This window comes from Nocardioides rubriscoriae (assembly GCF_008087085.1).
Lineage (GTDB): Bacteria > Actinomycetota > Actinomycetes > Propionibacteriales > Nocardioidaceae > Nocardioides > Nocardioides rubriscoriae.
In genome coordinates this window covers 505,741-591,153 of record NZ_VIYJ01000003.1, presented here as the reverse complement: position 1 = coordinate 591,153, position 85,413 = coordinate 505,741, and the positions used below count along the sequence as shown (strand labels likewise).

Genomic DNA, 85,413 nt, shown 5'->3' with positions numbered 1-85,413 from the left:
CACCGCAGCAGCCTTCTCCTCAGCGCTGTAGCGACGCGTGGTCGGCTTGCCTGGTGTGACGTCCTTCGGCATGAGGCCATCCTCGTTTCCAAACGATGGAGCCTCCAACAAACCCAGGGCGATTCAACACGGCATTCGCCTTCGACGTTTGACGAGCAAAGCACTACGAGCACTCGTGGTTCTCACCAGATCGCGGCATGTCCGGATGACAGGGGATGATGAGCCGACTGCTCAGAAGGGACGTGATGACCAAACCACCAGTTCTGTTTCTGACCGTAGGGCTGCCGGGTACCGGAAAGACCACGGAGGCACGACGCATCGAAGTCGAGCAGAACGCCCTCCGCCTCACGAAGGACGAGTGGGTCAAAGCCCTTTACGGGCGGAACAACCCGCCATCGGCCTCGGACGTCATCGAGGGACGGCTCATCGAGATCGGGCTTCGCGCTTTGCAACTCGGCATCAACGTTGTCATTGACTACGGCCTCTGGAGTCGAGATGAGCGCTCCGCCCTGCGCATGGCCGCCGCAGACCTCGGAGCAACGGTGCAGATGCGGTACTTCGAACTGACACCGGCCGAGCAACGGTCGCGGCTGGACCGGCGTCAGGCCGAGGAACCGCACACGACGTGGCACATGACCGACGAAGAACTCGCTGCGTGGGGTGCCGCCTTCAGTGTCCCGACGACAGGCGAACTAGATGACACTGAGCCTGTCGACCAGCCACCCGACGGGTTCGCCTCATGGGACGAGTGGCGCGGACACCGCTGGCCTGCGTCGATCTCCTAGGAGCAGATTCCGCTACCGCTCATCGGCATGAGCCGCACGCTCGTCGATCCGACAGTCACCTGCCATCCACCACGCGCTGAACGGCGCGAAGGGCCGGAACCCAACGGGTTCCGGCCCTTCGTCGTGCCACTCACATCCGGCTCAGTCGCCTATTGCTGGCAATGTGTCGCCTATTCGTGGCAATCAGTCGCCTATTCGTGGCAACGGTGTCGCCGCGAGATGGCAACTGTCATCAGCTGCAGCCGCTGGTCGACCCACAGCCTTCGCACACGTAGCACGAGCCGGCGGGGCGCATCTTGGTGCCGCAGGTCATGCACAGCGGCGAGTCGACGGCAGTGCCGGTGAGCTGCTCGAGCAGCTCGGCGCTGGTGTGGGGCTTGGCGGTCTCGGCGACCGGGGCCTCGACCTCCTCGACCACCGTGGCGGGCTCGACCACCGAAGCGGGCTCGACCAGCGTGACGCCGGAGTCGATGAGCTCGGAGGCGTTGCCGGTCTCCTCGGCAGGCAGGTCGTAGGAGCCGGTCTCGAGGTGGCGCTGGCGCTCGCTGGCGGAGTAGATGCCGAGCATGGAGCGGGCGTCGAAGTCGAGGTAGTCCAGGGCCAGCCGGCGGAAGACGTAGTCCATGAGGGACTGCGCCATCCGGACGTCGGGGTCGTCGGTGAGGCCGGCGGGCTCGAAGCGCAGGTTGGTGAACTTCGAGACGTAGGTCTCGAGCGGGACGCCGTACTGCAGGCCGATGGACACCGCGATCGAGAAGGCGTCCATCACGCCGGCCAGGGTGGAGCCCTGCTTGCCGAGCTTGAGGAAGACCTCGCCGAGCTGGCCGTCGTCGTGGGCGCCGGAGGTCATGTAGCCCTCGGCACCGCCGACGGTGAACGACGTGGTGCGCGAGGCGCGCGACTTGGGCAGACGCTTGCGGGTCGGGGCGTAGACGACCTTCTCGATCACCTTGGTCTCGACCGCGGCAGCCGCGGCGTCGGCCGCGTCGGCGGCGTCCTTCTTGGCGGTGCCGCCACCGTCGGACAGCGGCTGGCCGACCTTGCAGTTGTCGCGGTAGACGGCGGTGGCCTTGAGGCCGAGCTTCCACGACTGCAGGTAGACGTCCTCGATCTCTTCGACCGTGGCGTTCTCGGGCAGGTTGACCGTCTTGGAGATGGCCCCGGACAGGAACGGCTGGCAGGCCGCCATCATCCGGACGTGGCCCATCGGCTTGAGCGAGCGGGCGCCCATCGCGGTGTCGAAGACCTCGTAGTGCTCCTGGCGCAGGCCGGGGGCGTCGATGACGTGGCCGTGCTCGCCGATGTAGGCGACGATCGCCTCGACCTGCTCGGGCTGGTAGCCCATCTTGCGCAGGGCACGCGGGATGGTCTGGTTGACGATCTGCATGGAGCCACCGCCGACGAGCTTCTTGAACTTGACCAGCGAGAAGTCGGGCTCGATGCCGGTGGTGTCGCAGTCCATCATGAAGCCGATGGTGCCGGTGGGCGCGAGCACCGAGGCCTGCGCGTTGCGGAAGCCGTTGGCCTTGCCGAGCTCGATCACGTCGGCCCAGGCCTGGGTCGCGAGCTTGTGGACCGCGGAGTCGGCGATCGCGAGGGTGCGGATCGTGTCGTTGGCGGCCTGGTGCTTGCGCATGACGCGCTGGTGGGCCTCGGCGTTGCGGGCGTAGCCGGCGTAGGGGCCGACGATCGAGGCGAGCTCGGCCGAGCGCTTGTAGGACTGGCCGGTCATCAGCGAGGTGATCGTCGCGGCCATCGCGCGCCCGCCGTCGGAGTCGTAGCCCAGGCCCATCGCCATCAGCAGTGCGCCGAGGTTGGCGTAGCCGATGCCGAGCTGGCGGTAGTCGCGGGTGGTCTGGCCGATCGGCTCGGTCGGGAAGTCGGCGAAACAGATCGAGATGTCCATCGCGGTGATGATGAACTCGACGGCCTTGGCGAACAGCGGGGCATCGAAGGTGTCGTCGTCCTTGAGGAACTTGAGCAGGTTGAGCGACGCCAGGTTGCACGACGAGTTGTCGAGCGACATGTACTCCGAGCACGGGTTGGACGCGGTGATGCGACCGGTCTCGGGGTTGGTGTGCCAGTCGTTAATGGTGTCGTCGTACTGCAGGCCGGGGTCGGCGCAGGCCCAGGCGGCCTCGCTGATCTTGCGGAACAGCTCACGGGCGTCGATGCGCTCGATCACCTCGCCGTTCTTGCGGCCACGCAGGGCGAAGTCGGTGCCGTCCTCGACCGCGCGCATGAACTCGTCGGAGACGCGCACCGAGTTGTTGGCGTTCTGGTACTGGACCGAGGTGATGTCGGCGCCGCCGAGGTCCATGTCGAAGCCCGCGTCGCGCAGGGCGCGGATCTTGTCCTCCTCCTTGGCCTTGGTCTCGACGAACTCGACGATGTCGGGGTGGTCGACGTCGAGCACGACCATCTTGGCCGCACGACGCGTGGCGCCGCCGGACTTGATGGTGCCGGCCGAGGCGTCGGCGCCGCGCATGAACGAGACCGGGCCCGAGGCGGTGCCGCCGGAGGAGAGCAGCTCCTTGGAGGAGCGGATGCGCGAGAGGTTGAGGCCGGCGCCGGAGCCGCCCTTGAAGATGAAGCCCTCCTCCTTGTACCAGTTGAGGATCGAGTCCATCGAGTCGTCGACCGAGAGGATGAAGCAGGCCGAGACCTGCTGGGGGCTCTGGGTGCCGACGTTGAACCAGACGGGGCTGTTGAAGGAGAAGTACTGGTTGACCAGGAGCCAGGTCAGCTCGTGCTCGAAGATCTCGGCGTCGGCCGGCGTCGCGAAGTAGCCGTGCTCGAGACCGGCCTTGGTGTAGGTCGTGACGATCCGGTCGATGAGCTGCTTGAGGCTCCACTCGCGGGCCTCGGAGCCGACGGCGCCGCGGAAGTACTTGGTCGTGACGATGGTCGAGGCGTTGACCGACCAGGTGTCGGGGTACTCGACGCCGCGCTGCTCGAAGACGGTCTCGCCGGTCTTCCAGTTGGTCTGGACGACGTCGCGACGCTCCCAGGTCAGCTCGTCGTAGGGATGCACGCCGGCGGTGCTGAAGACACGCTCGAGGGTCAGGCCCCGGCCGGAGGCGGGCTGGCCGCCTGTGTGGGTGGCGGCGCTGACGGTCTCGGTCATGTGCTGGCTCCTTGAGAGTTCCCGCGGCGGGGATGGGGTGGCGATTCCAGTGTTGCGGGGACCACCGACAGTCGTGGGTCGGCAGGTCCCGGGGTGGGGGGAGAAGGTGGTACGCCCGGCAGGCAGCTTCCCCACTGCCTACCGGGCGGTCTGTGGTCAGCCCGTGGGCTGGGCGAGCGGAGGCAGCGCGTCGGCGTGCATGGACGCGATCTCCTTGATGAAGTCGTCGGCCGACTCGAAAGCGCGGTAGACGCTGGCGAAACGGAGGTAGGCGACCTCGTCGAGGGCGCGCAGCGGGCCGAGGATGGCCAGGCCGACCTCGTGGGCCGGGACCTCCGCGGCGCCGGTCAGGCGCAGGGCGTCCTCGACCTCCTGGCCGAGGACGGCCAGCTGAGCATCGGTGACCGGGCGGCCCTTGCAGGCCTTGCGCACACCGGCGACGGCCTTGTCGCGGGTGAACGGCTCGGAGGCGCCCGAGCGCTTGAGCACGGTCAGCTGCATGAGCTCGACGGTGGTGAAGCGCTTCTCGCACGACAGGCAGGACCGCCGGCGGCGGATCGAGCCGCCGTCGTCGGCGACGCGGGAGTCGAGGACCTTCGTGTCGGTGCCGCGGCAGTAGGGGCAGTGCACGATGGTCTCCTCTCCGGGACATCGGTGACGGGGTCCGGGCGCGCTGGACTGACCCGCCGGGGTCTGTGGATAACGCGGCCTGTCCTGGGGAGAACGTCGGCCGGGCTGTGGGGCTTCCGCATCTGGCTGTGAACTAGATGTGGATAACTACATCGTTGTAACTACTAGATGTTGTGTGAACCGTACGCCCGAGACACCAGGTGCGCAACCTGTGGCGCCACATTGGTCACGGCGATCTGCCGCCGTCACCAAACGTGCAGGTCAGCGGCCTGACGGGTCGGTCTGGACCGGCGTGTCGGGGGCGGCCAGCGTGGCCAGCTCGCGCCACCAGGCCACCCGGGTGGGTAGGCCGTCGTAGTCCTTGCGGCGATTGGCGCCACTGACCCCGGGCAGCACGAACACCTGGGTCTGCGCGAGGTACCAGTCCTGGGCCCCCAACCCGCGCGGGCGCCTACGCCGAGCGCGCGGGCGGCCTCCTGCGCGACGGTCTTGGAGGTGAAGGCCAGCCAGTCGGCCTGCCACTCCTCGAGCTTGGCGACCAGGGCGTCGACCTCGACCCGCCGCGGCTCCCAGTGGCCCACGAGGTCGGTCAGCCCCAGCCCGAGCCCGGCGACCTGGTGGTCCTCCTCGGGGCGCAGCAACCGGGGCGAGAACCCGGACTGGTGCAGCGACTCCCAGAAGCTGTTGCCGGGCGTCTCGTAGTAGTGGTCGCGCTCGCGGGTGCTCTCGGCGCCGGCCAGGCCGCAGAAGACCACGCGCGGGCGCGGCGCCACGATGTCGGGCAGCACCTGCATGCCCCCACCCTGCCTTGTCCCCCACCCTGGACCGACCGGATCTGGCGCACGGCGCTCGGTTCGTCGGCGACAATGGACCCGTGGCACAGGGAAAGCGGGCAGGAGCACGGCCCAAGCGGCAGTTCCGCCCCGTGCTGCTCGGCCTCGCGCTCGGCGTGACGGCCTGCGTGGTGGCCTGGGGCTACCTGGTCTACGCCGCGATCGACTTCGGCACGACGGCCCGCGGTGGTGACGGCACCGCGTGGTGGTTCCTGGCCCTGGCCGCCGTCGGCGCGATGCTGTGCCTCTTCCTCGGCCTGGTCCTGGTCGCCCGGATCGCCCAGGCCCTCGGGATCACCCGGCCGCCGCAGGACGGCGTCGCGAGCCCGTCCCCGAGCACGAGCCCGACCCGGCCCAGCCAACCCGGCGGGCGGCGCGCAGCCCGCTGAGCCGATCGGCCCGAACCCGGGACGAGATCTGCCTCCCGGTCCTAGCCTGTGCCGCAACCTGCGAGACCGAGGTAGGGCCGTGGCCACCAAGTACGACGTCCGCGTGACGGAGGCGAGCGCCTCCGCCACCGTCTTCCGTACCATCTACGCCTGCAGCTGCGGCTGGTCCGGCGCGGCCGAGGCGCCGCGTGAGGCCGCCGCCCTCGCCGCAGCCGCCCGCGCCCGGGTCGACCACCTCCTCGACGCCCACCCTCAGCAGACGCCCTCGGCGTTCCTGCGCCCGCGGACCCACGCGCGCTACCGCCACATGCGCTCCCTCAGCGCCGCCAGCCAGCACGGCCGCCGGTGGTCACGACACGCCGCCTGCGCGTGCGGCTGGACCGACACCGTCCGCGCCGGCTCCCCCGAGGCGGCCGCCCGCGCGGCCCGCGCGCGGCACGAGTCCCACGTGCAGCTGCAGACCGGGCGTACGCCGACCCGCGACTACCTGGTGATGGCGGCGGTCGTGCTCGTGGTGGCCGCGGTGCTGGTCGCCATGGCGGTCGCGGCCATCCAGGCCGCCGGCGGCGACCCGCGCGACCTGACCGACCTGGGCGACCTGTTCGGCTGAGGAGCCACGGTGGTCGAGGAGGTTGCCCTGGCAACCGTCTCGAGACCATGCCACCACAGGGTGCAACGCGAGCCGGGCGCGTCGGTGACGGTCAGTGGTTTCGTGACGGCCGCGGGCGGCCTCCTCCACCGCCGTGGGGGCGGGACACGCAGACCGGTTGCCGTCGCGTGGTCTCGAGACGGCCGCGAGCGGCCTCCTCAACCACCGTGGGGGCGGCGTCGAGAGAGGAGCCGAGCAGCAGAAAGGCGCCCGGGCCACAGGCCGAGCCGACCACAGCGCGCACGGAGCCGCAGGGTGGGGCCGGTGTCGGGGCGGCCGCCACCCAGATCGCGGCAGCCCTCGAGGACGACTGGCGGCCAGCCCGACGCGCCCCACCCGGAGGCGACCACAAAAACAGAGACTGCCGGGTGCGGGAGTCGTCTTCCCTCGACTCCGCACCCGACAGCCTTCTAGGGGTTCGCCCGCCGGGGTCGAGTCGGCGGACGAAGCTGGTGGGGCCGACTCAGTCGACCGGGACCTCGAGGTGCTGGCCGGCGCCGAGGGCGACGGAGTCGAGCTCGTTGAGGTCGACGAGGTGATCCATCATGTCGCGGACGTCGCGCCCGTCGGAGACGTCGGCGGCGATCGACCACAGGGTCTGGCCGGGCTCGACGACGACGGTCTGGGTCGCCTCGGGCTCGCTGGTGGCCATGGAGCCGCCGGCAAAGACCAGGGCGAGGGCGATCAGGGCGAGGAACGCGAACAGGAACACCACGACCCGGCCGCGGCGGGTGAGCCGGTAGGCGGGGACGTGGGGTGCGGTGATGGTGCTCATGGGTGCCTCCTGGGGAAGTGGTGCGCTCTCGAGCTGATGTCTAGTGGTGACCACCGACAGTCAGCGGAGTTCGAACACCTGAGCGACTGTAGATCAGGTGTTCGAACGCGCGCAAGACCTCAGACGAACAATTGTTCTAACGGCGCATACGGCGGCGTCCCTGCCACGCGAAGGCCCCGAGGCCCGCGGCGGCCAGCGACGGAGCCACCGCCGAGGCCCGCGACACCCCGCCCCGCCAGGCCGGGATCGTGCGCAGCACCCGCCGCGACCCGACCAGACCGACGACGGCCTCGGCGATCTCCTCGACGGTGAGCAGTCGGCCGCCGGAGTGCACGAGCTGCTTGCCGAGCCCCTCCGACATGTCCTCGACCATCGCGGTCGCGACGCCGTCGGGAAGCACCGCGTGGACGTCGACGCCGTCGGGGGCCTCCATCGACACCGACGTGGTGATCGACACGACGGCGGCCTTGGTGGCGGCGTACACCGACAGACCGGGCACGGGACCCAGGCCCGACAGCGAGGCGACGTTGACCACCGACCCCGAGCCGGTCGGCCCGAAGGCGGCCAGGGCGGCCCGCATCCCCCACAGCACCCCGAGGAGGTTGATCTCGACCAGCCCGCGGACCTGGTCGTCGGAGAGGGCGACCAGGTCGCCGTCCCAGCCGACGCCGGCGTTGTTGACCCAGACCCCCAGCGGGGCCCGCGCGATCGCGGCCTCGGCGACCCGCTGGTGCGAGGCGGGGTCGCGCACGTCCTGGACCAGGCCGGTGGCCCCGATCTCGGCGGCGGTCGCGGCGACCGCGTCGGCGTCGAGGTCGGTGATGACGACGTCGTGGCCGGCGGCCACCAGGCGGGTGGCGACCGCGCGGCCGATGCCGCGGGCCGCGCCGGTGACGACGGCGGAGGAGGAGAGGCTCATGGCCCGATCGTCGCAGGCCCGACCGGCGCGACACGCCGTTCGAACACCTGTTTGAAGTCGGGGTCGATCAGTGACACCCTCAGGGCATGTCCAGCACCCGCCCCCCGAGCAAGACGAGCAAGGCGAGCCCGGCGAAGGTCTCCGAGCTCCCCGACGGCCCGGCTGACGCCACCGGCCTGACGCCGCGCCAGCTGCGCGTGCTGTCCACGATCAAGGACGCCATCGAGCATCGCGGCTACCCGCCCAGCATGCGCGAGATCGGTGAGGCCGTCGGCCTGACCAGCACCTCGAGCGTGGCCCACCAGCTGCGCGTGCTCGAGCAGAAGGGCTTCCTCAAGCGCGACCCCAACCGCCCGCGCGCCCTCGAGGTGTTCCTGCCCGAGGTGATGGCCGCGCGCCGCTCGCTCGGCGCGGCCGAGGAGACGTCCTACGACGAGACCGGCATCGGCGACGTCGCCGTCCCGGCCGTCAACGTGCCGCTGCTGGGCCGCATCGCCGCCGGCGGTCCGATCCTGGCCGAGGAGACCTACAACGACGTCTTCCCGCTGCCCAAGCAGCTGGTCGGCGACGGGCAGCTCTTCATGCTCGAGGTCACCGGCGAGTCGATGATCGACGCCGCGATCTGCGACGGCGACTTCGTGGTCATCCGCCAGGAGCAGACCGCCCAGAACGGCGAGATCGTCGCCGCCATGATCGACGGCGAGGCCACGGTCAAGACCCTGCAGCGCAAGGACGGCAAGGTCTGGCTGCTGCCCCACAACCCGGCCTTCGACCCGATCGACGGCACCAACGCCACGATCCTCGGCATCGTCACCGCGGTGCTGCGCAAGGTCTGAGGGCCTGGAGGCTCCCTCCGGTCGCACCTCGACCACCGTAGGAAGACGCCGGGTGAACGCTCGGCATCCAGACCGCCGTCGGGCATCACCCGGCGGCGGTCCGGTCGTTGGACCTGTCGTGACGACACCCACCCGGGTACGACGACGTACCGTGCTTGCGACCGGCTCGGCCGGCGCGGCGCTGACCGCCATCGCCGGCCCGACCACCCTGCCCGCCGCCGATGCCCTCGCGGCCTCCGAACGCGCCGGCTCGCGCTACTTCCAGCACGGCGTCGCCTCGGGCGACCCGCTGCCGACCAAGGTGCTGATCTGGACCCGCGTCACGCCGACCGCGGCCAGCCGACCCGGCTCGGGCAAGGGCCCGCGGGCCCACGTGACGTGGGAGGTCTCGACCCGCAAGGACTTCCGCACCGTGCTGCGTCGCGGCACCTTCGTCACCGGTCCCAGCCGTGACCACACCGTCAAGCTCGACGTCGACGGCCTGCGGCCCGCCACCTGGTACTACTACCGCTTCGGCTTCCAGGGCACCCACAGCCGCACCGGCCGGATGCGCACCGCCCCCGCCGCTGAGGCCACCCCGACCAACCTGCGCTTCGGCGTCGTGTCGTGCACCAACTGGCAGGCCGGCTACTTCGCGGCCTACCGCGGCCTGGCGCAGCGCGACGACCTGCACGCCGTGCTCCACCTCGGCGACTACCTCTACGAGTACGGCGCGGGCGGCTACGGCTACGGGCAGGGCGACGTCGACATCCGCACCCACGACCCGAAGCACGAGATGGTCTCGCTCGAGGACTACCGCCGGCGCCACGCGCAGTACAAGACCGACCACGACCTCCAGGACGCCCACGCGAGGTACACCTGGATCATCACCTGGGACGACCACGAGGTCGCCAACGACCAGTGGAAGAACGGCGCCGAGAACCACCAGGCCGCCGAAGGTGACTACCACCGCCGCCGGGCCCGCGCCCACCGCGCGTACGACGAGTGGATGCCGGTGCGGATGGACGGCACCGCGGCCCTGGGCGACGGTGACCGCCTCTACCGGCGCCTGACCTTCGGGCGCCTGGCCGAGATCAGCATGCTCGACCTGCGCACCTACCGCTCCCAGCAGGTCGCGACGGCCGCACCCACGCCGGTCCCAGCCGCCGAGGCCGAGGTCAGCGACCCCGACCGCACGATCACCGGCGACGCCCAGATGCGCTGGCTCAAGGAGTCGCTCGCGCGTCCCCAGCCGTTCTGGAAGGTCATCGGCAACCCGGTGATGATCACGCCGGTCACCTTCGCCCAGCTGCCCGCCGACGTGCTGGCCCCGATCAACGACGTCACCGGCCTGCTGCCCCACGACGGCCTGCCCTACAACGTCGACCAGTGGGACGGCTACACCGCCGACCGCTTGGAGGTCCTGCGGTTCATCAAGGACCGCCACATCCAGAACGCGCTGTTCGTCACCGGCGACATCCACTCCGGCTGGGCCGCCGAGGTGCCCTACGACGTCGGCAACTACCCGCTCGGCGGCACCGGCGCCGTCGAGTTCGTGTGCACGTCGGTGACGTCCAACAACCTCAAGGACATCACCGGCACCCCGGCCCGCACCACCAGCCTCGCCGTCGAGCAGACGATCCTGGCCAACAACCGCCACATCAAGTACCTCAACTTCGACGACCACGGGTTCTCCGTGCTCGACCTCAACGCCAAGAGAGCCCAGATGGACTGGTTCGTGATCGGCGACCGCGCCGACAAGGACACCCCGATCCGCTACAGCCGCTCGTTCATCTCGATCTCGGCCACCGGCCGGGTCAAGGAGACCGACGTCCCGCTGCACCGTCAGAAGCCGGGGCAGAGCTGATGTGCGGGTGCGGTGACCGGCACGCCCCCGGCGAGCCCACGCCGTACGACGTGGGCCGGGCCGAGCTCGCCACGGGCCGTCGTACCCTGCTCAAGGCCGGCAGTGGCCTGGCCTTCTCTACCGCCGCCCTCGCGGCCGGCACCGGCGCGGCCGACGCCCGGTCGGCTGCCGCCAAAACCAGGAAGCGCGTCTACGTCCTGGTCGTCGACGGCTGCCTGCCCGAGGAGATCAGCGGCGGTCAGACCCCGCACCTGTTCGACCTCATGGTCAGCGGACAGCGCTTCGCCAAGGCGCAGTCGATGCCGATCATGGAGACCATCCCCAACCACGTGATGATGATGACCGGGGTCCGGCCCGACCGGTCCGGGGTCCCGGCCAACTCGGTCTACGACCGCAAGGCCAAGATCGTGCGCGACCTCGACCGCTCCTCGGACCTGCGGGCCGACACGGTCATCGAGCGCCTCAACCGCCGCGGCCTGCGCACCGGCACCGTGCTCAGCAAGGAGTACCTCTACGGCATCTTCGGCACCCGGGCCACCGCCCGGTGGGAGCCGTTCCCGGTGCTGCCGATCACCGGCCACGCCCCCGACGAGTTCACCATCCAGGCCGCGATGGCGATGGTCGAGGACGTCGACCCGCACCTGATGTTCGTCAACCTCGGCGACATCGACCGCTACGGCCACGCCGACATCACCGGCCCGCTGGGGGCCAAGGCCGACCGGCGCCTGGCGCTGGCCAAGACCGACACCTACGTGCAGCGCTTCGTCGACCTGCTCAAGTCGCGCGGGCTGTGGAAGCACTCGCTGCTGATCGTGCTGGCCGACCACTCCATGGACTGGTCGACCACCAACCGGGTCGTGAGCCTGTCGGGCCCGCTCGACGACGACCCCGTGCTGCGCGGTCGCGTGCAGATCGCCGACAACGGCGGCGCCGACCTCCTCTACTGGACCGGCCCCACCGCCCAGAAGGACGACGCCGTGCGCCGGATGCTGCGCATCGCCAAGGCCCAGCCCGGCGTCCTGTCAGCCCACGACCGCCGCCAGGCCTCGCTGCGGCTGGGCCCCGAGGCCGGTGAGGTCGTGGTCTTCTGCCGGTCCGGCTGGCGCTTCAGCGACCCCGACCCCCGCACCAGCAACCCGATCCCCGGCAACCACGGCCACCCCGCGACCCGGCCGATCCCGTTCTTCCTCAACGGCGGGCACCCCAGCGTCCCGCGGTACGCCGCCTCGCCGCTGGTGGCGCAGACCGTCGACGTGGCGCCCACCGTGGCCCGCTTCTTCGGCCTCACCGGCACGCCGCGCGGCGGCTGGGACGGCACGGCCCGGATCTAGCGCGAGCTCACCCGACGCACCTGGCCCACCTGGGCCAGGTGCGGTGTCGGTGGGCCGGGTTACGGTGAGCGCGGTCCCGTCCACCGCCTCGTCCCCCTCGACCCCTCGGAGTACCGATGCCCCACCGTCCCGCCCGGGTGCGCGCCGCCGTCGCGCTCGTCGCCTCAGCCGCCCTGACGAGCACCCTGCTCGCGTCGTACGCCGCCCCGACGGCCAGCGCCGAGGCTCCGGCCGTGCCGGGCGTCGCCGGCGCCGCCCCCGCCGTCGGCTCCGACTCGCCGGGCAAGGCCGCGCTCGCCTCGCGCTCGGAGCGCCGCGCCCTGTCGGCGGTGAGCCGGGCGCGCGCGATCGCGTCCGGCGACCGCAGCGGCGACCTGACGATGGCGCTGCGCGAGGTCGCCAACACCCGCACCGCGCTGACCGGCGCCGACCGCGCCGCGGCCGAGGCGCTGCTCAAGCGACCCACCGACGCCACCGGCGACGGCAACCTCAGCTACGACGGGGTGCCCGAGCAGACCCCGGTCTGCTCGGCCGACATCTGCGTCCACTACGTCGCCACCGGCCCCAACGCGCCCAGCCCGACCGACGCCGACCTCAACGGCGTCCCCGACTTCGTCGACACCGCGCTCGCGACCCTCGACCACGTCCACGACACCTACATCGCCGCCGGTTACCGCGAGCCCCTGCCCGACGGCACCCGCGGCGGCAACAGCCTGATCGACGTCTACCTCGGCGAGCTCGGCGACGACGGCCTCTACGGCTACTGCACCTCCGACCAGCCCGAGACCCAGGCCAACAGCACCTACTACGACCGGTGGGCCTACTGCGCGCTCGACAACGACTACAGCCCCTCGGAGTTCGGCACGGCCAACACCCCGACGCAGAACCTCCAGGTGACCGTCGCCCACGAGTACTTCCACGCCACGCAGTTCGCCTACGACCGCTACGAGGACTCCTGGCTGCTCGAGGCCACCGCCACCTGGGCCGAGGACGAGGTCTACGACGGCGTCGACGACAACCTGCAATACCTGCGCAACAGCCAGCTCACCCAGCCCCGGACCCCGCTCGACACCTTCAACTCCACCGGGTTCCACTACGGCACCTGGTCGTTCATCCGGTTCCTCACCGAAAAGTTCCGCACCAAGAAGGGCGCGCTGCCCCGCCTGGTGCTCGACATCTTCCTCAAGGCCGACGGCGCCAAGGGCAAGCCCGACCAGTACTCCTGGCAGGCCGTCAACACCGTGCTGCGGGCCAAGAAGACCACCGGGGCCGCCATGCTCGGCCGCTACGCCGTGGCCAACCGGCGACCAGCCCAGTCCTACAGCGAGGGCAGGGCCAACCGCTACCCCGTCGCCCCCCTGATCGGCACCCGCAAGATCACGGCCCGCCGCGGCGTGCGCGCCGACGTCCGCCTCAACCACCTCACGACCGCCACCGCCCGCGTCGTGCCCCAGGGCCTCACCAGCTCCCGGTGGAAGCTGCGCCTGGCCCTCGACCTCGCCCCCAAGGTGCGCGGCTCGTCGGTCCTGGTCACCAGCGCCACCAAGAGCGGGCGGATCACCACGAGCACGGTACGGCTCGACCGGCAGGGCAACGCCGTCAAGCGTCTGCCGTTCAGTTCCTCCAGGGTCGCCTGGGTCGAGGTGACCCTCGTCAACGGCAGCGGCCGCTTCCGGTGCTTCAACGGCGGCGACTTCTCCTGCCAGGGCACCTCGCGCGACAACGGGCTGGCGATGAAGTTCACCGCCACCGCGGTGCGCTGACGGACCCGATCACCAGGCACTGACGGGCGCCGCGTCGGCGCCGGCCCTCACCCGGCCGGCGTCGACGCCAGACGCGCCAGGGCCTTGCGCACGACCTGCGGGTCGGTGGTCGTCCACATCGGCGGCAGGCTCGCCTTGAGGAAGCTGCCGTAGCGCGCCGTGGCCAGGCGGGGGTCGAGGACCGCGACGACGCCGCGGTCGGACGTCGTGCGGATCAGGCGCCCGGCGCCCTGGGCGAGCAGCAGCGCGGCGTGGGTGGCCGCGACCTGCATGAAGCCGTTGCCGCCGGCCTGGTCGGCGGCCTTCTGCCGCGCGCTCATCAGCGGGTCGTCGGGTCGTGGGAAGGGGATCCGGTCGATCAGCACGAGCTGGCAGGTGTCGCCGGGGACGTCGAGGCCCTGCCACAGGCTGAGCGTGCCGAACAGGCAGGTGTGGGGGTCACCGACGAACTGCGCGGCGAGCTCGGGCAGCTGGGCCTCGCCCTGGGCCAGCGTGGTGAGGTGGGGCAGCCGGGTGCGGACCTCCTCGGCCGCGGCCTCGGCGGCCCGCCTGCTGGAGAACAACCCGAGCGTGCGGCCCTCGGCGGCATCGACGAGCTCGACGATCTCGTCGAGCTGGGCCTTGCCGAGGCCGTCGCGGCCCGGCGGCGGGAGGTGGCGGGCGATGTAGAGGATGCCCTGCTTGCCGTAGTCGAAGGGCGAGCCGACGTCGAGGCCGGTCCACGGCAGGACCGTCTCGGTGCGCTCGCGCCCCGACGCGCCGGGCCCGGCCGGGTCGCGCTCGGTCGGCTTGAGGCCGACGCTGGTGGCGACGTTGTCGAAGTCACCGCCGAGCATGAGGGTCGCCGAGGTCATCACGACCGTCTTGTCGCTGAGCAGCTTGTCGCGCATCGGGCCCCACACCTGCAGCGGCGCGACGTGCAGGCGCGGCGGCATCCGGTCGCTGCCCTCGGAGAGCCAGAGCACGTCGGCGTCGGAGTCGGCCGCCATCCGCCCGGCGTTGACGAAGACGTCCTGGACGCTGCCCTTGGCCTGGGTGAGACCGGCGTCGCCCTCGTCGCCGCCGCGGGCCGCGTCGCCCTTGGGGTAGGCCGACAGGCACGCCCGGGCGGCGTCGCGCACGAGCACCAGCGCGTCGGCGAGCTGCTGGGGCAGGCGGTCGAAGCGACCCGGGTCGGCCTCGGCCATCGCGTCGCGCAGCGCGTCGGCGGCGTCAGCGAGGTCGTCGGCCTCGCTGCCGTCGACGTGGCGCTGCGAGCGACGGGCCGCGCGCTCGACGTCGGAGGGCGCCAGCTCGTCGGTGGCGGCCTGGGTGACCCGGGCCACCAGCTCGTGGGCCTCGTCGATCACGGCCACGTCGTAGTCGGGGATCATCGGGATGCCCTCGATCGCGTCGATCGCGAGCAGGGAGTGGTTGGTGATGACCAGGTGCGAGCGCTGGGCCTTCTCGCGGGCCAGCTCGACGAAGCACTCCTGGCCGAACGGGCACTTGGCCGCGCCCAGGCAGTCGCGGTGCCCGACGCTGACCTGGCGCCACTCACGGTCGGTGTGGCGCGGGGCGTTGTCGCGCTCGCCCGAGCCCTTCGACTCGGCCTGCTTCTCGGCCCAGGCCCGCAGCTCGAGCACCTTGCCGGCCATCGACCCCTGGGGGACGTCGACCAGGACCCCCTGGTCGTCGGGGACGCCCTCACGGATGCGGTGCAGGCAGGCGTAGTTGGAGCGACCCTTGAGCACGGCGTAGGAGGTGTCGAGCCCAGAGACCTCCTTCACCGCCTCGATCAGCCGGGGCAGGTCGCGCTCGACCAGCTGGTGCTGCAGCGCGAGGGTGGCGGTCGCGACCACGACCCGCTGGTCGTGGACCAGCGCCGGCACGAGGTAGGCCAGCGACTTGCCGGTGCCGGTGCCGGCCTGGACCAGCAGGTGCCGCTCGGAGGACAGGGCCTCGGAGACCGCCTCGACCATCGCGACCTGGCCCTCGCGCTCGGTGCCGCCCAGCGCCGTGACGGCGCGCGTCAGCACCTCGCGGACGGCGGGGGCGGCGGCGGGGGTCTGGGGCACCAGAGCACCCTAACGACGACGACCGACACCCGGCAGGACGGCCTGGGGAGCCTGTGGAGACGCAGCGCGGACCGCGGCCCCGGCGGGCCCGCCCACCTGGTGCCGGTCCTGGCCGGCGGGACCGACCGCCGCCGAGAGCCCCAGCAGCGGCACGACGGCGGCCGCCACGAGGTCCCCGAACCGGTGGTGCCCCAGCACCGTCGGGTGCAGGTCGTCGGCGAGGTAGTCGAGGTCGGCCCCCGCCATCGAGAGGTACGCCGCCCCGGCGCCGTGTGACAGGCGCGCCAGCAGCGCGTCGACCCGTGGCACGTCGGCGGCCCGTGACGGGGCGGGTGGCGGCCCGACGACAAGCACCCGGTGACCGGCGAGCGCGCCGAGCAACCGGGCGAAGCCCTGCTCGATGTCGCGGTCGCTCTCGTCGTGGTCGTTGAGGCCCCCCTCGACGACGACCAGCGCGCCGGGTCGGCCGGCCACCGCCCGGGCCGCGCGGTCGGCGTACGACACCGCCCCGCAGGGGCTGGCGCCCTCGCTGAACCCGGAGCCGGAGAAGCCCTCGACGTGCACGCGCCCCGGCAGCCGGTGCGGCCACGAGGTGCGGGGGTCGGTGCCGGCGCCCACCGAGTAGGAGTCGCCGATCACGACGACGTCGGGTCCCGCACCGGTGTCGTGCGCGGCCTGCTCGGCCGAGCGGGCCGTGGCCCGGGCGCAGCGGGCGGCGACACCGGTGTCGACCCCACCCCCGGTCGCCCGCACGACCGCGACGGCGGTCACGACCAGCGCGAGGACCAGGACACCCGCGCCCGCCGCGAGGACGCGGCGTGAGGGCCCCGAGAGGCTGGTGAGGCGCGTGAGGTCCACGCGACGAGTGTGGGGCCCGGCGGCCCACCACGCAGGAGAACGCGCGGGTCAGCCGACGGCGTACTGCTCGAGCTCGCCGGCGAGGTCGGCGTTGGCCCGGCCCCGCACGACGGTGCCGTCGCCGGTGTGGTCGATCGAGTCGATCTCGCCGTGCTGGTGCAGCTGGTTGATCAGGTCGCCGCGGTCGTAGGGCAGCAGTGCGTGGAACTCCACGCCCGGGCGCGGCAGCTCGGACTCGATGACCCGCAGCGCCTCGGCGATGCCCTCGCCGGTCTTGGCTGAGACCACGACCGAGTGGTGCTCGTGCTGGCGCAGGCGGGTGAGGACCAGCGGGTCGGCGGCGTCGGCCTTGTTGATCACGACGAGCTCGGGGACGTCGGCGGCGTCGACGTCGGCGAGCACCGCGCGCACGGCCGAGAGCTGGCCCTCGGGGTCGGGGTGGGAGCCGTCGACGACGTGGACGATCAGGTCGGCGTCGGCGACCTCCTCCAGCGTCGAGCGGAAGGCCTCGATCAGCTGGTGCGGGAGGTGGCGCACGAACCCGACGGTGTCGCTCATCGTGTAGACGCGCCCGTCGCTGGTCGTCGTACGCCGTGTCGTCGGGTCGAGCGTGGCGAACAGGGAGTCCTCGACGAGCACCCCGGCGTCGGTGAGGCGGTTGAGCAGCGAGGACTTGCCGGCGTTGGTGTAGCCGGCGATCGCGACGCTGGGGATGGCGTGGCGCTTGCGGTCGGCCCGCTTGGTGTCGCGGGTGCCCTTCATGTGCTTGAGCTCGCGGCGCAGCTTGGCGATCCGGTCGTTGATGCGTCGCCGGTCGGTCTCGATCTTGGTCTCACCGGGGCCACGGCCACCGATGCCCTCACCGCCGGAGACCCGGCCACCGGCCTGGCGCGACAGGTTGCCGCCCCAGCCGCGCAGGCGCTGCTTCATGTACTGCAGCTGGGCGAGCTCGACCTGGGCCTGGCCCTCGCGGGACTTGGCGTGCTGGGCGAAGATGTCGAGGATCAGCGCGGTCCGGTCGACGACCTTGACCTTGACGCGGTCCTCGAGGTTGCGCAGCTGGCTGGGCGCGAGCTCGCCGTCGCAGATGACGGTGTCGGCACCGGTCGCGGCCACGATCTCGGCGAGCCCCTCGACCTTGCCGCGCCCGATGAAGGTCGCGGGGTCGGGGGTCTGGCGGCGCTGGTAGATCGCCTCGAGGACCTCGGAGCCGGCGGTCTCGGCGAGCAGCGCGAGCTCGGCCATGGAGTTCTCGGCGTCCTGCACGGTGCCCTCGGTCCACACCCCGACCAGGACCACGCGCTCCAGGCGCAGCTGGCGGTACTCGACCTCGGTGATGTCCTCGAGCTCGGTGCGCAGCCCCGCGACCCGGCGCAGCTGGTGGCGCTCGGCGAGCTCCATCGCGCCCTGGGTCGGGTCGACGCGCTCCTCGGGGTCGGGCTCGTCGGCGTAGCCCGAGACGAAGTCGTCCTCGGGCCAGTCGTCGGTCTCCTCGAGCTCGGCGTCGAGGGAGAAGGCACGTGCGTCTGCGTTGGTCATATGCGGCAAGCGTAGGTCGCCGTCGCCCGCCTGACGAACGGCTTTCGTGCAGCGCATGCGCGCACGACTGGTGGAACTCATGCAGTCTTTCTACATGCCACCCCCTCTCCCTGCGGTCCGGCTGCTCGGGATCACCGGCGCACCGGGGGTCGGCAAGACGACGTACGCCGCCGCGCTCGGCCTGCCGGTCGTGCCCATGGACGGCTTCCACTACGCCGACGTCGAGCTGGTCCGGCGCGGGCTGCTGGCCCGCAAGGGCGCGCCCGAGACCTTCGACGCCGAGGGGTACGCCGCCCTGCTGCGTCGCGTGCGCGCCGGCGGGCCCGGCGGACCCGGCGTGGTGGCGCCGTCGTTCGACCGGGTCCTGGAGCAGCCGCTGGCCGGGGCGCTGTGGGTGCCGCCGACCGGCACCGTGGTGACCGAGGGCAACTACCTGCTGCTCGACGAGCCGCGCTGGCGCGCCGTACGCGCCGAGATCGACGTGGTCTGGCACCTGCACCTCGACGACGCCGTACGCCGCGAGCGCCTGGTCGCCCGCCACGTCGCCTTCGGCAAGACCCCCGCCGAGGCCGCCGCCTGGGTGGCCCGCGTCGACGAGCCCAACGCCCGCCTGGTCGAGGCCGCCGCCACCCGCGCCGACCTCGTGATCGACCTCCCGTCGCGATAGTCCCTGACGAAAATCAAGGATCTGGAGCGCAGATCCTTGATCTGCGTCAGGGACTATCCCGGCAGGACCGCACCAACAGCGGAACCGCACTAGTTGCGTATCCGCAGTTTGTGCGGCTATGGTGAGGGCATGCCCATCGACCCCGTCCTCATCCAGGCCCTGCGCGACGCCCTCGCGGCGGCCGAGCAGCTCGAGGCCGACGAGGCGCTGCCCCACCTGCGCGAGGCCGCCGACCGGCTCGCCGAGCTGATCGACGCGCAGCTGGCCGAGGCCGTGGTCCACCGGCGGGCGTCGTTGCGCTCGGCCGGCGCCAAGGCCGGGCTGTCGGAGAACGCCGTGGGGCCGCGCCTGGCCCGCACGCCGGCCCTGGCGCCGTACGCCAACGACGAGGGCCGGGTCACCGCGGCCGCCGTCGAACGAGCCCGTTACGACGCCGAGACCGGCGCCCCTCCACCGGCGGCCAAGCCCGCCGCCCCGATGCGCTTCAAGGCGCGCCGCCCCTCGCCCCCGAAAGGCTCCTGACATGACCGACCAGACCCTGACCCACCTCTACTTCCTGCTCGACCGCAGCGGGTCGATGCAGACCATCAAGTCCGACATCGAGGGCGGTTTCGCGGCCTTCGTCGACGAGCAGCGCCAGGCACCCGGTGCGTGCCGGGTCACGCTGGCGCAGTTCGACGACGAGTACGACGTCGTCTACGCCGATCGCGACGTCGCCGACGTCCCGCCGCTCGACCTGCGCCCGCGCAACATGACCGCCCTGCACGACGCGATGGGCCGGATGATCACCGACGCCGGCACCGGGCTGGCCCGGCTGCCCGAGGACCAGCGCCCTGGCACCGTCATCGTCGCGATCATGACCGACGGGCTCGAGAACGCCAGCAAGGAGTGGACCGGCCCGGCGATCAAGACCCTCGTCGAGCAGCAGACCCAGCAGTGGGGCTGGCAGTTCATGTACATGGGCGCCGACCAGGACGCCGTCGAGGTGGGTGCGTCGCTGGGCGTGCCCGCGGCGCAGTCGATGACCTACGCCCGCGGCAAGGGCCGCGAGGCGATGGGCAAGAAGAGCGAGAAGATCCGCCAGATGCGCGCGGCCCGGATGACCGACGCCGCAGCGCCGATGCCGGCCTACACCGCCCAGGAGCGCGCCGACCTCGCCGAGTGAGCTGCAGGCGGACGCGCGGACGGTCGTACAGCGAGACGGTGACCGTCGTCACGTAACGCCCCGATCGTCGCGGCGTTGGACCTGCGTGACCCGTGTGACCCGTGCCCTGCCGACGGCGCTCGCCGTGGCCCTCGCGACGCTGCTGTCCGTGCCTGCGGGGGCGCTCGCCGCCGACCGGCCCGCCCCGGTGGCCGCGGCCGGCCGTCCGACCGACCTGCCCGCCGGCGTACCAGCAGCCGCGACGCGGGCCGAGCCCCGGCTGCCCGTCCCCCACGGCTGGCCGTTCGCCCAGCGCCTGTCGCGCACGTCGGGCACCGGGCGGCTGCACGACGGGGCGTCGTACTGGACCGACTTCGTCTACGACGACCACGGCGCCGCGGTGCCCGGCGGGTTCGCCGTGCCGGGCCTCGCCAAGCTCGCCCCGACCCAGGGCAGCTACGGCTACCCGGCCGGCGCGAGCCGCGGCAACGGTGCGGACGTGTTCGTCGCCGCGACCGGGCTCGACGAGTCCGCGTCCTACTGGCGCGTCGACTTCAACACCCTGGTCGACCCCGACGTGCCCCTCGCGGTGTGGACCTTCGACACCGACGCCCGCGCCTCGACCGGCACCTCGCAGTGGCCCGCCGCCACCGGGGTGACCTCGCCGGGCATCGACACGGCGCTGGTGGTCTCCAGCCGCGGCGCGTGGCTGCACGACCTGCGCACGGGCCGCGTCACCGACGTCGCCGCCCGCGGTGGACGCCTCACCGTCGACCGGGCCGCCCGCAGCTTCGTGGTCCGCGTGCCGCGTACGCTGCTGCCGGTGTCGGGCCGCTGGACGGTGCGCCTGGCCACCGGCCTCGCCAGCGCCGACGGTCGGTCGATGGCGCCGGCGCTGGTGGCCGGGCTGCCGCAGGTCGCCGGGGCCCGCCCCTACAACGTCGCCTTCCGCACCGTGCGCCAGGAGAAGCCCGTCGTCGTCACCAGCCGTACGACGGCCCAGGTCGCCGCGGTCCAGGCCCTGGCCGCGGGCGACCCGGTGCTCGGCCAGCTCGGCGTCGACGGCCTGGCCCGGTTCGTCACCGGCAACTTCTGGTCCGAGGACGCGCAGGCCGACGCACTCGCCGACGGCGACGTCTCGGCGTTCGCCCGCGGGGTCGACTGGGGCGCGCTGGGCGCCCGGCGCAGCACCCGCGAGCCGCTGGTCCGAGGCAGCAGCAACCGGTGGTACGTCTCGCTGCTGTCCCTGGGCCAGGGCGTCGTCGCCAACGCCGTCACCAGCGGCGCCGGCGACGGCGAGCCCAACGTGCTCGGGCGCATCCAGCCCTACGCCGTCTACGTCCCGAGCACCTACCGCCCCGACCGTCCGGCCCCGCTGACGTGGATCCTGCACTCGCTCGACGTCAACCACAACCAGTACGCCGCCTACGACCCCCGCCTGCTGCAGCAGCTGTGCGAGCGCCGCGGGTCGGTCTGCGCCAGCACCCTGGGCCACGGCCCGGACGGGTGGTACTTCGACGAGGCCGAGGTCGACTACTGGTCGGTGTGGCGCCAGGCCGCCGAGGCCTACACCCTCGACCCGGCGCGCACGGTCATCACCGGCTACTCGATGGGCGGCTGGGCGACCTACCACCTGGGCCTGGCCCACCCCGACCTGTACGCCGCGGCCGTGACTCTCGCCGGCCCGCCGCGGTGCGGGATCTCGCTGGACGGCGACACCCTGACCAACCCCGCCTTCGGGGGCCCGTGCACGAGCGACGGCTCCACCGCGGCCCTGCTGGGCAACGCCCGGCACCTGCCCTACCGCATCGGCCAGGGCACCGTCGACCAGCTCGTGCCGTTCACCTCGGTCGAGGCCCAGGTCGGCCGCTTAGACGACCTCGGCCTGCGTCACCGCTTCGTGCGCTACCCCGGCGAGGACCACCTCGCCTGGGCGACCCAGGACCGCTTCGACACCGTCGTCTACGGCCTCGGCCGCCCCCACGTCGTACGCCGTCCGCGCGACGTCGACTACACCTGGCGTCCGGCGCTGACCCGGCCGGGCCTGGGGATCGGGGTGACCACCGCCTACTGGACCTCCGGCCTGGCCGCCCGACGCTCGACCCCCGGGTCGCTGGCGCGGGTGCGGGCGACGTCGACGGCCCTGCCCGGACGCGCGCACCGCGTCGTGCGCACCGGTCCGACGCCGGTGGCCTCCCCCCTGCCGGCCCTGCGCGAGGAGCTCACCTGGGCACCCGGCGCCGCCCTGCCGATCGGGCGGGTGCTGCGCCTCGACCTCGCCAACGTCGCCCGCATCGGCGTCGACATGGCGCGCGCCGGGCTGCGCTGCGGCACCGTGCGCGTGCGCACCGACGGCCCGGTCGTCCTGCGCCTCGAGCAACTGCCCGACGGCACCCGCACCTACCGCCTCAGCGGCGACCGCACCCTCCACCTCCCCTGCTGACGCCCACCAACACGTCGACCCGTCGCGTAGACGCGACGGGTCGACCTGTTCTTGGCGCCGACCCGTCGCGTAGACGCGACGGGTCGGCGTCAGGGGGTCACTTCGGGGGCATCCGGATGCCGCCGTCGAGGCGGACGGTCTCGCCGTTCATGTAGGAGTTGGTGAGGCATTCGATGACCATCGAGGCCAGCTCGTCGCCGGTGCCGAGGCGCTTGGGGAACAGCACGTTGGAGCCGAGGTTGGCCTTGAACGCCTCGGAGTCGGGGCCCTCGCCGTAGATCGGGGTGTCGATGAGGCCGGGAGCGACGGTGTTGAGGCGGATGCCGGAGGCCGACAGGTCGCGGGCGACCGGGAGGGTCATGCCGACGACGCCGCCCTTGGAGGCGGAGTAGGACGCCTGGCCGATCTGGCCGTCGAAGGCGGCGACCGAGGCGAGGTTGACGATGGCGCCGCGGCAGCCGTCGGCGTCGGGCTCGTTCTGGCTCATCACGGTGGCGGCCTGGCGCACGACGTCGAAGGTGCCGATCAGGTTGATCGCGATGACCTTGGTGAAGGCCTCCAGCGAGTGGGCCGACTCGAGCTGGCCGTCGCGACCGATGGTGCGCTGGGCCCAGCCGATGCCGGCCGAGTTGACGACCGCACGCAACGGCGCGATGTCGGCGGCGGCCTTGACGGCGCCGGCGATCTGCTCGGTGTTGGTGACGTCGACGTGGGCGAAGACGCCCTTGATCTCCTCGGCCAGGGCCTCGCCCTTGTCGGCCTGGAGGTCGGCCACCACGACGGTGACCCCGAGGGCGGCGAGCTGGCGGGCGGCCGCGGCACCGATGCCGGAGGCGCCGCCGGTGACGAGGGCAGAAGATCCACTGAGGTCCATGCCGCGGAGCATAGCAACCGTGACACCGATGGTGTCAGCGTCTGTGAGCACGCCGGCTGCGCCGGTCCGGCCGGGTGGCGGGAGGCCTGCGGCTCACGGTGGTCCTCAGAGCGAGGTCGAACCCCGCGCCACGATGACGGCCGGTCCGCGCATCAGCACCCGGCCCTCGGCGGTGCGGCTGATCGTGACCGTGCCGCCGGGCTGCTCGACCCGGCAGGTCATCTCGCCCTCCCCCGGCATCGCCGCGACCGCGACGGCGCACGCACCGGTGCCGCAGGCCTGCGTCTCGCCCGAGCCGCGCTCGTGGACCCGCATCGCCACGTCACCCTCGCCGCGGCGTACGACGAACTCGACGTTGACGCCGTAGGGATAGACCTCCGCGTCGTACGACGGCGCCTCGAGCAGCGCGCCGGCGTCGGCGAGGTCGTCGACGAAGGCGACGGCGTGGGGGTTGCCGACGTCGACGTGGGTGGCCGTCCAGGTGCGCTCGCCCACGGAGACCTCGGTCTCGCCGAGCACCCGCGGCACCCCCATGTCGACGGTGACCTGGTCGCCGTCGACAGTGACGACCTTGACGCCGTCGCGGGTGTCGACCTCGAACGGAGCACCGCTCTCGGCCAGGCCCTCCTGGACCAGGTGGAGGGCGAAGACCCGGATGCCGTTGCCGCACATCTCGGCGATCGAGCCGTCGGCGTTGCGGTAGTCCATGAACCACCGGCCGTCGTTGCGCACGACACGCAGCACGCCGTCGCCGCCGAGGCCTCCCCGCCGGTCGCACAGCGCGCGGACCCGTGCGGCGTCGAGGTCGCCGTGCAGCGCCTGGTCGTGGTCGGGCAGCAGGACGAAGTCGTTGTGGGTGCCGTGGCCCTTGAGGAACGGGTAGCTCGTCGCGCTCACGAGTAGAGGCCCTGGCCGTAGTTCTCGGGGCGGTAGTAGTCGTCGAGCTCGGCGAGCGACAGCTCGCTGGCCTCGACGTCGTGGGCGATCACCGCGCGGCGGGGCACGACACCGTCGGCGTCCCAGGTCTCGGGCTGCCACAGCCCCGACCTCATGAACGCCTTGGCGCAGTGGAAGAAGACCTCCTCGACGTCGACGACGACCGCCAGCAGCGGGCGGTGGCCCTTGACGACCATCTCGTCGAAGAACGGCGCGTCGGACACCAGCCGGGCGCGGCCGTTGACCCGCAGGGTGTCGCCGCGCCCGGGGATGAGGAAGTGGAGCCCGACGTGGGGGTTGGCCAGGATGTTCTTGTAACCGTCGGCGCGCTTGTTGCCGGGTCGCTCGGCCAGGGCGATCGTCGTGTCGTCGAGCACGTGGACCAGCTGCCCGGCCGGGTCGCCCTTGGGCGAGGCGTCGCACCGGCCGTCGGCGTCGGCGGTGGCCATCACGCAGAACGGCGACGCGGCCAGCCACAGCCGGTCGACGTCGAGCAGGGCCGCCCTTCCCTTGTCGCGCGCGCGGGGGTGGGGTTCACCGAGCAGGGCGACGAGGCCGTCGACGTCGCTGATCTCGGTCCAGGTCGTCTGGTCGGCGGTGCTGCTCACGCGGTCCACCGTACCGAGGTCGCTACTTCAGCCCGGGGTGGCTGCGGGTCAGCAACGGCAGCAGCAGCGAGCGGGGGGTGACCTGGGAGACCGCGGCGGCGACCCGGTTGGCGGTGCCGGGGATGACGACCAGGCGGCCCTTGTCGAGGCCCTCGACGCCGACCCGGGCGACCTCGGTCGCCGAGACCCACATCACCGGCGGGAGCGCGGCCTTGGCCTCCTCGTCGGTGAAGCCGGCGCGCTCGCCGAACCCGGTCTCGACCGGTCCCGGGCACAGGGTGGTCGCGGTGACGCCGGTGCCCTTGAGCTCGCCGGCCAGGCTCTGGGTGTAGGAGAGGACGAACACCTTCGACGCGCCGTACCCGGCCTGACCGGGCAGCGGCTGGAAGGCCGCCGTCGACGCGACGTTGAGCACGCCGCCCCGACCCCGCGCGACCATCCCGGGCAGGAACCGCGAGCACAGGTCGACCACGGCCATCACGTCGAGCTCGACCATCCCCATCTCGGCGACCGGGTCGGACGCGGCGACCGGGCCGAGGGTGGAGTGACCGGCGTTGTTGACCAGGACCTCGGCGGTCAGCCCGCGACCCTCGATCGCGCCGAGGAGCCCGGCCCGGGCACCGCGGTCGGTGAGGTCGGCGGCGATGACCTCGACCCGCACGCCCTCGCCACGCAGCTCGGTCGCGAGTGCCTCGAGCTTGGCGACCGACCGGGCCACGAGGGTGACACCGTGGCCGCGGCGGGCCAGCTGGCGGGCGATCTCGGCGCCGATGCCTGAGGAGGCCCCGGTGACGACGGCGGTGCGGTCGGGCGCAGGGGAGGGCAGCGTCATGCCGCTGAGCGTAGGGGCCGGGCGGACCACCCGGGGGGACCGCCGCTCAGTGGACGGCGGGCACACCCGCCCCGTCCTGTGCCGTGACCCGCCCCGGCATCAGGAGCGCGAGCACCAGCACGGCGACGCCGAGCACCGCGCCGACGCCGAAGCCCCACCGCATCCCGCCGACCAGGGCGTGCACCCCGTCGGAGCCCGAGTCCAGCAGCGAGGTCGACCGGGCGGTCAGCACGGCGACGACGATCGCCGTACCGGCGGCCGCGGCGACCTGCTGCAGCGCGCCGAGCGTGGAGCTGCCGTGGGAGTAGAGGTGGGGCGGCAGCGACCCGAGGCTCAGGGTGAACACCGGGGTGAAGACCAGCGCCAGCGACACCATCAGCAGCACGTGGACCGGCAGCACCAGCCACACCGACTGCTCGGCCGTCACCTGGGTGAGGAGTGTCAACGCGGCCAGGATGCCCACGGCGCCGGGCACCAGCAGCGGCCGGCCGCCGACCCGGTCGTAGATCTTGCCGACCTGTGGGCCCAGCAGGCCCATCGCGAGACCACCGGGCATCACCATCAGCCCCGAGCGGAGCTCGTCGAGGCCGTGCACGTCCTGCAGGTAGAAGGGCAGCAGGATCATCGAGCCGAGCATCGCCATGAACGCGACCGACATCAGCAGCAGCCCGATGGTGAAGGTGCGGTGGCGCAGGGTCCGCAGGTCGAGCAGCGGGGTGCCGGTGCGCTGCAGCGACAGCTGGCGCAGCACGAACGCGACGATCGCCGTGACGCCGACGCCCAGGGCGAGCCAGGCCCGCCAGGTGGCCCCGTCGGGACCGCCGAGCTCGGACAGGCCGAAGACGAGCGGGCCGAAGCCGAGGGCGGACAGCGCGACGCTGGTCCAGTCGACGTCGCCCGGACGGGTCTCGCCGACGTCGGTGAGCCGGCGCAGCCCCGCGAGCGCGATGGCCACCGAGACCGGCAGCACCAGGAAGAACATCCAGCGCCAGGAGGCGACGTCGAGCACGACGCCGGAGACGGTGGGACCGAGCGCCGGTGCGACCGACATGGCCAGGGTGACGTTGCCCATCACGCGGCCCCGGTCCTGCTCGCGCACGATCGTCATCAGGGTGGTCATCAGCAGCGGCATCATGATGGCGGTGCCGGCGGCCTGCACGATGCGCCCGGCGAGCAGCACCTCGAAGCTCGGGGCGAGGCCGCACAGCAGGGTGCCCGTGGCGAAGACCGTCATGGCCGCCCCGAACGCCTGGCGGGTGGTGACGCGCTGCAGGAACCAGCCGGTGACCGGGATGACGACCGCCATCGTCAGCATGAACGCGCTCGTCAGCCACTGCGCCGTCGACTTGGCGATGTCGAGCTCGGTGGTCAGGCGCGGGATCGCGTTGATCATGATCGTCTCGTTGAGGATCACGATGAACGTCGCGGCGACCAGCCAGCGCAGCACGCCGTAGTCGGGGGCAGCGTCGGGGGCGGTGTCGGGGGCGGCGTCGGGGGCGTGCCCGGTCACGGGACCGGGGGTCTCGGGCGTCGTCGTCATGGTGGGGTCGACCCTCTCAGGAGGCCGGACTCATCGGCATCTCGTTTTCTGTCGCTCACCACGTGGTGGGGCGGCCGAGCACGTCGTAGGTGGCGACGAGGAACGCCCCGTTGCGTTCGGCTGCGCGCAGGCGCAGGTCGAAGCGGCCCGGGAGCAGCGGGCGCCCCGAACCCAGGGTCACCGGTGCGATCGAGACCTCGGCCTCGTCGAGCATGCCGGCGTCGGCGAGGTCGGCGGCCAGCCCTCCGCCGCCGACCACCCAGACGTCTCGGCCCGCCGCGGCCACCTCGATCGCGGAGCGGTGCCCTCCCGGCGTACCGGACACGAAGCGGACGCTCTCCGCCAGCGGCTCCCAGGTGCGGTGGGTGAAGACGAAGCAGGGGATCTCGTAGGGCCAGGGCTCACCGGTGTCAGCCAGGTGGTCGACGAGCCAGCCGTAGGTCGTGGCTCCCATCACCGTCGCCCCGATGCCGGTCATGAAGGTGTCGTGGTGGGCGGGGTCGTCCTGCTCCTGGACGAACAGCCAGGCCAGCGAGTCGTGCTCGTCGGCGAGGAAGCCGTCGAGGCTGGCGGCGGTGTAGTAGCGGTAGCGGGTCATCGGTTGCTCCTCAGCCAGGTGATGGGGTCGCCGTCGTCGACCTGGTGGCCGCCGGCGCGCAGCATCAGGCGCACGAGCTGACGGCGGTGGGCGGCGTAGGTCAGCACGTGGGCCAGGACGCTGCTCATCACGAAGCTCTCGGGCGGGTCGCACAGCGCGTCGACCAGGACGTCGTCCCAGGCGCCACGGCGGTCGACGTCGCGCCAGACGCTGCGCCAGCGAGGAGCGACGGCGTCGTGGCGGGCGACCAGCGAGGCCAGCTCGTCGCTGCCGTGCTCGGGGGTGTCGGCCCCCTCGAGCGCGGCCAGCCAGACCTCCTTGGACCACACGAGGTGGTCGAGCACCGCGGCCACCGAGGCCTCCTCGCCGTCCCAGGCCAGGACCGTGGCGCCGGGGAGCTGCTCGCGGCGGTAGTCGTCAGTGGACAGGGCCGACGCCCCGTCGAGCAGGGCCCGGGTGTCGTCGAGGTCGTGGCCGACCATGAGGTCGGTGACGGGGTTCATGGGCTGCTCCGTGGTGTGGACCCACAGCGACGTGGGCGGGTGGAAGTGGATGCCGTTGGGGGCCGGCAGCCAGTGGTCGGCGTCCTTCGGCGTCGCGCTGGGCGGGTGCCCGAACGCGCGGGCGAAGGCGCGGGCGAACCCCTCGACGGACTCGTAGCCGGCCGCGAACGCCGCGTCGGTGACGCTGCTCCCCCGCCGCAGCTGCCAGGCCGCGCGCTCGAGCATCACCCGGCGCCGCATGGCCACCGGCGGCTCGCCGGCGCCGCGGCTCAGCTGGCGGCTGAAGTGGAACGGCGAGGCGTGGGCGCGCCCGGCCATGTGGTCCAGCGACGTGCTCTCCTCGTCGAGCACCGCGTCGAGCAGCTCGCGCAGGCGGTCGCGTCCGGTCTCCATGACCTCAGTCTGCGGGGCGTCGTACGCCGCGCGCCCGACCGAAATTGCTCTCGTCGGTCAGAGCTGCCCTCAGCGCGAAGCCACCGCACCCACCGCAGCCACCGCGCGCTCGACGCGGTCGGGGGCGTCGTGGGGCACCCAGACGATGCGGGGGTCCTTGGTCCACCAGCCCATCTGGCGCCGGGCGAAGCGGCGGGTCGCGAAGACGGTGCGGTCGCGGGCCTCGTCGAGGCTGATCTCACCGGCCAGGTGGGCGGCGGCCTGGGCGTAGCCGATCGCGCGCGACGCGGTGCGCCCCTGCGCCAGCCCCTCGTCGAGCAGCCTCTCGACCTCGGCGACCAGGCCGCCGTCGGGCCCGTCGTACATCTCGTGGACACGTTGCTCGATGCGGGCGTCGAGGACTGCGCGGTCGATCTCGACGCCGACCTGCACCGTGCGGGGGTCGCGGTAGGTCAGGTGCGGCAGCGACGCCGAGTAGGGCCGCCCGGTGATCTCGATGACCTCGAGCGCGCGGACCGTGCGCCGTCCGTTCTCGGGCAGCATCCGCGCCGCGGCCTCGGGGTCGACCTCGGCCAGCCGGTCGAAGAGGGCGGCGGGACCGACGGCCTCGAGCTCGGCCTCCCAGCGGGCCCGGACGGAGTCGTCGGTGGCCGGGAACTCGAAGTCGTCGAGGATCGCCCGCGTGTAGAGCGCGGAGCCGCCCACCAGCACCGGTGTCGCACGGCGTGCGCGCAGCTCGGCGACGACCTCGCGGGCCCAACCCTGGAACTGCGCGACGGTGGCCGGCTCCCGCACCGACAGCCGGTCGAGCAGGTGGTGCGGGATGCCGCGCCGCTCGGCGGGGGCGAGCTTGGCCGTCCCGACGTCCATGCCGCGGTAGACCTGCATCGCGTCGGTGTTGACGACCTCGCCCCCGAGCCGCTCGGCCAGGTCGAGGGACAGGCTCGTCTTGCCCGCCGCGGTCGGCCCGACGACCGCCACGATCGGGGGATCGACGTGCGCGGGCATGTCAGTAGTGTGGCAACGACCCATCCCCGTCCCTCAGGAGGATCCCGTGGGCTTCATGGACGACATCAAGGGCAAGCTCGAGGACGCCGTCGACGAGCACGGCGACAAGATCGCCGACGGCATCGACAAGGCCGCCGACCTCGCCGACGACAAGACCGGCGGCAAGCACCACGACAAGATCGCCGGTGCGACCGACAAGGCCAAGGACGCCCTCGACGGGCTCGACGGCAAGAACGACGACATCCGGTGACGCAGCCCGTCCCCGAGGAGTCCAACGAGGCCTACGACCTCGACGAGGCACCGCCCGGCGAGCACGACTCCCAGGCGCCCGACGCCTCAGACGCCACCGACGCCACGACGTCCGGCGAGGTCACGCAGGAGGAGAACGCCGAGACCTCGCTCGACCAGCCGTCGCAGTGAGCGCGCCGTGAGCACGGTCGAGGGCTACACCCCGCAGTACGCCGCCGACCACGGCCGGTTCGTCGTGGTCCCGGCCTCCTACGTCTTCCTGCTGCGTGACGGCCAGGACGGCACCGAGGTGCTGCTGCAGCTGCGTCGCAACACCGGCTACATGGACGACCACTGGGCCGCCGCGGCGGCCGGGCACGTCGAGCGCGGCGAGACCGCGGTCGAGGCCGCGCGCCGCGAGGCCCTCGAGGAGGTCGACGTGACCGACCTCGACCTGCAGTTCGTCACGTCGATGCAGCGCACGCGCCACGACCTGGCGATCGACGAGCGGATCGACTTCTTCTTCACCGCCCGCTCCTGGACCGGTGAGCCGCGCATCGTCGAGCCGACCAAGTGCGCCGACCTGCGGTGGTGGCCGCTGGCCGCCCTGCCCGAGCCCGTCGTACCCCACGAACGGGTGGTGCTGACCGGCCTGCGCGAGGGCAGCATCGATCCCTACACCAGCTTCGGTTTCTGAGCCGACGCGTCTGGAGGCACCATGTCCGAGACCGACCCGGCCCTGAGCGACCTGGGGCCCAAGCCCGATGCCGAGATCGAGCCCGGCGAGCCCAACCCCGGCGGTGCCGACGCGGTGCCGCAGGGCGACGGTGTCGACGGTGAGGCCGCCGACGCCGACCCGGTGCCGCGCGACCTCGACCCCGACAACAACCCGGTGACCGGCGAGCTGCCGCTGGCGGTCACGCAGGGCGAGGACACCTCGACCGAGGCGACCAAGGGCGACGGCGGCGAGGACGACGACGGGCAGGGCTCGCAGGAGTCGCCGGTATGAGCGACCACGACCCCTACGACCTCACCGAGTCCGACCAGGACACCGACGGCTCCATGGGTGTCAGCTCCGAGACCGTCGGCCCCACGGGCCCCGGTCAGGTCGGCACCACCGGCACCCGCGACGTCGGACCGGCTCACCGCGACCCGGACGAGGACGTCGCGCCCGAGCAGTCCGCCGGTGGGGTGGAGACCAACCCCGACCCCGCCGGTCCGCCCAAGTCGGGCTACTCCAGCAGCGACCCGCGCTCGACGTGAGCGTCGGGCGTCGTAGCCGGACGTACACAACTGCATCCTGAGCGCCCGGCTCACGCTCGCTCAGGCGGCGCAACCGCAGTAGCGGCACACCTTTGTACGTTCGGCTACGGCGGCCGTAAGGATCTCGGATGCAGGTCTCGAACGGGTGGGCCGCTTTCGCGGTCGCCCGCGCGGCGAGCCGGCGCATCCGCCGCGCGTGCGGTCCGCGGACGTCGCGTATCAGGGCGACGAGTCGTCGATGGCTGTAGCCCGACCTGAGGGCTGAGTCGAAGACGCAGAGCGCCTCGTCGTCGAGCAGGAAGCGGCCGCAGTCGACCATCGCGCACCCGCTCCTCCACAGGCCGGTGGATCAGCGCAACGAGCGCGTCTCCAACGCCGTCTCGACGGCGGTGCCGTCGGGGCCGCGCTCGACGAAGTAGGCCAGGGCCCCGTCGCGCTCGCTGAGCGCCTCGACCATCTCGGTGTCGTGGTAGAGCACGCCGGCGCCGTCGTCGGTGGCGTAGCCCGCGGGCAGGTCGCCCGACGCGATGAGCGACTGGAAGAGCGGACGGCGCTGCTCCTCGGAGTCGTAGTGGACGCCGTTGGAGTAGGGCAGGAAGCCCAGCCCGTTGGTGATCGGGCGCAGGTCGGGGCCGAAGGAGTCGGTGGTGCCGCCCTGGTGCCAGCAGATCGAGCCGGCGCTGACGCCGGTGAGCACGACCCCGGCCTCCCACGCGGCGCGCATCGCGTCGCCGACGCCGTGCAGCTCCCACATCGCCAGGAGTCCGGCGACACTGCCGCCGAAGACCCACACGACGTCCTGGGCGAGCAGGTGCGCGGTGATGTCGGCGACGTTGGGCATGGAGAACAGCTGGACGTGCGAGCCGTGCCAGCCCTCCTCGACGGTCATGTCGTAGAAGTTGCGGATGCCCTCGGCGGAGTCGCCGCCGGCGGTGCCGAGGTAGCAGACCCGCGGCGCCCGTCCGGTCACGCCCGACAGCTCCACCGCGTGGTGGGTGAGCGGGCCGACGGACCACTTGGTCCTCGTGCCGTAGTCGATGCCGCCTGAGGTGGCGAGGATGGTGGGACGGTCGGCGGGCATCGGCAGAGGTTACGTGCAGGTCGGCGCTTCGGACACCCCTACGGGTATCCCGACCGTCGGCATCCCGAGGACCACGCCGGTCGACGTCGGCGGCGGAGCCAGCGTGCGCGCCTCCCACGCGTCGCCCGACCGCGTACGCCGGGTGCTGACGACCCGGTCGGCGACGAGGTGGTGCGGGGCGGCGTAGGTGATCTCGACGGTGACCGAGTCGCCCGGCCGCACGGCCTCGTCCGGCCCCTCGGGGGCGGCGAAGTGCACCAGGCGGTTGTCGGGCCCGCGACCGGAGAGACGCTTGGTCTCGGTGTCCTTGCGGCCCTCGCCCTCGGAGACCATGAGCTCGACCGTGCGCCCGACCAGGGCCAAGCTCTCGGTCCAGGCGACGTCGTTGACCAGCGTGACGAGCCGGTCGTAGCGGTCGCGCAGCACGTCGGCGGGCACCTGGTCGTCCATGGTCGCGGCGGGGGTGCCGGGGCGCTTGGAGTACTGGAAGGTGAAAGCCCCCGCGAACCGGGCCTGGCGCACGACGTCCATCGTGGCCAGGTGGTCCTCCTCGGTCTCGCCGGGGAAGCCGACGATGATGTCGGTGGTGATCGCGGCGTCGGGGATCGCGGCGCGGACCCGCTCGATGATGCCGAGGTACTTGTCGCGACGGTAGGAGCGGCGCATCAGTCGCAGCAGCCGGTCGGAGCCCGACTGCAGCGGCATGTGCAGCTGCGGCATGACGTTGGGCGTCTCGGCCATCGCCTCGATGACGTCGTCGGTGAACTCGGCCGGGTGCGGACTGGTGAAGCGCACCCGCTCGAGGCCGTCGATCGAGCCGCAGGCGCGCAGCAGCTTGGAGAAGGCCTGCCGGTCGCCGAACTCGACGCCGTAGGCGTTGACGTTCTGGCCGAGCAGGGTGACCTCGCTGACGCCCTCGGCGACCAGCGCCTCGATCTCGGCGAGCACGTCGCCGGGACGACGGTCCTTCTCCTTGCCGCGCAGCGCCGGCACGATGCAGAACGTGCAGGTGTTGTTGCACCCCACGGAGACCGACACCCAGGCGGCGTAGGCGCTGTCGCGCTTGGTCGGCAGCGTCGACGGGAACACCTCGAGCGACTCGAGGATCTCGACCTGCGCCTCCTCCTGCGAGCGGGCGCGGTCGAGCAGGGCGGGCAGCGAGCCGATGTTGTGGGTGCCGAAGACGACGTCGACGTACGGCGCCCGCTCGGTGATCGTGGCGCGGTCCTTCTGCGCCAAGCAGCCGCCGACCGCGATCTGCATCGAGGGGTTCTTGGCCTTGACCGGCGCGAGGTGCGACAGGTTGCCGTAGAGCTTGTTGTCGGCGTTCTCGCGCACCGCGCAGGTGTTGAAGACCACCACGTCGGCCTGCTCGCCCGCGGGCGCCGGCGTGTAGCCCGCCCCCTCGAGCAACCCGCTGAGCCGCTCGGAGTCGTGGACGTTCATCTGGCACCCGTAGGTCTTGACCTCGTAGGTGCGCGGCTCGGGGGCGGCATCGGTGGCTGGCATGACAGTGGCCAAGCGTACGGCGGTCGCGCGCGTCGGCCGGAATCACCGGAACCGGACGCCACGGTGGGCCGCGCGGCCCACGCGGGTCAGGCGCTGCGACCCCACTGCAACGAGGCGAAGACCAGCAGCGCGCCCCCGAAGAAGAAGGTCAGTCGGTCGTGGACCAGCAGGCCGATGACGAGGAACACGATGCCGGGGTAGAGCATCACCGGGACACGGCTCAGCACCGTACGGCGCTCGGGGTCGCTCACTCCCCCACCTTAGGCGCCCGCGGCGGCGTCATCCCCGGGGCTAGGGTCGACGCATGACGGCTCCGGTCACGGGTGACGGCGGTGACCGGCGACCACTGCTCGTGCTCAAGGGCGTCCACAAGTGGTACGGCGACCTGCACGTGCTCGACGACGTCAACCTGTCGGTGCGGCACGGCGAGGTGGTCGTCGTGATCGGCCCGTCCGGGTCGGGCAAGTCGACGCTGTGCCGGACGATCAACCGCCTCGAGACCATCGACCGGGGCACGATCACCCTCGACGGCCGACCCCTGCCCCAGGAGGGCAAGGCCCTGGCCGGTCTGCGCGCCGAGGTCGGGATGGTGTTCCAGTCCTTCAACCTCTTCGCCCACAAGACCATCCTCGAGAACGTCACGCTCGGGCCGGTGAAGGTCCGCAAGCACCCGAGGGCCGAGGCGGAGAAGGACGCCCGCGTGCTCCTCGAGCGCGTCGGCGTGGGGCCGCAGGCCGACAAGTACCCCGCCCAGCTCTCGGGCGGCCAGCAGCAGCGCGTCGCGATCGCCCGGGCCCTCGCGATGCAGCCCAAGGTGATGCTCTTCGACGAGCCGACCTCGGCGCTGGACCCCGAGATGATCAAGGAGGTCCTCGACGTCATGGTGGACCTGGCCGCGCACGGGATGACGATGGTCGTCGTCACCCACGAGATGGGCTTCGCCCGCACCGCGGCCGACCGCGTCGTGTTCATGGCCGACGGCGTGATCGTGGAGGAGGACACCCCCGGGGCGTTCTTCACCGGCCCCCGCAGCGACCGGGCCAGGGACTTCCTCGGCACGATCCTCAAGCGCTAGCCGTGGCAGCCCGTAGGCCTCACGCCTTCTTCGGGGTCACCCACAGCTTGATGACGCCCTCGATGACGACGGTCCCGTCGTCGCGCACGCCCTTGACCCGCACGGGCACGTGGGGGTCGTCACCGGTCCACTGCTCGGGGTCGGTCTCGGCGGTGCAGGTGATGTCGCTGGTCGCCTTCGCGGTGTAGGCGATGTCCATGCCCTCGGGGATCCAGCGCTTGTCGGCCGGGATGGTGGCCTCGGCCAGCGCCCCCATGGCGGCCTCGAGGCCGTTGCACAACGCGATCGCGTGGACGGTGCCGAGATGGTTGTGCACCCCGCGCCGCTTGGGGATGACCAGCTCGGCGTAGTCGGGACGGATCTCGACGAAGCGCGGGCGGATCGTGGCGAAGTACGGCGCCTTCTGGCTGAACGCGATCGAGAACAGGCGCTTGCCGACGCTGCTGCCGACGACAGGAAGACCGCTCGCGGAGCGCCACAGGGAGAGGACCTGGCTCATGCCCGCCACATTACCGCACAGTAACTTCGAGACTCCGTCTCGGTCCGCCCACGTCGGTCGAGGAGGTTGCGCCGGCAACCGTACGAGACGACCCGACCGGCGGCAGCACGACGAGGCAGCGCGGGCACGCCGCGCGAGGCCGACCCGGGGCACAGGTGCCCGGACCACAGACCGAACCGACCCCACGGCGCACGTCGCGTCCGGTGGCCCGCCGCGCGGGTCCGGCCCGCCGTACCAGGCCGCGGCAGCGCTACCAGGCAGCGCGGGCCGGCCGCGCGAGGCGACCGGTAAGCGGCCAGACTAAGACAGCGCGAGAAAGAGCTTCTCGAGGCTGTCGAGCTTCTCGGGGGTGACGTCGCCGCCGTCGTCGACGCTGGTGCGCCACTCGGCGGCGACCATGGCGAACCCTGCGCGGTCGAGCGCGCTGGAGACGGCCTTGATCTGGGTGATCACCGAGGCGAGGTCGCGCTCCTCCTCGATCATGCGGAGCACCCCGGCCAGCTGGCCCTGGGCGCGCTTGACCCTGTTGACGACCGCGGTGCGGTCGGTACGAGCAGCCATCGTTGTCATCGTCCTTTGCGGGTCCGGCGGGGGGGTGCCGGAGCAGGCTCGGGTCCTCCTGTGGACGGCGAGTCACCAGACCAACGCACTAACCCCCCGGGGGTTACGGCACCCTTCGGGGCGAAGGCGTCAGCAGCTCGACCCGGTTGCCGTGCGGATCGCGCACGTGGACCCGCACGAATCCCTCGAGGCTGTCGCGCTCCGACCGGTCGACCTCGCACCCGAGCGACGCCACGCGAGCGGCCACGGCGTCCAGGGTCGCGACGTCGTCGACCAGCAGTGCCGGGTGCGCCTTGCGGGCCGGCACGAAGGGCTCCTCGACGCCGACGTGGATCTCGGCCGCCACGTCGCCGTGCGCGTCGTGGGCCCGGAACCAGGCTCCCCCGCGCCCGCTCAGGGCCACGGGCTTGTCGACCTCGACGAGCCCCAGCGCCCCGGCGTAGAAGGCCCGGGCGGCGTCCTCGCCGCCGGGCGGGCACGCGACCTGCACGTGGTGCAGCCTCATCGCGCGCCTCCCGGCACCTGCGCGACGGCGAAGATGCGACGGAAGGGCAGCACGACGGTCCCGTCGTCGCGCACGGGGTACGCCGCCGCGAGCCGGCGCCGGAGCTCTGTCTCGAAGGCGGGGCGCAGCTCGTCGGGCAGGGCCTGCAGCGTCGGCCGGGCGCCGGTGGCGCTGACCCAGGTGAAGACGGGCTCGGGGCCGCGCAGGACGTGCAGGTAGGTCGTCTCCCACACGTCGACGTCGCAGCCGAGCGCCGTGAGCGCGTCGAGGTAGGTGACCGGGTCGTGACTCAGCGGCACCGCGACACCGTCGGTGTGGGCGGCGTACGGCGCCTCGGCGGCGAGCTGGGCGCGCAGGATGTGGCTCGGCTCGCCGACGTTGCCCGGCACCTGGAAGGCCAGCCAGCCGCCGGGGGTGGTCGCGGCGACCAGTGCTGGCAGCGCGTCGAGGTGGTCGGGCAGCCACTGCAGGGTGGCGTTGCAGACCACGACGTCAGCGCTACCGGTGTGGGCCCAGGCCCGCAGGTCGCCGACCTCGAAGGCGAGCTCGGGCTCGGCCTCGTGGGCGCGGTCGATCATCTCGGGACTGCTGTCGATGCCGGTGACGCTCGCGTCCGGCCAGCGGGCGGCCAGGAGCGCGGTGAGGTTGCCCGGCCCGCAACCGAGGTCGACGACCGAGGCAGGAGCGGTAGCGCCCACGCGGGCCAGCAGGTCGACGAACGGACGGCCGCGCTCGGCGGCGTAGGTCAGGTAGCGGTCGGGGTCCCAGGTGTGCGGTCTCTTCATCACAAGACTCTTGATATCAAGATTCTTGACTCCTGGCTAGACTGGTCCCATGATCGAGCGCACGCGGGACGAGGTCGACGACCTCGTCGACGCCTGGGCGCGCGAGCGCTCCGACCTCGACCTCGACCCGGTAGCGGTCTTCTCGCGGATCTCCCGGCTGGCGCGCCACCTCGACCTGGCCCGGCGCGAGGCGTTCAGTGCTCACGCGATCGAGTCGTGGGAGTTCGACGTGCTGGCGGCCCTGCGTCGCGCGGGGGCGCCGTACGAGCTGTCGCCGGGGCGGCTGCTGCGCGAGACCCTCGTGACCAGCGGCACCATGACCAACCGCGTCGACCGGTTGGCCGCGCGCGGGCTCGTCGAGCGCTACCCCGACCCCGAGGACCGCCGCGGCGTGATCGTGCGGCTCACCCCCGACGGCAAGGCGGCCGTCGACGGGGCGTTCGAGGCGCTGCTCGACGCCGAGCGCGCCCTGCTGGCCGACCTCCCCCCGCGCGACCAGGCCCGGCTCGCGGTCCTCCTGCGCACCCTGCTGGCTCCCTTCTCCGCGACCGATCCGGGATAGTCGTGGACGTTCTGCACGCGTGCAGAACGTCCACGACTATCGCGGGCGGGTGCTACTCGAGGACCTCGGCCACCTCGAGCCACTCGAGCTCGACGGCGTCCTTCTCGGCCAGGACGGTCTGGAGCTCGGCGGAGATCGTGGCGATGCGCTCGTAGTCGGTGCCGGCGGCCAGGACGGCGGCGTTGAGCTCCTCCTCGCGCGCCATCAGGCGCTGGAGCTGCTTGTCGAGGCGGGCGACGGCCTTGCGGGCGGCGCGCTCCTCGGCCGAGCCGGCCTTGGCCTTGGACGACGTCGGGGCGGTCGTGGCCGTGGGGGTGACGGCGGCGGGCTGGGCCGCGCGACGCTCGAGGTACTCGTCGACCCCGCGCGGCAGCATCGACAGCGTGCCGTCGCCGAGCAGCGCCCAGACGGAGTCGGTGACGCGCTCGAGGAAGTAGCGGTCGTGCGAGACGACGACCAGGGTGCCGGGCCAACCGTCGAGGAAGTCCTCCAGGACGGTGAGGGTCTCGATGTCGAGGTCGTTGGTGGGCTCGTCGAGCAGCAGCACGTTGGGCTCGGTGAGCAGCAGCTTGAGCAGCTGGAAGCGACGCCGCTCACCACCCGAGAGGTCGCCCAGGCGTGCGGTGAGCTTGTCGCCGGTGAAGCCGAACCGCTCGAGCATCGAGGTCGCGGTGATCTCGCCGTCCTTGGTGACCGTGACCCGGCGGATCGCCTCGACGGTCGGCAGCACGCGTCCCGTCGGGTCGACGTCGTCGAGGGCCTGGGTGAGGTGCTGCAGGGCGACGGTCTTGCCGAGCTTGACCCGCCCCGCGTTGGGCTGCAGCGCACCCGAGAGCAGCGAGAGCACCGAGGTCTTGCCCGCGCCGTTGACGCCGACGATGCCGACCCGGTCGCCCGGGCCCAGTCGCCACGTGGCGTCGGTGAGCAGGCGTCGCTCGCCTCGCTGGAGGTCGGCGTGCTCCATGTCGATGACGTCCTTGCCGAGCCGCTGCGTGGCGAACCTCTGCAGCTCGAGCCGGTCGCGGGGCGCGGGGACGTCCTCGATGAGCCGGTTGGCGGCGTCGATGCGGAACTTGGGCTTCGCCGTACGGGCGGGGGCGCCGCGGCGCAGCCACGCGAGCTCCTTGCGCGCAAGGTTCTGCCGGCGGGTCTCGGTGGCGTCGGCCTGGCGCGACCGCTCGGCCTTGGCCAGCACGAACGCCGCGTAGCCGCCCTCGTAGACGTCGACCTGCCCGTCGTGGACCTCCCAGGTGAACTGGCAGACCTCGTCGAGGAACCACCGGTCGTGGGTGACCACGACGAGCGCGGAGGTACGGCGCTTGAGGTGGTCGGCCAGCCAGGCGACGGCCTCGACGTCGAGGTGGTTGGTGGGCTCGTCGAGCACGATCAGCTCGTGGTCGCCGAGCAGCAGCGCGGCCAGGGCGCAGCGGCGCCGCTCGCCGCCCGACAGCCCGTGCACCGACCGGTCGAGCTCGACGCCGGCGAGCAGCTCGGTGACGATGCCGCGCAGGGTGGCGTCCGCGGCCCACTCGTGGTCCTGGAGGCCACCCAGCACCGCCTCGCGCACCGAGTGGGTGTCGTCGAGCTCGTCGCCCTGGTGGAGGTAGCCGACCAGCAGGCCGCGGCTGCGCGAGACCCGGCCGGTGTCGGCCTCCTCGAGGCCGGTCATCACCTCGAGCAGGGTCGTCTTGCCGTCGCCGTTGCGGCCGACGATGCCGATGCGGTCACCGGCCCCGATGCCGAGGGAGACCTCGGTGAGCAGCGGGCGGACGCCGTAGGACTTGGAGACGCCCTCGAGGTTGAGGAGGTTAGACATAGGAGGGCACCACGTGCGATCCGGCCACGGCGCCGTTGGCGACGAGGACCTCGGGGTGGCCGGTGCGCAGGAGGGCACCGGCCAGGTCTCGGGCGTGGTCCGCCGACTCGCAGAGGAAGACCACGGAGGGGCCCGACCCGGACACCAGGCCGCGCAGCGCGCCCTCGGACTCGCCGCGCGTGATCAGCGTGCCGAGCTCAGGACGCAGGTCGATCGCGGGGTCCTGCAGGTCGTTGCGCAGGGCGCGGGCCAGGCTCAGGGGCTGCCCGGTGCGCAGGGCGTCGAGGACGGCCTCGGCGTCGGGCGGGGTCGGGTCGGCGTCGGGGTGGAGCTTGTCGAAGTGGCGGTAGACGGCCGGTGTCGAGAGCCCGTTCCTGCTGGGGACCAGGACCCACCACCAGGTGCCGACGTCGGTCACCGCCTCGACGACCTCGCCGCGCCCGGTGCCCAGCGCCGTACCGCCGAGGAGGGCGAAGGGCACGTCGCTGCCGAGCTCGGCGGCGATGCGGAGCAGGTCGGCGTCGGTGGTGCCGAGGCCGTGGAGCCGGTCGAGGGCGACCAGCGCGGCGGCGGCGTCGGCCGAGCCGCCGGCCAGGCCCCCGGCGACCGGGATGGACTTCTCGACCACCAGGCGCCCCGTGAGCTCGCGACCGTGGTGACGGCCCAGGAGCACGGCGGCGCGGTGGGCCAGGTTGTCGCCGTCGACCGGGACGGTGGCGGCGTCGACCCAGTCGGCGACCGAGAGCTCGAGGGAGAGCTCGTCGGCGGCGTGGGCGGTGAGGTCGTCGCACAGCCCGATCGCCTGGTAGACGGTCGTCAGCGGGTGGAAGCCGTCCTCGCGAGCGGCGCCCACGCCGAGGTGGAGGTTGATCTTGGCGGCGGCGCGCACGGTGACGGTGGTGGGGGTCGTCATCAGGCGGCCCTCAGCCCCGCCGCGAGGCTGGCGAACTGCTCGACGGTGAGCATCTCGCCGCGCGCCAGCGGGTCGATGCCCGCCGCGTCGAGCGCGTGGTCGACGCGCTCACCGTCGGCCAGCGAGCGCAGCGCGCCGCGCAGGGCCTTGCGGCGGTGGGCGAAGGCGGCGTCGACGACGGCGAACACCTCCTCGCGCGAGGCGGTCGTTGGCGGCGGGGCGCGGTGCACCCACGCCACCAGGCCCGAGTCGACGTTGGGAGCGGGCCAGAAGACGTTGCGGCCGATGGCCCCGGCGCGGCGGACGTCGGCGTACCAGGCGGCCTTGACCGACGGGACGCCGTAGGTCTTGCTGCCGGGCGGGGCGGCCAGCCGGTCGGCGACCTCGGCCTGCACCATCACCAGGCCGCGCTCGAGGCTGGGCAGCAGGGCCAGCAGGTGCAGCAGCACGGGCACCGAGACGTTGTAGGGCAGGTTGGCGACCAGGGCGGTCGGCTGCGGGTCGGGCAGCGCGGTCACGCGCAACGCGTCGGCGTGGACCAGCTCGAAGGCGCCGACCTGGTCGGGGGCGTGCTCGGCGATGGTCTCGGGCAGCAGCGCCGCGAGCTTGTCGTCGATCTCGACGGCGACCACCCGGCGCGCCACGTCGAGCAGCGCCAGCGTGAGCGACCCGAGGCCGGGGCCGACCTCGAGCACGACGTCGTCGCCGGTGATGCCCGACTCGCGCACGATGCGGCGCACGGTGTTGCCGTCGATGACGAAGTTCTGGCCCTTCTGCTTGGTCGGCCGCAGGTCGAGCGCAGCCGCCAGACGACGTACGTCGGCCGCCCCGAGCAATCTCGGAGCGGCCGACGTCATGGGTGCCAGGCTATCTGCGCGCCTCGGGCGTCAGCGGGGCAGGCCCAGCTTGGCGGCGCAACCCGGCCAGGAGCCGTAGCCGCCGGTGGCCGCGCGGACCTTCTCGGCGATCGCGATCTGGGTCTCGCGCGAGTTGTTGCTCGGCAGGCCGGAGCCGCCGTAGGCCTGCCACGTGCCGAGGTTGAACTGCAGCCCGCCGTAGTAGCCGTTGCCGGTGTTGATGGCCCAGTTGCCGCCGGCCTCGCACTGCGCGAGGGCGTCCCACACGGTGCCGCCGCCTGCGTAGTTCGGGGCCGCGACGACCGGGGCGGCGGTGCCGACCTTGACGATCGCGTCGACCGGTCGACGGATCAGCCGCTGGGTGAGCACGCTGCGCCGCACGATCTTGCCGTTGACCACGACGAGCCGGTAGGTGACGTCGCGCAGGCCGTCGCGGCCCGCACGGGCCACGCTGGTCTCGCCCTGGGTCATCGAGTCGTCGTCCTGCTCGATGGTGGAGAAGCCGACGGTCTCACCCTTGACGACCTTGCGGGCGAACTTGACGTCGGTGAAGACGATCTTGTCGCCGTTGGCGACCTCGGCACCGGGCGCCGGCACGGTGCGGTCACGGCCGTCGAGCCTCACGCCGACCTGGCGCAGCGCGTCCTTGACGGTGAGCGCGGGGACCGAGCGCACGATCGCCTTGCGGCCGGCCAGGCGGAAGGTGAGCTTCTTGGCGGTGACGATGTCGAGGTCGACGCCGCCACGCGGGATCGACAGGCTGCGGTCGAGGTCGAGCCGCGCGTGGTCGTAGGTGCGGCCGAGCTCGCCGAGCGCCGAGGCGACGTCGGTGCTGGTGACCCACTCGGTCGTGGTCTCACCGTCGACCGTGAGGGTGACGGGGCGGCCGAACTTCACGTTGATGAGGGTGCCGTCGCGCACGGGCTCGTCGAGCGCCGGAGCGACGACGTCGTGGCTGCCGACCTCGATGCCCTCGGCGTCGAGCACGTCACCGACGGTGTCACCGAGGGCACTGACCTCACGGGTCTGGCCGTCGACGCTCACGGTGACGTCCTTGCTGAGGGCTGCGTAGCCGAGCGTCGAACCGGTCACGGCCAGCACCACGCCGGCGACGAGGGCGACCAGGAGCTTCTTGCTGTGCAGCGCGCGGCGCCAGGGGCCGCGGGTGTTCTGGGTCTGGATCAGGGTGTCGTGTTCATGGGAGGTCATCAGGTTCCGAACGTCGCGCTCCCCGGGCCTCGGGCGGCCGGCGCCCCGCGTGCGCGACCCGGTCCCGGGCCGCCCGTCTGCGGGTATCGGGCTCCCAGCTGCGGGCCCGACGCGCGCCGGACGGGTCTTCCCGATCCCGGCCAACGCGTTCTAGGACAACAGCGACCCCGCCGGGAAAGCAAACCCGGGGCCCGGTCCCGAGGCGGGCGTCGTGGTCAGGATCACCCCAGAACGCCACACCAGCCTCACGAGTCACACCGTCCGCCGACCCGTCGCGTCGACGCGACGGGTCGGCAGCAGGATCACGTCGACCCGTCGCGTCTACGCGACGGGTCGATCACCAGTCGAGCACCAGTCGAGCACCAGTCGGTCACCAGGGGCCGCCGAAGGCCCGGCCGGTGTTGGCGTCGATGGCGCGGCACAGGGTCTCGAGGTCGTCGCCGCGGACCTCAGCCATCGCGCGGACGGTCAGCGGCACGAGGTAGGAAGCGTTGGGCCGGCCGCGGTACGGCGTGGGGGTGAGGTATGGCGCGTCGGTCTCGACGAGCACCCGGTCCAGGGGCGCCAGGGCCAGGGCGTCGCGCTGCGGCTGGGCGTTCTTGAAGGTCACGGTCCCGGCGAAGGACAGGTGGGCGCCGCGGTCGAGGCAGCGCCGGGCGACGTCGGCGTCGCCGGAGAAGCAGTGCATCACCCAGCGCTCGGGTGCGCCCTCCTCGTCGATGACCCGCAGCACCTCGTCGTGGGCGTCGCGGTCATGGATCACCAGCGTCTTGTCGAGCCGCTTGGCCAGGTCGATGTGGCGCCGGAACGACTCGACCTGCGCCGCCCGGCCCTCCTCGCCGGTGCGGAAGTGGTCGAGCCCGGTCTCGCCGACCGCACGGACCTTGTCGTGGGCCTGCGCCAGCGCCTCGATCTCGGCGAGCGCCTCGTCAAGACGACCCTCGGCCGCCAGCCGGGGCGCCTCGTTGGGGTGCAGGGCCACGCCGGCCACGATCGCGTCGTACGACGCCGCCGTCTCGACCGCCCAGCGCGCACCCGGCAGGTCGCAGCCGATCTGGACGATCCGCGGCACCCCGACGGCCGCCGCCGCGGCGAGCGCCTCGTCGGTGCTCAGCCAGTCGCCGTCGGCGATGTCGAGGTGGCAGTGGTTGTCGACGACCGGGTGCGGCAGCGGCTCGGGGGCCGGGGGGCGCTCGCGGTCGCGACGCGACCCGCTCCGCTCCTCGGTGGGCGCGCGCTCGCGGGTCGGGCCGTCGGGGTCGGCGGGATCGGCGCCGCTCACGCGGACGTCACCCGCTCGAGGATCGCCTCGGCGAGGGCGTCGGGCGCGTGCACCGGGATCCAGTGGTCGACGCCGGACAGCACCACGAGCTCGTACGGCGCGGCGACGTGGTCCTCGGTGCGCAGCACCCCGGCCCGGTCGAGGAAGTCGTCGCCGTCGCTCCACACCAGCGTGGTCGGCACCGTGATCGGGGCCCGCATCTGGCCCCGGTCGGCGAGGGGCAGCGCGCGGTAGTAGGCCAGCCCGCCGGGCAGGGCGCCGTGGTCGACGATCTCCTCGCGGAAGCGGGCGACCTCCTCGCGCGACATGCCGGTGCCGCGGAGCATCCGGTCGAAGAAGCCACCCGGGGTGGAAGCCATCCGCTCGGGCAGGCCCGGGGCCTGGAAGGCGAGCATGTACCACGACTTGAGGCCCTGCCTGGAGGTCACCAGCGCCTTGAGGAAGGCCTGCGGGTGCGGCACCGAGACGGCGGTGAGGGTGCGCGTCAGGTCGGGGTGACGCGCGGCGACGGTCCACGCGACGATCGCGCCCCAGTCGTGGCCGACGACGTGCGCGGGTCCGCCGGTGAGCCGGACCAGCGCGGCGACGTCGTCGGCGAGGTGGGTCGTGGTGTAGTCGCGACGCCGCGGCGGGCGGGCGCCGGACGAGTAGCCGCGCTGGTCGGGCGCGAGGGTGCGGTAGCCCTGGGCGTGCAGCAGCGGCGCCACCAGCCGCCAGCACGACGCCCGCTCGGGGAAGCCGTGCAGCAGCACGACCACCTCGCCGTCGACGGGGCCCTCGTCGACGACGTCGAAGGTGAGGCCCTCGTGCTGGTAGGACGTGATCCGCCCCGTCGGGGCCGGCGCGCTCACTTCTTGTGCACCAGGTCGTAGACGTCGCGCTTGGGTACGCCCGCCAGGAGCGCCACCTCGGCGATGGCTGCCTTCGTCGTCATGCCCTGATCCTCCCGCTCCCGTACGGCGGCGCGCAGGTCGGCCTCGTCGCTCGAGATGGCGGGGGCCGGGGCCGCACCCGACACGACCAGGGTGACCTCGCCGCGCACGCCCTCGGCGGCCCAGGCGGCGAGCTCGGCCAGGCCCCCTCGGCGTACCTCCTCGTGGGTCTTGGTCAGCTCGCGGCACACCGCACCGGGCCGGTCGTCGCCCCACGCCTCGGCCATCGCGGCCAGGGTCGCGGCGGTGCGGTGCGGGGCCTCGAAGAAGACCATCGTGCGCTGCTCGGCGGCCAGGCCGACCAGCCGCCGGGCCCGCTCCCCCGCCTTGCGCGGCAGGAACCCCTCGAAGCAGAAGCGGTCGACCGGCAGCCCCGAGACCGCGAGAGCCGTGAGCACGGCCGAGGGGCCCGGCACCGCCGTGACCAGCACCCCGGCCTCCACCGCGGCGGCGACCAGGCGGTAGCCCGGGTCGGAGACGCTCGGCATCCCGGCGTCGGTGACCAGCAGGACGCGCTCGCCGGCCAGCAGCGCCTCGAGGAGCACCGGCGTGCGCTGCTGCTCGTTGCCCTCGAAGTAGGACACGACCCGCCCGGTGACGCTCACCCCGAGGTCGCTCGTGAGCCGCTTGAGCCGGCGGGTGTCCTCGGCGGCCACGACGTCGGCGCCGGCGAGCTCCTCGGCCAACCGGGGCGGCGCGTCGCCGACGCGCCCGATGGGGGTCGCGGCCAGCACGAGGACGCCCGCGTCGACCGGACCGGGTCCTGCTGCGGGCCCGGCTGTGGGGTCGGGCGTGGAGGGCACCGGTCGATCATGGCGCACGTAGGATCCAGGCTCGTGACCACGCTGCAGGACCCGCCGCGCACCGGGGGGCCGACCGGGCTGTCGCAGACCGCGGACGGTCGTCCGGTCCCGACCGCGTGGCAGCGGGCCCGTGGCCGCCTGGGCCGGGCCGACGCGCGGCTGCAGAGCCGGCTCGCGTCGTGGGGTGCGGCGCTCGCGGTCACGCTGCTGGCCCTCGGCATGCGCCTGTGGCACCTCGGCTCGCCCCGCCGGTTCGCGTTCGACGAGACCTACTACGCCAAGGACGCGTGGGGCCTGCTCAACCAAGGCTTCGTGCGCGACTACCAGGACCGCATCGGCGGCCAGGACATCAACGACGCCATCCTCGACGGCCGCACCCAGGGCATCTGGGGCGACGGCCCGTCGATGGAGGTCCACCCCGAGGTCGGCAAGTGGGTGATCGCCCTGGGCGAGAAGGCCTTCGGCATGGACCCGTTCGGCTGGCGCATCTCAGCGGCCGTCGTCGGGGCGCTGATGGTGCTCGTCATGTGCCGGCTCGCCCGCCGGCTGACCGGCTCGACGACCCTGGGCTGCCTGGCCGGCCTGCTGCTGGCCTTCGACGGCCTGCACTTCACGCTCTCGCGGCTGGCCCTGCTCGACATCTTCCTGGCGTTCTTCCTGCTGTGCGGCGTCGCGTGCGTGGTCAACGACCGCGACTGGTACCGCGCCCGGCTGGCGCGACTGGTCGGTGACGACCCGCGCGGCGCCTCGTCCTTCGGACCCGTGCGGGGGCTGCTGTTCCGCCCCTGGCTGCTCGCCGCCGGCATCAGCTTCGGCCTGGCGATCGGCACCAAGTGGACCGCGCTCTACCCGCTGGGGGCGTTCGGCCTGCTCGTGTGGCTGTGGAGCGCCGGCGCACGCCGCTCGTTCGGCGTGCGGTGGGCGGTCGTGCGGTCGGCGCTCGTGGACGGCGTCCCCGCCTTCGTGCACCTGGTGCTGGTCGCCGGCGTCGTCTACGTCGCCTCCTGGTCGGGCTGGCTGGCGCACGCCGACGAGTACGAGCGGACCCTGTCGTCGACGCAGTACACCGGGTTCGTCAAGGAGAACCCCTGCATGGTCGGCTCCGACGGCGAGCGGACCAGCGACAACGAGAGCGACGACTCGGCCCGGTGGCCCACCGCCACCGAGGCCGACGCCAGCGGCCTGGGCGAGGTCGTGCAGTCGCTGCGCTCGCTCTGGTACTACCACCACGACGTTTACATCTTCCACACCCACTACCTCAACTGCAGCAGCCACGTCTACCAGTCGCAACCGTCGGGCTGGCTCCTCATCAACCGGCCGGTCGGCGCCGCGACCCAGCTCGACATCCAGCCCGGCCAGCAGGGCTGTGACGCGCGCCAGGGCTCGGAGTGCTACCGCCAGGTGCTGCTCATCGGCACGCCCGTGCTGTGGTGGGGCGGTGTGATCGCCCTGGTCGCCGCCGCGGTGCTGTGGGTCGGCGCGCGCGACTGGCGCTTCGGCGTCGCCGTGGTCGGCACCCTGTCGACCTGGCTGCCGTGGCTGCAGTACGACGACCGCCCCATCTTCTTCTTCTACGCCATCGCCTGCCTGCCGTTCCTGGTGCTCGCGATCACCCTGTGCCTGGGCCGGCTCATCGGGTCGTCGCGGCGCTCCTCGGCACGCCGGACCACCGGCGTCATCGTGGCCGGGTCCTTCCTCGTGCTCGTCGTGCTCAACTTCGCCTACTTCTACCCGATCCTGGCCTACCAGGTCATCGACAAGGCCGACTGGATCGACCGCATGTGGTTCTCCCGGTGGATCTAGCCCTGTCTGGTCGCCTCCAACCGGCCTGCGTCTCGCTGGCCGCCCTCACCTGGTAGCGCTGCCGCCGGCCTGGGTGGCGGCCGCCGAGACGCCGGACCGGCCTCCGGCTCCGTGCGCCCTGTGGTCGGCCTGGGTTCGTGGTCGGGGCGCCTCTTTGCTGGTCAGCTCCTCCCGCGTAGCGACGGGTCGGCGACGGTGGTCGCGACCGCATAGCCTGACCCCATGACGTCGTGGACCCCCGGCTGGGGCGAGTTTCCTGAGGCCCTGCTGGAGTTCTGGACCGAGCGGCACCTGTGCAGCCTGACCACGCTGCGCCCCGACGGCCGGCCCCACGTCGTCCCGGTCGGGGTCGCGCTCGACCACGAGCAGCAGTGCGCCTGGGTGATCACCACCGGCGGGTCGCGCAAGGTGCGCAACCTGCTCGAGGCGGGCGACCAGGGCGGTCAGGTGGCGGCCTGTGCCGTCGACGGTGCCCGGTGGTCGACGCTCGAGGGGGTGGGGGTCGTGGTGCACGACCCGACGTCGGTCGCGCGGGCGTGCGAGCGGTACGCCAGCCGCTACCGGGTGCCGCGGGTCAACCCCGAACGCGTGGCGATCCGGATCTCCGTGACCCGGTTCGTCGGGTCGGCCGGCCTGTTCTGACCGGGGCCGCTCAGGAGGCGGACTGGCTGGGCGGGGTGTCGGACGGCGGGGACGCGCCGTCACCGAGGCAGTAGTCGCCGAAGGCGACCAGGTCGACCGGGTCGAAGTGGGACGGGTCCTCGTGGGGGCCGGTCACCAGGTGGTAAGTGATGTCGAGACCGCGACCGGTCAGCTCGGAGATCAGTGCACCGGCGTTGTCGCGCAGGCCGACCAGCTCGTCGTCGGGCGAGGCGACGACGCGGTAGCGGACGTCGGCGGGCAGGTCGTCGATGTGGCGCACCGGGTTGCGGTCGTCGGGGACCGGGCCGCCGTAGGCGTCGGCGATGAAGCGCCGGGCTCCCATGACGCGGTCCATCTTGGTCAGCGAGATGGCCGGCTTGACGCCGTACCAGCACGACGGGACGGGGGCGCCGTGGAGCATCGCGTTGAGCGAGACCGCGCCGCCCATCGACCCCGAGACCCACAGCGAGGTCTTGACCCCGGCCTTGTCCTCGGCCCACTCGGTGAGCAGCGAGACGTCCTCGGTGGACGCGTCGTTGCCCCACGACTCGTCGTGGAAGCTCGAGGAGGCCACCGCCCAGCCCGAGCGCAGCAGGGCCCCGAGCCACGGACCGTCGATGCGGTCGTTGACGTTGCCGCCCTGGCCGTGGAAGTAGATCGCGAGCCCGCGCGGCTTGGCGTCGCCGGTCGGCAGGGTCACCCGGACCTCCTGCCCGGCGAGCTCGCCGCGGATCACGCCCCCGGCCTTCTCGCCGCTGGCGCCGGTGGTGACGCCCACCAGGAGCGCGGCCAGCACCGCGACCACGGCGACACGCACGATCAGGGAGGCGCGAGCGAGCAACCTGGCGCGCATCAGGGTCTCCTGTCGGCGGGGCGGGAGGGAGCAGATCGGACGCGCAAGATGATAGGTGCGACCGCCGACAAGTGCTGAATCGATCGGCTCGCGGCCCGACCGGTCGCCCCGGGGTCGCCCCCGGCACACGTCGGGCACACGTCAGGCGCGGGCCTCGCGGGCGGTGAGGGCGTCGGTGAGCAGGCCCACGAGCGCCTCGGTCTGGATGTCGACCGAGGAGCCGACCTCCTCGTCGGAGCCGTCGAGCGCGCGGGCGGCCAGGCCGGCCTTGCTGTCGATGAGCTCGGCGACCTTGGTGTCGACGGTCTGCGCGGCGATGATGCGCCACGCTGTGACCGGCTGGTCCTGGCCGATGCGGTGCACCCGGTCGATGGCCTGGGTCTGCTCGGCGTCGGTCCACGACAGCTCGGCGAGCACGACGTTGGAGGCGACCTGCAGGTTGAGGCCCACGCCCGCCGCGGTCAGCGAGCAGACGGCGATCGCGACCTCGGGGTCGTTGACGAACGCGTCGATGTTGGCCTGGCGGGTCTTGGGCGACTGGTCACCGCGCACCGAGGCCGACGTGAGGCCGCGCTTGGCGAACAGCTCCTCGGCCTGGTCCATCACGTCGACGTGCTTGGCGAAGAAGACGACCTTGCCGACGTTGCGGGCCAGCTGGGCGGCGTAGTCGGCGGCCAGCCCGGCCTTGGCCTGACCGATCTTGCGCATCATCGTGAAGACGTTGTCGCCGTCGGAGCCGGCCTTGCCGTTGGTGGTGTCCTCGCGCTCCCAGGTCGCCACGCGGCGGACCAGGTCGTGGTCGATGCCCTCGACCGTCACGCCCGTACGGCGGGTGGCCAGCGCCATGTCGTAGCGCTCGACCAGACGACGTGCGAGCTCGCGCTCGGCCTCGCGGATCGAGCGGCCGACCTCGCCCTCGAGCTCGACGGGCAGGTCGGCGATGCGGCGCGCCGGGATGTCGGAGGCGACGTCGACCTTGCGGCGGCGCACGATGCCGAGGTCGATCACCGCGGCCCGGGCGGCGGGGTAGAACGGCGGGTCGATGGGCGTCAGCCCGGTGTCCTCGAGCCGGTCCATCAGCGGCGGCAGCGGCTTCTTCTCGTCGATCCAGCCCAGGAACTGCCAGATCGCCCGGAAGTCGTCGATGTCGTTGATCAGGGGCGTGCCGGTCAACGCGGTCATCAGCGGTCGCGGAGTCCGGGCCCGGATCGAGTCGGCGATCTGCAGCACGTGCTGGGAGCGCTGGGACGACTTGTTCTTGATGAAGTGGGCCTCGTCGACGACCATCCCGCGGAACCCGTGGTGGCGCATCCAGCCGACGTGGCGGTCGAGGATCTCGTAGTTGACGATGACGATGTCGGCGTAGCCGTCGATGTCGTGGCCGTTGCCGTGGATGACGGTGGAGCTGCGGTGCGGGGTCCAGAGGCTGACCTCGCGGGCCCAGTTGGTCTTGACGACGCTCGGCACCACGACGAGCAGCGGGAACGCGTCGGCGGCCTGGGCCGCGAGCAGCGCCTGCGCGGTCTTGCCGAGGCCCGGCTCGTCGGCGAGCAGGAAGGTGCGGTGGCCGGCCGCGGCGGCCGCGACGACCTGGGCCTGGTGGTGCATCAGCTCCAGGCCGGCGGGCGCCTTGACCGAGGAGACCTCGGGCAGCGCCATGCAGGAGGTGACCCCACCGGCCGCGCGCTCGAACGACTCGAGCAGCGGCTCGATCAGCTCCCAGCCGGCGAGGCGGCGGGCGTGACCGGGGCGGGAGACCCCGCTGAAGTCGGGCACCAGGAACGGGTTGGCGAGCTGGTAGGACAGCACCGAGCGCGGGATGACCTGGCGCTCGGGGTCGAAGGTCGCGGCGCTCGGCTCGGGGGCGGCGAGCTCCTCGGGGTCGACCTCGACGCCAGCGGCCTCGAGCATCTCGCGCTTGAGCTCGCGCGCGGCCTCGGAGACCACGGCGTCCTCGGCCAGCAGCGAGAGCAGGGAGGTGTCGCGGGCGGTGGTCTTCGCCAGGATCGTGCCGATCCCGTCGAGGCGCTTGAGCTGGTCGGCGCGCTGGCCCTCGGTGATGTCGGGGTCGACCTTGACCCGTGAGCGCTCCTCGCGCGCCAGCAGCGCCACGACCTGGAACTTGGTCCGGCTCGACGGCTTGACCTTGCCGCGCTGCGCCGCACCCTCGACCTCGCGCACCGCGCGCGCCAGGATCGGGATGATCCCCTCGTTGTCGAGCTCGCGCCCACGCCGCGCACGGGCGTTGGCGCGGTTGGCGCCGTTCTGACGCTGGCCACCTCGAGCCAAGGCACTCCTCCTCCGGAGCAGCGACGCCGTCGGGGACGGTGTCGCGGGGTACGCCGGTACGTGGCGGCGGCCCAGCGGCGGGCCCGACGACGGTGAGGCTGGGTGTCGACGGGGACGACGCGAGCGGGCCGGGCGCTGGTCGCCGGCGAGCGTTGCTGCCACCGGCTGGTTGGGCCGGGTGGCGGGAGACAGCCGGTCTCACCACCGGCGTACCCGCATCGTACCTCTAGGTCACAGCGACCGTGGCATCAAGGTCCAGGACTCGCCCTCAGGACTCGAGCAACGGCACGTCGGCCTCGACCTCGCGGGTCCACGCCCCCTTGACCGCACGCCACTGCTCGTCGTCGTGGCCGCGGCGCCAGTACGGCGAGCACGACAGCCGTTCACGGGCCACGACCTCCTGCTCGAGCAGGTGGCGGCGTACGGCGCGGGTGGCGACGGCCTCGCCGTGCACGAAGGCGCTCACGGTGCCCGGCAGCGGGGCGAGCGCGGCGACGGCCGCCGGCAGCAGGTCCTCGACGCGACCAGCGGCACCGGCCCGGTGGACCCAGGTCACGGTCAGCTCGCCGGGCGACGTCAGCGCGAGCTCGCCCGCGGCGTCCTCGACCTCGACCACCGCGACGACCCGACGACCGGCGGGCACCGCCGCCAGCGAGGCCGCGATCGCCGGCAGCGCGCTCTCGTCGCCGACCAGGAGGTAGGAGCCGGCGTCGGGGTCGGGCACCCAGGAGCCGGCGGGCCCGCGCAGCTGCAGGCGGTCGCCGGGCTGGGCGTGCTGGGCCCAGCGGCCGGCGCGACCGACGTCGCCGTGCACGACGAAGTCGAGGGTGAGCCGGCGCTGGGCGGCGTCCCAGGAGCGGACGGTGTAGCGGCGCGGGTAGGGCCGCTGCTCGCGCGGCAGGTCGCGCACGGCCTCGTCGTCGAACGGAACGGTGTAGGGCGCGCCCTCGGGCACGAAGGACGCGTTGACGTAGGAGTCGGTGCCCGCGGGCACCGCGAAGCCGTCGAGACCGGGGCCCCCGAGCACGACGCGGACCAGCTGGGGGGTCAGGACCTGGGTCGAGATGACCTCGCCGTACATGCCGCTCCTCGGGGTTGGGGTGAGGCAACGCTAACCTGGCGCGCCTCGCGCTCCACCGACTTCGAGCTGGGGCGACGCGGGTGCTACCGTTTCGCCTCGCGTCGTACCACCGGTGTGGCGCACTGGGGCTGTGGCGCAGTTGGTAGCGCGTCTCGTTCGCAATGAGAAGGTCAGGGGTTCGAATCCCCTCAGCTCCACCGAGAGAATCCCCCGAGTGACCTGCGGAACGCACGGATCACCCGGGGGATTCGTCGTTGTCGTGCGCCCGCTCGTCCGGTGGATGGCTCCCGGCGGTACTTGGTGGCGATGCCTTCGGGTGCTGGTGGTCGAACGACCAAGTCTGCGCCGGCGACTCCCTCACGTCGCCCACGCTCATCGCGCGGGCCTCACCCAGCGCAGGCCGGTCCAGCCCAGGATGAGCAGGACGTTTGCGAGCCGGGGTGGAACCCGTGACACCAGTCCGGTCCAGGACGCCGGCCTTGGCCTGGCCGGTGTTCTTGGACTCGTGGCCGAGGGCGCCTCAAGGCCAGACCCGGAGCGCCGTACTGCAGCAGCGGTCGGCTTGCGGAACGTTCCTGCTGCGGGTGCGACGGGTCGGCGGGGCTTCTCGGCGTGGATGAGTCCGCGCCGCGGTAGCTCAGTGTTGTGATTTCGATCACGCGTGAGTTAGATTTGTCGCATTCATGAGGGGGTGGGTCTTGGCGGACGCGGACTCGGTTCGGATCGATGACCAGCTCTGCTTCGCGCTCTACGCGGCGACGAACGCCGTCATCCGGGCCTACCGCCCGCTGCTGCGCGACATCGGGCTGACCTATCCGCAGTACCTGACCCTCATGGTGCTGTGGCAGCAGGATGGCCTCTCGGTCCATCAGATCGCCGACCGCCTGCAGTTGGCCGGCAACGCACTCACGCCCCTCATCGCCCGTCTCGAACACCTCGGCTACCTCTCGCGGTCGCGCGATGACGTCGACCGGCGCATCGTCCGTGCCTTCCTGACCCCGCTGGGCGCAGAAATCGAGCGTCGGGCCGCGGCAGTTCAGCGGCAGGTCGTGTGCCGGACCGGCCTGGACGAGGCGTCCCTCGTCGCGTTGCGGTCGCAGCTGCACAACCTCGTCGACCACATGCGTGCGCCCGCCACATGTGACAGATCAATCGGAGGAGAAGCATGGTGACGACCACCAAGACCCCACAGGCCACCACGACTCCCCAGAAGGCGCACGTCCCCGACACGCGACGGCTCGCCACCGATGCGGATCCATCAACAGCCGCCGAGGTGCAGCCGGGCGACGCGACGCTCTACGAACGCCTGGGTGGGTGCTACGGCATCGCCGGTGCCGTCGACATCCTCGTCGATCGGCTGTTCCAGAACGTGAAGGTGAACGCCAATGACATGGTGCACAAGCATCACGGCAACCCGGCTAACGCCGCTGGCTACAAGTGGCTCGTGACCTCGTGGTCGATCGAGGCCGCCGGTGGCCCCAAGTGCTACATCGGTCACGACATGGACACCGCCCATGAGCACCTGGCCATCGACAAGGCAGGTTTCGACGCGGTCTCGAAAGAGATCGAGGCGACCCTCGACTTCGTCGGCGTACCGGAGCGGGAACTGCGCGAGTTTATGGACATCATCGAGAGCTACCGCTCGAAGGTCGTCCAGGCCTGAGACCCGATCGCGCGATGCCGAGCGACCTGCGGTGCCTTTGGGACATGGGCCCACGAAGCGTGCCAGTGCGGGATCCCGCACTGGTCACGCTCCGCGTGACGATCGGCTCGTGGCACGTGAGTAGTAGCGAACGAAGCGGCGGCAAGCCGTCTTGGAGGATGTCGGCTGAACCCATCATCGCCCCGTGGCGCGATCATTCCCGGAGTCGGATTCGTCGAGGGCGCCGAGGCCGCGGTCATCGGCCAACGCCATGCTCGCCCGCAAGAAGTTTCTCAGGTGATGACCACGCCCCGATCAGTCGATGACGTCCTCAAGCACACCGACGAGCTCGTCTGAGATCCGGGCTCGTCGGCGCAAGCGGTGCAAGCACCAGAACGACCGCACATGTGGTGACAGCACGCAAGGCACACCTTCGCGATGAGAAGGTCAGGGGGTTCGAGTCCCGTCAGCTCCCCCGCCATCCGACCGGCAGCGACCGGCAGCGACCGGCAGCGACCGGCAGCGACCGGGGGTCATGCCGGGTGGTCCGGGTCCCGGGTCGCTCGGGACCTTGTGCCCTGCTGTGGCGTCGCGCGTCCACGGACGATGGTCGTGGCCAGCAAGACCACCGATGCGCCCGCCGCTGAGGAGACCGTCCCGTGAACCAGTCGTACGTCACGCTCGTGACCGCGCTCCTGTTCGTCTCGGCCCTGGGCGCCTGGTCGCTCTTCACCGTGCGCCACGAGCTGTCGGCGCGCCGCGCCGTACGTCGTCGCACCGTCGCGCGGGTCGGCGTCACCGCACGCCCGGCCGTGCGCCGGGTCGCTGCGACCAGCGGGCGCTAGCCGCTCGCGGGCCGGTCCGTGGCCACCCGGCCGTCCCGAGCGTCCGGGTGGTCCCGCCGCAGCGGTCAGACGCCGCCGGCCGGCAGCGCCTCGAGCAGGATCTCGGGGTTGTCGCGGGCGGTGACGTCGGCCCGCCACTTGTCGACGAACAGCGCCATGGGGGTGCCGTCGGAGCGGCGCAGCACCTCGACGCCGCGCTTGCCGACCAGGGCGGCCGCGCCGGAGTCGTCGGTACGCCGCGCGACCTGGTAGTCCAGGCGCGACAGCCGGATCGGCGAGTTGAACTCGTGGGTCATCCGCTCCTGCACCACCTCGAACTGCATCGGCCCGACCGCCGCGAGCACCGGGCTCTGGTCGCCGCGCAGGTCGGAGCGCAGCACCTGTACGACCCCCTCCTGGTCGAGCTGATCGATGCCCTTGCGGAACTGCTTGTAACGGCCGATGTCGGCCGCGGTCGCGGTCATGAAGTGCTCGGGGGCGAAGCTCGGGACCGGCGGGAACTCGATGGCGTCGCCGACGTAGACGGTGTCCCCGACACGCAGGGCCGCCGCGTTGACCAGGCCGATGATGTCTCCGGGCGCGGCGGTCTCGATCGAGGAGAGCTCGCGACCGAAGACCGCCTGGGCGTACTTGGTCGCGAAAGGGCGCCCGGTCGAGGCGTGGGTGACGACCATGCCGCGCTCGAAGGTGCCGGACACGACGCGGGCGTAGGCCAGCCGGTCGCGGTGGGCGGCGTTCATGCCCGACTGCACCTTGAAGACGAACGCGCTGAACTCGTCGTCGGGCTCACGCACCGACCCGTCGACGCCGGGCGTCGCGTGCGGGGCGGGGGCCAGGTCGAGCAGCAGGTCGAGCAGCTGCGCGACGCCGAAGTTCTGCAGCGCAGAGGCGAACATGACCGGGGTCGTCGTGCCGGCCAGGAAGAGCTCCTGGTCGTGGTCGGCACCGTCGGCCGCGAGCAGCTCGCTCTCCTCGACGGCGTCCTGCCAGACCGCGAGGTCGTCGGGCTCGACCTCGGTCGGGGCCATCCGTCTCTCGGGGGCCCGCGTCGCGCCACCGGCGGTGCGGGTGTACTTCACGAACTCCCCGGTACGCCGGTCGAGCACGCCGCGGAAGTCGCCCGCCTCGCCGACGGGCCAGGTCAGCGGGGTCGGGCGCAGCTTGATCTGCTTCTCGATGAGGTCCATCAGCTCCAGCGCCGACAGGCCCGGTCGGTCCCACTTGTTGATGACGGTGATCACCGGGATGCCGCGCAGGGCGCAGACCTTGAACAGCTTGAGGGTCTGCGGCTCGAGCCCCTTGCCGGCGTCGACCAGCATCACGGCCGAGTCGACGGCCGAGAGCACGCGGTAGGTGTCCTCGGAGAAGTCGGAGTGGCCGGGGGTGTCGACGAGGTTGACGACGTGGTCGCGGTAGTTGAACTGAAGCGCGGCGGAGGTGATGGAGATGCCGCGGGCCTTCTCCATGTCCATCCAGTCCGACACCGTCGCGCGACGCCCGCCCTTGCCGTGCACGGCGCCGGCCTCGGTGATCACGCGCGCGTGCAGCGCGAGCGCCTCGGTCAGGGTCGACTTGCCGGCGTCGGGGTGGCTGATGACGGCGAAGGTACGGCGGGGTCTGACGTCGGACACCGGTCGAATCTACCGGGCGGCGCCGTCTAGTCCGTACTCGTGGACGTCCGGCCCGCACCGGCCTCACCCGCACCGGCCTCACCCGCACCGGCCTCACCCGCACCGGCCTCACCCGCACCGGCCTCACCCGGGCTGACGGACCCGTGCGGGTGGTCCGGGCACCAGGGGCGCCTGTTGGGCTGGACCCATGGCCAGAGAACACGACACGACCACCCACGACACCCAAGAAGCCCGTGGCAAGAACGGCATCAAGGTCACGCCCAAGGAGATCGTGGGGCTGGTGGTCCTGCTCGTCGCCGCCATCTTCTGCGCCCAGAACACCGGCGACACCACGATCCGGTTCTTCGGCGGCGACATCGATTCGCCGCTGTGGGTCTGGCTGCTCGGCGTCCTTGTGGTGGGGGTGCTCGTCGGGCTCGTGCTGCCCTACGGGCGTCACCGCAAGGACTGACCCTCGGGGCGGATGCCGCCGTAGATCACCCGGCGGGCGATCAGGTCCTGCATCACGACCCTCGCCGTCCAGCCCGGGAAGCGCAGCTTGCGGCCCGACGGGAAGTAGATGTCGACGCCGTCGGGCTGCACCCCGGTGACCGAGCCCCAGCGTCGCGTGGTGGTGCGGAAGGTCCTGAGCGGCCGACCGGACAACGTCGCGAGGATGTTGGCGGCGAGCACCTTGTCGGCGCGGTTGCGGGCCGAGGAGCGCAGCGGGTCGGTGGCGGCGACGTCGCCGATCGCGAAGACCCCGTCGTGACCCGGGACCCGGAGGTCGCGACCCGCGCGGACGAACCCGTCGTCGTCGAGCAGCTCGGCGGGCAGCCAGTCGGTGTGGGGGCGGACCCGTCCGATCGCCCAGAGCACGGCGTCGGCCTCGGCCGGGGCCTGGCCGGTGCTCCACGCCACCGGGCCGGTGGTGATCTCGTCGAGCGCGGACCCGCCGGGCACGACGGCCCGATGGCCCGGGTGCAGGCCGACCCCGAGCGCCTCGAGCCGCGCGGAGACGTCGGCCCAGACCTTGCCGTGGTGGGCCGGCAGCGCCCGCTCGCCGGGGAACCACAGGTCGACCCGCGTGTCGGGGAAGGCGGCGGCGAGGTTGACGGCGCTGCTCACCGCTGCCGCTCCCCCGCCGACCACGGCGATCGACGAGGCGGCGGCGAGCCGCTCGTGCGCCGCGCGCAGGCCCGCCTCGACCTCGGCGGCCGACTCCAGGCCCGCGCGCCGCCAGAACCCGTTGCTGACCCCGGTCGAGATCACCAGCACGTCGTAGGGCTCGTCGTACGACGTGTGGTCGGGTCGGGTGACCGTCACCGTGCGCGCGGCCAGGTCGAGCCCGGTGAGGCTCCCGTGGACGACGCGCAGCCCGTCGAGGCGCCGGTAGCGGTCGAAGTCGACGAGGTAGTCGCGGCGCCAGTCGTCGGGGCGCGCGAGGCGGAGGCCGAGCTCCTGACCGCTGACCAGCATCGGCTTGCTGGAGATCCCGACCAGCTCGAGGTCGCGCGCGGCTCGCGACCGCGCGAGCTGGATCGCGGTGAGCAGGCCGCTGTCGCCGAGACCGGCGATGACGACCCGCGTCATGCCGCGGCGGTGTCGCGAGACCCGCGCGGTGGGCGCGGCACGAACATCGGCACCCGGTCGATGACGTCCTGGTAGCGGGGCCGCCGCGCGAGGCTGCGCTCCTCCATCATCGGGATGCTGGCCCCCAGGAACATCGCGAGCATCGCGATCGCCCCGAGGAACACCAGCCACCAGTCGCCGGGTGAGGCGGCCAGCCCGAACAGGCCGAGCGCCACCCAGAAGGCCCACTCGCCGAAGTAGTTGGGGTGCCGCGACCACGCCCAGAGCCCCCGGTCCATGGCCTGGCCGGGCTGCTTGGTGCGGGCGAAGCGGTACATCTGGACGTCGGCGACGTAGGTGAGCAGCACTGCGCCGAGCCCGACCACCACGGCGACCACGTCGAGCCAGCCGACAGGGCGGCCGGGGGCGGTCACGGCGACGTAGACCGGCACCATGGCGAGGAAGACCTGCAGCGTCGGGACGACGTGGATCGCGAGCAGGTCGACGACCGCCTCGGCGCGGCCCGCGCGCTCGCGCAGCATCGGGTAGCGCCAGTCCTCGTGGTGCAGGCCGGGGAACGCGTAGACCCAGTTGCCGGTCAGCCGCACCGCCCACACCACGACGACGACGAGCACCAGCACGTTGCGGGTGGTGTCGACGTCGCCGTCGGCGCTCGCCGCGGCCCACCAGTACGCCGCCAGGAAGGGCGGCAGCACGCTCCAGTAGGCGTCGTAGAAGCTGGAGTTATGGTGCACGCGGCTGGCGCCGAAGACCACCAGCGTGGCGATCAGGTCGGCCAGCAAGCCGTCGAGCCACAACCGCCCGGTGTCGGGCCCCGCCAGCAGCCACACCGCTGCGGCGCCGAACGCCAGGACGTAGGCGACGCCGACGCGCGCCAGCGAAGCACCTTTGCTCATGTGGGCGAACCTAGTGGACCGGACAGGTGTCCGGTGGGGTTTCGCCGCCGGTCAGGAGCCGGCGGCGCGCCGCCGCTGCTCGGCCTCGGCGCGCGCGCTGCGGGTCTTGCGCTCGGCGTCGGCCTCCCGGGCCAGGGCCGAGTCGGCCGCGAGCGGGCCGGAGGTCCAGACGCCGGTGGCGTCGAGGTCGATGGTGCGCACCGAGCGGCGGGCGGCGGGCTCCTTGCCGACGTAGGTCGGCAGCGTGACCGGGACGGGGTCCCAGCCGGCCGACGCCGGACCGGCGTCGGCGGCGGGCTCCTGCTCGGCGACGCGCTCGGCCTGCTTCCCGGCCTGCATCTCGGCCTCGACCGTGATCTCGGCCTGGACCGCGACGATCTCCTCGGTGGCCGGGTCGCCCTCGTCGGTGGCCGGTGTGGGGTCCTCGGTGATCAGCGGCAGGCGGCGGGTGGGCCCGGCCACGGCGCGCTCGCGCTTGACCATGAGGCGGCAGGCGACGAGCCAGGCGACGAGCACGACCCCGGGGACCGCGAGCCAGGCGAAGGACAGGTGGCCCAGCGCCGCGGCCACGGCGACCGCGACCCCGGCGAGCACGATGGTGAGCACGACACGCAGCCGGCGGCGCGCGGCCCGCGCGGCCGCGGCGCGGCGTACGGCGGGCGGGACCGTGGCGACGGGGGTGGCGACCGGGGTGTCGACGGGGACCGACGACTCGACCGCGACGGCCGGCTTGCCCGGGACGACCAGGCGGGCCGACCGGGAGTCGACCGGCTCGCGGCGGGCCAGCACCCGCAACCGCACCGAGAACCCCTCGACGGTGCGTGAGGCGCTGCTGTCCTCGTGGTGCCGCAGCGCCTTCGGGATCAGGTAGGTGGCCCAGGCCACCGCCAGGGCGACGAAGATCAGTGCGCTCAGGTCCACAGCCCGAGGTTAGGAGCGCTGACCCATCGCGGGGCGGATGTCAACAGGTGTGTCGGAGATTTGCTGCTGTGACTCCTGAGGTCCACCCCCTCGCCGACCCGTCGCGTCTACGCGACGGGTCGGCGCAATTCCTCGCCGACCCGTCGCGTCTACGCGACGGGTCGGCGTGGACCTGGGACTAGGAGCCGGCCTCCAGGCTGGCCTCGTAGCGGCGCAGGAGGCCCAGGGGGACCTCCTCCTTGGTGATCGCGTAGAGCCGGTGGTCGCGCCAGTCGCCGTCGATGTGCAGGAAGCGTGGGGCGTAGCCGACCTCGTGGAAGCCGAGCTTCTCGACCACGCGCAGCGAGTTGGAGTTCTCGGGACGGATGGCGACCTCGATGCGGTGCAGGCCGGCGACCTCGAAGCAGTGGTCGACAGCCATCGCGACGGCGCGCGGCATCACGCCGCGCCCCGCGAAGGCCTGGTCGATCCAGTAGCCGATCGACGCGAACTGCGCCGAGCCGCGCACGATGTTGTTGACGGTGAGCTGCCCGGCGAAGTGGTCGTCGACCTCGACGGCCCACGGCAGGGTGGTGCCCTCCCGGGCCGAGGCCGACAGCCGGCGTACGAGGGTGCCGAAGGTGACCGGTCGCGGCGGCGAGCCGGGCGGCGCCGTGGCGTCCCAGCGGACCAGCCACACGGCGTTGCGCTGGCGCGCCGAGCGCCAGGCGGCCAGGTCGGAGCGGCGCAGCGGCCGCAGGGTCACGGTGGGCGAGGAACCGCTGGTGAGGGTCACCGGCCACCCGCCCCGCGCACCGCGGCCCCACCGGGGGCTCAGTGGTCGCTCCCGACGACCTGCTCCACGGCGTGCACCAGGATGGGGCGCAGCACGGCGAGCCCGTCCTTGACCCCACCGCGAGAGCCGGGGAGGTTGACCACCAGGCAGTCGCCGACGACGCCGGCCAGGCCACGCGACAGCACCGCCGTCGGCACCCCCGCGGCGGCACCGGCCGCGCGGATCGCCTCGGCGATGCCGGGCACCTCGCGGTCGAGCAGCGCCCGGGTCTGCTCGGGGGTGCGGTCGGTCGGCGTCAGCCCGGTGCCGCCGGTGGTGAGCACGAGCCGCGCTCCCCCGTCGACGGCGGCGCGGATCGCGGCGCCCACCGGGTCGCCGTCGGGTACGACGACCGGCGCGTCGACCGCGAAGCCGAGCTCCTGGAGCGCGATGACGATGAGCGGCCCGGTCTCGTCGGCGTAGACGCCGGCCGCGGCACGGTTGGAGGCGACGACGACCTCGGCACGCAGGCTCACGACGGGTCCGCCCGCAGGAAGTCGCCGCTCTTGCCGCCGGTCTTGGTCTCGACGCGGACGTCGGTGATGACCGCGGCCTTGTCGACCGCCTTGACCATGTCGACCACGGTGAGCGCGGCGACCGAGACGGCGGTCAGCGCCTCCATCTCGACGCCGGTGCGGTCGGTGGTGCGGACCGCGGCGGTGAGGTCGACGGAGGTGTCGGTGACGACCAGGTCGACGGTGACCGACGAGAGCGCGAGCGGGTGGCACAGCGGGATCAGGGTCGAGGTCTGCTTGGCGCCCATGATGCCGGCGATGCGGGCGACCGCGAGCGCGTCGCCCTTGGGCACGCCCTCCCCGCGCAGCAGCGCGATCACCGCCGGCGACACGAGCACGCGGCCCGACGCGGTCGCCGTACGGGCGGTGACGTCCTTGGTGGAGACGTCGACCATGCGGGCGGCGCCGCTCTCGTCGACGTGGGTCAACCGGTCACTCATGCGGCCTCAGTCCTGGTCGAGACGGATCACGGTCACGGTCTCGCCCGCGGCCACCGCCGTGACGTCCTCGGGCACCACGATCAATGCGTCGGAGGCGGCGAGGTCACCCACCAGGTGGGAGCCCGAGCCCCCGACGGGGGCGACCTCGGTGACGGTGGTGCCGTCGGCGCCGACGGTGACGACCCCGCGCAGGAACTGGCGGCGTCCGGGCGGCGAGGTCACGGCGTGGGTGAGCCGCGCCCGGACCGTGGGCCGCGACTCGGGGGTCAACCCCATCATCCGGCGCAGCGCGGGGCGCACGAACATCTCGAAGGAGAGGTACGACGACACGGGGTTGCCGGGCAGGGCGAAGAACGGCACCTCACGGGTGCCGTGGAGCACGTGGCCGAAGCCCTGCGGCTTGCCGGGCTGCATCGCCAGGCCGCCGAACCACACGGTGCCCGAGGGCGTGAGCGCGGCCTTGACCACGTCGTAGTCGCCCATGGAGATGCCGCCGGAGGTGACCACGAGGTCGGCGCGCCCGACCTGGTCGTCGAGCGCGGCGAGGAAGGCCTCGGGCTGGTCGGGGACCAGTCCGACGCGGAACGGCACGGCGCCAGCCCGGCGGGCGGCGCCGGCCAGGAGGTAGGAGTTGCCGTCGTAGATCGCGTCGTCGTCGCGTCCGGCCTCCATCGCGACGCCGGGCTCGCGCAGCTCGGAGCCCGTCGAGACGATGACGACGCGCGGGCGCGGCCGCACGCGGACGGCGGAGCGCCCGACCGAGGCGAGCAGGCCGAGGTGACGGGGGCCCAGGGCGGTGCCGACCTCGACGAGCAGGTCGCCCTCGGCGACGTCCTCGCCGGCGTAGCGGACGTGCTGGCCGGCGCTCGCGGCCCGGTCGATGCGCACGTGGTCGGCGCCGCGGTCGGTCCACTCGTAGGGCACGACGGTGTCGGCGCCGGCGGGCAGCGGCGCCCCGGTCATGATCTTGGCGGCGGTGCCGGGGGCGAGCTCGCTGACGGGGGTGGGCGACTGGCCGGCCCCGATGTCGCCGACGACCGGCAGGGTCACCGGGCTGTCGGAGCTCGCCGTGACGATGTCGGCGGCGCGGGCGGCATAGCCGTCCATGGCGGAGTTGTCGAAGCGCGGCAGCCGCAGCGGCGAGTGGACGTCCTCGGCGCAGGCCAGGTCGAGCGCGTCCATCAGCGGCTGCTGGAAGTCGGGCAGCGGGTCGACGGCGTCGAGGATGACGGCGACATGCTCGTCGACGGTGCGCAGGCGGTCGCTCATCAGGACTGGAGCACCGTGCCGGTCGGGACGCGGTCGGCGTCCTTGGCGTCGATCGCGACGTCGCCGACGACCTGGACCCCCTGGCCGAACGTGACGTCGCCGCCGACCTTGAACGAGGTGGCCCTGGCCAACGAGGGAGCCCCCTCGGGGAAGCGCCGGTCGAAGTCGCCGACGAGCTTGTAGTGGGCGCCGTCGAGGTCGACGAACGGCACCTCGGCGGCCACCTGGTCGAGCACGAAGTCGGTGCCGATGTCGTAGACGTCGGAGCGCAGCACCAGCAGGTCATTGGTCGTCTTGACCGGCACGAACCGGTCGCGCCCGACCTCGATGAGCAGCGAGCCGTCGAAGACCTCGATCGCCGCACCCATGGCGGTCTCGACCTGGATCACCTCCGGCGTCGAGGGGTCGCCCGGGTCGACGGTCTTGACGTTGCGGATCAGCGGCAGGCCGAGGATGCCGTGGCGCTGGTCGAGCGCGGACTTCATCGCGGCGAGGTCGAACCACAGGTTGTTGGTCGAGCAGAACCGGTGGCGCTCGAGGTCGGCCAGCGACGCCTGGTCGGCGGCCGGCACCTGGGCGCTCTCGCGCAGCACCAGCCGGCCGTCGCTGCGCCGCCGGGCGAAGTGGCCGCCCTTGCGGTCCGACGCCGTACGGCGTACGGCCTCGATCGCGAACGGTGCACCCGAGGAGGCGAACCAGCCGGCGACCCGCGGGTCGGGCACGGCGCCGAGGTTGTCGGAGTTGGAGACGAAGACGTGCTTGAAGCCGCGCTCGAGGAGCAGGTCGATCAGGCCGGTGCCGCGCATCGCGGTGTAGAGGTCGCCGTGGCCGGGCGGGCACCACTCGAGGTCGGGGTCGGCGGGCCACGACACCGGCGAGAGGTCCTGGGCGAGGAGCTTGGGCTCCTTGTTCTGCAGGAACTCCAGCGGCAGGCCGTCGACGGCGAGGCTGTCGTAGCGGCTGAGCGCGGCCATCGTGTCGGCGGAGGTGCGGAACGAGTTCATGAAGATCAGCGGCAGCGTCGCGTCGTGCTCCGCGCGCAGGTGGAGCACCTGGCGCGCGATGATGTCGAGGAACGACAACCCCTTGCGCACGCACAGCAGCGACTTGGCCCGACTCATGCCCATCGAGGTGCCGAGGCCCCCGTTGAGCTTGATCACGACCGTGTGCCGGATCGCCTCGGCGGCGACCTCGTCGTCGACCTCCACGTCGGCCAGCGACGGCATGTCGACCGGGTCGATCATCGACTCCGGGACCATGCCGGTCTCACCGTGCTCGAGGAGGCGGAAGTAGTGCGCGAACGTGTCGATCGCGACCTCGTCGACGCCGGCGTCGACCATCTTCTCGCGTGCCCTCTTCAGTGCGGGACTACCCATGCGGGCGAGCCTAGGCTCCTGTCGTGCCCGCGTCACAACCCAGTCCGGCAAAGCTGGCCCTCCGCGACCAGCTGACGACCGCCCGCCACCGGCTCGCGGTGGCGGAGCTCGGGCTGTTCGCACGCGCCCTGGCCGGCCACCTGCTGGCCGCCGAGGAGGTACGCCGGGCGGCCACCGTGGCGGCGTACGTCTCGATCGGCAGCGAGCCCGGCACCTCCTGGCTGCTCGACGGGCTGCTCGACGCCGGCAAGCGCGTGGTGCTGCCGGTGCTGCTCCCCGACGGCGACCTCGACTGGGCGGCGTACGACGGCGACGCGGGGCTCGCCCCGGCCCGCTTCGGGCTCCTCGAGCCCACCTCGCGCCGTCTCGGTGTCGACGCGATCGGCACCGCCGACGCGGTGGTCGTCCCCGGCCTGGCGGTCTCGCCCACCGGCCTTCGCCTGGGCCGCGGCGGTGGCTCCTACGACCGCGCGCTGGGCCGCGTGCCGGTCGGCACCTTCACCTGCGTGGCCCTCTACGACGACGAGGTCGGCCGCGACGTGCCCGTCGAGTCGCACGACCGGCCGGTCACCGCGGCGGTGACCCCCTCGGGGTTGCGCCGCTTCTGAGCCCGCCCCACGGCGGTCGAGGAGCTCCCGCTGGGGAGCGTCACGAGACCACTCGACCGCAGCCGACGCCGCCAGGTCGACCGGCGGTTGCCAGGGCAACCTCCACGACCACCGTGGTGTCAGTCGGCCGGCACCAACCTCAGCGTGTCCTCGCCGGCCGCCTCGACGGCGTCGCGCGAGAAGGCCCAGGGCAGCGTCCGGCCCGCCACCATCAGGTCGGTCTGGTCGGCGTAGTGCGGGTGGAAGGCGTGACCGGAGACGCCGGTGAGGTTGATCCAGCGGGAGTCGTCGAGGTCGTCGAGGGAGACGACCATCCGCATCGACGGCGCGGTCGCGACCTCGTAGCCCTCGCGGGCGTCCCACCCGGTCGCGTCGACGATCGAGCCGCCGCCGCCGACCTCCCAGCCGCCGCGGTTGAAGAGCCGCTCGACGACCCCGATGCCCGACTCGCCGAGGGTCGCGTTGCGCAGCTCGAGGCGGTGCAGCTGTCCCCAGGTCCAGTCGTCGGGGTCGGGCGAGATGGTCGAGGTGAGCTCGTCGCGGGCGTCGAGCAGGGCGGTGCGCACGATGTCGTCGCGGGTCTCGACCTCGTCGGTGGTGACGTCGTCCCACCAGCCCTCGTCGGGGCGCTGGAGCAGGTCGGTGACCGCCGCGATCCACCGGTCACCGCCGTCGGGGCGCTGGTCGCCGGTCAGCTCGTCGTCGAAGGTGAGCTCGAGCAGGTGGCGCCACACGACGTTGAAGTAGGCGGCCGCCGCGCTCTGCGGACCGTCGGCCGGCTGGGTCTGGTCCCAGTCGTCGAGCAGCCGCTGGCCGTCGTCGTCGTACGTCGCGTCGAGGCGGGGCCGCAGCAGGTAGGGCACCAGCGCGGGCGCGAGCGGGTTGCGCACGTCGCGCTGGGTGGCGAGCGCGTCGTCGACCGAGACGGTGCCGCCGTCGGCGAGCTGGGACCCGACGAGGTCGCGAATGCGCTGCGAGCGGTAGCCGCGGTCGAAGTCGTCGCCGAGGAAGTAGGGGTAGTCGGGCCCGGTCACGGCCTGGTTGGCGGTGACGACGAAGCCCTCGTCGGGGTCGAGCACGCTGGGCAGGCCGTCGTAGGGGACGTACTCGCCGGTCCAGTCGTTCTCGGGTCGCCACCCCGCCGACGGGGTCAGGCCGTCGTTGCCCGACTTGCGAATCGGCACCAGGCCCGGGGCTTGGTAGCCGATGTGGCCCTCGCGGTCGGCGTAGACCATGTTCTGCGCGGGCACGGCGAAGTCGGCCGCGGCCGCCCGGAACGACGTCCAGTCCCGCGCCCGGTCGAGCGCCAGCACGGCGTCGGCGGTGGGCGCCGGCGTCAGCGCGGTCCACGACAGCGACACGGCGTACTCCGGCCCGTCGGCGTCGTCGGCGGCACCCCGGGGCACGTCGGCCTCGGTGGCGACCCGGGCCAGCTCGTCGTCGACGTCGCTGACGATGGGCCCGTGGGCCGTCGACCGGACCGTGATCGTGACGGGCTCGCCGCCGGCGACCTCGATGCGCTCCTGGCGCTCCTCCAGCGGCAGCAGCTCGCCGCCGTGGCGCCACTGGTCGCCGACGACCCGCTCGACGAACAGGTCGGTGACGTCGGGCCCGAGGTTGGTGAACCCCCAGGCGATGTCGGCGTTGTGGCCGATGATCACCCCGGGCACGCCCGAGAAGGAGAACCCGGCGACGTCGTAGGGGCAGGCCTCGCCGACCGTGCGGCAGTGCAGCCCGACCTGCATCCACACCCCCGGCATCGACACCCCGAGGTGGGGGTCGTTGGCCAGGATCGGCAGGCCCGTGTCGGTGTGCTCGCCCGAGACGACCCAGCTGTTGCTGCCCAGGCCGTCGCCGCGGCCGAGCCAGGCCGGCATCCGCTCGGTGGTGGCCGCGAGGCTGCGCAGCTCGTCAGCGACGTGCTCGAAGGGCGCCGGCCGCGTCGGCAGCCGGGTCGCGTCGGTCTCGGCGTCCTGCTCGAAGACGCCGTCGACGACCGCGCCCTGCGTCACGATCGGCTGGTGCTCGTCCAGGGGGTACGCCGGCCACAGCTGGGCGGCGCGGTCGGCACCGACGGCGGCTGCGGTGAGGCTGCGGTCGATCTCGTCGACCATGTTGCCGCGCAGGTCCCACGCCATCGCCTTGAGCCAGGCCAGCGAGTCGACCGCCGTCCACGGCTCGGGCCGGTAGTCGAGGCCCTGGGCGTCGAGGAGCGTGTACTCGAGGGAGATCTGGCTGGGCTGGCGGCCCTCGAGGTAGGCGTTGACCCCGGCGGCGTAGGCGCCGAGGGCCACCCGGGTGTCGGGGTCGAGGAGCGGCAGCTCGGCCTCGGCCACGCGCCGCCAGCCCATGGTGCGCACGTAGACGTCGGTCTCGAGGGCGTCGTCGCCGAACATCTCGGCCAGCCGGCCCGCGGTCGCGTGGCGGCGCACGTCCATCTCGTAGAAGCGCTCCTGCGCGTGCACGTAGCCCTGCGCGCGCATCAGGTCCTCGGTGGTGTCGGCGTAGATCTGCGGGATGCCGTGCGCGTCACGGACCACCTCGACGTCACCGGCCAGCCCGGGCACCGTGATCTCGCCCGAGGTCTGCGGGAAGGAGCGGCGCACCAGCACCACCCCGCTCGACCCGGCGACCACCACCACCAGCACCAGCACCACGGCGACGTACGCCGAGACCCGCAGCGTGCGTGGCAGCAGGCGGAAGCGCCGCCACCACCGGGGTCCGCGCGGGTCGGGGGCGGGAGTGGCGCTCGTGGTCTCCGTCATCGTGCGGAACATTCTGCCGTGCCGTAGCATTGGCACTCGTGAGGCGCGAGTGCCAACACCTCCGCCTGATGACCGTCCCACCCTCTGAGGAGCTCCCGTGCCGACTTACCAGTACGCCTGCACCGAGTGCGGACACACCTTCGAGCAGGTCCAGTCCTTCAGCGAGGACTCGCTGACCGTCTGCCCCGAGTGCCAGGGCAAGCTGCGCAAGCTGTTCAACGCCGTCGGCGTGGTCTTCAAGGGCTCCGGCTTCTACCGCAACGACAGCCGCAAGCCCGAGGGCGCGTCGGCCTCCTCCTCGAGCTCGTCGACGTCCTCCACCTCGTCGTCGGACACCAAGACCGAGACCAAGTCCGAGTCGAAGCCCGAGTCGAAGCCCGCGGCCACCTCGGAGAAGAAGTCCGAGTCCAAGCCCGCGGCGACCACCTCGTCCTGAGCCCTGTGGAGAGCCGCGGCACCGACGCCGCGGCTCGCCTAGCGTCGGGGCATGCCTGTCGACCTGAGCCGTCCGACCGCGCTGCTCGGTGACCTGCGCAGACGTGTGCTGCGCCGCCGTCGGTCGCTGGCCGCGCTGCTCACCGCGGTCGCGGTCGCCGCGACCCTGGCCGCGACGTCCCAGGCACCGCCCGCCTCGGTCCCGGTCGTGGTCGCCGCGCGCGACCTCCCGGCCGGCGAGGTGCTCGGCCCCGACGACCTGACCACGGTCGCGTTCTCCCCCGGTACGGCGCCGGCCGGCCTCACGCCCGCGGCGACCGGGCGCGTCCTCGCGGCCCCGCTGACGCGCGGGCAGCCGGTCACCGACGTCGCCCTGGTCGGCCCCGCGATGACCGGCGACCGGCCCGACCTGCGCGCCGTACCAGTGCGCCTGCCCGACGCCGGTGCCGTGGGCCTGCTCCGGGTCGGCGACCTGATCGACGTGGTGGCCACGGACCCGCAGGTCGGCGAGACCGAGGCCGTAGCCGACGCGGCTCTGGTGCTGGCGATCCCGACCGCCGACGAGACGACCGGACCGACCGGCCTGCCTGGGCGGCTCGTGGTCCTGGGGGTGGCTGACGACGAGATCGGACCTCTCGCCGACGCCGCGTCACGGTCGGTGATGACCTTCGCCTGGTCGAGCCGCTAACGTTCTGCCGCCCCCCTCTGCTCACCACTCGGACGACTAAGGAGCACCCGATGGCCGGGTTCAAGAACTTCCTCTTCCGCGGCAACCTCATCGACCTCGCCGTCGCGGTCATCATCGGCACCGCTTTCGGCACCGTCGTCACCACCTTCACCGCCTGGCTGACCGCGCAGATGCCCGACTCGGCGTCGAGCGTCTTCTCCAACCTCCCCAACTCCTTCGGCGCCTTCCTCAACGCGGTGGTCTCGTTCGTGATCCTCGCGGCGGTCGTCTACTTCCTCGTCGTGACGCCCTACGTCAAGGCCAAGGAGCGCTTCTTCCCCAGCCCGCCCCCGGGCACCCCCGAGGACATCGAGCTCCTGCGCCAGATCCGCGACTCCCTGGCCAGCAGCGCACCCGGCGGCCTCACCAAGGACTGACCCGACGCCAACGACCTCCTCGACGCACGGTGGTCGAGGAGGTCGCGCTAGCGACCGTCACGAGACCCACCCGGCCACACCGACCCCAAAACTCATCGCTCACGCTTTCGAATATGCACAACCAGGCGTAGAATTTAGCCATGAGCACCCGCACCCGGACCCGCAGCAGCGACCCGCTGCTCGAGTCCGTGCGCGCGAGCCGCGACGAGGACTCCCGCGTCCAGGTCCAGACCCTCAACGCGGTCCTGGACTGGGCGATGGTCAACACGGCCGACCCTGCTGAGACCGCAGCGTTGTTGGACCCGATGGAAGAACCGGCCCTGCACCTCGGTGGTCCCGGGTGCCCGGTGATCGGCGAGTACGCCGCCCTCGACCTCGCCCTGTCACTCGGGATGTCCACCGACGGTGGCCTGGCCTACCTCGGCAAGGCGTTGGAGCTGCGCTACCGGTTGCCTCGCCTGTACGCCCGGGTCGTGCGGCTCGAGGTGCCGGTGTGGAAGGCGTTCCGCGTCGCCGAACACACGATGTCCCTGCCTGCGGTTGGTGCCACTGACGTGGACAAGGACATCGCCCCGTTCCTGCACACCTGCTCCTGGGCGCAGGTCGACCGGGCCGTCGACGCCGCGAGGGCCAAGCACGACCCCGACGAAGCCGAACGCCGCCGCAAGAAGGCCGCCGAGAACCGTCACGCCGACGTCCACCTCGGTCACGCCAACACGGCGGGGACCGTGGAGATGACCGCCACCCTCGACTTGGCCGACGCGATCGACCTCGAAGCCGCGCTCAAGAACGGGGCCCAGGCGCTGGCCGACCTCGGGTCCACCGAGACCCTGGACGTCCGCCGCTCCCAGGCCCTGGGGGAGATGGGCCGCCACCAGCTCGCCCTCGACCTGCTCACCGGTGAGTTCACCGGTGGCACTGGTCGTGGGATCACGCTCTACGCCCACGTGGATGCCGAGCACCCCGACCTGCCCGGGTTCCTGGACAACACCTGGTCCCCGGTCCTCATCCAGCAGATCCGCGCCTGGTGCCAACAAGCCGGCACCAAGGTCACCGTCAAACCCGTCGTCGACCTCGCCACAGACCCGGTCACCGAGGCCTACGAGCCCACCGACGCCATCCGTGAGCTCGTACGACTCAGGGACCACACCTGCGTGTTCCCCGGCTGCACCAGGCGCCGCGTCGACCTCGACCACATCGTCCCGTTCTCAGCCGGTGGGCCGACGTCAGCGCACAACCTCGCCATGCTCTGCCGCCGCCACCACCGCGCCAAGACCCACTCCCGGTGGCGCTACGTGATGCTGCGACCCGGGCTCTACCACTGGACCAGCCCCACCGGCGCGACCTACCTCGTCGACCGAAGGCCCCCACCACTCCGCCCACCACGCCGACGACCCTGACCGCCCCACCGACCCCGCCCAGCACCACCACAGCGGGGTCACCGGCACGCCCAGCGGTCCTCACCCCACCCTCCGGTCGAGCCGGCAGCGCCGGTGACTGCGGTCTCGGGGCTCGGCCGCGGGCGGCCTCACACCTCGACCACCGTGGAGTCGAGCCAGCAGCGCGGGTGACAGCAGTTTCAAGACGGTCACGAGCGACCTACTCGACCTCAGCCGTGGTGCGGGGGCACCTGCGCCTTGAGCCAGGCCTCGGACGCCGACCCGGCGTCGGGGGTCTCGGGGTCGCGCTCGTCGGAGGTCGTGTCGGGGAGCACGTCGCCGAAGACCGCCGCGAGGCGGCGCTTGCGCTGCTCCGGGGTCTCGGCCGGGGTGGGGGCGGGCTGGTCGCTCATGCGCACAGACCGGCCGACGCGCGCTCCTCGGCCGTGACGGCGCCCTTGACCGGCTTGCCCCCGTTGCCGGCCTGACCCGACCCGCCGGCGGGACCACTCGCGCCGCCGTCGACGTCGTCGCCAGCGGTGATGACGCCGCTGGAGACCTTGCCCGACAGGGGCTTGTCGAGCTTGACCTTGCGCCACAGCTCGTCGGCCTCAGGCAACCACTCGACGCGGTTGGGGTCCTCGGGCGAGTACTGCCAGGGCACGGTGACGAACTTGATGTTGTCGAGCCCGATCGAGCGGAACGACGAGCCGACGCTCTCCATCTCGCGCACCGACGAGAAGTCGGTCTGCAGCGAGCGGGTGGCGGCGTCGAGGAAGCCGAGCAGTCGGTCGACGCGGGTCAGCATGCCCTTGGAGACGACCTTGTTGGCCATGGCGGCCAGGAACGCCTGCTGCCGCTTGATCCGACCGATGTCGGAGCCGTCGCCGAGCGTGTAGCGGGCGCGCACGTAGTTGAGCGCCTCCTTGCCGGCGAGCTCGCGGGTGCCGGCGGGGATGTCGATGCCGTGGGCGGGGTCGGAGATCTCCTCGGGGATGCAGACCTTGACGCCGTCGATGGCGTCGACCATGTCGCGGAAACCGTTGAAGTCGACCTTGACGTAGTTGTCGAGACGCACGCCGGTGAGCTGTTCGAACTGCTGCATGGTGCAGGCCGGTCCACCGACGGCGAAGGCCTCGTTCCACATCACGTCGTCCTCGGCGGGGATCTTCTCGCCGTCGGCCTTGACGCACTCGGGACGGTCGACGAGCGAGTCGCGCGGGATGCTCACGCCGTAGGCGAAGGTGCGGTCGGCCGACAGGTGGAACAGGATCGTCGTGTCGGACCGCTCGCCGTCACCGGTCAGGCCGTCAATGTTGTTGCCCGCACCGTCACGGGTGTCGGAGCCCATCACCAGGATGTTGAGCGGCTCCTGCGGCCCGGTCGCGACGTCGACCTTGTCGGGCCGGTTGACCAGCTGGTTGTCATAGCTCTGGTAGTCGACGTTGTCGTCGAGGTGACGCAGGAAGTAGACCGAGCCCAGCCCGATCACCAGCACGATCACCGTCGCCGCCGCCAGCAGCACGACGAGCAGCCGGTGCCGCTTCTTGCTGCGACCGCGACGCTTGGGAACGGCGGTGGCCCGTCGCGAGACAGAGGAGTCGTCGCTGCTGATGGCGTCGGTCGTGTCGGGAGCGTCGGACATGGTCACCTTGAGTTGGAGGAGGGAGCCCCATTGTCGACCGGCGCGCCGCAGGTAGCCAAACCGGGACCACCTGGTATCGGCTCCGTCCGAGACCGTCGGACCCGGTAACCTCACGACGCCGGGCCTCCAGGTCCGCTCGCCCCAGTAGCTCAGCGGATAGAGCAGCCGCCTCCTAAGCGAAAGGTCGCAGGTTCGACTCCTGCCTGGGGCACCAGATCCTCCGAACGACGTCACCGATCGGCAACCGAACGGCAGCAATCGGTGTCTCAGGGTTGCGTCGCCGCCTTCGGCGCTTACGCTTCGACTCCGCGCCACGCTGTGGCGCTTCTCACCTCGGAGGTTCCACCATGTCATTCACCCCCCGTCGACGCCGGGTGGCGTCGCTGGCCACGGCGGCCACGCTGGCCCTGGGGCTGCCGGCTCTGGGCGGCACCGTCCTGGCCGGCCCGGCCCAGTCGGCGGTCCCGGCCGCCGACTGCACCGCGCCGTTCCCCGTCGACGAGGTCGCGGTCGGTGACGAGGTCGACGGGCTGACCGTCGTCAGCGGCACCACGCCGACGGGCTTCACCGGGGACGTGCTCGGGGTCCTGGCCGACGGCATCGCGCCCGGCGTCGACATGATCATGGTCGACCTCGACATGCCGGAGTTCACCAACACCGGCGGCGTGTGGCAGGGCATGTCCGGCTCGCCGGTCTACGCCGCCGACGGCCGCCTGATCGGTGCCGTGGCCTATGGCCTGTCCTACGGCCCATCCCCCATCGCCGGCGTGACGCCGTTCGCCGAGATGGACGACTACCTCGCGGCCGCGCCCGTCCCGCGCACCGTGCCGCTGAGCGGCGCCGACGCCCGCACCGTCGCCGCGCGCGCGGGCATCACCACCGCCCAGGCCGAGCAGGGCCTGCGCGAGCTGCCGATGCCGATGGGCGTCACCGGCATCACCGCGCGTCGCCTCGCACAGCTGCAGAACCACGGCCCCGACTTCGTCGAGAAGAGCAGCTACGTCCTGGGCCGCGCGACCGCGGCGGCGGCCGGCGCCGAGACCGTGGTCGCCGGCGGCAACATCGCCGCCTCGGTCTCGTACGGCGACATCACGATGGCCGGGGTCGGCACCGCCACCTCGGTGTGCGACGGCCGCGTCGTCGGCTTCGGCCACCCGCTGGCCTACCTGGGCTCGACCACCCTGGGCCTGCACCCGGCCGACGCGGTCTACATCCAGCCCGACTCGCTCGGGTCGCCGTTCAAGGTCGCCAACATCGCCCCGCCCGTCGGCACCATCACCGACGACCGCCTGACCGGCATCACCGGCGGCTTCGGCACCCTGCCCGAGGCCGCCACGATCACCTCCGACGTCACCTACGACGGCCGGGCACGCACCGGCACCTCCGACGTCCTGGTCCAGGACTTCGCCGGCGAGGTGACGTTCTACCAGATGATCGCCAACCAGGACCGCGTCCTCGACGGGCCCGCGACGGGCTCCGAGCTGCTGACCTGGACCATCACCGGCACCGACCAGGGCGAGCCGTTCTCGCTGTCCTACACCGACCGCTGGAGCGGTCGTTACCTGCTGGAGGAGCCCTCCTTCAGCGTCGCCGGCGTCGTGGAGATCCTCAACAGCCTCGAGGGCGTCACGATCGGCTCGGTGACCGCGGCCGCCGACGTCGACGACGACCTCACGACCCACACCGTGGTCGGGATGGAGCAGCTGCGCGGCGGCTCGTGGGCCCGCATCACCAAGAAGGCCCCGGCGGTCGGGCGCCAGGGTCGCACCGTGCGGCTGCGGGTCGTGCTCGGCGGCTCGGCCGGGCGCCAGTACGTCACCCTCGACCCGATCACGATCCGCCGGCGCGCCCAGGGCGCGCTCGCACTCGTCGTCCAGGGCGGCAACGACCTCTACTACGAGTCGGCCTCCGACAGCGTGGACGCACTGCGCACGTCCCTGGCCGCCCAGCAGCGCCACGACCAGGTCCGGGTCCAGCTCGGCACGCCCAACCGGGTCCAGGAGGGCTACGGCTCCGAGGACGAGTTCTTCTTCCGCGGCCAGTCCCGCCGGCCCCGCAAGCCCTACTCGTTCGTGCAGACGGTCACCCCGGCCCCCGTGGCCCACGTGGTCGAGGGCAGCCGCCGACTGACCCTGGTCGTCCGCTGACCGGTTGACCACGGCTGAGCTCCTGGGGCAGCCCGCTGCCCTGGGAGCTCAGTAGGTGAACTGGTCGACGAGCTGGTTGAGCGTGACCGCCATCCCGCCGAGCGCCTCGGCCGAGTGCTGGGTCGTCCTCGAGCTGGCCGTCGTGCGCGAGGCCAGGTCGGCGACGTGGGTCACCGCCTCGGCGATGCTGCGACCGCCCTCGGCGGCGTAGGTCACGCTGCGGGAGATGTCGGAGCTGGCGGCGGTCTGCTCCTCGACCGCGGCGGCGATCGTGGTCTGGGCGTCGTTGATCTGCAGGATGATCCCCGAGATCTCCGAGATCGCCCGGACCGCCGCCTCGGTGTCGGTCTGGATCACCGCGACCCGGCTGGCGATGGTCTTGGTGGCCTTGCCCGTCTCGGCCGCCAACTCCTTGACCTCGTTGGCCACGACGGCGAAGCCCTTGCCCGACTCGCCGGCCCGGGCGGCCTCGATCGTGGCGTTGAGGGCCAAGAGGTTGGTCTGGGCGGCGATGGAGGTGATCACCTCGATGACGCTGCCGATCTCGGCCGACGACGTCCCGAGCCGGGCGACCAGCGCGGTCGTGGTCTCGGCCATCTCGACGGCGCTGGTGGCGACGGCCGCCGCACGCGTCGCGTTCATCGAGATCTCCCGGATCGACGCGGTCATCTCCTCGCTGCCCGCGGCCACCGCCTGCAGGTGGCCGGAGACGTCCTCGGCGGTCACGGTCATGCTCTGCGCCCGGGCGGCGGACTCCTCGGCCGACATCGACACGTCGACCGCGACGGCCCCCAGCTCCTCGGCGGCCGTGGTCAGGGCGTAGGCGCTCTGGGCGATCGAGGCGACGGTCTGGTTGAGGCGGGCCGTGGCACCGTCGAGCGCCCCGGCCATCTGTCCCATCTCGTCGGCGCTGCTGACGTCGGCGTGGCCGGTGAGGTCGCCCTGGGCCAGGCCGGCCAGCACCGCGCCGACCCGCTGCAGGGGCCGCAGGATCGAGCGCACGAGCACCATGCCGATCAGCCCGACGAGCAGTGCGCCGGCGAGGCCCGCGACGACGAGGACCGTCTGGGAGACGTGGAGCCCGGAGAGCCCGCTCTGCGCCTCCTCAGCCCGTGCGTCGACCACCTCGCTCATCTTCGGCAGGCTGGTCTCCAGCGCCTCGAAGCTGCTCAGGAACTCGGCGTAGCCCGGTTGGGCGGACTCGGGCGAGTCGAGCGCGAGCCGGATGCGCGTCCGGGCGTCGTCGACGTAGGCCTGCGCGACCGGCATCACCTCCTGCACCGCGGTCGACACCTCGGACCCCAGCCCCGAGTCGGCCACGGCGCGCAGCTGGTCGAGCAGCGACGTCGCGTGCTCCTCGAACGCCGCTGCGGCCGCCGCCCGCTGCTCGGGCTGCGCGCCGGACCGCAGGGTCTCGAGGACGTCGCCGCGGATGGCGTCGTGCATCATGTCGGCCTGCAGGGCGGAGCCGGTGGCGTCGTTGGCCTCGAGGAGGACCTCGCCGCGCGCCGAGGCGTCGCGCAGGGCGGTCACGGCGACGATCGCGAGCACGGCGACCACCACCGACGACACCGCGACCATGGCCAGGACCCGGCTGCGGACCGAGCGGTCGGCGAGCCAGCCGCGCAGGCCCACGAGGGATGCCGTGGGCGCCGTCGGGAGCGTGTGGAGAGCTGCAGTTGCCATCGTGGGACCTCATCGGGGCAGCAGGGGACGCGCGGGGTGCGTCAGTGGGATCGGTCAGCGGCGCGGCGACCTGAGGAGGACCGCTGCGCGGAGGAACCCACGCCGGTCGCCTCAGGAGTCGCCGCGAACGGCCGATGGGGCTGGTGGGTTCTGCCATGATCAGGAGGTAGCAAGAGGTGAGGTGGGCGATGGAGAACGTGATCCACTCACCGTTCGCCGAGCGCGACCGCCAGGACGTCCGCCTGCTGCGCACGCTGGTCGACCAGCTGCCCGCGCTGATCGCCTACTGGGACGTCGACGGGCGCAACGTGGTGGCCAACCACGCCTACGTGGAGTTCTTCGGCCTCGAGCCGGAGCGGATGCGGGGCATGCACATCAGCGAGGTCCTCGGCACGGAGGTCTACGCCAAGAACCTGCCCTTCATCACCGGGGCGCTGGCCGGCCAAGAGCAGCTCTTCGACCGGACCCTGGTCGACCAGGCCGGCCACACGCGGCACACCCAGGCCTCCTACGTCCCCGACGTCATCGGCGGAGAGGTGCACGGCTTCTTCGTCCTGGTCACCGACGTGACCCCGCGCGTCAAGGCCCAACGCGCGATGGACGAGGCGCAGGCCCTGGCCAAGCTGGGCAGCTGGGAGCTCGACGTCGCGACGGGCGTGGTCACCTGGAGTCGCAACCTGTACCGGCTCGTCGGTCTCGACCCCGAGGAGACCGGAACGTTGACGCTGCCCGCCAAGGCCGTGCTCGTCCACCCCGACGACCGAGATCGCGTGCTGTCCAACGTCGAGCAGGCCACGCGCACGGGGCGTCCCTACGCCATCGGCTACCGCGTCCTCACCGAGGCGGGGGGTGAGATCGAGGTCGTGAGCCAGGGCAACCCGGTCGTCGACGCGCAGGGCCGGGTCACGCGGATCAACGGGACCATGCAGGACGTCACCGAGGCCAACGCCGCCGCACTCGACCTGGCGCGGGTCAACGCCGAGCTGCGCCGCGCCAACGAGCTCAACGCCGACGTCATCGCGATGCTCGGCCATGACATCCGCAGCCCGATGACCGCGATCTTCGGCTACCTCGAGCTGCTCGAGCAGCACTGGGGCACCTTCGAGGACGCCGATCGCCGCAGCTACGTCACGAAGGCCCGGGCGGCGGCAGGGCGCCTCAGCGCGATGATCGAGCGCATCCTCGCCCTCGCGGCCGTCGACAGCGGCCGGATCGACCCACGACCGCAGGACCTCGACCTCGCCCGCGCCCTCGACGAGATCGCCCAGGAGTCGGGCCTGCCCGGTCGACCGCTCGTCGACCTCGCCCCCGGCATCGCCCGCAGTGTCTCCTTCGACCCGGTCCACCTGCAGCAGATCGTCGGCAACCTGCTCACCAACGCCTTCCGCTACGGCGCCGAGCCCGTGTGCGTCACCGCCCGTGAGGGCGCCGACCGGCACGTCGAGGTGCTGGTCAGCGACGCCGGACCCGGCATCGCCGAGAGCGAGACGGGCGCGCTCTTCACGCGCTTCGCCCGCACCGGGCTGCGCCAGCGGGCCGCGGGGGGCACCGGGTTCGGGCTCTACATGGCCGCCCAGCTCGCCCGGGCCAACGGCGCGACCCTGACCTACCGACCCCGCCGCGACGACCGGCCGCACGCCTTCGTGCTGTCGATCCCGACGGTGCGCGAGATCGCCGGCGACGAGGCGGCGGTCAGCCCGTCGTGACCCGGCCCGTCGCGACCGGGCCCGTCGTGAGGCGTCCGGACGCGACCCGGCCGGCGGTGGCCAGCCGTGCGTCGACCGCCGCCGGGCTGAGCACGCGGTCGAGCGCCATCGAGGCGCACCCGACCAGGCCCGCCCGGTCGCCGTAGGTCGAGGGCAGGAAGCGCAGGTCGCGCGTGGCCAGCGCCGAGGCGCGGGCGTAGACGCTCTCGCGGACCCCGGCGGCGTAGACGTCGAAGGCCGCGGCCATGTCGCCGCCGATCACGACGGCCTCGGGGTTGAGGATGTTGATGGCGACGGCGAGCACCTCGCCGAGACGGCGTCCGCTCTCGCGCAGGTGGTGCTTGGCCTCGGCGTCGCCGGCGACGGCCAGGGCCGCCAGGTCGCGCACGTGCCCGACGGGGTGGCCGGCCTCCTGCAGGCTGGCCACCAGCGCCCAGCCGGCGGCGATGGTCTCCAGACAGCCGACGTCGCCGCAGCGGCACGGACGGCCGGCGGCCGCGTCGACCTTGGTGTGGCCGATCTCGCCGGCGGCGCCGAGGTGGCCCGAGACGACCCGCCCCTCGGCGAGGATGCCGAGCCCGAGCCCGGTGGAGGCCTTGAGGACCAGCAGGTCGCGGTGGACGGCGGCGTGACCCAGCCGCTCGGAGCGAGCCAGCACGTCGGCGTCGTTGGCGACGTACGTCGCGCCCGGCCCCTGCTCGGCGAGGCCGGACTCGAGGTAGGCGACCAGGTCGACGCGATCCCAGCCGGCCATGGCGGGTGAGTCGATGCTGACCCCGCGGACCGGGTCGACGGTGCCGGGCAGACTGATGCCGGTGCCGAGCACCGGGCGGGCGGAGCCGAGCTCGGTGCCGAGCCCGGCCACGAGCCGGGCCAGCTGGTCGGCGACCCGGGGCATGACGACGTCGGGCGGGGCGCCGACCTCGTGGTCGACCGAGGCCTCGGCGAGCTCGGCGCCGCCGAGGTCGAAGACGGCGAGCTGGCACCGGGAGCGGCCGATGGCCGCGGCGAGGACCACGCCGGCGCCGGCGTTGAGACGCAGCGCGGCCGCGGGCCGCCCCCCGGTGGACGCGAGGTCGTCACCGGCGACCACGAGGCCGGCGTCCTCGAGCGCGGCGAGCCGGGCGTTGACCGCCGTGCGGGACAACCCGGTGAGCCGGACGAGGTCGGAGCGGCTGTCGGCCTGGCCCCGACGGACCAGCTGGAGGACGTCGCCGGCGGTGGTCACGCCCCGATCCTAGACCGCACCCCGGCCACTTATGTCCATTCAATGCGTAAGTCTGCTTGTAGGCGACGTACTTAGGCCCTACCGTTCCACGGGTGACCCTTCCGACCTCCGAGCTCCACGGCGCCATGCCGGTCTGCGACATCACCGTCGTAGGAGCGACCGGCGACCTCGCGCTGCGCAAGATCCTCCCGGCCCTCTACCGCCGCGACGCCGAGAACCAGCTGCGCCCGACCTCGCGGATCATCGGGGTCTCCCGCTCCCCCCTCGACGCCGCCGGCTACCGCGCGGTCGTCACCGAGGCCCTCGAGCAGCACGTCGGCGACGACCTCGACCCGGTGGTGGTCGAGCGGCTGCTGGCCCGCATCGACCACCTCACCCTCGACGCCGCCGACGCCACCGACTGGCACCTGCTGCACGCCGTGCTCAAGCAGGACGCCCACCCGGCGGACAGGGAGGCCGTGCGCGTCTTCTACCTCGCCGTCGCCCCCGGCCTCTTCGGACCGATCTGCCACCGCCTCGACGAGATCGGCGTGGTCGACCCGACCGCCCGCGTGGTGCTCGAGAAGCCGATCGGCGCCGACCTCGCCTCCGCCCGCGCGATCAACGAGGCCGTCGGCCAGGTGTTCGCCGAGCCCCAGATCTTCCGCATCGACCACTACCTCGGCAAGGAGAGCGTGCAGAACCTCCTGGTCACGCGCTTCGCCAACACCTTCCTCGAGCCGCTGTGGAACTCCCGGTGGGTCGACCACGTGCAGATCACCGTCGCCGAGACCCTCGGCGTCGGCGAGCGCGGCGACTACTACGACCACGCCGGCGCGCTGCGCGACATGGTGCAGAACCACCTGCTGCAGCTGCTGTGCCTGGTCGCGATGGAGCCGCCGACCTACGTCGGGCGCGAGACCGTGCGCGACGAGAAGCTCAAGGTGCTCCAGGCCCTCAAGCCCATGACCCCCGACGACGTCGACCGCGACACGGTCCGCGGCCGCTACGGCCAGGGCCTGGTCGACGGGGTCGCCGTGCCGTCGTACACCGAGGAGCTGGGGCGTCCGGGCAGCGCCACCGAGACGTTCGTGGCGATCCGCGCCGAGGTGCAGAACTGGCGCTGGGCCGGCGTCCCGTTCTACCTGCGCACCGGCAAGCGGATGGACCGCAAGATCTCCGAGATCGTGGTGGTCTTCAAGGAGCCGCCGCACCGGATGTTCCCCCACCACGAGGGCACCCAGCCCAGCCCCGCCGCCAACCGGCTGCACATCCAGGTCCAGCCCGACGAGGGCATGCGGCTGCACATGACGGCCAAGGAGCCCGGCCCCGGCGGCATCCGGCTGCGCCCGGTCTCGCTCGACCTCAGCTACGCCGCGGCCTTCGACGCCCGGATGCCCGACGCCTACGAGCGGCTGCTCATGGACGTCATCCGCGGCAACCCGACCCTGTTCATGCGCCGCGACGAGGTCGAGGCCGCGTGGACGTGGGTCGAGCCGATCCTCCAGCGCTGGGCGGTCACCCCCGACCGTCCCAAGCGCTACCCGGCCGGCACCAGCGGGCCGACCGCCGCCGCCACGCTCCTCGAGCGCGACGGCCGAACCTGGCAGGAGTCCGACCTTGACTGAGGCCCCGACCCACCCCGTGGTCGCCGCGGTGACGCAGCGCATCGTCGAGCGCAGCGCCGCCACCCGTACGGCGTACCTCGCCCGCATCCGCGCCGCGGCGAGCACCGGACCCGCGCGCGGCGACCTCGGCTGCGCCAACCTCGCCCACGGCTTCGCCGCGTCCGACGCCCCCGACAAGCTCGCCCTGCGCGGGCGGGTCAAGCCCAACCTGGCCATCGTCACCAGCTACAACGACATGCTCTCCGCCCACCAGCCGTACGCCGACTACCCGCCGGTCCTCAAGCGCGCGGCCGCCAGGGCCGGGGGCCTGGCGCAGGTCGCCGGCGGCGTCCCGGCCATGTGCGACGGCATCACCCAGGGCCGCGCCGGCATGCAGCTGAGCCTCTACAGCCGCGACGTCATCGCGATGTCGGCCGCGATCGCCCTGAGCCACGACATGTTCGACGGCGCCCTGATGCTCGGCGTCTGCGACAAGATCGTGCCCGGGCTGCTGATCGGGGCGCTGTCGTTCGGCCACCTGCCGACCGTCTTCGTGCCGGCCGGGCCGATGGCCTCGGGGCTGCCCAACAGCGAGAAGGCCAAGGTGCGCCAGCTGCACGCCGAGGGCAAGGTCGGCCGCGAGGAGCTGCTCGAGGCCGAGGCGGCGTCGTACCACTCGCGCGGCACGTGCACGTTCTACGGCACCGCCAACTCCAACCAGCTGCTGATGGAGGTGCTCGGCCTGCACCTGCCGGGGTCGTCCTTCGTCAACCCCGGCACCCCGCTGCGCGAGGCGCTCACCCGCGCCGCCGCCGCCCGCGCCGTCGCGATCACCCGCCAGGGCGGCGAGCCGACCCCGATCGGCGAGGTCGTCGACGAGAAGGCCGTCGTCAACGCCTGCGTCGCGCTGCTGGCCAGCGGCGGCTCGACCAACCACACGCTGCACCTGGTCGCCATCGCCCGGGCCGCGGGCATCCACCTCACCTGGGACGACCTGTCGGACCTGTCGGCCGTGGTGCCCTCGCTGTGCCGGATCTATCCCAACGGCTCCGCCGACGTCAACCACTTCCACGCCGCCGGCGGGATCGCCTTCCTCGTGCAGACCCTGCTGCGCCACGGGCTGCTGCACGACGACGTGCTGACGATCATGGGTCGCGGCCTGCACCACTACACCCGCGAGCCGGTGCTGCGCGGCGAGGACCTGACGTGGGAGGAGGGCCCCAAGGCCAGCCTCGACCACGACGTGCTGCGCCCCGCGGCAGGCGGACCCGGACCGTTCGCCCCCGACGGCGGCCTCAAGCTGCTGCGCGGGCCCCTGGGCGTGGCCGTCGTCAAGACCTCGGCGGTGGCGCCCGAGCACCGCGTCGTGACCGCGCCCGCGATGGTCTTCGACGACCAGGACGCCCTCCTCACCGCCTTCGGCGAGGGCCGGCTCGACGGGCGCGACCTGGTCGCGGTCATCCGCTACCAGGGCCCGGCGGCCAACGGGATGCCCGAGCTGCACAAGCTCACCCCCGCCCTCGGCGTCCTCCAGGACCGCGGCCAGCGCGTCGCCATCGTCACCGACGGCCGCATGTCGGGCGCCTCCGGCAAGGTGCCCGCCGCGATCCACGTGACACCCGAGGCCGCCGTGGGCGGACCGCTCTCACGCGTGCAGGACGGCGACGTCATCACCGTCGACGCCGAGCGCGGGGTGCTCGACCTCGCCGTCGACCCGGCCGCGCTCCAGCAGCGCCGGCCGACCGGTCGCGCACCCGAGGGCCCCGAGTGGGCCGGCACCGGCCGCGAGCTCTTCGCCGCCTTCCGCGCCACCGTCGGCCCGGCCGACGCCGGCGCGTCCGTCTTCCCCACCCACCCGGCCCCGGCCGCTCCCTCGGAGGTGCCCCTTGTCCACGCCTGACCTGCTGCCCGACTCGCTGCTCGACCTGGTCCCGGTGATGCCCGTGGTCGTGCTGCACCGCGTCGAGGACGCCGTACCCGTGGCGCGGGCGCTCGTCGCCGGCGGCCTGCCCGCGATCGAGCTGACGCTGCGTACGCCGGTCGCCCTCGACGCCCTGGCCGCGATCGCGGCCGAGGTGCCCGAGATCGTGGTCGGCGCGGGCACCGTCGTGTCGGCCGGCCAGGCCAAGGAGGCCCACGACGCGGGCGCCCGGTTCCTGGTGTCCCCCGGCGCCACGCCGACGCTGCTCGCCGCGATGACCGACACCGGGCTGCCGTTCCTGCCGGGGGTCGCGACCGTGTCGGAGGCCCTGGCCGTGCTCGAGACCGGCCTCACCGAGATGAAGTTCTTCCCCGCCGAGGCCTCGGGCGGCGCGGCGTTCCTGTCGTCGGTGGCCGCGCCGGTGCCGGCGGCGCGCTTCTGCCCCACCGGGGGCATCACCCCCGCCAACGCCGCCCGCTACCTCGCCCTGCCCAACGTCGGCTGCGTCGGCGGGTCCTGGCTCACCCCGGGTGACCTGGTCGCCGCCCGCGACTGGGACGCGATCGCCGGCCTGGCCCGCGAGGCGGCCGCGCTCGCCGGCTGACGACGGCGTCTCACCCCGACCGGGGTGCGGCCGCCGGTAGGTCGAGGTGGAAGACCGTGCCCCCGGCGGCGCCTCCCGACGCCGTGCCCCCCGCGGGCTCGCACCACAGGGTGCCGCCGTGGCGCTCGGCGATCGTGCGACAGATCGTCAAGCCCAGGCCGGTGCCGCCCACGCCCTCCAGCCCGGGGGTGCGGGTGTGCGCGCGGTGGAACCGCTCGAAGACGTGCTCGTGCTCCCCTTCCGGGATCCCGACCCCGTTGTCGGTCACGTCGACTCGCACCCGCTCACCGTCCCGGCGGCCGGTGAGCACCACCCGGGGGACCGTGCCGGGGGCGACGTACTTGAGGGCGTTGGTGACCAGGTTGAGCAGCAGCTGCCGGACCATGTCGGGATCGGCAAGGACCTCGGGGAGCGTGCCCTCGACGACGACCTGACCCTGCTCGCCGGGCGCCAGGAGCTCGGTGGCGAGGCGGGCCACCAGTCCGTCCGGGCCGTCCAGCACCAGGGGCACGACGTGGATGGCGCCGTCCTCGGCGACGGCCTGCGCGAGCAGGTCGTCGATCAGCGACTCCATCAGCTCGCACGAGGCGTTGGCGCGTGCCAGCGCCTTCGCGCCGGGGCCGTCGTCGCCGGAGCGATTGGCTGCGGCGAGCTGGATCCAGCCGTGCGTGACGTGCAACGGGGTCCGCAGGTCGTGGGCGACGACGGCGGCGAAGTCGGCGAGCCGGGTGCTGCGCCGCCGGTCCTCGGTGACGTCGCGGTAGACCACGACGGCACCGGCGCGCGGAGCAGGCGACACTCCCCCGGTGAGGGCGGCGGCCGTGACCGACAGCACCCGCGGTACGCCCGCAGCGCTCTCGACCTGCAGGTCGTGGGGCGCCACCACGCCCTCGCGCAATGCGCGCCGCGACGGCAGGTCGTCGCGGGCCAACGGCGAGCCGTCCATCCGGCGTACGGCGTAGGCGCTGGCCGGGTCGGCGACGCCCTCGGGGTCGCTGCCCAGCAGGTCGCGCGCCGCCGAGTTGGTCCGGACGATGCGGCCGGCGTCGTCGGTCACGACGACCCCCTCCGTCATGGCCTCGGTCATCGCGTCGAGCAGCTCGGCGCGCTCGGCCAGCGTCGTCTGGGTCGTGCGCAGCTCGTCGATGAGGCGGGTGCGCTCGTCGCGACCGGTGGCCACGGCGAGGACCGTCAGCAGCAGCACCATGAGGAACCCCTGGGTCATCAGCACCTCGGTCTCCGGGGTGTCGAGCGAGCCGAAGGGCCCGCGCCCGGCGAGGGTGAGCCTGATCAGTGCCGCACCGAAGAACGAGGTGTGCGCCACCGCGGTCAGCGTCGGGAAGCGGGACGCGCACCAGACCCCCAGCGGCACCACTGCGAAGGCCAGTGGCATGTCGGGCTGCCCGAAGGCGAGGACGTAGAGCCCCACCGAGGCGACGAGCAGCACGACGAGCTCACCGACACCGAGGGTCCCGAGCACCGACTCGCGCCAGGTCGTACGACCGCGGGCCCGCTCGGACAGCGCCTCCCACACGAGGTGCCCCACGACTCCGAGGAGGAAGACACCGGTCAGGTTGCGTCCCCACCAGTCCACCAGGCTGGCTGCGCGCAGGTCGGCGCCGAGCAGGGCCAGGCCGCCGCTGCCGATCGCCGCACCGAGCAGCGTGGCGATCGCGACGGCGAGGCTGCCGCGGACCAGGAGCCCGAGGTCGTGGACGCTCGCGTCGCCCCCCACCCCCAGCACCGCGCCGCCGCACCACCGGGCGAGCAGGACCACGGCGACGACGGTCTGGACGACGTTGGCCACGACCAGCACCACCACCTGCTCGGTGGACGCGCCGGTCGCGACGAGCACGGCAGCCAGCACGACCGCCATCACGACCAGGCAGGCGCGCCGCCACGAGGGCGTCGGCTGTGTCAGCAACCACAGGAACGCCACCCCGGCCGCGGGCCACACCAGGCTCAGCCCGCCCGGCTCGAGCACCGTCGCCCGACCGACCAGCGCGGCCACGGCGTACGTCAGGGTCCACAGACCGAACCGGGGCAGCGGACCGGTCCGCACTACGGGCAGGAGGTCGACGTGAGCAGCAGCGTCGTGGCCCGACGTCGACAACACAACTCATCCCTTCGCTCGCGAGGCGGGGAGGACACGTCGCGCACCACCACACTGACCTCACAGACTGTCGGTGCGGGACCGGCAGGGGTGGGAGGACCCGGGTCCACAGTAACGCCCGAAGCCTGAGGAAA

The 85,413-nt window shown here is 72.6% G+C and carries 82 protein-coding genes and 2 tRNA genes; 36 read left to right on the top strand and 48 right to left on the bottom strand.

The window, feature by feature from the left end; all coding sequences use genetic code 11:
* Positions 1 to 218: 218 nt before the first annotated feature.
* Positions 219 to 785: a P-loop nucleotide/nucleoside kinase family protein gene (locus FZC61_RS09470; RefSeq protein WP_211357173.1), complete on the top strand. Its 567-nt coding sequence runs from the start codon at positions 219 to 221 to the stop codon at positions 783 to 785.
* Between the two features lie 232 nt (positions 786 to 1,017).
* Here the strand turns inward: FZC61_RS09470 and FZC61_RS09465 are convergent, their stop codons facing one another.
* The 3 genes from FZC61_RS09465 to FZC61_RS09455 form a co-directional block, all read right to left on the bottom strand.
* Entirely contained in the window at positions 1,018 to 3,912 is a 2,895-nt protein-coding gene (locus FZC61_RS09465) for a vitamin B12-dependent ribonucleotide reductase (RefSeq protein WP_148613880.1), read from the bottom strand.
* Between the two features lie 156 nt (positions 3,913 to 4,068).
* Complete coding sequence (nrdR, locus tag FZC61_RS09460) at positions 4,069 to 4,542, bottom strand: transcriptional regulator NrdR (protein WP_148613879.1); 474 nt, start codon at positions 4,540 to 4,542, stop codon at positions 4,069 to 4,071.
* A gap of 245 nt (positions 4,543 to 4,787) precedes the next feature.
* Positions 4,788 to 5,336, bottom strand: coding sequence for a mismatch-specific DNA-glycosylase (locus FZC61_RS09455; protein ID WP_148613878.1), 549 nt, complete (start codon positions 5,334 to 5,336; stop codon positions 4,788 to 4,790).
* An 80-nt stretch (positions 5,337 to 5,416) separates the two neighbouring features.
* Between FZC61_RS09455 and FZC61_RS09450 the strand changes: the two genes are divergently transcribed.
* Together FZC61_RS09450 and FZC61_RS09445 are read left to right on the top strand one after the other, a co-directional pair.
* Complete coding sequence (locus FZC61_RS09450; RefSeq protein ID WP_148613877.1) at positions 5,417 to 5,764, top strand: hypothetical protein; 348 nt, start codon at positions 5,417 to 5,419, stop codon at positions 5,762 to 5,764.
* Between the two features lie 79 nt (positions 5,765 to 5,843).
* A complete protein-coding gene (locus FZC61_RS09445) occupies positions 5,844 to 6,374 on the top strand; it encodes a hypothetical protein (protein ID WP_148613876.1) in 531 nt (176 codons plus the stop codon).
* Positions 6,375 to 6,876: 502 nt separating this feature from the next.
* On the opposite strand, the gene FZC61_RS09440 is transcribed toward FZC61_RS09445, so the two are convergent.
* Positions 6,877 to 7,188, bottom strand: coding sequence for a LysM peptidoglycan-binding domain-containing protein (locus tag FZC61_RS09440; RefSeq protein WP_148613875.1), 312 nt, complete (start codon positions 7,186 to 7,188; stop codon positions 6,877 to 6,879).
* Between the two features lie 136 nt (positions 7,189 to 7,324).
* Positions 7,325 to 8,107 carry an SDR family NAD(P)-dependent oxidoreductase gene (locus tag FZC61_RS09435; RefSeq protein ID WP_148613874.1) on the bottom strand — a complete coding sequence of 261 codons (783 nt, stop codon included), beginning with the start codon at positions 8,105 to 8,107 and terminating at the stop codon, positions 7,325 to 7,327.
* An 86-nt stretch (positions 8,108 to 8,193) separates the two neighbouring features.
* Between FZC61_RS09435 and lexA the strand changes: the two genes are divergently transcribed.
* The 4 genes from lexA to FZC61_RS09415 all read left to right on the top strand — a co-directional run bounded on the left by lexA (position 8,194) and on the right by FZC61_RS09415 (position 13,883).
* The gene (gene lexA / locus FZC61_RS09430) at positions 8,194 to 8,943 is read left to right on the top strand and encodes a transcriptional repressor LexA (RefSeq protein ID WP_148613873.1); all 750 of its coding nucleotides are present in this window, start codon (positions 8,194 to 8,196) and stop codon (positions 8,941 to 8,943) included.
* 118 nt (positions 8,944 to 9,061) lie between these two features.
* A complete protein-coding gene (locus FZC61_RS09425) occupies positions 9,062 to 10,789 on the top strand; it encodes an alkaline phosphatase D family protein (protein ID WP_246142617.1) in 1,728 nt (575 codons plus the stop codon).
* Positions 10,789 to 12,120: an alkaline phosphatase family protein gene (locus FZC61_RS09420; protein WP_148613871.1), complete on the top strand. Its 1,332-nt coding sequence runs from the start codon at positions 10,789 to 10,791 to the stop codon at positions 12,118 to 12,120. The genes FZC61_RS09425 and FZC61_RS09420 overlap by 1 nt, the downstream gene beginning before the upstream one ends.
* Before the next feature lie 116 nt (positions 12,121 to 12,236).
* Positions 12,237 to 13,883, top strand: a complete 1,647-nt coding sequence (locus FZC61_RS09415; protein ID WP_148613870.1) for an MXAN_6640 family putative metalloprotease — start codon at positions 12,237 to 12,239, stop codon at positions 13,881 to 13,883.
* A gap of 47 nt (positions 13,884 to 13,930) precedes the next feature.
* On the opposite strand, the gene FZC61_RS09410 is transcribed toward FZC61_RS09415, so the two are convergent.
* The 3 genes from FZC61_RS09410 to hflX are packed head-to-tail and all read right to left on the bottom strand — an operon-like array spanning position 13,931 to position 18,337.
* The gene (locus tag FZC61_RS09410; RefSeq protein ID WP_148613869.1) at positions 13,931 to 15,943 is read right to left on the bottom strand and encodes an ATP-dependent DNA helicase; all 2,013 of its coding nucleotides are present in this window, start codon (positions 15,941 to 15,943) and stop codon (positions 13,931 to 13,933) included.
* A gap of 6 nt (positions 15,944 to 15,949) precedes the next feature.
* Positions 15,950 to 16,798 carry an SGNH/GDSL hydrolase family protein gene (locus FZC61_RS09405; protein WP_148613868.1) on the bottom strand — a complete coding sequence of 283 codons (849 nt, stop codon included), beginning with the start codon at positions 16,796 to 16,798 and terminating at the stop codon, positions 15,950 to 15,952.
* A gap of 48 nt (positions 16,799 to 16,846) precedes the next feature.
* On the bottom strand, positions 16,847 to 18,337 hold the full coding sequence (gene hflX, locus FZC61_RS09400; RefSeq protein ID WP_148613867.1) for a GTPase HflX: 1,491 nt from the start codon (positions 18,335 to 18,337) through the stop codon (positions 16,847 to 16,849).
* A 94-nt stretch (positions 18,338 to 18,431) separates the two neighbouring features.
* On the opposite strand from hflX, the gene FZC61_RS09395 reads away from it, so the two are divergent.
* From FZC61_RS09395 to FZC61_RS09380, 4 genes are all read left to right on the top strand, one after another.
* A complete protein-coding gene (locus FZC61_RS09395; protein ID WP_246142616.1) occupies positions 18,432 to 19,004 on the top strand; it encodes a nucleoside/nucleotide kinase family protein in 573 nt (190 codons plus the stop codon).
* Between the two features lie 129 nt (positions 19,005 to 19,133).
* Positions 19,134 to 19,526, top strand: coding sequence for a hypothetical protein (locus FZC61_RS09390; RefSeq protein WP_148613866.1), 393 nt, complete (start codon positions 19,134 to 19,136; stop codon positions 19,524 to 19,526).
* Between the two features lies 1 nt (position 19,527).
* Positions 19,528 to 20,169, top strand: coding sequence for a vWA domain-containing protein (locus FZC61_RS09385; protein ID WP_148613865.1), 642 nt, complete (start codon positions 19,528 to 19,530; stop codon positions 20,167 to 20,169).
* A gap of 85 nt (positions 20,170 to 20,254) precedes the next feature.
* Positions 20,255 to 22,591, top strand: a complete 2,337-nt coding sequence (locus FZC61_RS09380; RefSeq protein WP_148613864.1) for a prolyl oligopeptidase family serine peptidase — start codon at positions 20,255 to 20,257, stop codon at positions 22,589 to 22,591.
* A gap of 97 nt (positions 22,592 to 22,688) precedes the next feature.
* On the opposite strand, the gene FZC61_RS09375 is transcribed toward FZC61_RS09380, so the two are convergent.
* From FZC61_RS09375 to miaA, 8 genes are all read right to left on the bottom strand, one after another.
* Positions 22,689 to 23,465, bottom strand: a complete 777-nt coding sequence (locus FZC61_RS09375) for an SDR family NAD(P)-dependent oxidoreductase (protein ID WP_148613863.1) — start codon at positions 23,463 to 23,465, stop codon at positions 22,689 to 22,691.
* A 105-nt stretch (positions 23,466 to 23,570) separates the two neighbouring features.
* Positions 23,571 to 24,362 carry a diaminopimelate epimerase gene (gene dapF, locus FZC61_RS09370; protein ID WP_148613862.1) on the bottom strand — a complete coding sequence of 264 codons (792 nt, stop codon included), beginning with the start codon at positions 24,360 to 24,362 and terminating at the stop codon, positions 23,571 to 23,573.
* The gene (locus tag FZC61_RS09365) at positions 24,359 to 25,009 is read right to left on the bottom strand and encodes an MSMEG_1061 family FMN-dependent PPOX-type flavoprotein (RefSeq protein ID WP_148613861.1); all 651 of its coding nucleotides are present in this window, start codon (positions 25,007 to 25,009) and stop codon (positions 24,359 to 24,361) included. The genes dapF and FZC61_RS09365 overlap by 4 nt, the downstream gene beginning before the upstream one ends.
* A 22-nt stretch (positions 25,010 to 25,031) precedes the next feature.
* Positions 25,032 to 25,841, bottom strand: a complete 810-nt coding sequence (locus tag FZC61_RS09360; protein WP_148613860.1) for an SDR family NAD(P)-dependent oxidoreductase — start codon at positions 25,839 to 25,841, stop codon at positions 25,032 to 25,034.
* A gap of 46 nt (positions 25,842 to 25,887) precedes the next feature.
* A complete protein-coding gene (locus FZC61_RS09355; protein ID WP_148613859.1) occupies positions 25,888 to 27,381 on the bottom strand; it encodes an MDR family MFS transporter in 1,494 nt (497 codons plus the stop codon).
* A 55-nt stretch (positions 27,382 to 27,436) separates the two neighbouring features.
* Positions 27,437 to 27,979: a dihydrofolate reductase family protein gene (locus FZC61_RS09350; protein WP_148613858.1), complete on the bottom strand. Its 543-nt coding sequence runs from the start codon at positions 27,977 to 27,979 to the stop codon at positions 27,437 to 27,439.
* Positions 27,976 to 28,875 (bottom strand): helix-turn-helix domain-containing protein, encoded by a 900-nt coding sequence (locus FZC61_RS09345; RefSeq protein WP_148613857.1) that lies wholly within the window; start codon positions 28,873 to 28,875, stop codon positions 27,976 to 27,978. The genes FZC61_RS09350 and FZC61_RS09345 overlap by 4 nt, the downstream gene beginning before the upstream one ends.
* A gap of 69 nt (positions 28,876 to 28,944) precedes the next feature.
* Complete coding sequence (gene miaA, locus FZC61_RS09340; RefSeq protein WP_148613856.1) at positions 28,945 to 29,883, bottom strand: tRNA (adenosine(37)-N6)-dimethylallyltransferase MiaA; 939 nt, start codon at positions 29,881 to 29,883, stop codon at positions 28,945 to 28,947.
* A 55-nt stretch (positions 29,884 to 29,938) separates the two neighbouring features.
* Here miaA and FZC61_RS09335 point away from each other — a divergent pair, with 55 nt between their 5' ends.
* From FZC61_RS09335 to FZC61_RS09320, 5 genes are read left to right on the top strand one after another with little or no spacing between them, the layout of a single operon-like run.
* Complete coding sequence (locus FZC61_RS09335) at positions 29,939 to 30,133, top strand: antitoxin (protein WP_211357192.1); 195 nt, start codon at positions 29,939 to 29,941, stop codon at positions 30,131 to 30,133.
* Positions 30,130 to 30,303 (top strand): hypothetical protein, encoded by a 174-nt coding sequence (locus FZC61_RS23025; RefSeq protein WP_170286044.1) that lies wholly within the window; start codon positions 30,130 to 30,132, stop codon positions 30,301 to 30,303. Before FZC61_RS09335 ends, FZC61_RS23025 begins: the two co-directional genes overlap by 4 nt.
* A gap of 7 nt (positions 30,304 to 30,310) precedes the next feature.
* A complete protein-coding gene (locus FZC61_RS09330) occupies positions 30,311 to 30,808 on the top strand; it encodes an NUDIX hydrolase (RefSeq protein ID WP_148613854.1) in 498 nt (165 codons plus the stop codon).
* A gap of 21 nt (positions 30,809 to 30,829) precedes the next feature.
* Positions 30,830 to 31,120 (top strand): hypothetical protein, encoded by a 291-nt coding sequence (locus FZC61_RS09325; RefSeq protein ID WP_148613853.1) that lies wholly within the window; start codon positions 30,830 to 30,832, stop codon positions 31,118 to 31,120.
* A complete protein-coding gene (locus FZC61_RS09320; RefSeq protein WP_148613852.1) occupies positions 31,117 to 31,374 on the top strand; it encodes a hypothetical protein in 258 nt (85 codons plus the stop codon). The genes FZC61_RS09325 and FZC61_RS09320 overlap by 4 nt, the downstream gene beginning before the upstream one ends.
* A gap of 349 nt (positions 31,375 to 31,723) precedes the next feature.
* On the opposite strand, the gene FZC61_RS09315 is transcribed toward FZC61_RS09320, so the two are convergent.
* The 3 genes from FZC61_RS09315 to FZC61_RS23020 form a co-directional block, all read right to left on the bottom strand.
* Positions 31,724 to 32,455: a Type 1 glutamine amidotransferase-like domain-containing protein gene (locus FZC61_RS09315; RefSeq protein ID WP_148613851.1), complete on the bottom strand. Its 732-nt coding sequence runs from the start codon at positions 32,453 to 32,455 to the stop codon at positions 31,724 to 31,726.
* A gap of 9 nt (positions 32,456 to 32,464) precedes the next feature.
* Positions 32,465 to 33,964 (bottom strand): tRNA (N6-isopentenyl adenosine(37)-C2)-methylthiotransferase MiaB, encoded by a 1,500-nt coding sequence (gene miaB / locus FZC61_RS09310; RefSeq protein WP_148613850.1) that lies wholly within the window; start codon positions 33,962 to 33,964, stop codon positions 32,465 to 32,467.
* Positions 33,965 to 34,050: 86 nt separating this feature from the next.
* The gene (locus FZC61_RS23020) at positions 34,051 to 34,215 is read right to left on the bottom strand and encodes a hypothetical protein (RefSeq protein ID WP_170286043.1); all 165 of its coding nucleotides are present in this window, start codon (positions 34,213 to 34,215) and stop codon (positions 34,051 to 34,053) included.
* A 53-nt stretch (positions 34,216 to 34,268) separates the two neighbouring features.
* On the opposite strand from FZC61_RS23020, the gene FZC61_RS09305 reads away from it, so the two are divergent.
* Positions 34,269 to 35,039: an amino acid ABC transporter ATP-binding protein gene (locus FZC61_RS09305; protein ID WP_148613849.1), complete on the top strand. Its 771-nt coding sequence runs from the start codon at positions 34,269 to 34,271 to the stop codon at positions 35,037 to 35,039.
* 19 nt (positions 35,040 to 35,058) lie between these two features.
* Here the strand turns inward: FZC61_RS09305 and FZC61_RS09300 are convergent, their stop codons facing one another.
* The 4 genes from FZC61_RS09300 to FZC61_RS09285 form a co-directional block, all read right to left on the bottom strand.
* The gene (locus FZC61_RS09300) at positions 35,059 to 35,538 is read right to left on the bottom strand and encodes a hotdog fold domain-containing protein (RefSeq protein WP_148613848.1); all 480 of its coding nucleotides are present in this window, start codon (positions 35,536 to 35,538) and stop codon (positions 35,059 to 35,061) included.
* Between the two features lie 300 nt (positions 35,539 to 35,838).
* Positions 35,839 to 36,099 carry a metal-sensitive transcriptional regulator gene (locus FZC61_RS09295; RefSeq protein ID WP_148613847.1) on the bottom strand — a complete coding sequence of 87 codons (261 nt, stop codon included), beginning with the start codon at positions 36,097 to 36,099 and terminating at the stop codon, positions 35,839 to 35,841.
* Between the two features lie 103 nt (positions 36,100 to 36,202).
* The gene (locus FZC61_RS09290; protein WP_148613846.1) at positions 36,203 to 36,604 is read right to left on the bottom strand and encodes a VOC family protein; all 402 of its coding nucleotides are present in this window, start codon (positions 36,602 to 36,604) and stop codon (positions 36,203 to 36,205) included.
* The gene (locus FZC61_RS09285; RefSeq protein ID WP_148613845.1) at positions 36,601 to 37,389 is read right to left on the bottom strand and encodes a methyltransferase domain-containing protein; all 789 of its coding nucleotides are present in this window, start codon (positions 37,387 to 37,389) and stop codon (positions 36,601 to 36,603) included. The genes FZC61_RS09290 and FZC61_RS09285 overlap by 4 nt, the downstream gene beginning before the upstream one ends.
* Positions 37,390 to 37,438: 49 nt before the next feature.
* Between FZC61_RS09285 and FZC61_RS09280 the strand changes: the two genes are divergently transcribed.
* Positions 37,439 to 37,951, top strand: coding sequence for a MarR family winged helix-turn-helix transcriptional regulator (locus FZC61_RS09280; protein WP_148613844.1), 513 nt, complete (start codon positions 37,439 to 37,441; stop codon positions 37,949 to 37,951).
* A gap of 52 nt (positions 37,952 to 38,003) precedes the next feature.
* On the opposite strand, the gene FZC61_RS09275 is transcribed toward FZC61_RS09280, so the two are convergent.
* The 7 genes from FZC61_RS09275 to rsmI all read right to left on the bottom strand — a co-directional run bounded on the left by FZC61_RS09275 (position 38,004) and on the right by rsmI (position 45,694).
* Positions 38,004 to 39,767: an ABC-F family ATP-binding cassette domain-containing protein gene (locus tag FZC61_RS09275; protein WP_148613843.1), complete on the bottom strand. Its 1,764-nt coding sequence runs from the start codon at positions 39,765 to 39,767 to the stop codon at positions 38,004 to 38,006.
* Complete coding sequence (locus tag FZC61_RS09270) at positions 39,760 to 40,680, bottom strand: 4-(cytidine 5'-diphospho)-2-C-methyl-D-erythritol kinase (protein WP_148613842.1); 921 nt, start codon at positions 40,678 to 40,680, stop codon at positions 39,760 to 39,762. Before FZC61_RS09270 ends, FZC61_RS09275 begins: the two co-directional genes overlap by 8 nt.
* Positions 40,680 to 41,537, bottom strand: coding sequence for a 16S rRNA (adenine(1518)-N(6)/adenine(1519)-N(6))-dimethyltransferase RsmA (gene rsmA / locus FZC61_RS09265; RefSeq protein WP_148613841.1), 858 nt, complete (start codon positions 41,535 to 41,537; stop codon positions 40,680 to 40,682). The genes FZC61_RS09270 and rsmA overlap by 1 nt, the downstream gene beginning before the upstream one ends.
* A 30-nt stretch (positions 41,538 to 41,567) precedes the next feature.
* Complete coding sequence (locus FZC61_RS09260) at positions 41,568 to 42,746, bottom strand: resuscitation-promoting factor (RefSeq protein WP_148613840.1); 1,179 nt, start codon at positions 42,744 to 42,746, stop codon at positions 41,568 to 41,570.
* Positions 42,747 to 43,116: 370 nt separating this feature from the next.
* A complete protein-coding gene (locus tag FZC61_RS09255) occupies positions 43,117 to 44,028 on the bottom strand; it encodes a TatD family hydrolase (protein ID WP_148613839.1) in 912 nt (303 codons plus the stop codon).
* Positions 44,025 to 44,879: an alpha/beta fold hydrolase gene (locus tag FZC61_RS09250; RefSeq protein ID WP_148613838.1), complete on the bottom strand. Its 855-nt coding sequence runs from the start codon at positions 44,877 to 44,879 to the stop codon at positions 44,025 to 44,027. The genes FZC61_RS09255 and FZC61_RS09250 overlap by 4 nt, the downstream gene beginning before the upstream one ends.
* Entirely contained in the window at positions 44,876 to 45,694 is an 819-nt protein-coding gene (gene rsmI, locus FZC61_RS09245) for a 16S rRNA (cytidine(1402)-2'-O)-methyltransferase (RefSeq protein ID WP_246142618.1), read from the bottom strand. The genes FZC61_RS09250 and rsmI overlap by 4 nt, the downstream gene beginning before the upstream one ends.
* A 102-nt stretch (positions 45,695 to 45,796) precedes the next feature.
* Here rsmI and FZC61_RS09240 point away from each other — a divergent pair, with 102 nt between their 5' ends.
* Positions 45,797 to 47,566 carry a dolichyl-phosphate-mannose--protein mannosyltransferase gene (locus tag FZC61_RS09240; RefSeq protein ID WP_246142615.1) on the top strand — a complete coding sequence of 590 codons (1,770 nt, stop codon included), beginning with the start codon at positions 45,797 to 45,799 and terminating at the stop codon, positions 47,564 to 47,566.
* A gap of 222 nt (positions 47,567 to 47,788) precedes the next feature.
* A complete protein-coding gene (locus FZC61_RS09235) occupies positions 47,789 to 48,208 on the top strand; it encodes a pyridoxamine 5'-phosphate oxidase family protein (protein ID WP_148613835.1) in 420 nt (139 codons plus the stop codon).
* A gap of 10 nt (positions 48,209 to 48,218) precedes the next feature.
* Here FZC61_RS09235 and FZC61_RS09230 read toward each other — a convergent pair whose 3' ends face one another.
* The 3 genes from FZC61_RS09230 to FZC61_RS09220 all read right to left on the bottom strand — a co-directional run bounded on the left by FZC61_RS09230 (position 48,219) and on the right by FZC61_RS09220 (position 52,431).
* Positions 48,219 to 49,061 (bottom strand): alpha/beta hydrolase family protein, encoded by an 843-nt coding sequence (locus tag FZC61_RS09230; RefSeq protein WP_148613834.1) that lies wholly within the window; start codon positions 49,059 to 49,061, stop codon positions 48,219 to 48,221.
* Between the two features lie 141 nt (positions 49,062 to 49,202).
* Positions 49,203 to 51,350 carry a DEAD/DEAH box helicase gene (locus FZC61_RS09225; RefSeq protein ID WP_148613833.1) on the bottom strand — a complete coding sequence of 716 codons (2,148 nt, stop codon included), beginning with the start codon at positions 51,348 to 51,350 and terminating at the stop codon, positions 49,203 to 49,205.
* A gap of 268 nt (positions 51,351 to 51,618) precedes the next feature.
* Positions 51,619 to 52,431 (bottom strand): siderophore-interacting protein, encoded by an 813-nt coding sequence (locus FZC61_RS09220; RefSeq protein ID WP_148613832.1) that lies wholly within the window; start codon positions 52,429 to 52,431, stop codon positions 51,619 to 51,621.
* 124 nt (positions 52,432 to 52,555) lie between these two features.
* Between FZC61_RS09220 and FZC61_RS09215 the strand changes: the two genes are divergently transcribed.
* The 4 genes from FZC61_RS09215 (at position 52,556) to FZC61_RS09200 (ending at position 54,918) form a co-directional block, all read left to right on the top strand.
* Positions 52,556 to 52,628: transfer RNA gene (locus FZC61_RS09215), tRNA-Ala, on the top strand.
* 501 nt (positions 52,629 to 53,129) lie between these two features.
* Complete coding sequence (locus FZC61_RS09210; protein ID WP_170286042.1) at positions 53,130 to 53,603, top strand: MarR family winged helix-turn-helix transcriptional regulator; 474 nt, start codon at positions 53,130 to 53,132, stop codon at positions 53,601 to 53,603.
* A complete protein-coding gene (locus FZC61_RS09205; protein WP_211357172.1) occupies positions 53,600 to 54,094 on the top strand; it encodes a group I truncated hemoglobin in 495 nt (164 codons plus the stop codon). Before FZC61_RS09210 ends, FZC61_RS09205 begins: the two co-directional genes overlap by 4 nt.
* 638 nt (positions 54,095 to 54,732) lie before the next feature.
* Positions 54,733 to 54,918, top strand: a complete 186-nt coding sequence (locus FZC61_RS09200) for a hypothetical protein (protein WP_148613829.1) — start codon at positions 54,733 to 54,735, stop codon at positions 54,916 to 54,918.
* Between the two features lie 65 nt (positions 54,919 to 54,983).
* Here FZC61_RS09200 and FZC61_RS09195 read toward each other — a convergent pair whose 3' ends face one another.
* The gene (locus tag FZC61_RS09195) at positions 54,984 to 56,549 is read right to left on the bottom strand and encodes a peptide chain release factor 3 (protein WP_148613828.1); all 1,566 of its coding nucleotides are present in this window, start codon (positions 56,547 to 56,549) and stop codon (positions 54,984 to 54,986) included.
* Between the two features lie 187 nt (positions 56,550 to 56,736).
* Between FZC61_RS09195 and FZC61_RS09190 the strand changes: the two genes are divergently transcribed.
* Complete coding sequence (locus tag FZC61_RS09190; RefSeq protein ID WP_148613827.1) at positions 56,737 to 57,000, top strand: lipopolysaccharide assembly protein LapA domain-containing protein; 264 nt, start codon at positions 56,737 to 56,739, stop codon at positions 56,998 to 57,000.
* On the opposite strand, the gene FZC61_RS09185 is transcribed toward FZC61_RS09190, so the two are convergent.
* The 8 genes from FZC61_RS09185 to FZC61_RS09150 all read right to left on the bottom strand — a co-directional run bounded on the left by FZC61_RS09185 (position 56,985) and on the right by FZC61_RS09150 (position 64,352).
* A complete protein-coding gene (locus FZC61_RS09185) occupies positions 56,985 to 58,121 on the bottom strand; it encodes an FAD-dependent oxidoreductase (RefSeq protein ID WP_148613826.1) in 1,137 nt (378 codons plus the stop codon). The two genes, FZC61_RS09190 and FZC61_RS09185, sit on opposite strands and share 16 nt — an antisense overlap.
* Complete coding sequence (locus FZC61_RS09180; RefSeq protein ID WP_148613825.1) at positions 58,118 to 59,017, bottom strand: DUF1295 domain-containing protein; 900 nt, start codon at positions 59,015 to 59,017, stop codon at positions 58,118 to 58,120. Before FZC61_RS09180 ends, FZC61_RS09185 begins: the two co-directional genes overlap by 4 nt.
* A 51-nt stretch (positions 59,018 to 59,068) precedes the next feature.
* Positions 59,069 to 59,938 (bottom strand): divisome protein SepX/GlpR, encoded by an 870-nt coding sequence (sepX, locus tag FZC61_RS09175; RefSeq protein ID WP_148613824.1) that lies wholly within the window; start codon positions 59,936 to 59,938, stop codon positions 59,069 to 59,071.
* A 178-nt stretch (positions 59,939 to 60,116) separates the two neighbouring features.
* Complete coding sequence (locus FZC61_RS09170) at positions 60,117 to 60,713, bottom strand: GNAT family N-acetyltransferase (RefSeq protein WP_246142614.1); 597 nt, start codon at positions 60,711 to 60,713, stop codon at positions 60,117 to 60,119.
* A 38-nt stretch (positions 60,714 to 60,751) separates the two neighbouring features.
* Entirely contained in the window at positions 60,752 to 61,228 is a 477-nt protein-coding gene (locus FZC61_RS09165) for a MogA/MoaB family molybdenum cofactor biosynthesis protein (RefSeq protein WP_148613822.1), read from the bottom strand.
* On the bottom strand, positions 61,225 to 61,707 hold the full coding sequence (gene moaC, locus FZC61_RS09160) for a cyclic pyranopterin monophosphate synthase MoaC (RefSeq protein WP_148613821.1): 483 nt from the start codon (positions 61,705 to 61,707) through the stop codon (positions 61,225 to 61,227). The genes FZC61_RS09165 and moaC overlap by 4 nt, the downstream gene beginning before the upstream one ends.
* 6 nt (positions 61,708 to 61,713) lie before the next feature.
* Positions 61,714 to 62,976, bottom strand: a complete 1,263-nt coding sequence (gene glp / locus FZC61_RS09155) for a molybdotransferase-like divisome protein Glp (protein ID WP_148613820.1) — start codon at positions 62,974 to 62,976, stop codon at positions 61,714 to 61,716.
* Entirely contained in the window at positions 62,976 to 64,352 is a 1,377-nt protein-coding gene (locus FZC61_RS09150; protein ID WP_148613819.1) for a UTP--glucose-1-phosphate uridylyltransferase, read from the bottom strand. Before FZC61_RS09150 ends, glp begins: the two co-directional genes overlap by 1 nt.
* Positions 64,353 to 64,375: 23 nt before the next feature.
* On the opposite strand from FZC61_RS09150, the gene FZC61_RS09145 reads away from it, so the two are divergent.
* Positions 64,376 to 64,960, top strand: a complete 585-nt coding sequence (locus tag FZC61_RS09145; protein WP_148613818.1) for a 5-formyltetrahydrofolate cyclo-ligase — start codon at positions 64,376 to 64,378, stop codon at positions 64,958 to 64,960.
* A gap of 119 nt (positions 64,961 to 65,079) precedes the next feature.
* Here FZC61_RS09145 and FZC61_RS09140 read toward each other — a convergent pair whose 3' ends face one another.
* Entirely contained in the window at positions 65,080 to 67,725 is a 2,646-nt protein-coding gene (locus FZC61_RS09140) for a penicillin acylase family protein (RefSeq protein WP_148613817.1), read from the bottom strand.
* A 97-nt stretch (positions 67,726 to 67,822) separates the two neighbouring features.
* Here FZC61_RS09140 and FZC61_RS09135 point away from each other — a divergent pair, with 97 nt between their 5' ends.
* The 4 genes from FZC61_RS09135 to FZC61_RS09120 all read left to right on the top strand — a co-directional run bounded on the left by FZC61_RS09135 (position 67,823) and on the right by FZC61_RS09120 (position 70,664).
* Positions 67,823 to 68,161, top strand: coding sequence for an FmdB family zinc ribbon protein (locus FZC61_RS09135; protein ID WP_148613816.1), 339 nt, complete (start codon positions 67,823 to 67,825; stop codon positions 68,159 to 68,161).
* A 51-nt stretch (positions 68,162 to 68,212) separates the two neighbouring features.
* Positions 68,213 to 68,848: an SAF domain-containing protein gene (locus FZC61_RS09130; protein ID WP_148613815.1), complete on the top strand. Its 636-nt coding sequence runs from the start codon at positions 68,213 to 68,215 to the stop codon at positions 68,846 to 68,848.
* Between the two features lie 50 nt (positions 68,849 to 68,898).
* Entirely contained in the window at positions 68,899 to 69,264 is a 366-nt protein-coding gene (locus FZC61_RS09125) for an MscL family protein (RefSeq protein WP_148613814.1), read from the top strand.
* A gap of 140 nt (positions 69,265 to 69,404) precedes the next feature.
* Complete coding sequence (locus tag FZC61_RS09120) at positions 69,405 to 70,664, top strand: HNH endonuclease signature motif containing protein (RefSeq protein WP_148613813.1); 1,260 nt, start codon at positions 69,405 to 69,407, stop codon at positions 70,662 to 70,664.
* 209 nt (positions 70,665 to 70,873) lie between these two features.
* Here FZC61_RS09120 and FZC61_RS09115 read toward each other — a convergent pair whose 3' ends face one another.
* Positions 70,874 to 71,056, bottom strand: a complete 183-nt coding sequence (locus tag FZC61_RS09115) for a hypothetical protein (protein ID WP_148613812.1) — start codon at positions 71,054 to 71,056, stop codon at positions 70,874 to 70,876.
* Entirely contained in the window at positions 71,053 to 72,288 is a 1,236-nt protein-coding gene (locus tag FZC61_RS09110) for an LCP family protein (RefSeq protein ID WP_148613811.1), read from the bottom strand. Before FZC61_RS09110 ends, FZC61_RS09115 begins: the two co-directional genes overlap by 4 nt.
* A 138-nt stretch (positions 72,289 to 72,426) precedes the next feature.
* Here FZC61_RS09110 and FZC61_RS09105 point away from each other — a divergent pair.
* Positions 72,427 to 72,502: transfer RNA gene (locus tag FZC61_RS09105), tRNA-Arg, on the top strand.
* 133 nt (positions 72,503 to 72,635) lie between these two features.
* Complete coding sequence (locus tag FZC61_RS23015) at positions 72,636 to 74,435, top strand: SpoIVB peptidase S55 domain-containing protein (RefSeq protein WP_170286040.1); 1,800 nt, start codon at positions 72,636 to 72,638, stop codon at positions 74,433 to 74,435.
* Between the two features lie 48 nt (positions 74,436 to 74,483).
* Here the strand turns inward: FZC61_RS23015 and FZC61_RS09095 are convergent, their stop codons facing one another.
* Complete coding sequence (locus FZC61_RS09095) at positions 74,484 to 76,121, bottom strand: methyl-accepting chemotaxis protein (protein WP_148613810.1); 1,638 nt, start codon at positions 76,119 to 76,121, stop codon at positions 74,484 to 74,486.
* 197 nt (positions 76,122 to 76,318) lie between these two features.
* Here FZC61_RS09095 and FZC61_RS09090 point away from each other — a divergent pair, with 197 nt between their 5' ends.
* Entirely contained in the window at positions 76,319 to 77,827 is a 1,509-nt protein-coding gene (locus tag FZC61_RS09090; RefSeq protein ID WP_170286039.1) for a sensor histidine kinase, read from the top strand.
* Here the strand turns inward: FZC61_RS09090 and FZC61_RS09085 are convergent.
* Positions 77,814 to 79,055, bottom strand: a complete 1,242-nt coding sequence (locus FZC61_RS09085; RefSeq protein ID WP_148613808.1) for an ROK family transcriptional regulator — start codon at positions 79,053 to 79,055, stop codon at positions 77,814 to 77,816. The genes FZC61_RS09090 and FZC61_RS09085 overlap by 14 nt on opposite strands.
* Positions 79,056 to 79,147: 92 nt before the next feature.
* On the opposite strand from FZC61_RS09085, the gene zwf reads away from it, so the two are divergent.
* Genes zwf through eda form a run of 3 tightly spaced genes read left to right on the top strand, consistent with a single transcriptional unit; the run spans position 79,148 to position 83,166 of the window.
* A complete protein-coding gene (zwf, locus tag FZC61_RS09080; protein ID WP_246142613.1) occupies positions 79,148 to 80,662 on the top strand; it encodes a glucose-6-phosphate dehydrogenase in 1,515 nt (504 codons plus the stop codon).
* A complete protein-coding gene (edd, locus tag FZC61_RS09075) occupies positions 80,655 to 82,541 on the top strand; it encodes a phosphogluconate dehydratase (protein ID WP_148613807.1) in 1,887 nt (628 codons plus the stop codon). The genes zwf and edd overlap by 8 nt, the downstream gene beginning before the upstream one ends.
* Positions 82,528 to 83,166, top strand: coding sequence for a bifunctional 4-hydroxy-2-oxoglutarate aldolase/2-dehydro-3-deoxy-phosphogluconate aldolase (eda, locus tag FZC61_RS09070; protein WP_246142612.1), 639 nt, complete (start codon positions 82,528 to 82,530; stop codon positions 83,164 to 83,166). Before edd ends, eda begins: the two co-directional genes overlap by 14 nt.
* 10 nt (positions 83,167 to 83,176) lie before the next feature.
* Here the strand turns inward: eda and FZC61_RS09065 are convergent, their stop codons facing one another.
* Positions 83,177 to 85,282 (bottom strand): ATP-binding protein, encoded by a 2,106-nt coding sequence (locus FZC61_RS09065; RefSeq protein ID WP_148613806.1) that lies wholly within the window; start codon positions 85,280 to 85,282, stop codon positions 83,177 to 83,179.
* Positions 85,283 to 85,413: the final 131 nt, after the last annotated feature.

Bases quoted from the DNA above. Each gene is read 5' to 3' on its own strand.
- FZC61_RS09185 (WP_148613826.1), bottom strand. From the start codon at position 58,121: ATGACGCGGGTCGTCATCGCCGGTCTCGGCGACAGCGGCCTGCTCACC.
- FZC61_RS09455 (WP_148613878.1), bottom strand. From the start codon at position 5,336: ATGCAGGTGCTGCCCGACATCGTGGCGCCGCGCCCGCGCGTGGTCTTC.
- FZC61_RS09130 (WP_148613815.1), top strand. From the start codon at position 68,213: ATGCCTGTCGACCTGAGCCGTCCGACCGCGCTGCTCGGTGACCTGCGC.
- FZC61_RS09285 (WP_148613845.1), bottom strand. From the start codon at position 37,389: ATGAAGAGACCGCACACCTGGGACCCCGACCGCTACCTGACCTACGCC.
- FZC61_RS09290 (WP_148613846.1), bottom strand. From the start codon at position 36,604: ATGAGGCTGCACCACGTGCAGGTCGCGTGCCCGCCCGGCGGCGAGGAC.
- FZC61_RS09120 (WP_148613813.1), top strand. From the start codon at position 69,405: ATGAGCACCCGCACCCGGACCCGCAGCAGCGACCCGCTGCTCGAGTCC.
- FZC61_RS09280 (WP_148613844.1), top strand. From the start codon at position 37,439: ATGATCGAGCGCACGCGGGACGAGGTCGACGACCTCGTCGACGCCTGG.
- FZC61_RS09115 (WP_148613812.1), bottom strand. From the start codon at position 71,056: ATGAGCGACCAGCCCGCCCCCACCCCGGCCGAGACCCCGGAGCAGCGC.
- FZC61_RS09125 (WP_148613814.1), top strand. From the start codon at position 68,899: ATGGCCGGGTTCAAGAACTTCCTCTTCCGCGGCAACCTCATCGACCTC.
- rsmA (WP_148613841.1), bottom strand. From the start codon at position 41,537: ATGACGTCGGCCGCTCCGAGATTGCTCGGGGCGGCCGACGTACGTCGT.
- FZC61_RS09345 (WP_148613857.1), bottom strand. From the start codon at position 28,875: ATGGAGACCGGACGCGACCGCCTGCGCGAGCTGCTCGACGCGGTGCTC.
- FZC61_RS09295 (WP_148613847.1), bottom strand. From the start codon at position 36,099: ATGGCTGCTCGTACCGACCGCACCGCGGTCGTCAACAGGGTCAAGCGC.
- FZC61_RS09465 (WP_148613880.1), bottom strand. From the start codon at position 3,912: ATGACCGAGACCGTCAGCGCCGCCACCCACACAGGCGGCCAGCCCGCC.
- FZC61_RS09470 (WP_211357173.1), top strand. From the start codon at position 219: ATGAGCCGACTGCTCAGAAGGGACGTGATGACCAAACCACCAGTTCTG.
- lexA (WP_148613873.1), top strand. From the start codon at position 8,194: ATGTCCAGCACCCGCCCCCCGAGCAAGACGAGCAAGGCGAGCCCGGCG.
- FZC61_RS09355 (WP_148613859.1), bottom strand. From the start codon at position 27,381: ATGACGACGACGCCCGAGACCCCCGGTCCCGTGACCGGGCACGCCCCC.
- FZC61_RS09435 (WP_148613874.1), bottom strand. From the start codon at position 8,107: ATGAGCCTCTCCTCCTCCGCCGTCGTCACCGGCGCGGCCCGCGGCATC.
- FZC61_RS09320 (WP_148613852.1), top strand. From the start codon at position 31,117: ATGAGCGACCACGACCCCTACGACCTCACCGAGTCCGACCAGGACACC.
- FZC61_RS09350 (WP_148613858.1), bottom strand. From the start codon at position 27,979: ATGACCCGCTACCGCTACTACACCGCCGCCAGCCTCGACGGCTTCCTC.
- FZC61_RS09095 (WP_148613810.1), bottom strand. From the start codon at position 76,121: ATGGCAACTGCAGCTCTCCACACGCTCCCGACGGCGCCCACGGCATCC.
- moaC (WP_148613821.1), bottom strand. From the start codon at position 61,707: ATGAGTGACCGGTTGACCCACGTCGACGAGAGCGGCGCCGCCCGCATG.
- FZC61_RS09230 (WP_148613834.1), bottom strand. From the start codon at position 49,061: ATGCGCGCCAGGTTGCTCGCTCGCGCCTCCCTGATCGTGCGTGTCGCC.
- miaA (WP_148613856.1), bottom strand. From the start codon at position 29,883: ATGCCCGCGCACGTCGATCCCCCGATCGTGGCGGTCGTCGGGCCGACC.
- glp (WP_148613820.1), bottom strand. From the start codon at position 62,976: ATGAGCGACCGCCTGCGCACCGTCGACGAGCATGTCGCCGTCATCCTC.
- FZC61_RS09270 (WP_148613842.1), bottom strand. From the start codon at position 40,680: ATGACGACCCCCACCACCGTCACCGTGCGCGCCGCCGCCAAGATCAAC.
- FZC61_RS09315 (WP_148613851.1), bottom strand. From the start codon at position 32,455: ATGCCCGCCGACCGTCCCACCATCCTCGCCACCTCAGGCGGCATCGAC.
- FZC61_RS09440 (WP_148613875.1), bottom strand. From the start codon at position 7,188: ATGAGCACCATCACCGCACCCCACGTCCCCGCCTACCGGCTCACCCGC.
- FZC61_RS09420 (WP_148613871.1), top strand. From the start codon at position 10,789: ATGTGCGGGTGCGGTGACCGGCACGCCCCCGGCGAGCCCACGCCGTAC.
- FZC61_RS09385 (WP_148613865.1), top strand. From the start codon at position 19,528: ATGACCGACCAGACCCTGACCCACCTCTACTTCCTGCTCGACCGCAGC.
- FZC61_RS09390 (WP_148613866.1), top strand. From the start codon at position 19,134: ATGCCCATCGACCCCGTCCTCATCCAGGCCCTGCGCGACGCCCTCGCG.
- FZC61_RS09335 (WP_211357192.1), top strand. From the start codon at position 29,939: ATGGACGACATCAAGGGCAAGCTCGAGGACGCCGTCGACGAGCACGGC.
- FZC61_RS09305 (WP_148613849.1), top strand. From the start codon at position 34,269: ATGACGGCTCCGGTCACGGGTGACGGCGGTGACCGGCGACCACTGCTC.
- FZC61_RS09275 (WP_148613843.1), bottom strand. From the start codon at position 39,767: ATGTCTAACCTCCTCAACCTCGAGGGCGTCTCCAAGTCCTACGGCGTC.
- FZC61_RS09235 (WP_148613835.1), top strand. From the start codon at position 47,789: ATGACGTCGTGGACCCCCGGCTGGGGCGAGTTTCCTGAGGCCCTGCTG.
- FZC61_RS09140 (WP_148613817.1), bottom strand. From the start codon at position 67,725: ATGACGGAGACCACGAGCGCCACTCCCGCCCCCGACCCGCGCGGACCC.
- FZC61_RS09395 (WP_246142616.1), top strand. From the start codon at position 18,432: ATGCCACCCCCTCTCCCTGCGGTCCGGCTGCTCGGGATCACCGGCGCA.
- FZC61_RS09260 (WP_148613840.1), bottom strand. From the start codon at position 42,746: ATGACCTCCCATGAACACGACACCCTGATCCAGACCCAGAACACCCGC.
- FZC61_RS09150 (WP_148613819.1), bottom strand. From the start codon at position 64,352: ATGGGTAGTCCCGCACTGAAGAGGGCACGCGAGAAGATGGTCGACGCC.
- FZC61_RS09360 (WP_148613860.1), bottom strand. From the start codon at position 25,841: ATGACGCTGCCCTCCCCTGCGCCCGACCGCACCGCCGTCGTCACCGGG.
- FZC61_RS09325 (WP_148613853.1), top strand. From the start codon at position 30,830: ATGTCCGAGACCGACCCGGCCCTGAGCGACCTGGGGCCCAAGCCCGAT.
- FZC61_RS09110 (WP_148613811.1), bottom strand. From the start codon at position 72,288: ATGTCCGACGCTCCCGACACGACCGACGCCATCAGCAGCGACGACTCC.
- FZC61_RS09180 (WP_148613825.1), bottom strand. From the start codon at position 59,017: ATGAGCAAAGGTGCTTCGCTGGCGCGCGTCGGCGTCGCCTACGTCCTG.
- FZC61_RS09220 (WP_148613832.1), bottom strand. From the start codon at position 52,431: ATGTACGGCGAGGTCATCTCGACCCAGGTCCTGACCCCCCAGCTGGTC.
- FZC61_RS09415 (WP_148613870.1), top strand. From the start codon at position 12,237: ATGCCCCACCGTCCCGCCCGGGTGCGCGCCGCCGTCGCGCTCGTCGCC.
- FZC61_RS09300 (WP_148613848.1), bottom strand. From the start codon at position 35,538: ATGAGCCAGGTCCTCTCCCTGTGGCGCTCCGCGAGCGGTCTTCCTGTC.
- FZC61_RS09190 (WP_148613827.1), top strand. From the start codon at position 56,737: ATGGCCAGAGAACACGACACGACCACCCACGACACCCAAGAAGCCCGT.
- FZC61_RS23015 (WP_170286040.1), top strand. From the start codon at position 72,636: ATGTCATTCACCCCCCGTCGACGCCGGGTGGCGTCGCTGGCCACGGCG.
- miaB (WP_148613850.1), bottom strand. From the start codon at position 33,964: ATGCCAGCCACCGATGCCGCCCCCGAGCCGCGCACCTACGAGGTCAAG.
- hflX (WP_148613867.1), bottom strand. From the start codon at position 18,337: ATGACCAACGCAGACGCACGTGCCTTCTCCCTCGACGCCGAGCTCGAG.
- FZC61_RS09375 (WP_148613863.1), bottom strand. From the start codon at position 23,465: ATGGACCTCAGTGGATCTTCTGCCCTCGTCACCGGCGGCGCCTCCGGC.